General features: G+C 58.4%; 112 protein-coding genes and 1 riboswitch (2 of these 113 running past the window's edge). Of the genes, 66 read left to right on the forward strand and 46 right to left on the reverse strand.

Annotated elements, in window-relative coordinates:
• The 3 genes in view from ACR0C5_RS10630 to ACR0C5_RS10640 are tightly spaced (each overlapping or abutting the next) and all read right to left on the reverse strand, a layout consistent with a single transcriptional unit that may run on beyond the window.
• Positions 1-269: the beginning of an ABC transporter substrate-binding protein gene (locus tag ACR0C5_RS10630; protein ID WP_480876395.1), read on the reverse strand. It extends 736 nt beyond the left edge of the window; only the first 269 of its 1,005 coding nucleotides appear in the window; its start codon is at positions 267-269; its stop codon lies beyond the left edge, outside the window.
• The gene (locus ACR0C5_RS10635; protein ID WP_480876397.1) at positions 248-1,615 is read right to left on the reverse strand and encodes a sensor histidine kinase; all 1,368 of its coding nucleotides are present in this window, start codon (positions 1,613-1,615) and stop codon (positions 248-250) included. Before ACR0C5_RS10635 ends, ACR0C5_RS10630 begins: the two co-directional genes overlap by 22 nt.
• Positions 1,605-2,273, reverse strand: a complete 669-nt coding sequence (locus ACR0C5_RS10640) for a response regulator transcription factor (RefSeq protein WP_170771245.1) — start codon at positions 2,271-2,273, stop codon at positions 1,605-1,607. Before ACR0C5_RS10640 ends, ACR0C5_RS10635 begins: the two co-directional genes overlap by 11 nt.
• Before the next feature lie 108 nt (positions 2,274-2,381).
• Between ACR0C5_RS10640 and ACR0C5_RS10645 the strand changes: the two genes are divergently transcribed.
• The 5 genes from ACR0C5_RS10645 to ACR0C5_RS10665 all read left to right on the forward strand — a co-directional run bounded on the left by ACR0C5_RS10645 (position 2,382) and on the right by ACR0C5_RS10665 (position 7,371).
• Positions 2,382-3,362 (forward strand): Bug family tripartite tricarboxylate transporter substrate binding protein, encoded by a 981-nt coding sequence (locus tag ACR0C5_RS10645; protein WP_170355568.1) that lies wholly within the window; start codon positions 2,382-2,384, stop codon positions 3,360-3,362.
• Between the two features lie 66 nt (positions 3,363-3,428).
• Positions 3,429-3,911, forward strand: a complete 483-nt coding sequence (locus tag ACR0C5_RS10650; RefSeq protein WP_170771248.1) for a tripartite tricarboxylate transporter TctB family protein — start codon at positions 3,429-3,431, stop codon at positions 3,909-3,911.
• Position 3,912: 1 nt separating this feature from the next.
• Entirely contained in the window at positions 3,913-5,424 is a 1,512-nt protein-coding gene (locus tag ACR0C5_RS10655) for a tripartite tricarboxylate transporter permease (protein WP_170355570.1), read from the forward strand.
• Complete coding sequence (locus tag ACR0C5_RS10660) at positions 5,414-6,601, forward strand: CaiB/BaiF CoA transferase family protein (protein ID WP_480876400.1); 1,188 nt, start codon at positions 5,414-5,416, stop codon at positions 6,599-6,601. Before ACR0C5_RS10655 ends, ACR0C5_RS10660 begins: the two co-directional genes overlap by 11 nt.
• The gene (locus tag ACR0C5_RS10665) at positions 6,598-7,371 is read left to right on the forward strand and encodes a citryl-CoA lyase (RefSeq protein WP_480876402.1); all 774 of its coding nucleotides are present in this window, start codon (positions 6,598-6,600) and stop codon (positions 7,369-7,371) included. The genes ACR0C5_RS10660 and ACR0C5_RS10665 overlap by 4 nt, the downstream gene beginning before the upstream one ends.
• 39 nt (positions 7,372-7,410) lie before the next feature.
• On the opposite strand, the gene ACR0C5_RS10670 is transcribed toward ACR0C5_RS10665, so the two are convergent.
• From ACR0C5_RS10670 to ACR0C5_RS10680, 3 genes are read right to left on the reverse strand one after another with little or no spacing between them, the layout of a single operon-like run.
• Entirely contained in the window at positions 7,411-8,907 is a 1,497-nt protein-coding gene (locus ACR0C5_RS10670; RefSeq protein ID WP_480876404.1) for a heme biosynthesis HemY N-terminal domain-containing protein, read from the reverse strand.
• Between the two features lie 10 nt (positions 8,908-8,917).
• The gene (locus tag ACR0C5_RS10675) at positions 8,918-10,138 is read right to left on the reverse strand and encodes a COG4223 family protein (RefSeq protein WP_480876406.1); all 1,221 of its coding nucleotides are present in this window, start codon (positions 10,136-10,138) and stop codon (positions 8,918-8,920) included.
• A 54-nt stretch (positions 10,139-10,192) separates the two neighbouring features.
• Entirely contained in the window at positions 10,193-10,918 is a 726-nt protein-coding gene (locus tag ACR0C5_RS10680) for a uroporphyrinogen-III synthase (RefSeq protein ID WP_480876408.1), read from the reverse strand.
• 85 nt (positions 10,919-11,003) lie between these two features.
• Here ACR0C5_RS10680 and tsaD point away from each other — a divergent pair, with 85 nt between their 5' ends.
• From tsaD to ACR0C5_RS10700, 4 genes are read left to right on the forward strand one after another with little or no spacing between them, the layout of a single operon-like run.
• Positions 11,004-12,098 carry a tRNA (adenosine(37)-N6)-threonylcarbamoyltransferase complex transferase subunit TsaD gene (gene tsaD, locus ACR0C5_RS10685; protein WP_480876410.1) on the forward strand — a complete coding sequence of 365 codons (1,095 nt, stop codon included), beginning with the start codon at positions 11,004-11,006 and terminating at the stop codon, positions 12,096-12,098.
• On the forward strand, positions 12,095-13,051 hold the full coding sequence (locus tag ACR0C5_RS10690) for an NAD(P)H-dependent glycerol-3-phosphate dehydrogenase (RefSeq protein WP_480876412.1): 957 nt from the start codon (positions 12,095-12,097) through the stop codon (positions 13,049-13,051). The genes tsaD and ACR0C5_RS10690 overlap by 4 nt, the downstream gene beginning before the upstream one ends.
• A 1-nt stretch (position 13,052) precedes the next feature.
• Complete coding sequence (locus ACR0C5_RS10695; RefSeq protein ID WP_170771262.1) at positions 13,053-13,322, forward strand: YciI family protein; 270 nt, start codon at positions 13,053-13,055, stop codon at positions 13,320-13,322.
• Positions 13,322-13,744 carry an EVE domain-containing protein gene (locus ACR0C5_RS10700; protein ID WP_170771264.1) on the forward strand — a complete coding sequence of 141 codons (423 nt, stop codon included), beginning with the start codon at positions 13,322-13,324 and terminating at the stop codon, positions 13,742-13,744. Before ACR0C5_RS10695 ends, ACR0C5_RS10700 begins: the two co-directional genes overlap by 1 nt.
• A gap of 204 nt (positions 13,745-13,948) precedes the next feature.
• On the opposite strand, the gene ACR0C5_RS10705 is transcribed toward ACR0C5_RS10700, so the two are convergent.
• Both ACR0C5_RS10705 and ACR0C5_RS10710 read right to left on the reverse strand, forming a co-directional pair.
• Positions 13,949-14,290, reverse strand: a complete 342-nt coding sequence (locus tag ACR0C5_RS10705) for a DUF2853 family protein (protein ID WP_170771266.1) — start codon at positions 14,288-14,290, stop codon at positions 13,949-13,951.
• A 124-nt stretch (positions 14,291-14,414) separates the two neighbouring features.
• Positions 14,415-15,290 (reverse strand): LysR family transcriptional regulator, encoded by an 876-nt coding sequence (locus tag ACR0C5_RS10710; protein WP_170790178.1) that lies wholly within the window; start codon positions 15,288-15,290, stop codon positions 14,415-14,417.
• A gap of 92 nt (positions 15,291-15,382) precedes the next feature.
• On the opposite strand from ACR0C5_RS10710, the gene ACR0C5_RS10715 reads away from it, so the two are divergent.
• Positions 15,383-16,459, forward strand: coding sequence for an L-dopachrome tautomerase-related protein (locus ACR0C5_RS10715; protein ID WP_214646791.1), 1,077 nt, complete (start codon positions 15,383-15,385; stop codon positions 16,457-16,459).
• Positions 16,460-16,491: 32 nt separating this feature from the next.
• Here the strand turns inward: ACR0C5_RS10715 and ACR0C5_RS10720 are convergent, their stop codons facing one another.
• The 3 genes from ACR0C5_RS10720 to ACR0C5_RS10730 form a co-directional block, all read right to left on the reverse strand.
• On the reverse strand, positions 16,492-17,238 hold the full coding sequence (locus tag ACR0C5_RS10720) for an extensin-like domain-containing protein (protein WP_480876415.1): 747 nt from the start codon (positions 17,236-17,238) through the stop codon (positions 16,492-16,494).
• Between the two features lie 13 nt (positions 17,239-17,251).
• Complete coding sequence (gene ahcY, locus ACR0C5_RS10725; RefSeq protein ID WP_170771582.1) at positions 17,252-18,640, reverse strand: adenosylhomocysteinase; 1,389 nt, start codon at positions 18,638-18,640, stop codon at positions 17,252-17,254.
• 101 nt (positions 18,641-18,741) lie between these two features.
• The gene (locus tag ACR0C5_RS10730) at positions 18,742-19,062 is read right to left on the reverse strand and encodes a hypothetical protein (RefSeq protein ID WP_170771275.1); all 321 of its coding nucleotides are present in this window, start codon (positions 19,060-19,062) and stop codon (positions 18,742-18,744) included.
• A gap of 205 nt (positions 19,063-19,267) precedes the next feature.
• Here ACR0C5_RS10730 and ACR0C5_RS10735 point away from each other — a divergent pair, with 205 nt between their 5' ends.
• Positions 19,268-19,861, forward strand: coding sequence for an HD domain-containing protein (locus ACR0C5_RS10735; RefSeq protein ID WP_170771277.1), 594 nt, complete (start codon positions 19,268-19,270; stop codon positions 19,859-19,861).
• On the opposite strand, the gene ACR0C5_RS10740 is transcribed toward ACR0C5_RS10735, so the two are convergent.
• The 4 genes from ACR0C5_RS10740 to ACR0C5_RS10755 form a co-directional block, all read right to left on the reverse strand.
• Positions 19,858-20,229 carry a VOC family protein gene (locus ACR0C5_RS10740; protein WP_480876417.1) on the reverse strand — a complete coding sequence of 124 codons (372 nt, stop codon included), beginning with the start codon at positions 20,227-20,229 and terminating at the stop codon, positions 19,858-19,860. The two genes, ACR0C5_RS10735 and ACR0C5_RS10740, sit on opposite strands and share 4 nt — an antisense overlap.
• 101 nt (positions 20,230-20,330) lie before the next feature.
• Entirely contained in the window at positions 20,331-20,837 is a 507-nt protein-coding gene (locus ACR0C5_RS10745) for a DUF2199 domain-containing protein (protein WP_480876419.1), read from the reverse strand.
• Between the two features lie 16 nt (positions 20,838-20,853).
• Complete coding sequence (locus tag ACR0C5_RS10750) at positions 20,854-21,408, reverse strand: ActR/PrrA/RegA family redox response regulator transcription factor (protein ID WP_170771283.1); 555 nt, start codon at positions 21,406-21,408, stop codon at positions 20,854-20,856.
• Between the two features lie 86 nt (positions 21,409-21,494).
• Positions 21,495-22,115 carry an SCO family protein gene (locus tag ACR0C5_RS10755; RefSeq protein ID WP_480859459.1) on the reverse strand — a complete coding sequence of 207 codons (621 nt, stop codon included), beginning with the start codon at positions 22,113-22,115 and terminating at the stop codon, positions 21,495-21,497.
• A gap of 93 nt (positions 22,116-22,208) precedes the next feature.
• On the opposite strand from ACR0C5_RS10755, the gene regB reads away from it, so the two are divergent.
• From regB to trxA, 8 genes are all read left to right on the forward strand, one after another.
• Positions 22,209-23,606, forward strand: a complete 1,398-nt coding sequence (gene regB / locus ACR0C5_RS10760; RefSeq protein WP_170790184.1) for a sensor histidine kinase RegB — start codon at positions 22,209-22,211, stop codon at positions 23,604-23,606.
• A gap of 64 nt (positions 23,607-23,670) precedes the next feature.
• On the forward strand, positions 23,671-25,179 hold the full coding sequence (locus ACR0C5_RS10765) for a PAS-domain containing protein (protein ID WP_480876422.1): 1,509 nt from the start codon (positions 23,671-23,673) through the stop codon (positions 25,177-25,179).
• Positions 25,180-25,220: 41 nt separating this feature from the next.
• Positions 25,221-25,694 (forward strand): tRNA (adenosine(37)-N6)-threonylcarbamoyltransferase complex ATPase subunit type 1 TsaE, encoded by a 474-nt coding sequence (gene tsaE, locus ACR0C5_RS10770; protein WP_480876424.1) that lies wholly within the window; start codon positions 25,221-25,223, stop codon positions 25,692-25,694.
• Positions 25,691-26,695 (forward strand): aminoglycoside phosphotransferase family protein, encoded by a 1,005-nt coding sequence (locus ACR0C5_RS10775; protein WP_480876426.1) that lies wholly within the window; start codon positions 25,691-25,693, stop codon positions 26,693-26,695. Before tsaE ends, ACR0C5_RS10775 begins: the two co-directional genes overlap by 4 nt.
• The gene (locus ACR0C5_RS10780) at positions 26,692-27,378 is read left to right on the forward strand and encodes a nucleotidyltransferase family protein (RefSeq protein WP_480876428.1); all 687 of its coding nucleotides are present in this window, start codon (positions 26,692-26,694) and stop codon (positions 27,376-27,378) included. The genes ACR0C5_RS10775 and ACR0C5_RS10780 overlap by 4 nt, the downstream gene beginning before the upstream one ends.
• On the forward strand, positions 27,371-30,298 hold the full coding sequence (gene addB / locus ACR0C5_RS10785) for a double-strand break repair protein AddB (RefSeq protein WP_480876430.1): 2,928 nt from the start codon (positions 27,371-27,373) through the stop codon (positions 30,296-30,298). The genes ACR0C5_RS10780 and addB overlap by 8 nt, the downstream gene beginning before the upstream one ends.
• On the forward strand, positions 30,295-33,654 hold the full coding sequence (addA, locus tag ACR0C5_RS10790; RefSeq protein ID WP_480876432.1) for a double-strand break repair helicase AddA: 3,360 nt from the start codon (positions 30,295-30,297) through the stop codon (positions 33,652-33,654). Before addB ends, addA begins: the two co-directional genes overlap by 4 nt.
• A gap of 60 nt (positions 33,655-33,714) precedes the next feature.
• Entirely contained in the window at positions 33,715-34,035 is a 321-nt protein-coding gene (gene trxA / locus ACR0C5_RS10795; RefSeq protein ID WP_170771302.1) for a thioredoxin, read from the forward strand.
• Between the two features lie 136 nt (positions 34,036-34,171).
• Here the strand turns inward: trxA and ACR0C5_RS10800 are convergent, their stop codons facing one another.
• Positions 34,172-34,366, reverse strand: a complete 195-nt coding sequence (locus tag ACR0C5_RS10800) for a DUF1127 domain-containing protein (protein ID WP_170771304.1) — start codon at positions 34,364-34,366, stop codon at positions 34,172-34,174.
• A 197-nt stretch (positions 34,367-34,563) separates the two neighbouring features.
• Between ACR0C5_RS10800 and hslV the strand changes: the two genes are divergently transcribed.
• A complete protein-coding gene (hslV, locus tag ACR0C5_RS10805) occupies positions 34,564-35,124 on the forward strand; it encodes an ATP-dependent protease subunit HslV (RefSeq protein ID WP_170771306.1) in 561 nt (186 codons plus the stop codon).
• On the opposite strand, the gene ACR0C5_RS10810 is transcribed toward hslV, so the two are convergent.
• The gene (locus ACR0C5_RS10810; RefSeq protein WP_170786204.1) at positions 35,113-36,354 is read right to left on the reverse strand and encodes an MFS transporter; all 1,242 of its coding nucleotides are present in this window, start codon (positions 36,352-36,354) and stop codon (positions 35,113-35,115) included. The two genes, hslV and ACR0C5_RS10810, sit on opposite strands and share 12 nt — an antisense overlap.
• 172 nt (positions 36,355-36,526) lie before the next feature.
• On the opposite strand from ACR0C5_RS10810, the gene hslU reads away from it, so the two are divergent.
• The 3 genes from hslU to ACR0C5_RS10825 all read left to right on the forward strand — a co-directional run bounded on the left by hslU (position 36,527) and on the right by ACR0C5_RS10825 (position 40,248).
• A complete protein-coding gene (hslU, locus tag ACR0C5_RS10815; RefSeq protein WP_480859446.1) occupies positions 36,527-37,834 on the forward strand; it encodes an ATP-dependent protease ATPase subunit HslU in 1,308 nt (435 codons plus the stop codon).
• A 99-nt stretch (positions 37,835-37,933) separates the two neighbouring features.
• Positions 37,934-39,031: an alpha/beta hydrolase gene (locus tag ACR0C5_RS10820; RefSeq protein ID WP_480876434.1), complete on the forward strand. Its 1,098-nt coding sequence runs from the start codon at positions 37,934-37,936 to the stop codon at positions 39,029-39,031.
• A complete protein-coding gene (locus tag ACR0C5_RS10825; protein WP_480876436.1) occupies positions 39,028-40,248 on the forward strand; it encodes an MFS transporter in 1,221 nt (406 codons plus the stop codon). The genes ACR0C5_RS10820 and ACR0C5_RS10825 overlap by 4 nt, the downstream gene beginning before the upstream one ends.
• Here ACR0C5_RS10825 and ACR0C5_RS10830 read toward each other — a convergent pair.
• Genes ACR0C5_RS10830 through ACR0C5_RS10840 form a run of 3 tightly spaced genes read right to left on the reverse strand, consistent with a single transcriptional unit; the run spans position 40,245 to position 42,522 of the window.
• Positions 40,245-40,832: a Smr/MutS family protein gene (locus ACR0C5_RS10830; RefSeq protein WP_170771317.1), complete on the reverse strand. Its 588-nt coding sequence runs from the start codon at positions 40,830-40,832 to the stop codon at positions 40,245-40,247. The two genes, ACR0C5_RS10825 and ACR0C5_RS10830, sit on opposite strands and share 4 nt — an antisense overlap.
• Positions 40,832-41,866, reverse strand: a complete 1,035-nt coding sequence (mltA, locus tag ACR0C5_RS10835) for a murein transglycosylase A (RefSeq protein WP_480876437.1) — start codon at positions 41,864-41,866, stop codon at positions 40,832-40,834. The genes ACR0C5_RS10830 and mltA overlap by 1 nt, the downstream gene beginning before the upstream one ends.
• Positions 41,863-42,522 carry a Tim44/TimA family putative adaptor protein gene (locus tag ACR0C5_RS10840; protein WP_480876438.1) on the reverse strand — a complete coding sequence of 220 codons (660 nt, stop codon included), beginning with the start codon at positions 42,520-42,522 and terminating at the stop codon, positions 41,863-41,865. The genes mltA and ACR0C5_RS10840 overlap by 4 nt, the downstream gene beginning before the upstream one ends.
• A 108-nt stretch (positions 42,523-42,630) precedes the next feature.
• On the opposite strand from ACR0C5_RS10840, the gene ACR0C5_RS10845 reads away from it, so the two are divergent.
• A complete protein-coding gene (locus ACR0C5_RS10845) occupies positions 42,631-43,122 on the forward strand; it encodes an FxsA family protein (RefSeq protein WP_480876440.1) in 492 nt (163 codons plus the stop codon).
• A gap of 64 nt (positions 43,123-43,186) precedes the next feature.
• Complete coding sequence (gene secB / locus ACR0C5_RS10850) at positions 43,187-43,690, forward strand: protein-export chaperone SecB (RefSeq protein WP_170771325.1); 504 nt, start codon at positions 43,187-43,189, stop codon at positions 43,688-43,690.
• Between the two features lie 27 nt (positions 43,691-43,717).
• On the opposite strand, the gene dnaQ is transcribed toward secB, so the two are convergent.
• Genes dnaQ through ACR0C5_RS10870 form a run of 4 tightly spaced genes read right to left on the reverse strand, consistent with a single transcriptional unit; the run spans position 43,718 to position 46,452 of the window.
• A complete protein-coding gene (gene dnaQ / locus ACR0C5_RS10855) occupies positions 43,718-44,440 on the reverse strand; it encodes a DNA polymerase III subunit epsilon (protein WP_170771327.1) in 723 nt (240 codons plus the stop codon).
• The gene (gene coaE, locus ACR0C5_RS10860; RefSeq protein ID WP_480876442.1) at positions 44,433-45,026 is read right to left on the reverse strand and encodes a dephospho-CoA kinase; all 594 of its coding nucleotides are present in this window, start codon (positions 45,024-45,026) and stop codon (positions 44,433-44,435) included. Before coaE ends, dnaQ begins: the two co-directional genes overlap by 8 nt.
• Positions 45,023-45,856, reverse strand: coding sequence for a shikimate dehydrogenase (locus ACR0C5_RS10865; protein ID WP_480876444.1), 834 nt, complete (start codon positions 45,854-45,856; stop codon positions 45,023-45,025). The genes coaE and ACR0C5_RS10865 overlap by 4 nt, the downstream gene beginning before the upstream one ends.
• Positions 45,853-46,452 (reverse strand): Maf family protein, encoded by a 600-nt coding sequence (locus ACR0C5_RS10870; protein ID WP_480876446.1) that lies wholly within the window; start codon positions 46,450-46,452, stop codon positions 45,853-45,855. The genes ACR0C5_RS10865 and ACR0C5_RS10870 overlap by 4 nt, the downstream gene beginning before the upstream one ends.
• A 404-nt stretch (positions 46,453-46,856) precedes the next feature.
• Here ACR0C5_RS10870 and ACR0C5_RS10875 point away from each other — a divergent pair, with 404 nt between their 5' ends.
• From ACR0C5_RS10875 to ACR0C5_RS10905, 7 genes are all read left to right on the forward strand, one after another.
• Positions 46,857-47,306, forward strand: coding sequence for a CopD family protein (locus ACR0C5_RS10875; RefSeq protein WP_170790202.1), 450 nt, complete (start codon positions 46,857-46,859; stop codon positions 47,304-47,306).
• Between the two features lie 147 nt (positions 47,307-47,453).
• Positions 47,454-48,725 carry a transcription termination factor Rho gene (gene rho, locus ACR0C5_RS10880; RefSeq protein WP_170771337.1) on the forward strand — a complete coding sequence of 424 codons (1,272 nt, stop codon included), beginning with the start codon at positions 47,454-47,456 and terminating at the stop codon, positions 48,723-48,725.
• 30 nt (positions 48,726-48,755) lie between these two features.
• Positions 48,756-50,042 (forward strand): tRNA uridine-5-carboxymethylaminomethyl(34) synthesis GTPase MnmE, encoded by a 1,287-nt coding sequence (gene mnmE / locus ACR0C5_RS10885; protein WP_480876449.1) that lies wholly within the window; start codon positions 48,756-48,758, stop codon positions 50,040-50,042.
• Positions 50,043-50,054: 12 nt separating this feature from the next.
• On the forward strand, positions 50,055-51,923 hold the full coding sequence (mnmG, locus tag ACR0C5_RS10890; RefSeq protein ID WP_480876451.1) for a tRNA uridine-5-carboxymethylaminomethyl(34) synthesis enzyme MnmG: 1,869 nt from the start codon (positions 50,055-50,057) through the stop codon (positions 51,921-51,923).
• A complete protein-coding gene (gene rsmG, locus ACR0C5_RS10895) occupies positions 51,920-52,522 on the forward strand; it encodes a 16S rRNA (guanine(527)-N(7))-methyltransferase RsmG (RefSeq protein WP_480876453.1) in 603 nt (200 codons plus the stop codon). The genes mnmG and rsmG overlap by 4 nt, the downstream gene beginning before the upstream one ends.
• Complete coding sequence (locus tag ACR0C5_RS10900) at positions 52,515-53,315, forward strand: ParA family protein (protein WP_170786181.1); 801 nt, start codon at positions 52,515-52,517, stop codon at positions 53,313-53,315. Before rsmG ends, ACR0C5_RS10900 begins: the two co-directional genes overlap by 8 nt.
• Before the next feature lie 19 nt (positions 53,316-53,334).
• Positions 53,335-54,231 (forward strand): ParB/RepB/Spo0J family partition protein, encoded by an 897-nt coding sequence (locus tag ACR0C5_RS10905; RefSeq protein WP_170771347.1) that lies wholly within the window; start codon positions 53,335-53,337, stop codon positions 54,229-54,231.
• On the opposite strand, the gene ACR0C5_RS10910 is transcribed toward ACR0C5_RS10905, so the two are convergent.
• The 4 genes from ACR0C5_RS10910 to rph are packed head-to-tail and all read right to left on the reverse strand — an operon-like array spanning position 54,221 to position 57,044.
• A complete protein-coding gene (locus tag ACR0C5_RS10910) occupies positions 54,221-54,574 on the reverse strand; it encodes a YbaN family protein (RefSeq protein WP_170771350.1) in 354 nt (117 codons plus the stop codon). The genes ACR0C5_RS10905 and ACR0C5_RS10910 overlap by 11 nt on opposite strands.
• Position 54,575: 1 nt before the next feature.
• Positions 54,576-55,730, reverse strand: coding sequence for a radical SAM family heme chaperone HemW (gene hemW / locus ACR0C5_RS10915; RefSeq protein ID WP_480876456.1), 1,155 nt, complete (start codon positions 55,728-55,730; stop codon positions 54,576-54,578).
• Positions 55,720-56,334 (reverse strand): RdgB/HAM1 family non-canonical purine NTP pyrophosphatase, encoded by a 615-nt coding sequence (gene rdgB / locus ACR0C5_RS10920; RefSeq protein WP_480876457.1) that lies wholly within the window; start codon positions 56,332-56,334, stop codon positions 55,720-55,722. The genes hemW and rdgB overlap by 11 nt, the downstream gene beginning before the upstream one ends.
• On the reverse strand, positions 56,331-57,044 hold the full coding sequence (gene rph / locus ACR0C5_RS10925) for a ribonuclease PH (RefSeq protein ID WP_170790208.1): 714 nt from the start codon (positions 57,042-57,044) through the stop codon (positions 56,331-56,333). Before rph ends, rdgB begins: the two co-directional genes overlap by 4 nt.
• A gap of 112 nt (positions 57,045-57,156) precedes the next feature.
• Between rph and hrcA the strand changes: the two genes are divergently transcribed.
• Both hrcA and ACR0C5_RS10935 read left to right on the forward strand, forming a co-directional pair.
• Positions 57,157-58,221 (forward strand): heat-inducible transcriptional repressor HrcA, encoded by a 1,065-nt coding sequence (gene hrcA / locus ACR0C5_RS10930; protein ID WP_170771358.1) that lies wholly within the window; start codon positions 57,157-57,159, stop codon positions 58,219-58,221.
• A gap of 10 nt (positions 58,222-58,231) precedes the next feature.
• A complete protein-coding gene (locus ACR0C5_RS10935; protein ID WP_170771360.1) occupies positions 58,232-58,795 on the forward strand; it encodes a nucleotide exchange factor GrpE in 564 nt (187 codons plus the stop codon).
• A 58-nt stretch (positions 58,796-58,853) separates the two neighbouring features.
• Here the strand turns inward: ACR0C5_RS10935 and mutS are convergent, their stop codons facing one another.
• Positions 58,854-61,469 carry a DNA mismatch repair protein MutS gene (mutS, locus tag ACR0C5_RS10940; protein WP_480876607.1) on the reverse strand — a complete coding sequence of 872 codons (2,616 nt, stop codon included), beginning with the start codon at positions 61,467-61,469 and terminating at the stop codon, positions 58,854-58,856.
• 161 nt (positions 61,470-61,630) lie between these two features.
• Between mutS and ACR0C5_RS10945 the strand changes: the two genes are divergently transcribed.
• On the forward strand, positions 61,631-63,895 hold the full coding sequence (locus tag ACR0C5_RS10945; protein ID WP_480876460.1) for an NADP-dependent malic enzyme: 2,265 nt from the start codon (positions 61,631-61,633) through the stop codon (positions 63,893-63,895).
• Complete coding sequence (locus tag ACR0C5_RS10950) at positions 63,892-64,761, forward strand: ribokinase (protein ID WP_480876462.1); 870 nt, start codon at positions 63,892-63,894, stop codon at positions 64,759-64,761. Before ACR0C5_RS10945 ends, ACR0C5_RS10950 begins: the two co-directional genes overlap by 4 nt.
• Here ACR0C5_RS10950 and msrA read toward each other — a convergent pair.
• The 3 genes from msrA to ACR0C5_RS10965 form a co-directional block, all read right to left on the reverse strand.
• On the reverse strand, positions 64,758-65,429 hold the full coding sequence (msrA, locus tag ACR0C5_RS10955; protein WP_170786168.1) for a peptide-methionine (S)-S-oxide reductase MsrA: 672 nt from the start codon (positions 65,427-65,429) through the stop codon (positions 64,758-64,760). The two genes, ACR0C5_RS10950 and msrA, sit on opposite strands and share 4 nt — an antisense overlap.
• 89 nt (positions 65,430-65,518) lie before the next feature.
• Positions 65,519-65,800, reverse strand: coding sequence for an SCP2 sterol-binding domain-containing protein (locus tag ACR0C5_RS10960; RefSeq protein ID WP_480876464.1), 282 nt, complete (start codon positions 65,798-65,800; stop codon positions 65,519-65,521).
• A 144-nt stretch (positions 65,801-65,944) separates the two neighbouring features.
• Positions 65,945-67,171: an argininosuccinate synthase gene (locus tag ACR0C5_RS10965; RefSeq protein ID WP_170786164.1), complete on the reverse strand. Its 1,227-nt coding sequence runs from the start codon at positions 67,169-67,171 to the stop codon at positions 65,945-65,947.
• 205 nt (positions 67,172-67,376) lie between these two features.
• Here ACR0C5_RS10965 and ACR0C5_RS10970 point away from each other — a divergent pair, with 205 nt between their 5' ends.
• The 3 genes from ACR0C5_RS10970 to ACR0C5_RS10980 all read left to right on the forward strand — a co-directional run bounded on the left by ACR0C5_RS10970 (position 67,377) and on the right by ACR0C5_RS10980 (position 70,315).
• On the forward strand, positions 67,377-68,069 hold the full coding sequence (locus ACR0C5_RS10970; RefSeq protein WP_480876467.1) for a hypothetical protein: 693 nt from the start codon (positions 67,377-67,379) through the stop codon (positions 68,067-68,069).
• Between the two features lie 59 nt (positions 68,070-68,128).
• Positions 68,129-69,355, forward strand: coding sequence for a threonine ammonia-lyase IlvA (gene ilvA / locus ACR0C5_RS10975; RefSeq protein ID WP_170790212.1), 1,227 nt, complete (start codon positions 68,129-68,131; stop codon positions 69,353-69,355).
• An 81-nt stretch (positions 69,356-69,436) separates the two neighbouring features.
• On the forward strand, positions 69,437-70,315 hold the full coding sequence (locus ACR0C5_RS10980; protein ID WP_480876469.1) for a glycosyltransferase family 2 protein: 879 nt from the start codon (positions 69,437-69,439) through the stop codon (positions 70,313-70,315).
• A 3-nt stretch (positions 70,316-70,318) separates the two neighbouring features.
• Here the strand turns inward: ACR0C5_RS10980 and ACR0C5_RS10985 are convergent, their stop codons facing one another.
• A complete protein-coding gene (locus ACR0C5_RS10985) occupies positions 70,319-70,642 on the reverse strand; it encodes an Hpt domain-containing protein (protein ID WP_480876470.1) in 324 nt (107 codons plus the stop codon).
• Positions 70,643-70,777: 135 nt separating this feature from the next.
• On the opposite strand from ACR0C5_RS10985, the gene ACR0C5_RS10990 reads away from it, so the two are divergent.
• Positions 70,778-72,061: a PP2C family protein-serine/threonine phosphatase gene (locus ACR0C5_RS10990; RefSeq protein ID WP_480876472.1), complete on the forward strand. Its 1,284-nt coding sequence runs from the start codon at positions 70,778-70,780 to the stop codon at positions 72,059-72,061.
• Here ACR0C5_RS10990 and ACR0C5_RS10995 read toward each other — a convergent pair.
• Complete coding sequence (locus ACR0C5_RS10995; RefSeq protein ID WP_170771379.1) at positions 72,058-72,501, reverse strand: NUDIX hydrolase; 444 nt, start codon at positions 72,499-72,501, stop codon at positions 72,058-72,060. The genes ACR0C5_RS10990 and ACR0C5_RS10995 overlap by 4 nt on opposite strands.
• A gap of 76 nt (positions 72,502-72,577) precedes the next feature.
• On the opposite strand from ACR0C5_RS10995, the gene hslO reads away from it, so the two are divergent.
• The 8 genes from hslO (at position 72,578) to ACR0C5_RS11035 (ending at position 81,809) form a co-directional block, all read left to right on the forward strand.
• Positions 72,578-73,555 (forward strand): Hsp33 family molecular chaperone HslO, encoded by a 978-nt coding sequence (gene hslO, locus ACR0C5_RS11000; protein WP_480876474.1) that lies wholly within the window; start codon positions 72,578-72,580, stop codon positions 73,553-73,555.
• Positions 73,539-74,144 carry a CoA pyrophosphatase gene (locus ACR0C5_RS11005; RefSeq protein ID WP_480876610.1) on the forward strand — a complete coding sequence of 202 codons (606 nt, stop codon included), beginning with the start codon at positions 73,539-73,541 and terminating at the stop codon, positions 74,142-74,144. The genes hslO and ACR0C5_RS11005 overlap by 17 nt, the downstream gene beginning before the upstream one ends.
• Entirely contained in the window at positions 74,141-75,295 is a 1,155-nt protein-coding gene (locus tag ACR0C5_RS11010; protein ID WP_480876476.1) for a CCA tRNA nucleotidyltransferase, read from the forward strand. The genes ACR0C5_RS11005 and ACR0C5_RS11010 overlap by 4 nt, the downstream gene beginning before the upstream one ends.
• A 192-nt stretch (positions 75,296-75,487) precedes the next feature.
• Positions 75,488-77,326, forward strand: coding sequence for an ABC transporter ATP-binding protein (locus ACR0C5_RS11015; protein ID WP_170786147.1), 1,839 nt, complete (start codon positions 75,488-75,490; stop codon positions 77,324-77,326).
• On the forward strand, positions 77,323-79,155 hold the full coding sequence (locus tag ACR0C5_RS11020; protein WP_480876478.1) for an ABC transporter ATP-binding protein: 1,833 nt from the start codon (positions 77,323-77,325) through the stop codon (positions 79,153-79,155). Before ACR0C5_RS11015 ends, ACR0C5_RS11020 begins: the two co-directional genes overlap by 4 nt.
• Positions 79,156-79,202: 47 nt before the next feature.
• On the forward strand, positions 79,203-80,426 hold the full coding sequence (locus tag ACR0C5_RS11025) for a class I SAM-dependent RNA methyltransferase (protein WP_480876480.1): 1,224 nt from the start codon (positions 79,203-79,205) through the stop codon (positions 80,424-80,426).
• Positions 80,427-80,444: 18 nt separating this feature from the next.
• Positions 80,445-81,230: an ion transporter gene (locus tag ACR0C5_RS11030; RefSeq protein WP_170771393.1), complete on the forward strand. Its 786-nt coding sequence runs from the start codon at positions 80,445-80,447 to the stop codon at positions 81,228-81,230.
• Between the two features lie 60 nt (positions 81,231-81,290).
• Positions 81,291-81,809 carry a L,D-transpeptidase family protein gene (locus tag ACR0C5_RS11035; protein WP_170771395.1) on the forward strand — a complete coding sequence of 173 codons (519 nt, stop codon included), beginning with the start codon at positions 81,291-81,293 and terminating at the stop codon, positions 81,807-81,809.
• Here ACR0C5_RS11035 and ACR0C5_RS11040 read toward each other — a convergent pair.
• From ACR0C5_RS11040 to cysQ, 7 genes are all read right to left on the reverse strand, one after another.
• Positions 81,793-83,235, reverse strand: a complete 1,443-nt coding sequence (locus tag ACR0C5_RS11040) for a nodulation protein NodH (RefSeq protein WP_480876482.1) — start codon at positions 83,233-83,235, stop codon at positions 81,793-81,795. The genes ACR0C5_RS11035 and ACR0C5_RS11040 overlap by 17 nt on opposite strands.
• A 6-nt stretch (positions 83,236-83,241) precedes the next feature.
• Positions 83,242-84,939 (reverse strand): DUF5927 domain-containing protein, encoded by a 1,698-nt coding sequence (locus tag ACR0C5_RS11045; protein WP_480876484.1) that lies wholly within the window; start codon positions 84,937-84,939, stop codon positions 83,242-83,244.
• Positions 84,936-85,922, reverse strand: a complete 987-nt coding sequence (locus ACR0C5_RS11050; RefSeq protein WP_170786542.1) for a glycosyltransferase family 2 protein — start codon at positions 85,920-85,922, stop codon at positions 84,936-84,938. Before ACR0C5_RS11050 ends, ACR0C5_RS11045 begins: the two co-directional genes overlap by 4 nt.
• A 136-nt stretch (positions 85,923-86,058) precedes the next feature.
• Positions 86,059-87,123 carry a glycosyltransferase family 2 protein gene (locus tag ACR0C5_RS11055; protein WP_480876486.1) on the reverse strand — a complete coding sequence of 355 codons (1,065 nt, stop codon included), beginning with the start codon at positions 87,121-87,123 and terminating at the stop codon, positions 86,059-86,061.
• Positions 87,124-87,130: 7 nt separating this feature from the next.
• A complete protein-coding gene (galE, locus tag ACR0C5_RS11060) occupies positions 87,131-88,114 on the reverse strand; it encodes a UDP-glucose 4-epimerase GalE (RefSeq protein WP_480859402.1) in 984 nt (327 codons plus the stop codon).
• Positions 88,115-88,170: 56 nt separating this feature from the next.
• Entirely contained in the window at positions 88,171-88,971 is an 801-nt protein-coding gene (locus tag ACR0C5_RS11065) for a 3-deoxy-manno-octulosonate cytidylyltransferase (protein ID WP_170790225.1), read from the reverse strand.
• Positions 88,971-89,768, reverse strand: a complete 798-nt coding sequence (gene cysQ, locus ACR0C5_RS11070; protein ID WP_170771407.1) for a 3'(2'),5'-bisphosphate nucleotidase CysQ — start codon at positions 89,766-89,768, stop codon at positions 88,971-88,973. The genes ACR0C5_RS11065 and cysQ overlap by 1 nt, the downstream gene beginning before the upstream one ends.
• Positions 89,769-89,890: 122 nt before the next feature.
• Here cysQ and ACR0C5_RS11075 point away from each other — a divergent pair, with 122 nt between their 5' ends.
• Positions 89,891-90,718 (forward strand): ABC transporter permease, encoded by an 828-nt coding sequence (locus ACR0C5_RS11075; protein WP_170771409.1) that lies wholly within the window; start codon positions 89,891-89,893, stop codon positions 90,716-90,718.
• Here ACR0C5_RS11075 and ACR0C5_RS11080 read toward each other — a convergent pair.
• Positions 90,715-91,317: an alpha-ketoglutarate-dependent dioxygenase AlkB family protein gene (locus ACR0C5_RS11080; RefSeq protein ID WP_480876488.1), complete on the reverse strand. Its 603-nt coding sequence runs from the start codon at positions 91,315-91,317 to the stop codon at positions 90,715-90,717. The genes ACR0C5_RS11075 and ACR0C5_RS11080 overlap by 4 nt on opposite strands.
• Positions 91,318-91,530: 213 nt before the next feature.
• On the opposite strand from ACR0C5_RS11080, the gene dnaK reads away from it, so the two are divergent.
• From dnaK to radC, 13 genes are all read left to right on the forward strand, one after another.
• Positions 91,531-93,438 (forward strand): molecular chaperone DnaK, encoded by a 1,908-nt coding sequence (gene dnaK, locus ACR0C5_RS11085; protein WP_480876490.1) that lies wholly within the window; start codon positions 91,531-91,533, stop codon positions 93,436-93,438.
• A 74-nt stretch (positions 93,439-93,512) separates the two neighbouring features.
• Complete coding sequence (dnaJ, locus tag ACR0C5_RS11090) at positions 93,513-94,658, forward strand: molecular chaperone DnaJ (protein WP_480876494.1); 1,146 nt, start codon at positions 93,513-93,515, stop codon at positions 94,656-94,658.
• 171 nt (positions 94,659-94,829) lie between these two features.
• A riboswitch (TPP riboswitch) is annotated at positions 94,830-94,936 on the forward strand.
• 45 nt (positions 94,937-94,981) lie between these two features.
• Positions 94,982-95,785, forward strand: coding sequence for a bifunctional hydroxymethylpyrimidine kinase/phosphomethylpyrimidine kinase (gene thiD, locus ACR0C5_RS11095; protein WP_480876497.1), 804 nt, complete (start codon positions 94,982-94,984; stop codon positions 95,783-95,785).
• Complete coding sequence (gene thiO, locus ACR0C5_RS11100) at positions 95,782-96,759, forward strand: glycine oxidase ThiO (RefSeq protein ID WP_480876500.1); 978 nt, start codon at positions 95,782-95,784, stop codon at positions 96,757-96,759. Before thiD ends, thiO begins: the two co-directional genes overlap by 4 nt.
• Positions 96,743-96,937 (forward strand): sulfur carrier protein ThiS, encoded by a 195-nt coding sequence (gene thiS, locus ACR0C5_RS11105; RefSeq protein WP_480552200.1) that lies wholly within the window; start codon positions 96,743-96,745, stop codon positions 96,935-96,937. Before thiO ends, thiS begins: the two co-directional genes overlap by 17 nt.
• 2 nt (positions 96,938-96,939) lie before the next feature.
• Positions 96,940-97,704, forward strand: a complete 765-nt coding sequence (locus tag ACR0C5_RS11110) for a thiazole synthase (protein WP_480876503.1) — start codon at positions 96,940-96,942, stop codon at positions 97,702-97,704.
• Entirely contained in the window at positions 97,701-98,297 is a 597-nt protein-coding gene (locus ACR0C5_RS11115; RefSeq protein WP_480876506.1) for a thiamine phosphate synthase, read from the forward strand. Before ACR0C5_RS11110 ends, ACR0C5_RS11115 begins: the two co-directional genes overlap by 4 nt.
• Positions 98,294-99,283: a ThiF family adenylyltransferase gene (locus ACR0C5_RS11120; RefSeq protein WP_480876509.1), complete on the forward strand. Its 990-nt coding sequence runs from the start codon at positions 98,294-98,296 to the stop codon at positions 99,281-99,283. Before ACR0C5_RS11115 ends, ACR0C5_RS11120 begins: the two co-directional genes overlap by 4 nt.
• On the forward strand, positions 99,280-100,215 hold the full coding sequence (locus ACR0C5_RS11125) for an ABC transporter substrate-binding protein (protein ID WP_480876512.1): 936 nt from the start codon (positions 99,280-99,282) through the stop codon (positions 100,213-100,215). Before ACR0C5_RS11120 ends, ACR0C5_RS11125 begins: the two co-directional genes overlap by 4 nt.
• Positions 100,212-100,886 (forward strand): thiaminase II, encoded by a 675-nt coding sequence (tenA, locus tag ACR0C5_RS11130; RefSeq protein WP_480876515.1) that lies wholly within the window; start codon positions 100,212-100,214, stop codon positions 100,884-100,886. Before ACR0C5_RS11125 ends, tenA begins: the two co-directional genes overlap by 4 nt.
• Complete coding sequence (locus tag ACR0C5_RS11135; RefSeq protein WP_170771432.1) at positions 100,883-101,608, forward strand: ABC transporter ATP-binding protein; 726 nt, start codon at positions 100,883-100,885, stop codon at positions 101,606-101,608. Before tenA ends, ACR0C5_RS11135 begins: the two co-directional genes overlap by 4 nt.
• Complete coding sequence (locus tag ACR0C5_RS11140) at positions 101,605-102,339, forward strand: ABC transporter permease (protein WP_170771433.1); 735 nt, start codon at positions 101,605-101,607, stop codon at positions 102,337-102,339. The genes ACR0C5_RS11135 and ACR0C5_RS11140 overlap by 4 nt, the downstream gene beginning before the upstream one ends.
• Positions 102,340-102,374: 35 nt before the next feature.
• Positions 102,375-103,130, forward strand: a complete 756-nt coding sequence (gene radC, locus ACR0C5_RS11145; protein WP_480876519.1) for a RadC family protein — start codon at positions 102,375-102,377, stop codon at positions 103,128-103,130.
• Positions 103,131-103,200: 70 nt separating this feature from the next.
• Here the strand turns inward: radC and ACR0C5_RS11150 are convergent, their stop codons facing one another.
• The 3 genes from ACR0C5_RS11150 to secA form a co-directional block, all read right to left on the reverse strand.
• Positions 103,201-104,751 carry a substrate-binding domain-containing protein gene (locus tag ACR0C5_RS11150; RefSeq protein ID WP_480876522.1) on the reverse strand — a complete coding sequence of 517 codons (1,551 nt, stop codon included), beginning with the start codon at positions 104,749-104,751 and terminating at the stop codon, positions 103,201-103,203.
• A 25-nt stretch (positions 104,752-104,776) separates the two neighbouring features.
• A complete protein-coding gene (locus tag ACR0C5_RS11155; protein ID WP_480876525.1) occupies positions 104,777-105,700 on the reverse strand; it encodes a hypothetical protein in 924 nt (307 codons plus the stop codon).
• Between the two features lie 100 nt (positions 105,701-105,800).
• A complete protein-coding gene (gene secA, locus ACR0C5_RS11160) occupies positions 105,801-108,518 on the reverse strand; it encodes a preprotein translocase subunit SecA (RefSeq protein WP_170786096.1) in 2,718 nt (905 codons plus the stop codon).
• Positions 108,519-108,694: 176 nt separating this feature from the next.
• On the opposite strand from secA, the gene ACR0C5_RS11165 reads away from it, so the two are divergent.
• The 3 genes from ACR0C5_RS11165 to ACR0C5_RS11175 are packed head-to-tail and all read left to right on the forward strand — an operon-like array spanning position 108,695 to position 111,171.
• Complete coding sequence (locus ACR0C5_RS11165; protein ID WP_170771443.1) at positions 108,695-109,543, forward strand: peptidylprolyl isomerase; 849 nt, start codon at positions 108,695-108,697, stop codon at positions 109,541-109,543.
• Between the two features lie 6 nt (positions 109,544-109,549).
• Complete coding sequence (argJ, locus tag ACR0C5_RS11170; protein ID WP_170771445.1) at positions 109,550-110,776, forward strand: bifunctional glutamate N-acetyltransferase/amino-acid acetyltransferase ArgJ; 1,227 nt, start codon at positions 109,550-109,552, stop codon at positions 110,774-110,776.
• Positions 110,773-111,171 carry a (deoxy)nucleoside triphosphate pyrophosphohydrolase gene (locus tag ACR0C5_RS11175; RefSeq protein WP_170771448.1) on the forward strand — a complete coding sequence of 133 codons (399 nt, stop codon included), beginning with the start codon at positions 110,773-110,775 and terminating at the stop codon, positions 111,169-111,171. The genes argJ and ACR0C5_RS11175 overlap by 4 nt, the downstream gene beginning before the upstream one ends.
• A 94-nt stretch (positions 111,172-111,265) precedes the next feature.
• Here ACR0C5_RS11175 and ACR0C5_RS11180 read toward each other — a convergent pair whose 3' ends face one another.
• On the reverse strand, positions 111,266-111,676 hold the full coding sequence (locus ACR0C5_RS11180; protein WP_170790241.1) for an ester cyclase: 411 nt from the start codon (positions 111,674-111,676) through the stop codon (positions 111,266-111,268).
• A 324-nt stretch (positions 111,677-112,000) separates the two neighbouring features.
• Here ACR0C5_RS11180 and ACR0C5_RS11185 point away from each other — a divergent pair, with 324 nt between their 5' ends.
• Positions 112,001-112,618 carry the 5' portion of an AMP-binding protein gene (locus tag ACR0C5_RS11185; RefSeq protein ID WP_480505464.1) on the forward strand. The gene runs 1,356 nt beyond the window's last position, so the window shows 618 of its 1,974 coding nt (coding positions 1-618); the start codon lies at positions 112,001-112,003; the stop codon falls past the right edge of the window.

A 112,618-nucleotide genomic window follows, 5' to 3' on the forward strand; every position in this document is an offset into this window, starting at 1 on the left:
CTGGATACCACAATGTCGAAAGCGTCCGGCGACGCGCGAACGCGTCGGTCGATATCCGCCGTGCCCGAAACGAAGTATTCGACACTTATTGAGGGATTGCGCGCAACAAAGCCTTCTATCAATGGCGCGAAGAGAACTGTGTCCGTGCTCGAGATGATACGTAGGTGCGCGCCTTCTGCGCCATCATTGAAAACCAACTGGTCTTCCCAATCCTGCGCCCAAAGAAAACAGGGGAACGCAAGAAAAACTAAAGTGACAAGACTACGCATGCTCCCCCCGTAGGCTTATTATTCAAAACCAAGGTTCCGCCATGGGCCGTCGCCACATCCTGGGCGATGGTCAAACCCAAACCTGATCCAATCGTCCCAGCTGCATTCTTGCCTCGTTCGAACCTGCGCGTCAGCTGTTCAATCTCTTCTGCTGGAAAGCCCGGGCCCGAGTCGCTCACTTTGACTGCAACTTCAGGTGTGGCGGTAACTTCGATCTCGACCACGCTGTCAGCAGGCGCGTATTTTAGTGCATTGTCGATCATGTTGCGGACTGCATTCTGAATCAGAATGGGGTCGCCGGAATAGAGAACCTCAGTATCGCCTCTCAGAGAAAGCGAAAGTTCCTTCATTTCCGCAATCGGCGTCAAACGCTGTACAAGTTCCCGGATCAGTTCAACTAAATCGACATCTTCCCTCTCAAGATGATCGGCGCGGAAGGTGATCATGGCATGATCCAATAACTGTCCCGCAGCGCGCGAACTTTCATCTATCGCCCGAACCATCGCACGGAGCGCCTCTCGGTTTTCTTTCTTTTCAACTCTATGCAGAGTTGCCTCGGCATAGGACCGTACAGTCGCCAACGGCGTGCGGACACGGTGGGCCGCTTCGGCAATAAAATCCTCTGACTGGCTGAGCGATTGATCCAAGCGCCCCATCAATGAGTTCAGGGACAAGACCAGCGGCGCCATTTCCCGGGGCACCGGCTTCTTGAAGGGACTCAAATCCTGCGGCCCCCGTCTTGTGACCGAGGTTGTCAGTCGGTTTAGTTGGCCGATAGTGGTCGATGTGATCCAGAAAGAAAGCGCGGCAGTCAAAAGAAAGAAGCCAAGACCCAGAAATGCGGCATTGCGCGAAATCTGGTCCAAAGTCTGCGAAAGCGCATCCTGCGTCTGACCCAGCACGATTGCAATTTCCGTCTGCCTCCCCAACCCGACAAGCGTTCGACTTGCGCTGACCTGGCGAATGCGTTCCCCACGCAGTTCGCCCGACGTGAATAACCAATCACTTTGTCCGGACGCCCCTGCCAAAAGAAGATCTTCGTATCCCGATAAAAACGCACCGTCCTGATAAATGGCATAAAACACCCGGTCATCTGACGGGGTGGTCAACATCGAAAAGGCCGCGTAGGGAATATCCACTTCAAGCACCCCGTCCCTCAGCGCGGCGGCATCAAGAATTGATGTAACGGATGCTTCGAGGATGTTGTCCTGTCCCTGCTGCGCTACCTGAGCCGCATAGTTCCTGACTGCAAGGAACAACAAGACTGCCAGAACCGCCGCGCCACCAATCAAGGCCAGCACTAGCCTGTTGCGCAGTGACCCGGAAACGGTTGGATTAGCGGTCATGATCCAGCCTGTATCCCAGACCGCGCAAGGTCGTTATCTTTAAGTCCGACTTTTCAAGATGTTTGCGGAGCCGCCCCACATAGACCTCGATCGCGTTGTCCGAAACGCTGTCGTCGTAAGAGAACAACCGGTCGGCCAGCTTCTGTTTCGAGAATACATGACCAGGCGCGCTGATGAATAACTCCATCATGCGCAGTTCCCGATTTCGCAGCGAAAGCGTTTCTCCGGCCACGGTCAAATGTCCGGCCACCGGATCAAACACGACACCGCCGATCTCGATCGTGGACTTCGCGCTGCCGGATTTACGCCGCAGAACCGCGCGACAACGGGCCTCAAGCTCGGCATGATCAAACGGTTTGGTCACGTAGTCATCCGCCCCCAGATCAAGTGAACCGATTCGATCCGAAACCTGACTGCGCGCGGTTAAAACGATCACGGGTGTATCCAGTCGACTTGCCCGGTGCCGTTTCAGAAAGTCTCGCCCGTCCCCATCAGGAAGCATGATATCCAGCAGGATCAGGTCATATTCTTCGGTTTCGACAAAGGCGGTTGCGTCCTCCAAATTCGCTGCGTGATCAATGACATGACCGTCCAGTCGCATGCGCGAACTGACCGCGTTCGCGAGGTCCAGGTTGTCTTCGACAAGTAGAAATTTCATCAGGCTTTTTCAGTATTTTGCCGCGTGACAGGTTGATGTCAGGTTGGTGTGTTTTTGTACCATCCAATCTGAGCCGCCATGCGGCCGGTTGTCAAACGGGAGGAAATCATGACAACGATTAAACTGGGCCGTCGCGCCCTAATCGCAGCTGTGGCCGCAATCGGCCTGACCGGCCCGACGTTGGCCGAAGATCAAGTCGTGGACAGCATCCACTTTCTGATCCCCGGTGGTGCCGGTGGCGGTTGGGACGGAACTGCCCGCGGCACGGGTGAAGCCCTTACGAATGCGGGTCTTGTTGGCACTGCATCCTATGAGAACATGTCAGGTGGTGGCGGCGGTAAGGCCATCGGCTTTCTGATTGAAAACGCTGACAGCAATCACGGTACATTGATGGTGAACTCAACTCCCATCGTGATCCGTTCGCTGACCGGTGTTTTCCCGCATAACTTCCGCGACCTGACTCTGGTTTCAGGCACCATTGGTGACTATGCGGCGATCGTCGTAGGCAAAGACAGCCCGATCAACTCGATGGACGATCTGTTGGCAGCTTTTGACGCTGATCCCTCGGCCACAGCAATTGGTGGTGGCTCGGTACCGGGCGGCATGGATCACTTGGTTGCAGCCATGGTCATGGAAGCCGCTGGAAAAGACGCTCTGGGCGTGAAGTACATTCCGTATGACGCAGGCGGTAAAGCCATGGCGGCGCTTCTGTCCGGTGAAATCGCGGCTCTGTCGACCGGTTTCTCAGAAGCAGTTGACCTGTCGAACGCGGGCGAAGTCAAAATCATCGGCGTCACATCGGAAGAACGCGTCGACGCTGCTCCTGATGCGATGACCATGAAGGAACAGGGTATTGATACCACCTTCGTCAACTGGCGCGGTTTCTTCGCAGCACCCGGCCTGCCGGAAGACAAGCTGGCGGCATATCAAGACGCAATCGCCAAGATGTACGACACTCCTGAATGGGAAGAAGTTCGGGCGCGTAACGGTTGGGTCAACATCCACAACTCGGGAGCTGACTTCCAGACGTTCCTTGAGCAGCAGGAACAGCAGATCGGTGATCTGATGAAGAAGCTGGGCTTCCTCTAACTAAAAATCGGCAGAGCGGACCGCCGCTCTGCCTTCCCCAAATACAACAAAAAAGGAGGGGGCATCATGGCGTTGGATCGCTGGATCGCGCTCGTTCTGCTGGGTGTTTGTTTAACATATGGCTACGCCGCCTGGTTCACGATGGACGGTAGCCTCCCCCCCTTCATGCAAAGAAATCCCATCTGGCCAAGCACCTTCCCCAAAGTGCTGTCCATTCTGGGTATCATCACGACGACAATTATCCTGCTGGGCTTTGAAAAGTCTGAGATCAAGGAAGCCGACATCGATTATCGCCGGCTGGGTGATTACCATCTGGATCAGGCGCTGATGCTGCTGGCTTTGATGGTGATCTACGCTTTGTGCCTGCGTCCTGTTGGTTTCCTGATTTCGACGTCGGCATTCCTGATCCTTGGCTCTTTCATTCTGGGTGAGCGCAAGTGGCACATCATGCTGCCTGTTGCCTTCATCGCTACTGGGGCCGTCTGGTATCTGGTTCAGGAAGTTCTTGGCATTTACATGCGCCCGCTGCCGGGCATTTTCGGAGGCTGATATGCTTGAAGGACTTCTGATCGGCCTGCAAACGGCATTCTCAATCCAAAACCTTCTGATGGTCATCGCTGGGTGTCTGATCGGCACATTCATCGGGATGTTGCCTGGTCTTGGACCGATGTCGATCATCGCCATCATGATCCCGGTTGCAATCTCGATGGGCGACCCATCCGCCGCACTGATCCTTTTGGCTGGGGTGTACTACGGAGCGATCTTTGGCGGTTCCACGTCATCCATCTTGCTGAACGCGCCGGGCGTCGCCGGTACGGTGGCCTCAAGTTTTGATGGCTATCCGATGGCCCGCCAAGGCAAGGCTGGGAAAGCACTGACAATCGCCGCAATCGCCAGTTTCGCAGGCGGTACGCTGGGTGCCGTCCTGCTTATGGTGTTTGCACCGGCTTTGTCTTCTGTTGCGCTGCTGTTCCACTCGGCCGAGTATTTCGCCCTTATGGTCGTTGGTCTTTCAGCCATCGCTGCCTTCGCCGGAAGCGGTCAAGTCGCCAAGGCCGTCATCATGACAGTCCTTGGACTGATCATGGCAACTGTCGGTGAGGGCGCGTTGTTCAACCTGCCTCGGTTCACCATGGGAATCATGGACCTGCAATCGGGCTTCGGCTTCATCACACTGGCCATGGCCATGTTTGCCTTGCCCGAGGCGCTGTTTCTGGTCCTGAAGCCAAAAGATCTTAAAGGTGATGATGGCGAGATCAAAGACCTGCGCATCACCAAGGAAGAAGCCAAGGCAATTGCACCAGTTGTGGGACGGCAGTCCGTACAAGGTTTCTTCATCGGCGTTCTTCCTGGCGCCGGTGCGACGATCGCCAGTTTCCTCGGCTACGCCGTTGAACGCAACATCGCTCCGAAAGAGGAACAAGAAGAATTTGGCAAAGGCTCGATCAAGGGTCTGGCAGCCCCGGAAACAGCAAACAACGCGGCCTGCACCGGATCATTTGTTCCACTGCTGACTTTGGGCATTCCAGGTTCCGGCACAACGGCGATCCTGCTGGGCGCGCTAATCGCTTTGAACGTGACACCCGGTCCGCGTCTGATGCTGGATGAGCCTCAGATCTTCTGGGCTGTGATCATGTCCATGTTTATCGGAAACCTTGTCCTGTTGATCCTGAACCTGCCGCTGATCCCCTACATCGCAAAGGTACTATCCGTTCCGCGCAACTACTTGATACCGTTCATTCTGTTCTTTACGTTGATGGGCGCTTACATCGGACAGAACAATGCAACGGAGCTGTTGATCCTTGTTGGGTTCGGCGTCTGTGCCACGGCTTTGAAATTTGCCGATTATCCGCTGGCCCCGCTTCTGATCGGGTTCATCCTTGGCGGAATGATGGAAGACAACTTTGCAAGGTCCATGCAGCTCTATGACGGAATCGGGTTTATCTGGGAACGCCCCATGACGCTGGGCCTGCTGGTCATCGCCGCGCTGCTGGTGCTGCTGCCCAGCTATCGCGCGCGCCGCGCACGGGCACGGGCTGCCGGTATCGCCGATGGCGACTGAGCCTCTGGCAGGAATACGGGTTCTTGACCTGACGAACGTTCTGGCGGGCCCGTATTGCTGCTATCAGCTTGCCTTGATGGGGGCCGAGGTGATCAAGGTCGAACGGCCTGAGGGCGGCGACCTTGCTCGGGTGTTGGGGGCAGACCCAGACCGCAACAAGGCCGGGATGGGCATCAGTTTTCTCGCCCAGAACGCGGATAAGAAATCCGTCACGCTGGATATGAAGCCCGCAAAGGGCAAAGACTTGCTGAAGAAGCTGGTTCAAACCGCCGACGTGCTGGTCGAAAATTTCCGGCCCGGTGTAATGGACCGGCTTGGCCTTGGATATGACGTTCTGCGCGCTGAAAATGCGAACCTGATCTATTGTGCAATCAGCGGTTTTGGGCAGGACGGTCCTCGCAAAAAAGACCCGGCCTACGACCAAATCGTTCAGGGTATCAGCGGTGTCATGTCGATCACCGGAGCAGCCGATACAGCGCCCTGTCGCGTCGGCTACCCGCTGGCCGATACCGTCGGAGGGCTAACAGCCGCTTTTGCGATCAGTGCGGCCCTGAACGCCAGACCACGCGGCACGTTTCTGGATATCGCAATGTCCGAGGCGGTGATCTCCACCATGGGCTGGGTGGTGTCGAACTACCTGATCGGGGATGTCACACCGGCAGCGCATGGCAACGAAAACACCACGTCCGCCCCGTCAGGAACCTTTGCCACTGCGGACAACCCGATCAATATCGCGGCCAATCGTGACGAACAATGGCAGGCGCTTGCTCGACACCTTGGACGGGAAGATTTGCTGGGCAACCCTGACTATGCCTCGCGTGAAGATCGCAAGAGGAACCGCCATAACCTTAGGGACGATCTTGAAGCCACGCTACGCACCCGACCCTCCCGGGAATGGGTTCGCGAGTTGAACGCGATTGGCGTTCCGACCGGGCAGGTGATGACCGTGCCCGAAGCGCTGGCCGACGAACAGCTTACAGGCCGCGGATTGATTGGATCTTTGCCGTCCCACAGCGAGGAGCTGAAACTGACCGGCAGCCCTGTTGTGATGGATGGTCAACGCAGAATGCCCCGGACCGCCCCGCCGGACTTGGGGGCAGATAATGCTGTGATCTGGTCTGAGCTTGGTCTGAGCCACGATGAAATAAATGCGTTGACGAAGGAGGGGATCATATGAGCGATGTCGCTGACTGGTGGTCAACATCCATCATCGACATGGAACCCGGACGAATAGACCTGCGGGGCACACCTATTCAGGACCTTATCGGCAACCTTGGTTTCGCGGAAATGATCTGGTTCATGGTGCGCGGAGACAGGCCATCCGCCGCACAGTTGAAATTGTTCGAGGCCGCCTTAGTTGCTGCCGTGGATCACGGGCCACAAGCCCCTTCGATCGCTACGGCACGCATGGCAGTGACGTGCGGACTGCCTCTCAACAATGCCATAGCAAGCGCGGTGAACATGCTGGGCGACATCCACGGCGGTGCTGGCGAGCAAGCGGTGACCCTGTATCAGTTCGTCAACGCTCACCCATCCGCCGTTGGCCCGGCGCTGGATGACTGGATTGCGGCGCAAGGGAAAATTCTGCCCGGGTTCGGCCACCGCTTTCACAGCCCAACGGATCCACGCGCACCGCGTTTAATGAGCCTAGTGGATGAAGCGATTGAGGCAGGTGCCTGTGACGGGCGCTTCAAATCTGTCGCGATCGACATCGAAGGCGAATTGGCGCAGCGCAAAGGCAAACCCGTTCCGATGAATATCGACGGAGCCACAGCGGTGATCTATGCCGAGCTTGGTTTTGACGCGCCATTGGCGCGTGGCCTGTTTTGCCTGTCCCGTTCTGTCGGCATTCTTGCACATGCGTGGGAACAGTCTCAGCAGGGTGGCCGAAACAAGGGACCGACCCCGCCAAAGTATCGCTGGACGTACTTGCCCAGCGACACGTAAGTGGCATCAAGGTTCTAAAGTGTCCGTTGATCCGAGTCCTCAGACCTTCTCTTCGATCGCAGGCTCGACATCGGGGCGCACGGGTTCGGCCTCCATTTCGATCACGTCGGGCGCAACTTCTTCTTCTGGCTCTTCAACCTCCGGCTCGACCTTGTCTTCAAGCGCGCCAACGATCAGGGGCAGCATGTGAACACCGGTCGCCGAGGCGATCTCGGGCGTTTGCGGGGTTTGCCAGCTCAGCGTGTCAAAGCTGTGGCAGTTCTGACAGACCGGCGCCCATTCGGGCTGGATATCATGGCAGTTGTCGCAGACCCATTGCGGCCCGCGCGGGGCGTTCAACGCTTTGGCCAGCCATCCCTGCACCACCGCGTCCGAGGCGCCCTCGCCCCGTTCAATCGCCGCCATCAGCGTATAGGCACGGGCATCGGTTTGTTTTTCGACCACATCGCCCAGCGCACGGCGAGCTTCGGGGAAATCCTCGGCCACGATATTCAACTCGGCCAGGATCAGGCGCGTTTCAGGGTTTTCCGGGTGGATACGGGTCAGGGCGGTGAACCGCTTGATCCGCGCATCCGGCGTTTCATCCGGCGCGATTTCCGCAAAGGCATGAGCCAGATCGGGATGCGGCTGCACCTCCCACGCTTTTTTCAGGATCTTGGTCGCGGCGCGCGGCTTGCCCTTTTCGATATAGGCCCGCGCGGCCATCGCAGCGGCAGGAACCAGATCAGGCGACAAGCGGTTGGCCTCGATCGCGTGTTCTTGCTGTTCGACCGTGGCACCTTCTTCCAGAATGCCCTTGGCTTCGGACAGAGCCAGCACTGCATCACGGCGTTTGAACACGTCGCGCGGCAGATGACCAGCCTTGAGCTTGGCCGTTAGAGTCGAACGCGCGCCTGCCCAATCCTGCGACTTGGTTTGCAGCCCCAACAGGATGTCTTGTGTTTCGGCGTGGCGCGGTTTGATTGCCAGCGCCTTTTCGGCCAGCTTCCGGGCGGTATCGTCATCACCCTCGGCCAGTTTCTGCTTCAAGATACCACGCACGCCCACAAACCGGGTGGCGTTGTTCGTCACCAGTTTCTTATAGGTATCCGAGGCTTTCTTGGTGTCACCATTCATCTCGGCCGCCTGTGCCACCAGCAGATTGGTTAGTTCAGGCTTGTTCAGCAGTTTTTCCGCCTTGGCGGCTTTGGACATGGCAATCCGCCCCTCGCCCGAGGCCAGCGCCATAAGCCCATCGGCCAACGCCTGATAGCCACGCTGCTCGCGGCTGCGGTCGAAATAACGCGACAGGGCCGTTTCATCACCGTTGAGAAATTTCAGCGTAGCGACCAGCAGGGTCAGCAATTTGAAGAAAAGCCAGATCGCAAGGACCAGCACACCCAGAGCAATGACCGATTGCAACGGCCCTAACGTGTATTCCGTGCCGCCAGCGGTGATCTGAATACCACCGCTGCTTTCCATCAGGAACCCGGCCCCAACGGCCAGCAGGCCGACAATGGCAACAAAAACTAGGATTTTTAACAGTGACCACAGCATGGCAGGTCCTTCAGTTCGAGTTCGCGCCAGAGGAAAGCGCATCTGCGGCATCCACGGCAGAAACCCGTGCCTGCGCCGCCTGTTCCCATTCGGCCAACGCGGCACGGGCCGCATCAGGCAGGGATTGAATTTCGCTCAACGCCCCCGCGACGTCACCACCTGACAGCGCCGCCTGCGCGCGCGACAGGATCGCATCGGGATCGTCACCATCCTGCGGCGTCACAGAACGCGCTCCAGTCTGACGTTGGAGGAAAGCGACAATCCCCGTTCCCTTATCCGCGTCACGCGCATCAGCCAAAGCAGCGCGCGCCGCAGGTGCAAAGGTTTCATTCAGGGTTGCAACTGCCGCCACGCCTTTATCTGCCGACGCCGACAAAGCATCGGGAATATCAACCCCTCCGGCCGACAGTTCGGACAACAAATCGTCATAGGGTTGGCCCGCATTCAACTGACCGTGCAGTTTTGACAAAATCGCGGCATTGGCCGCTGCCAGTGCCTCCGCCGAGGCTTTCATTTCAAGCGCCTGCGCGTCCGAAACCATCTTTTCAACCTCAGCCCGTTGCGCAGCCAGCGAGTCTTGCAGCTTTTTCAACTCGGCCTCAAAAGCAGCTGTCGCCTCGGGCGTAGCGCCTTGGGTCAGGGCCCCGCTTTCCAAATCGGTCAGCCGTTTGGTCAACGGGTCGATCTGCCCGGCCAGGCCATCAAGGCTGGATTTCACCCCATCAAGATCCGCCGTGATCGGCGCAATCTGCCCAGTCAACGCGTCGATCTTTGCCGATACATCCGGCGCATCTGCCAGAGATTTGGTCAAAGCTTCGATCTGGTTGGCCTGATCGGCCAGCTTGGCCTCGAGCGTGGCTACAGCATCTGTGTCACCGCTACCGAACATACCCGCGCTTGCCGCCGCAAAACCAATCGCTGCGGCGACGGCCCCACCGATCACAGCGGGCATAAAGCCGCTCTGTTTTTCCGCCTTACGATCAGCCATCTTTTCCTTGAAGCGTTCAAGGGTGGCTTCGGCTTCGGCTTCGGCTTCGGCTTCGGCTTCGGCTTCGGCTTCGGCTTCGGCTTCGGCTTCGGCTTCGGCTTCGGCTTCGGCTTCGGAAGGGGCCTCGTCTAGCGCTGCGACCTCGTCAACCGATGCTTCGTCAGATACGGAAACAGCATCGACCGCCTCCTCCACCTTGGGGTCATCCACCGGTTTTTGATCGGACTTCTTCTTACCAGCCACCGCAATATTCCCCTTATCGAATCCGAAATGCTTGGAACAACAGACCCAGTTAAGTTAGTCGGTGGCCACGTCGCCCTCAACCCGCAACGCATGTTTCACAAGTTTTTTAACGGCCTTACGCATTTTCTTTGGTGTCGGCTCTTTCGCGACCTTCAACCGCGCATAGGGCAAAGAATAAAGGGGTTCGGCGGTGGCCTGGCTGATGGCAGCCACCCAAAGCGGGGCAGAACCGCGCCAGATGTCGGCAAAATGTCGCGCCGTTCTGGGCGAAAATATCGGAGCCAAAACAGCGGATTTGCCGTTTGCTGCGGCAGTCGCCTCCGGTGTCAGCGGTAGCAGGTTTTGCTGGTAAACGGGCTGTTCGCGCACGGTCAGGCCGGATTCGGTCAGCCGCTCGGCAATATTGCCCCGGCTGTGCTCGCCGCGCAGGTGCAGTAGCGGACTGAGCGGGCGGGTTTGCAAAAGGGCTGCGATTAACTCCTCGGCGGTCTGGCCCAACAATTGCGCGTCCCATCCGACGCCCTTGGCCGTCCCGGTTGTCGCCGGTCCGACGCAAAAAGCCGGCAGCGACCGATCAACCCCCATTGAGGCCGCCGCGTTCACCGCATTGGCCGAGGTAAAGATCAGACCCTGCACGCCGCGCATATCCGTGCTCACCGGCAGGGGTTTGATTTCCAGAATCGGGGAATAGATGACCTGCACCCGAGACCTGACGCGGGTCGGAAGCTGCGCGACGAACCTTTCAGAGGCCGCGCGCGGGCGGGTCATCAACAAATACAACGTTCGGCGCCTTGGGCCTTGGGATTGTTTGCATCCGCGCAGGGTGATACCCCGCTTGGCAACCAAGGTGTAACGGATCAGGCTAATGGTGCAAACACTTACTGTCCTCGGGTTGGAAAGCAGCTGTGACGACACAGCCGCCGCCGTTGTGCGCCATGGCGAAAACGGGGCCGAGGTTTTGTCGTCTGTCGTGCATGGCCAAACCGAGCTGCATAGCGCCTTTGGCGGCGTCGTGCCCGAGATTGCCGCCCGTGCCCATGCCGAGAAGCTGGATACCTGCGTCGTGCAGGCACTGGCGGATGCCGGGCTGGGCCTGTCCGACATGGATGCCGTCGCAGTCACCGCTGGGCCGGGCCTGATCGGAGGCGTCATGTCCGGCGTCATGTGCGCAAAGGGGATCAGTGCGGCAACCGGGTTGCCTTTGATCGGGGTGAACCATCTGGCAGGCCACGCGCTGACGCCGCGCCTGACCGACGGGATCGCATTTCCTTACCTAATGCTGCTGGTTTCGGGCGGGCATTGCCAATACCTGATCGCCCACGGGCCGGACCGCTTTACCCGTTTGGGCGGCACGATCGACGACGCGCCGGGTGAGGCGTTCGACAAAACCGCCCGCCTGTTGGGACTGCCGCAACCGGGTGGCCCTTCGGTAGAAACCGAGGCCCGCGCAGGTGATCCCAAACGGTTCCGCTTTCCGCGGCCTTTGTTGGACCGCCCCGGATGTGATCTGTCTTTTTCGGGCCTGAAGACTGCACTGATGCGGATGCGCGATCAGGTCGTGGCCGAGAAAGGTGGGCTGACCCGTCAGGACCGCGCCGACCTTTGCGCCGTATTTCAGCAAGCCATCGTGGATACACTGGCCGAGAAAACCCGCCGCGCGATGGATCTGTATTTGGACGAAAACCCCGCGGAGCCGGTGATTGCCGTGGCCGGAGGCGTCGCAGCAAATTCAGCCATTCGCTTCGCGTTAGAGGCTGTTTGTGTTGAGAAAGGCGCGCGTTTCACCGCACCGCCACTGGCCCTGTGCACCGACAACGCCGCCATGATCGCCTATGCAGGGATCGAGCGGTTTCGCACCGGCGCGCGCGACGGGTTGGACCTGACCGCGCGACCCCGCTGGCCCCTGGACCAGACCAGCCCCACCATGCTGGGCAGCGGCAAGAAAGGGGCCAAGGCATGAGCGTGTCCGTTCTGGGTTCGGGCGCGTTTGGCACAGCGCTGGCGATCTCATTGGCGGGGAACGGGCCGGTGACGCTGTGGGCGCGGGACTCGGAACAGGCGCGGGCGATGCTCACTACGCGTGAAAACGCGGCACGACTGCCGGGTGTGGCTTTGCCAGATGCGATCACTGTAACCTCTGACATCACGCAGGCTGCGGAAAGCCAGATATTGCTGGTCTCGGTTCCGATGCAGAAACTGCGTGGCGCGTTAGAGGATCACGCCGAGGTTCTGACCGGGAAAACGCTGGTGGCTTGCTGCAAGGGGATTGAACTGTCCACAGGGCTGGGTCCGATCTCGGTCATCCGCCAGACCATTCCCGACGCGCGCCCTGCCCTGCTGACCGGCCCGAGCTTTGCCGATGATATCGCACGCGGATTGCCCACCGCGCTGACGCTGGCCTGCGCTGAGGATGCGCATGAGCTACAGCATGACCTGACCACGGCGAACCTGCGCCTGTACCGCACCACAGATCTGATCGGGGCGGAACTGGGCGGCGCGTTGAAAAACGTCATGGCCATCGCTTGCGGAGCAGCGATCGGAGCCGGTTTGGGCGACAGCGCCCGCGCTGCGCTGATGACGCGGGGATTTGCTGAAATGCAGCGTTTTGCCCTGATGCGTGGCGCGCGGTCCGAGACCTTGATGGGCCTGTCTGGACTGGGCGATCTGGTATTGACCTGCTCATCTGAACTGTCCAGAAATTACCGATTTGGCCTTTGTTTGGGTCGAAAACAGCCATTTGACAGTACCACCACGGTCGAAGGTGTCGCCACCGCCCGCGCGATGTCGGATATCGCGAAAGCCGAAGGTCTGGACATGCCCATCAGCGCCACGGTGGCGGATCTTAGCCAGGGCACCTACAGTGTCATGCAAGCCATCGAAACCCTGCTCAACAGACCCCTGAAGGAGGAATAATATGCTCATCGCTCTGATCGCCCGTGACAAGGACGGCGCATTGCAAACCCGGCTGGACAATCGCGCCGACCACCTGGCTTACATCGAAGAAACCGGTGTCGTTGCACAGGCTGGACCCCTGTTGGATGGCGACGCAATGATAGGCTCGCTGATCATCCTTGAGGTGGAAGACATGGCTGCCGCCCAAAGCTGGGCTGACAATGATCCCTATGCCAAGGCGGGGTTGTTCCAGTCCGTCGATCTGATTGCCTGGAAGAAGGTCGTCGGCTGATGGCATATTGGCTGTTCAAGTCCGAACCCTCGACCTGGAGCTGGGACCAACAGGTCGCCAAAGGGGACGCAGGCGAGGAATGGGACGGCGTGCGCAACTATCAGGCGCGCAATTTCATGCGTCAGATGGAAGTGGGCGACCGGGGGTTCTTTTACCACTCGCAAAAGGACAAGGCGATCGTCGGCATTGTCGAGGTCTGCGCCGCCGCCCATCCCGACAGCACCACCGATGACGAACGCTGGGAATGTGTGGATATCAAAGCGGTTCGGCCCTTTGCAACGCCGGTCACGCTGGACCAGATCAAGGCCGACGAACGATTGGGCGCGATGGTGCTGGTCAAGAACTCGCGCCTGTCGGTTCAACCGGTCACAGATGCCGAATGGCAGGTGATCTGCGATCTGGGGCAGACCCCGGCCGAATAGTCGCAGGCAGAATAATAAAGGGAAGGTTCCGACGATGCAGAACCTTCCCTACCCCGCGTGCTCCCGACTCACCACACGCGTATAGAAATCTGTTGGTTCTGACCGTCCTGGTCACATCCAGACATTAGCCGTTTGCAGCCGCGCATACAAACACCAAGTACCTAAAATTGAAAACGCCCGTCACAGGGACGGGCGCGTTTGTCATCAGCCGTAGACCGACTCTTTGCCGAAATGCTTGGTCAGCATGTAGTAGACGACCGCGCGGTATTTGTTACGCTCGGACTGGCCATAGGTCTCCAGCACCGACTGAATTGCCTCGTCCAGCGCAGGGCCGTCCGACAGGCCCAGTTTCTTGATCAGGAAATTGTTCTTGACCGTCTCGATCTCACCGTCCTGCGTTGCCGCCACGGTCGAGGCATCTGCATCGTAAATCGCCGGGCCGCAGCCAATCGTGACCTTGGTCAACAGATCCATATCGGCATCCATACCGCATTTGGATTTCAGATCTTCGGCATATTTGGCGATCAACTCGTCGCGTTTTCCCATGAATAACTCTCCGGTAAGGCGGCAGGGCCGCTGTTGTGCGAAACCTTGAAACACGTGCAGGTAGGTTAATATGTCGGATGCAGGCCACAAAGGGGAAATTTAGCGGGTTTCCCCCCGCAGCGCTTTAATGGAAGGCGCGGCTTGCCAATTCCGAGAACGCCCGCACCTTGCGCCCGGCGGTGGCGCTGCCCGCATGCACGAAGGAAATCGGCGCATCGGGGGATCGCAGGCACCCGGGCAGAACCTCGATCAAAGCGCCGTTTTCCAGTTCACGTTGCACGGCCAACCGAGACTTAACGGCCAGTCCCAACCCCTGTACTGCCGCCTCGGTCAGCATGTCCGAGTTTGACACGGCAATGCCGCGCGGGATCGTGAATAATGTGGCGCTATGTCCGTCCGTTATATCCAGCCGCGTCTGCCACGGCAGGCATGCCCAGCGCATCACGCGCAGGTCCTCGACTGAACGCGGCATGCCATGCGTGTCGCAAAACGAGGGCGCAGCACAGATGATCCGGTCATTGTCGCTGAGCTTGCGCGCCTTTAGCGTGCTGTCAGCCAGCCGCCCCACCCGGATCGCGCAGTCTATCCCCTCATCCACCAGCGAGACATAGCGGTCAACGGCCAGAAACTCGACCGTCAGGTCCGGGTTTTCGGCCTGAAACGAGCTCATCACCGGCATAATAAAGCGCGACAGAATCCACGGGGAAAGCGTGACGCGCAGATGCCCACGCAATGCCCCGCTGCCGCTGCCGGCATCCAGTTCGGCCTCGCGCAGATCGGCCAAAAGCGGTTCGACCCGATCCAGAAAGATCAACCCCTCATCAGTCAGTTGTACTTTGCGGCTGTTGCGGTGAAAGAGTTTGAGGTTCAGAACCTCCTCAAGTTTCGTGATGCGATGGCTGACCGTCGCCGCCGAGATCCCCTGCGCCTTGGCCGCGGACCCGACGCCGCCGGTTTTTGCGACCGAGACAAAGGTCAGTAGGTCATTCACATGATACATTCGAAATTTCCTAACGCTGGTTTCAAGATTAAGCCAGTTATCGCGGAAAATTTCAAATGGTATCTGCTGGATCACGACCAGAGGAGGACCTGATGAAATCACTTTACGCAGCCACATGCGCGCTTGCGCTGGCCCTGCCCGCCGCAGCAGCCGAGTTGGAAACTTATCTTGAGTTTGAAAAGGCCATGCCTCCGGGCAATTTGGCCATTGGCCCAGATGGGCGCATGTTCATGTCGGTGCATGAATTCTACGGCCCTGAATTGCGCGTGGTTGAGGTGATGCCTGATGGCTCCACCAAGCCTTACCCGACCGAAGACTGGGCCCGCGCACCCAACGACGATGCGGATGGGTTGAACGGCGTTTTGGGCCTGCGTGCGGATCGAGATGGTATCCTTTGGATGCTGGATGGTCAGGGAGAAAACCAGACCGGGCGCGTCGTCGGCTGGGACACCAAAACCGAAACCTTGCACGCGATCCATTATATCGGTGCGCCTGTGGCGCGGCCGACCTCATTCCTGAATGATCTGGCTGTAGACCGCGATCACGGGGCTATCTATATCTCGGATACCGGTGACGGTCAGAACTCGGCCATTATCGTTGTTGATCTGGAGACCGGACGCGCGCGGCGCGTTCTGGAGGGGTCGCAATACACGATCCCCGAGGATACGCCGATGGTGATTGACGGGCGCGAGATCACGCTGGGCGGCAATCCGGCCAAGATTGGCATCAACCCGATCACAGTCGATCCGACCAACACATGGGTCTATTTCGCCCCAATGACGGCAAGTGCGATGTACCGCATCCCCACCGCCGCGCTGCTGGATGAAAGCCTGTCAGATGCCGATCTAGAGGCCAAGGTTGAACGCTATGGCGACAAGCCGATTTCGGATGGGTCGACCGTGGATACCGGCGGCAATGTCTATATCACTGCGATGACCGACAATGCGCTGGGCGTCACCAAGCCGGATGGCAGCTATGAAGTGCTGTTCCAGTCGGACGATGAATTGCCGTGGCCTGACGGATTTTCGATCGGTGCTGACGGGTATGTCTATGCCACGATTAACGAGCTGCACCGCTCGCCCGTACTGAACAATGGCGAGGATGCCTCGAAGGGTATCTACAAGATCGTTCGGTTCAAATCGCTGGCTGATGCGGTCAGCGGACGCTAAGCCAATCTCCGGCCCCGGTTCTCGGGGCCGGATTATCTGCAATAGCCCCAGCCCGGCCCCTGCAAATGGAAGTGGTCCGCGTGCAGCTTGTTGAAATTGGGGCTCAGCACCACCCGGAACCAATCACAAGCGCCCTGCCCGATCTGGCGTAGGAATTCGGATTCGGGCCCTTCAGTTGGCCAGTCGCGCAACAGGTTTAGTGTGCGTCCATCGGCCAGATCGACCCCCACGATATCAATGGAATCTGCAGTTGCATGACTGCTCCATCGGCTGTCCTGCCCCTGCGCGGTCCGCATCCGGCGGCAGTTATAGCTGCCCAGGTGCCGCAGAGCACGCGCCTCAGTACCCAAAATGTCCCACGCAGCAGGCTGAACCACGTGATGTTCCCACATGGCAAGACGCAGAGCTGTGGTACAGCGCGTTTCGACCCCTCGGACATCTGCGGTAACAACGCGCGACAGAAGGCCCCGTCCGCTGATCCCGCAATTCTGATCGACGACCAAATCCTCCATCTCAGCAAACGCCACTTCGTCCGCAGACAGTACCGCCTTGCATTGCGCCCCATCCGCCAAAGCACGGTTCAACTGAAACCGCGTAACCAGAGTAACCGGGGCCGTAATCGACAGATCGCGCAGGGGGTTCCAATGGTCAGGCAAGGGTGACTTCGGGTGTGTCACCAGAAGGAATCCGGCAGAGCCAACAAGAAATAGAAATACGATGATGGAAAAGAAAGACGCCGCCAGTTGCGTGAACCGGCGGCGTCCTGTGCGTTTCGTCATACCCGATCCGCGATCAATAGCGGTAGTGCTCGGGCTTATAGGGGCCTTCGGGTTTCACGCCGATATAGGCCGCCTGTTCGCTATCCATCTGGGTCAGCTTCACGCCGATCCGGTCCAGATGCAGACGCGCGACTTTTTCATCCAGATGCTTTGGCAGGATATAGACCTTGTTTTCGTACTCATCACCCTTGGTAAACAGCTCGATCTGCGCCAGAACCTGGTTGGTGAAGGACGCCGACATCACGAACGAGGGGTGGCCCGTGGCGTTGCCGAGGTTCAGCAACCGGCCTTCGGACAGCAGGATCAGACGATTGCCCGAGGGCATCTCGATCATGTCCACCTGTTCCTTGATGTTGGTCCATTTGTGGTTCTTCAGGCTGGCCACCTGAATTTCATTGTCGAAGTGACCAATGTTGCCAACGATGGCCATGTCCTTCATCTCGCGCATATGCTCGATGCGGATCACGTCCTTGTTGCCGGTGGTGGTGATGAAGATATCCGCGCTGGAAACTTCGTCTTCCAGGAGTGTCACCTCGAACCCGTCCATCGCAGCCTGCAGGGCGCAGATCGGATCAACCTCAGTGACTTTCACCCGGGCACCGGCACCGCGCAGTGAGGCGGCCGACCCTTTGCCTACGTCGCCATAGCCGCAGACGACGGCAACCTTGCCGGCCATCATGGTGTCGGTAGCGCGGCGGATACCGTCAACCAGCGATTCCTTACAGCCATATTTGTTGTCAAACTTCGATTTGGTGACCGAGTCATTGACGTTGATTGCCGGGAACGGCAGGTGGCCGTCTTTGACCAGTTGATACAGCCGGTTCACGCCGGTGGTGGTTTCCTCAGACACACCCTGGATCTGATCGCGCATCTTGGTGAACCAGCCCGGACTTGCGGCCATGCGCTTGGCGATCTGCTTCTTGATCACCTCTTCCTCTTCCGAACCCGGAACGGGGATGATGTCTTCGCCCGCTTCGGCACGCGCGCCCAGCAGGATGTACAGCGTCGCGTCGCCGCCATCGTCCAGGATCATGTTCGGGCCCTCGTCGAACAGGAAGGACTTGTCCAGATAATCCCAATGTTCTTCCAGCGTCTGGCCTTTGATGGCGAAGACGGGGATACCGGCCTCGGCAATCGCAGCGGCAGCATGGTCTTGGGTCGAGAAGATGTTGCACGACGCCCAGCGCACATCCGCGCCCAGCGCCACCAGCGTTTCGATCAGAACAGCGGTTTGGATAGTCATGTGCAGAGAGCCAACGATCCGCGCACCGCTTAGCGGCTTGCTTTCGCCATATTCCGCACGCAGGGACATCAGCCCCGGCATCTCGGTTTCGGCAATATCCAGCTCTTTGCGGCCGAACCCGGCCAATGAAATGTCTTTGACGATATAGTCCCCGGCCATCAGGTACTCCATTCCGGTAAATCTTGGTCCGGGTTGCCCCTAGCATCCCTTTGGGGACGTGGCAACGCAGATGGCCGGAAACGGGATTTTATGCGCCAAACTTAGCTAGGCGTGCCTTCTACCTTGATCTTGGGGATCGCTTCGAAAAAATCGGTGCCAACGGCGACGATACAACTCAGGCCGTTCGCATGGGTCACCAAAACGGTATAGCTTCCCGTTTCCCGTGAGGTCCAAACCTCCATCACCGATTGCCCGCCGCGTGATTTCTGCAATCCGCCAAACGCCAGCTGTTCCGAATAGCTGTCTTGTAGCTTGGCGATCACGTGGTCACGCTGCGCACAACTTTGCTGCTGGGCAAACGCCGGAGGGGCAGTGGCGGCCATGCCAAAGGCCAGTGCAATTCCAAACAAACGCTTGAACATAACAAGCTCCTTTCGATTCTGGTTTCAATCGAGAGGGGCACACCGGGAGAAGCATGCGCCCCCCTCGGTACTTCATGTCGGTATCACCGCGCACTTGTTCAAAGCACGAATGCTCAAGAAAAAGTTGGCAGCTGGTGATCTTGACAGGTAAACCATACCACAAAATTGCGGCGCAATCGCGGCTGTTCGGACAAGGCATGGTATAATGGCAACACAACCCCGCGCATGGCAGAGGATGCTGTCTGGCCGCAGGCTGGATCTGCTGGATCCGACCCCGGTGGATATCGAGATCGAAGATATCGCCCATGGACTGGCCTTTGTGGCGCGCTGGAACGGTCAGACGGCGGGGGATTTTGCTTATTCCGTGGCCGAACATTCGCTGCTGGTCGAAGAACTCTATGGCCGCATCGCCCCGAAGGCTCCGGTCAAATGGCGGTTGGCTGCTTTGTTACATGACGCCCCCGAATACGTGATTGGAGATATGATTTCTCCAGTCAAATCCGCCGTCGGTCCCGACTATGGCGCGCTGGATGACCGGTTGGCCGCGGCGATCCACATTCGGTTCGGCCTGCCCGCCGCCATGCCGAAAACGGTGAAGCGTCAGATAAAAAAGGCCGACAAGATCAGCGCCTGGATGGAGGCCACGCAGATCGCAGGCTTTTCCGAGGCCGAGGCGACGAAGTTTTTTGGACACCCCGACAAGACTGCGATGGAGGGGCTGAACATCGTTCTGCGCCCCCCGATCGAGGTACGGCGTGCTTACACGGACAGACACGCCGCCCTCTTAGCACAGCTTTAAGCAAACATATAAAAGCAGATTTTGTTGCCGTCGTGGTCTCGCACATAAGCGCCAGTGAACCGACCCGGCACACGGACACCCGGCGCGCCTTCATCGGTTGCACCAAGGCTGAGGGCTTTACTATAGAGCGTTTTGATCTCATCCTCGGATTCGGCGGCAAACGAGATCATGACGCCATTGCCAACAGAGCATTCATTTCCGTCATAGGGCTCGCAGACGGCCAACATCGCCTCTCCGGGTTTGGTTCCGATAAACGCGATGCGCCCTACATCGTTGACCACCATTGCGCCGCGATCCGAAAGCAGTTCCGTATAGAATTTCTTCGCGCGTTCCATATCCGAGACGCCGATGGTCACATAGCCGATCATCTATGAAGTTCCTGTCTTGTTAAGTGTTTTCCAGAAGCGAACACTTGGTCTCAGGGCGCAGAGGTGCAAGTCACGAAGCTGTGACATGAGGTTTCTGAAAATTACAGTTCCGGATGCAAAAGGTCGTGGACCATCATTTCCACCTTTGCCTGGGACAGCCCGTCACGCTGATCGAAGTATAGCTGGTTGTCTGCTTCGTGAACTATGACGAGCGGTCGGGATCCAGCGTCAACCAATTGAACAGAAGTAGCAAGATTCAAAGTGTCCTCATAAAAGGGGAGCTGAACATTCAACCAACCAAAAAATGGGCCAACATGCGCTCGCTTTTTTTCACCAAACATTTCTCGCCATTGCGCATAACTGTCTAGGCTTAATGAACACCAGACCAACCATACAAAGGGCTCAGTTTGTCCTATGATAGGGAGCTGCAACCTACCCCGAACAAAATAGTATTGATCATCAATGATGCAATCATCAGTGCCAAGCTCGGCGCGTGATTTTTGGTCTTCTTCATCCAAAACCGCGTAGCTTAGTGGAGCCTCGGGCCCGAAACTCGGAAGAACTTCATGTCTCTCGCCGCAAGTTTTACACTTGAAGCTGAATGACATTCAAAAAAAATCCGCTTCACCGCGGGCTGCGCTTCGCCAAAATTCGCTGCAACGTCCGGCGGTGCATGTTCAGCCGCCTCGCGGTTTCCGAGACGTTCCGGTCACACAGTTCATAGACCCTCTGGATATGCTCCCAACGTACGCGGTCGGCGCTCATAGGGTTTTCCGGGGGCGGCGGCAGCTCGTCATCTTTGGTCAGCAGCGCATTGGTGATGTCGGTGGCATCGGCGGGTTTCGACAGGTAGTCGGTCGCGCCAATCTTTACGGCGGCCACGGCAGTAGCAATAGCGCCATAGCCGGTCAGAACCACGACCCGGCTGTCGGGGCGCTTTTCACGCAGCACTTCGACCACGTCCAGCCCGTTGCCATCCTCAAGCCGCAAATCCACAACCGCGTAGGCAGGTGGGCGGGCGGTGGAAATGGCCCGTCCTGCGGCGACCGAGCCTGCGGTCTCAACCTCGAAACCGCGCTTTTCCATGGCCTTGGCCAGACGTCTCAGAAAGGGCTCGTCATCATCCACCAGAAGCAGGGATTTATCCGGGCCGATATCCAGGTCAGAGCTGTCCGCCATATTCTATTCTTTCCGCTATTTCACGCCGTTGGCTTGGTACTGAGTAATAGCAGCGCCAAGGCAAAGGTCAAACAGGCCATTAAGTCCTAGATCTTGTCCAGGAAGCACCCGACCTTATCCGCCATCTGCTGGGCTGTGTCATTCCGGTTGAAAAACTCGATAAACCCGTCCTGAGGTGTGACCAGATAAGTAAAGGTGGAATGATCGACCAGATAGTATTCGTCGCTTTTGTCATGGGCCTTGTAATAGGTCTTGTAAGCTTGGCTCGCAGCCTTGACCTGTTCGGCCGAACCGGTCAGCGCGATGGTCTTTCCACCCAGGTTGAAGGCATAGTCAGCCACAACTTCGGGCGTGTCGCGGTCCGGATCGATCGAGATGAACAGCGGCGTCACCGACTGGCCGCGGGTTTCCAAAATATCCACGGCCTCGGCATTGCGGGACATATCGAAGGGGCAGACATCGGGGCAGAAGGTGTAGCCGAAATAGACCAGCGTGGGTTCGGTGATCACGTCGGTATCGGTCACGGTTTGACCTTCGCCGTTGATCAGCTCGAACGGTCCACCAATGGCGGCGGTGCCGCCTGCGATCTGGCTGGACCGGCATTGCGCGAACTTGTCGTCCGAACCGGCTCCGCGCGTCAGCAACCACATAGCCCCCAGACCTATGGCTAGAACAATAGCAGCGAGAATGGCGTAAAGGCGGACCATGGCATCAATCCTAAAGATCAGAGGGGTTGTTGATCGTTTCGGCCCGGACACCTATCAAGATGGTCAGCCGATGCAACAGGACAAAATGGACCCATGGCCAATTCCAACATCACATTCTGGCGTGGACAGGAACGCAGCAGCTGGATCAGGCTGCGCACACTGATCCTGTTGCGCTGGGTGGCCATCATCGGCCAGATCACCGCCATCACCGTCGCGCAACAGACCTATGGTGTGCAGCTTGACGTGATGCTGTGTTATCTGGCGATCGGTGTTTCGGTCATGGGAAACCTGACGGCGATCCTTGTTTTTCCTCGCAACAAGCGCCTGTCCGAGTTCGAAAACTTCCTGATGGTGCTGTTCGACCTGCTGCAACTGACCATCCTTTTGTATCTGACGGGCGGGCTGAACAATCCGTTTGCCTTGTTGTTGGTGGGGCCGGTCACGATCTCGGCCAGCGTGATGAGCACGCGTTCGACCCTGATCATTGGCGGTGTGGCCATCGCGCTGACCACCCTGCTGGCCGAGTTTCATGTGCCGCTACGCACGGATGTGGGCATGGATCTGGATATCCCCGACATCCTGCTGTTCGGCAACTGGGCTGCCATAGTGATCGCCATCGTCTTTTTGGGGGCCTATTCCCATCGGGTCAGCTCTGAGGTGCAATCCATGTCTGACGCGTTGTCCGCCACGCACATGGCGCTGGCGCGGGAACAGAAGCTGACTGATCTGGGCGGCGTGGTCGCCGCCGCCGCGCATGAGTTGGGCACGCCGCTGGCCACGATCAAGCTGACCAGCTCTGAACTCTATGAGGAACTGGACGACCGCCCCGACCTGAAGGAAGACGCCGCCCTGATCCGCGAACAGGCCAACCGGTGCCGCGATATCCTGCGTGACATGGGTCGGGCAGGCAAGGACGACCTGCATTTGCGGCAAGCCCCGCTATCCACCGTGGTGCATGAAGCCGCAGAGCCTCATATAAACCGAGGCAAGAGCGTTCATTTCCTGGAAGGGCCCGCCGATGACGGCGATGTGCAGCAACCCTCGATCCTGCGCAAACCCGAGATCATTCACGGGCTGCGCAACCTGATCCAGAACGCGGTGGATTTCGCCCGCGCCAATGTCTGGGTCGAGGCCGAGTGGACGGCCGATCAGATTACCGTCCACATCATGGATGACGGGCGCGGGTATCCTTCGCAGATGATCGGCCGCATCGGTGATCCGTTCATGCGCCGCCGTCGCGCCGAAACGGACCAGCGTGCGCGCCCGGAATATGAAGGTATGGGGCTGGGTCTGTTCATCGCCAAAACGCTGCTGGAACGGACCGGGGCCGAGTTGGACTTTGCCAATGGCTCGGACCCCTATCAGACCTATTCCGATAATCCCGATCACCGGGGGGCAATCGTCAGGGTCACATGGCCCCGCAAATTGCTGGATGCCCAGACCGGCGACACCCCTGTGCCATCCGGTGCCAATCAGCGCATTGAGGTCTGAGTTAAGACCCTGTTAACCATTGCAACCCATTATCCGACGCCACGAGCAACCCTGCGAGGAACTCATGGTGGACTGGATCATTCTGGCTGTTATCGGTCTGGTTTCTGCCAGTCTCGCGGTGCAGTGGCTGCTGCCACGTCGCAGGCAAAGGGGCGACAATTTCGGCCTGTCCTCGCCCTCGTCGCTGTTCGATGCGGTGTTTCTGTTTGATGGGGATCGTTTGATCAGCCATTCGGACATCGCGCTTGAGGGGTTTGACGACCTGCGCGACTGGCCGGACCTGCGCCGTCTGTTGCAGCGGGATTTCCCCTCGTTCCCCGAAACGCCCGAACGTATCCGGCACGAAGGCAACATGGTGATCCCCGCGATTGATTGCACGGTAGAACGCGATGTCCTGTGCGAATGGATCGATGGGATTGTACGGGTTCAATTACGCGACAGCGGTGGGTGCACATCAATCGCGCATCGGGACAGCAATGATCCGATCCGGTTGGCAATGGAACGGGCGCCCTATCCAGTATGGCTGTTGGATCGCCAATCCAATGTGCGCTGGTGCAATGCGGCCTATATTGCATTGGTACGCAAAGTGCGCGGGCAGGATACGGACCTGACCGCACCGCTCTTTCCGGGCCTTGAAGACGACGCAAAACCGTCAGGAAAGTCGCGCGTTTCGATCTCGACCGAGGGTAGCGACAGCAAGCTTTGGTTCGATCTGACGCTGTCCGATCACCCCGAGGGGCATTTGTGCTATGCAGTCGATATCAATGCCATCGTCGACGCCGAAACCGCCCAGCGCAAATTTGTGCAGACGATGACCAAGACGTTCGCACAGCTGTCCATCGGACTGGCCATTTTCGACCGAAACCGTCAGTTGGCCCTGTTCAACCCCGCCCTGATCGACCTGACCGCCCTGCCGCCCGATTTCCTCAGTTGTCGACCTAGCCTGTCCAGCTTTTTCGACCGGCTGCGCGATCAGCACATGATGCCCGAACCCAAAAATTACCGCGGTTGGCGCAGCCAGATGAACGATCTTCTCGAAGCGGCCGAAGACGGGAATTATCAAGAAACATGGTCCCTGCCCTCGGGCTCGGTCTATTCGGTCAGCGGCCGCCCACACCCTGACGGTGCCGTAGCCTTTCTGTTCGAGGACATCACGGCCGAGATCACCCTGACCCGCCGCTTCCGGTCCGAGATGGACCTGATGCAATCCATTCTGGACAAGCTGGCGGATGCAATCGCTGTGTTTGGTGCGGATGGAACCCTAGCTTTCACCAATTACGCCTATCAGGAATTGTGGGGTGAAACCGACGACAGCGGGTTCGAGCCTGACTCGATCCTTGATGTGACACGGGGCTGGCAGGATCAATGCCTGGCAACGCCGGTCCTTGGCGAAATCCGAGATTTCGTAGCCATGCGCGAAAACCGATCCGAGTGGTCCGCGGACCTGCGATTGCGTAATGGCACGCGCCTGATCTGCACCTTGTGCCCGATGCAGAACGGCGCGACGATCGTGCGGTTTTCACCGGATGCGGACGCGATGATAAGTCAGGATATTCACCAGATCAGCGCCTGAACCGGGTTGCAGCCAACCGGGCGCAAGGCCATTGTGGCGCCATGACAAGCGCGCCCCATGTAATCACCATGAATTCGCCCGAGGAAACCACCCGATTGGCGGTTTTACTGGGCCGCGTGCTGCGCCCCGGCGACGTTCTGTTGCTGGACGGCGAGATCGGCAGCGGCAAGACACATTTCGCGCGCAGTCTGATCCAATCCGTGATGACCCACCCCGAAGATGTCCCCTCGCCCACCTTCACGCTTGTGCAGGTCTATGACACCTCCTTGGGCGAGATTTGGCACTGCGACCTCTACCGGCTAAGCGCACTGGAAGAGGTCGAGGAACTGGGTCTGACCGACGCATTCGAAACCGCGATCAGCCTGATCGAATGGCCAAACAAACTGGGGCCGTTGAAACCGGCCTCAGCGCTGACTCTAAAGTTTGAAACAGACCCTGATACACTGGAAAAACGCCATCTGACGATCAGTTGGTCGGACCCGCGCTGGGCTGAATTGCCGGAGGCGATCACATGACAAACCGCGCCATTCTAGCCGAAGCACTGATCGCGCAGACACCTTGGACGAATGCCCTGCGCGCGCCCTTGGCCGGGGATGCCTCGAACCGCAGGTACGAGCGGCTTACCAATCCCGAAACAGGGGCAACGGCCGTGCTGATGGATTCCCCCCCCGGTCAAGCCGAACCGGTCGAAGCGTTTGTGCGGATGGCGCACCACCTGCGCGCGACCGGGCTAAGCGCGCCCGAGATCTACGCTGAGGACACCGAGTTCGGGTTCCTTCTGTTGGAAGATTTGGGCGATGACCTATTCGCGCGTGTCCTAGAAACCCGCCCTGAGATGGAACGGGAGCTCTATCAGGCTGCTACGGACGTTCTGATCACACTGCACGCGGCACCAACACTGTCCCTGCCGTCTTACGGTCCCTCGCTGATGGCCGAGTTGTCGGCGCTGTCCTTCACCAAATACGCGCAAGCCATTCTTGGCGCGCATGATCAAGACGCGCGTAGTCGGTTTGAGCATCGCTTTGCCGACATCCTGCACCAGGAAACATCGGGACCAAAGGTCGTGGTCCAGCGCGATTACCACGCCGAGAATCTGATTTGGCTGCCCGATCGAAACGGGGTAAAACGCGTGGGCCTGCTGGATTTCCAAACCGCGATGCTGGGGCATCCGGCTTATGATCTTGTGTCCTTGTTGCAAGACATTCGTCGCGACGTATCCTTGGGAACCGAGATGCGTATGATTGATCACTATATCTCGCAGACCGGAGTGAACGATCATGACTTCCGCACCGCTTATACGGTGCTGGGGGCGCAAAGAAACCTACGTATTCTGGGTGGTTTTGCCCGGCTGGCCACGGAGTACGGCAAGCCCCAATACGTGGACCTGATCCCGGCCACATGGGCGCATTTAATGCGCGATCTAGAGCATCCCGCGCTGGTCGGCGTGGCTGATCTGCTGCGCAGCGCCCTGCCCGCGCCCACCGAAGAAAACCTGAACAGGCTACGACAGAAATGACGCAATCACCCGACGCTGTGATGGTATTCGCCGCCGGGTTCGGGACCCGTATGGGCGCGCTGACCAAAGATAGACCCAAACCGCTGATCGAAGTTTCGGGTCGGCCGCTGATCGACCATGCACTAGAGCTGGTTGATGCGATCAACCCTCAGCGGATCGTCGCCAACCTGCACTATCTGCCCGAGCAGCTTGAGGCGCATTTGGCACCGAAAGGTGTGACGCTGACTTGCGAAACAGACGACATCCTTGAAACAGGGGGCGGATTGCGCGCCGCTCTGCCGATGCTGGGGCCGGAGCCGGTGTTCACTCTGAATCCCGATGCAATCTGGTCCGGCCCAAATCCGTTAACACTTTTGCGTAAGGCATGGGACCCAGATCGAATGGACGCGCTGTTGATGTGCGTACCTGTGGCACAAACCTTGGGCTACACCGGCACTGGAGATTTCACCGCAGATGCGGATGGGCGCATCTCGCGCGGGCCCGGATTGATCTATGGCGGGGCGCAGATTTTGAAAACTGAAGGTCTGATGGATATCCCTCAGACATCCTTTTCCCTGAACCTGCTGTGGGACCGGATGCACAGCGACAACCGTCTGTTTTCACTGACCTATCCTGGCCGATGGTGCGATGTAGGCCATCCAGAGGGTATCGCGCTGGCCGAAGGGTTGATTGCCGATGTTTGACCCCTCCACGGCTCCGCGCGTTTTTGCCGTTCCACCGGGTTCGGATTTTCCCAAGGCGCTGGTGGCGGGATTGCACGCACGCAGCACCGGCCAACCGCCCGAGGCGCTGGCTCGCGTACAACTTGTCGTCAACACGCGGCGGATGGCGCGTCGGGTCCGCGATCTGTTCGATCAGGGGCCTGCGTGTTTGCTCCCGCGACTTTCGCTGGTCACGGATCTGGGCGAAAGCGTTGATCTTGCGCAGATTCCACCCGCGATTCCAGCACTGAGACGACGGTTGGAACTGACTCAGCTGGTCACAAAGCTGCTGGAACAACAGCCCGATCTGGCGGCGCGGTCCTCGCTTTTTGATCTGTCCGACAGCCTGGCCGCCTTGATTGACGAGATGCAGGGCGAAGGCGTTTCCCCCGAGGCGATCCGGCAGTTGGATGTCAGCGACATGTCTGGCCATTGGGCCCGCGCGCAGGCGTTTATCGGGATTGCCGACAGGTTCGTGGACACTGGCGATAATGCGCTGGACGCACAGGCGCGCCAACGTCGCGTTGTCGAAAACCTGATCTCGCGCTGGCAGGTGGAACCGCCGCAACATCCGGTCATTCTGGCGGGGTCAACCGGGTCACGTGGGACGACACTGATGCTGATGGAGGCAATCGCCCGCCTGCCACAAGGCGCGTTGATTCTGCCCGGATACGATTTTGACCAACCCGACGCCGTCTGGACCCGGCTGGATGAGGCGCTGACCTCGGAAGATCACCCGCAATACCGGTTCCGCAAACTGATGACGATGTTGGATCTGCGGCCCGATCAGATTGAACGCTGGACGCGGGATGCCCCACCCTCAGCCCCGCGCAATCGGCTGGTGTCACTGGCATTGCGCCCAGCGCCAATAACGGATGCGTGGATGACCGAGGGTCCGCAACTGACGGATTTGACCGAGGCCACCGCAGACCTGACCCTGGTTGAGGCGCAATCTCCGCGGAGCGAAGCCTTGGCCATCGCTCTTCGGCTGAGACAGGCGGCAGAAACGGGCCAAACTGCGGCGCTGATCACGCCCGACCGGATGTTGACCCGACAGGTCAGTGCTGCTCTGGATCGTTGGAACATCACACCCGATGACAGTGCGGGTCTGCCTTTGCAACTGTCCCCGCCCGGCCGGTTCCTGCGCCATGTCGCGGGCCTGTTTGCCTGGCGGCTGGATGGTGAGGCGCTTTTGACGCTGCTCAAACATCCTTTATGCCACGGCGGCGACGAGCGCGGATTGCATCTGCTGCACACCCGCGATCTGGAATTGGATTTGCGTCGCCATGGTCCTCCTTTTCCAGACGGGCCCAGCCTGACCGCCTTTGCGATCCGCAAAGAAGTGTCTGAGGGTTGGGTCCAATGGTTGATCCGGCATTTCTGCGATCAACAGATCTCGGGCGAATTGCCGTTGTCCGAATGGGTCACACGTTTGCGTCGTCTGGCCGAGGCGATCTCGACCGGCAGTTCCGGCGAAAGCGGTCCGATTTGGGATAAGAACGCGGGTCAAAAAGCGCTGACCGTTCTGACTGCGCTTGAGGATGAGTCAGGCCATGGTGGCCAAATGACAGCGCATGATTTCGCCGATCTGTTGGGTGCGCTGCTGGCGGGGGAAGAGGTTCGCGACCGTGACGCGCCGCATCCCCGGATCATGATCTGGGGGACGCTTGAGGCGCGGGTTCAGGGGGCTGATCTTCTGATCCTGGGCGGTTTGAACGAGGGCAGCTGGCCCGAGGCCCCAGCCCCGGACCCTTGGTTGAACCGGCAGATGCGTGACAACGTCGGTTTGTTGCTGCCGGAACGGCGGATCGGGCTGTCGGCACACGATTTCCAGCAGGCCATCGGCGCGCCCGAGGTCTGGTTGACCCGCGCCACCCGCTCGGACGACGCCGAAACTGTGCCGTCGCGCTGGTTGAACCGGTTGACCAATCTGCTGCAGGGCTTGCCGGATCAGGGCGGACGCTCGGCGCTTACCAAGATGCGCGACCGGGGCGGCCAATGGTTGCGTTGGTCGGAACAGCTGGAGCATGCACCTGAGATCAAAGCGGCAGCGCGCCCCTCACCGCGCCCGCCCGTCGCGTCGCGGCCCCGTCGCTTGAGCGTCACCGAGATCAAACGCCTGATCCGCGATCCTTACGCTATTTATGCGAAACATGTACTGCGGCTGAAACCTCTGGACCCATTGGTGCAAGCACCGGATGCCTTGCTGCGCGGGATCGTGATTCATGAAATCCTCGAACATTTCGTGAAAGACAGCGTTTTGGACACAGCCCTACTGAACCGTGAGAACTTTCTGAAACGTGCCGAGATGCTCTTGGACCAGCATGTCGCCTGGCCAACCGCACGCAAATTGTGGCTGGCGCGTTTGGAGCGTATTGCCGACGATTTTCTGACTGCTGAAACCGCGCGCAGGGGCGATGGCGGGCCGGTGGCGTTCGAAGCGGCGATGAAACTGGTCCTCGCCCCGATGGATGTCACGATCGTTGGTCGGGCCGACCGGATCGACCTGAACACGCGCGGTGCCGTGCGGTTGATCGACTATAAAACCGGGACACCTCCCACCGAAAGTCAGCAAGCCAAGTTCGACAAGCAATTGTTGATCGAAGCCGCCATGGCCGAGCAGGGCGGGATCGAAGGGTTTGACCCTCTGCCCGTGGCCGAAGCGGTGTTTATCGGCATGGGCGGAAGCTACAAAGAGGTGCCGGCGCCCTTGGCCAAGGAACCGACTGACAAGGTGTTGGCTGAACTAAAAGAGTTGATTTCTGCCTATTTAGAGCCTGATCAGGGGTTCTCGTCACGGCGAATGTTGCACAAGGATACGGATATCGGGGACTACGATCACCTTGCCCGTTTTGGCGAGTGGGACCGAACCGCCGAGACCAAGCCCGAGGATCTGTCATGAGCGCCCGCAACGACGCCACCGAACGGCAGGTGCAGGCAGCGCGGCCTGATGCCTCGACCTGGTTGGCCGCGAATGCGGGTTCGGGCAAGACGCGGGTTCTGACCGACCGGGTGGCGAGGCTTTTGTTGGACGGCGTGCAGCCGCAGCACATCTTGTGCCTGACCTACACCAAAGCTGCCGCCAGCGAGATGCAGAACCGCCTGTTCAAACGCCTTGGCGAATGGGCGATGCTGGGTGATGACCCGTTGCGCAGGCAGCTGACCGATCTGGGCGTGGCGGGAATGATCGACCCGGATCGCCTGGCGCAGGCGCGTACTTTGTTTGCCCGCGCCATCGAAACGCCCGGTGGGTTGAAGATCCAGACGATCCATTCGTTCTGCGCGGCGTTGCTGCGCCGATTTCCGCTTGAGGCCGGGGTCAGCCCGCAATTCTCTGAGATGGAAGACCGCGCCGCCGCCTTACTGCGTGAGGAAATCGTCGAAGATTTCGCCGCGGGACCGCAGGCCGGATTGATCGAGGATGTGGCCCGGTTCGTCACCGACTCTGGGTTTGACGCTCTGACACCCGCCGTGACCCAGAAACGGAACCTTTTTGCAAACGCTCTCGGCTGGGGCGACATTCTGGGCAAATTTGACCTGCCCGACAGGTTTGACGAAGACGCATTGTTGAGCAAGGTCTTTCTGGGAGGTGAGGTCGATCTGATCCGCTCGATCCTGCCGGCACTGTCCGAGAGCGGCGGCAACAACGCCAAGGCTGCCGCAAAACTGGCCGCCTTTACCGAGCCGCGATTGGACAGCCTGCCAATCCTCGAAGGCGTTTTCCTGACGGGCAAGTCCGCCAAGGAACCGTTTTCGGCCAAGATCAACAGCTTTCCGACCAAGGCCCTGCGCGAAGGCGCTTTGGCCGACCGAATGCCACAGCTTGAGGCGCTGATGTTGCGCATCGAGGACGTGCGCGAACAGAGGTTGGCGCTGGCCGCCGCGCGCAAGACCCATGTGTTGCACCGTTTTGCCTCCGCCTTCCTGCCGGAATATGAGCGTCGCAAGCAGTTGCGCGGCTGGCTGGATTTTGACGATCTGATCCTGCGTGCGCGGCAAGTTCTGAACGACCCAGCGGTGGCCGAATGGGTGCTGTATCGGCTGGACGGCGGCATCGACCATATTCTGGTGGACGAGGCGCAGGACACCAGCCCCGACCAATGGGATGTGGTCGAGAAACTGGCGCAGGAATTCACCAGCGGGGAAGGGGCCCGGTCCGGGGTCGAGCGCACGATCTTTGTGGTCGGCGACAAGAAACAGTCGATCTATTCCTTTCAGGGCGCGGACCCTGCCGCGTTCGATCGCATGCAGCGAGAGTTTGGGCGGCGGCTGAAAGAATCAGGCTCTAAACTGTGGGATTCGACGTTGGAATATTCCTTCCGGTCCTCCAGTGCGATCTTGTCTCTGGTCGATATCCTGTTCGAAAACCGGACCGAGGCCGGGTTTCACAAAGAAAGCCAGCACCGGGCTTTTAAAGCGGACTTGCCTGGCCGGGTGGATCTTTGGCCCGTGGTGGAAAAGGTCGAAGCGGATGAGGATGCCGACTGGACCGACCCGGTCGACCGACCTGGCGCGCGCCATCACACTGTTATTTTGGCTGAGCAGGTTGCGCAGTCCATCAAAACGATGATCGACTCGGGCGAAACCATCCCCGAGGATGGCGACATCCCCGGCACATTCGTGCGCCGCAGGGTGCAGCCGGGCGATTTCCTGATCCTCGTGCAGCGCCGATCCGACCTGTTTGCCGAGATCATCCGCGCCTGCAAGTCCCTGCACCTGCCCATCGCAGGGGCGGACCGGCTGAAGGTCGGCGCAGAGCTGGCTGTGAAAGACCTTGCCGCCTTGCTGAGCTTTCTGGCCACGCCCGAGGACAGCCTTTCGCTGGCAACAGTGCTGAAATCTCCGCTATTCGGGTGGAGCGAGCAACAGCTCTTTGATCTGGCCCATCGGCGGCAGGAACAATTTCTATGGGCGGCTTTGCGCCATCGCGCGGATGACTTTCCTGAAACGCTTGAGGTTCTCAACGATTTGCGCCGCCAGATCGACTTTCTTCGCCCCTATGACCTGATCGAACGCATCCTGACGCGCCATGACGGGCGGCGCAAATTGCTGGGTCGTCTGGGGGCCGAGGCCGAGGATGGCATCAATGCGCTGCTGTCGCAGGCGCTTGCCTATGAGCGCACGGATATTCCCAGTCTGACCGGATTCCTTGTCTGGATGCAGACCGACGATCTGGAAATCAAACGACAGATGAGCGGCGTCGGCAATATGATCCGCGTCATGACGGTGCATGGCTCGAAAGGGCTGGAGGCGCCCATCGTGATCCTGCCAGATACGGGCAAACGACAGGCCCCGCGCGATGCCGAGATTATGGTGGGCGACGGTGTTCCTGCCTGGAAATTACCAGCCGATGCCTCACCCAGCCTGATTGCCCGCGCGCGGGCGCAGGCTCGGGAACGGGAAGAGAATGAACGGTTGCGCCTACTCTATGTGGCTCTAACACGGGCAGAGAAGTGGTTGATCGTGGCCGCAGCGGGAGATGTCGGAACGGATGGAACCAGCTGGTATCAAATGGTGCAGGCTGCCATGGAACGGGCAGGGGCTGTTGCCATCGAAGGCACGGAGATCCTGCGATTGGCGCATGGGGACTGGGACGGATTGCCAGAAACCGAACACAAAGACACCCGTGCAGCAGAGCAGATCTTGCCCGATATGTTCCGCTCGAACCCGGACGCGCCTGAGGTTGAACCGGACACTCTCAGCCCATCAGATTTGGGTGGACCAAAGGCGTTGTTCGGAGATGCGGGGCAAGATGAAGAGGCCGCAAAGCTGCGCGGCACGCGCCTGCATCTGCTGCTGGAGCATTTGCCGTCGACTCCGCCGGAAAACTGGCCACAGCTTTGCGCGCGCATTCTACCGGATATGTCCGACGCAGACAGGTCCGAGCTGTTGGCCGAGGCCAAAACCGCCCTGACCGCAGATCATCTGCGCCCAGTCTTTGCGCCGGACACGCTGGCCGAAGTTCCGGTGACGGCCACGCTGAACGGGCGGCGTTTGCATGGGGTCATCGACCGGTTGATCATCTCGGATACCGAGGTGCAGATCATTGATTTCAAAACAAATATGAGCGTACCAAACAGCCCCGAAACCTGCCCTGATGGGTTGTTGCGGCAGATGGGAGCTTATGCGCACGCGCTGGCGCAGATCTATCCCGGTCGGAATATCAAAACCGCGATCCTGTGGACGCGTACCGCGCAGCTTATGTGGTTGCCACACGATATTGTGACGGATGCACTGACACGCGCCCACATATCTTGACCTTGCCAAGTCGCGCCCCTACGTTCTGTTCCCGAGTTTACCCCATTCAGGAGACAGAATATGTCGACCGTAGCCGTAACCGACGAAACCTTTGACGCCGAAGTCAAGAATTCCGACATCCCTGTTGTTGTCGATTTCTGGGCCGAATGGTGTGGCCCCTGTAAGCAGATTGGCCCCGCGCTGGAAGAACTGGCGTCGGAATATGGCGGCAAGGTGAAAATCGCCAAGGTGGACGTGGACAGCAACCCCAACTCGGCTGCTGCAATGGGCGTCCGCGGTATTCCTGCGCTGTTCATTTTCAAGGATGGTCAGGTTGTGTCGAACCGTGCTGGCGCGGCACCGAAAGCCGCGCTGCAAAGCTGGATTGAAGATTCGATCTGATCCGGGTTTCGAACGGAATTCAAAGGCGCCTCGTTCGGGGCGCCTTTTTTCCTGGGTATCCAAAGAAACGGATGCGCAAAGAAAAAGCCGCTCAGGGGCTGAGCGGCTCATCTTGACGGTGTGGTCGGTGCAAAGATCAGAGCTTTGCGATATCCGCACGGCACAGGCCAACATCGTCCAGTTGGGCGTCGCTGAGGTTCGACAAAAGCTTGCGGGTCTTGCGGGATTCATTCCACGCCAGTGCTTTTTCGTAGGTTCCGAAAAATGCGTCCACTACATGCAGGATGGTAGCTGCTCCGAGCGGCGCATGGATATTTGCGGTGGTTGCCATTTGCGCATTCCTTTTAACTGAAACAGCCGACCTCTTGTCGGTTGTGAGGCTCATGTAGGACCAATACCCGAGTCTCACAATTGCTAGTCTGGTAACCCCGAATTGCAATTAGTGCATATCTTTTGAGCAGTTTGAGAAGAGTTGCGCTGAACGCACGCCCGGCCCATATAGGGGGCCAGTGAAGAACGGAGGCCCCAATGGCAGACAGCGATTTTCCCGGTTGGCATGGCACGACAATTATTGGCGTCAAGAAAGGCGGCCAGGTGGTGATTGCCGGGGATGGTCAGGTCAGCCTGGGCCAGACGGTGATCAAGGGCACCGCCCGCAAGGTGCGCCGCCTGTCCCCTGGTGGGTTTGAGGTCGTCGCAGGGTTCGCCGGATCAACCGCCGACGCATTCACTCTGCTCGAGCGGCTGGAAGCCAAGCTTGAGGCCACACCGGGTCAGTTGGCCCGCGCCTCGGTCGAGCTAGCTAAGGATTGGCGTACCGACAAATACCTGCAAAAGCTTGAGGCGATGCTGATCGTGACCGACGGCAAAGACCTGTTGGTGATCACCGGGGCAGGGGATGTGCTGGAGCCCGAACACAACGTCGCCGCCATCGGATCGGGCGGCAATTTCGCATTGGCCGCCGCCCGCGCGATGATGGACAGCGACAAACCCGCCGAAACCGTCGCACGCGAGGCAATGGCGATTGCCGCCGATATCTGCGTCTACACCAACGGCAATCTGACGGTCGAGGAAATCTCAGGCCAATAAAACCTTAATCTCCTTCCCTTTCCAGCGGCGGTGCATGCCGATCAGGCCCAGTATCGCCGCAAGGATGACGATGTAGTAGGGCACACGGATGTCGATGCTCATCAATCCGCCGCCGATCAGAGACATGACCCCTCCGGCCAGGCAGAAGACGGCTGTCGTCACGCCCATGACCCAGCCCTGATCAGTTTCGCTGACACTTGCGGAAAACAGGCCCAGTAGCGTCGGGTAGGATACGCCGAAGAAGAAATAGAAGAAGAACACCGGCACGTAGCTCAGCCATCCGATGGGACTGAAGGCAAAGGCTAGCCCGCAGATTACCATCGTGATCAGCGAGACATAAATGATCTTGTGCTTGCTGAACCTTTCCTGCGCGGGTTTCACCAGGAAGGTGCTGGAAAAGGCCAGTGCAAAGCCGATCACAACCATCGCCATACTGCCGCCGATCACGCCATAGCCGAACCGGCTGGTCAGGTAGTTGTCGACAAAAACGTAAAAGGTGACGTTGGCGATCATGAAGAAGGAATAGACCGGCAAGATTTTCAGAACCATCGGATGCCCGCGCACAGCGAACAGGCTATCGGTGATATCACGCGGGCGAAAGACAAAGGGTTCACGTTCAGTGCGGGTGTCCTTGAAGAAGGTGATCACCAGGAAAATGGCGATCAGGACCAGAGCAAACGCGCCATAGAACGGCGTTTTAAGGGTGGCCACGCTGCCCAGCAGGGCCGCATCAGACAGGACGGCGCCTATGATGGGCCCTCCGACTAGACCAAAGCTGACACCGGTCACGATATAGCCCATGTTTCGGTCGCGATCGGCGGCGTCCGTGCTGCCATCAATCATTGCCGCCTGCGCGATGGGCTGGTTGCCAGCCGTGAACCCTGTGATTGACCGCCCGATGATCAGCAGCAGAAGGCTGTTGAGGTAAAGCGACGCAATCGTCAGCGCATAGCCCGCCAACGCCCCGGCCAGACAGACCAGAAGCGCGTTCTTGCGCCCTATGGAATCCGAGACTTTGGAGACATAGACCACACCCAGAAACCAAGACAAAAAGAAACACCCGATCACCAGCCCATAGTAGAAATGCCGCTGCCCCATCGGCGTGCTGTCGGGAAGGAAGCCAGATTTCGTCTCCATGATCAATGAGTTGATGATGGGAAAGACCAAACCTTGTCCGATTAGGTCCACAAACACCACGAACAACAGGGTGATCTTGGCAATTTTCGTCATTCGCGCGCTCCTGACCCTCAACATATTGAAATGATTGTATCAGAGCACAAACGTTTCACCTATGGAAAGCATTTGCAAACCGGCAGGCGCATTGCTAACCAACGCTGCCGCAGTTGTTTTCGCCTGTGCGGTGACTACGTAAGCCAAACCGCTGATCGAAAGGACCCAACCCGTGACCGACCTGACCCCGCGCGAGATTGTCTCGGAACTGGACCGTTTCATTATCGGTCAGAAAGATGCCAAACGCGCGGTGGCCGTGGCGCTGCGCAACCGCTGGCGGCGCAAGCAGCTGGCTGATGATATCCGCGATGAGGTCTACCCCAAAAACATCCTGATGATCGGCCCCACCGGTGTCGGCAAAACCGAGATCAGCCGCCGTCTGGCCAAGCTGGCCCGCGCGCCTTTTATCAAGGTCGAGGCCACAAAGTTCACCGAGGTCGGATACGTGGGCCGCGACGTGGAACAGATCATCCGCGATCTGGCCGATGCGGCGATCATCCAGACCCGCGAGTATATGCGCGAGGACGTGAAAGCGCGCGCCTATCAGGCCGCCGAGGATCGCGTCATCACCGCCATTGCCGGCGAAGACGCCCGCGAGGGCACGCGCGAGATGTTCCGCAAAAAGCTGAAAGCGGGGGAACTGGACGATACGGTGATCGAACTGGAACTATCGGACAGCTCAAACCCGATGCCGATGTTTGACGTGCCGGGACAGCCGGGCAGTCAGATGGGGATGATGAATTTGGGTGATATCTTCGGCAAGGCTTTTGGCGGGCGCACCGTCAAGAAACGCATGACCGTGGCCGAAAGCTATGACGCGCTGATCGGGGAAGAAGCCGACAAGCTGCTGGACGATGAAACGGTCAACCGCGTGGCTTTGGAATCGGTTGAACAGAACGGCATCGTGTTTCTGGATGAGATCGACAAGGTCTGCGCGCGCGCGGAAGCGCGCGGTGGCGATGTCAGTCGCGAGGGGGTGCAGCGCGACCTGCTGCCCCTGATCGAAGGCACCACCGTATCCACCAAACATGGTCCGGTGAAAACCGACCACATCCTGTTCATCGCGTCTGGCGCGTTTCACATCGCCAAACCCTCGGATCTGTTGCCGGAATTGCAGGGGCGTCTGCCGATCCGGGTGGAACTACGAGCGCTCACCGAAGAGGATTTCGTCCGCATCCTGACCGAGACCGACAACGCCTTGACCCGCCAATACACTGCGCTGATGGGTACTGAAGAGGTTGCGGTCAGCTTTACCGATGACGGCATCGCCGCTTTGGCCAAGATCGCGGCAGATGTGAACCAAAGCGTCGAAAACATCGGCGCGCGGCGGCTTTATACGGTGATGGAGCGTGTGTTCGAAGAACTCTCGTTCACTGCACCCGATCAGGCCGGGGCGGAAATCACTGTGAACGCGCAGTTCGTGGATGACAATCTGGGTGAGCTGACCAAATCCACCGACCTCAGCCGATACGTCCTGTAACAGACACTGGCCGATTTTCGCTGCTTGGTTGAACCCGTCGCGCTTGGACCCGCGGCAGGAATTCGTTAGCCTACGCGCAAACCCTCGAGGGCTATTTTCGTGCTGCGCTATATTTCCATTTTTTTGATTGCATCTCTTCTGACCGCCTGCGTCGACCGTACCATCTCGGAAACGGTGCCGTCGGCTTTGGATGTGGGCACACCCCAAACCATCTACGCCACCACAACCCGCGCGCGCGAGGCTGATGGTTCTTACGGGTTCAAGCGGGGAGATGGGTTGCAGTTTCTGGAAATGACCGTCTCGATCCCGCCCAATCACACACCCGGAACGTTGGATTTCTCTTACGCCAATCCAAACCCCGAAAAGCAGTTTGTGATGGCTGCCGTGGATGAGTTACAAGGGCCCGGCGATCTGAAAGCCCGGTTGGGCAACGTGGATGAGGTGTCGATCTTCATTCACGGCTACAACACAACACAGTCCGAAACTACGTTTCGTGCCGCGCAGCTTAGACACGATCTGAATATTCCCGGTGCCACAATGGTTTATTCCTGGCCCAGCCAGGCGACCGGATATGGCTATGCCTATGATCTGGACAGTATGCTGTTTGCCCGCGACGGGTTGGAGCAGACCGTCCGCCACTTGAAAACCATGGGAGTCAAACGCGTGGTTCTGGTGGCGCATTCCATGGGCACTGCCTTGACGATGGAGATGATGCGACAGGCCGAATTGCGCGAACCAGGCTGGGCCAGTCGCAATCTGGAAGGCGTGGTGCTGATTTCACCGGATCTGGACGTGGATCTGTTCCGCTCGCAGATGGATGTGATCAAGACACCGCCGGATCCGTTCCTCGTCATCACCTCGCAAAAGGACAAGTTGCTGAATATCTCGGCCCGGCTGCGCGGCACCACCAAGGGTGAGCGTCTGGGCAATATCAGTTCGGCCGAGGCGCTGTCAGAATACAAGATCAACATTCTGGACACGACCGCTTTCAATGACGATGCGCAATCCTCGCATTTCGTGGCCGCGACCTCGCCAGCGTTGCTGGCAATTATCGCATCGGCCCGCCGGGTCAGCGACACATTCGGTACCGAGCAGCGGGGGATTGACGTCATCGCCCCGGCCAATGTGCGCAACCCGACCGGCGCGACCGAGATCGTTCTGACCGAAACCGGACAGGCACAGGTAAGCGCCCCGTGACGTCGCCTCGGCCCGGCGAGTTTCTGCGCGACAACGCAGCATGGCTGGGCGCGGGGTTTTTGCTGACATTTCTGTCCAGCTTTGGGCAAACCTTCTTCATCTCGATCTTTTCCGGCGAAATCCGCGCCGCGTATGGCCTGAGCCATGGGGCGTGGGGCGGGCTTTATTCGCTGGGCACGACAGTGTCGGCCGTGGTCATGATCTGGGCCGGGGCGCTGACCGATATGTTTCGCGTGCGCGTTCTGGGGCCGGTTGTCCTGGTCGGTCTGGCCTTGGCCGCGATGGCGATGGCGCTGAACGCATGGCTGTTCCTTTTACCCATCATCATCTTTCTGCTGCGCCTGTTCGGGCAGGGGATGTCTGTGCATCTGGCCCTGGTGGCAATGACACGCTGGTTCACCGCCACGCGGGGCAAAGCGCTGTCCATTGCCTCGGTCGGGTTCTCGGTCGGCGAGGCGCTGCTGCCGGTCATTTTCGTCGCCGCGATGGCAGTGCTGGATTGGCGGATACTTTGGGTGATTTCAGCTGGAATGGTGCTGTTAGGGATCCCGGTTCTGGTGCGTTTGCTGCGACAGGAACGCACGCCGCAAAGCCTGGCGTCTGAGCATTCCTCAACCGGGATGCAAGGGCGTCATTGGACGAGAAAACAGGCTCTACTTAGTCCACTTTTCTGGTTTATGGCTCCAGCATTGCTGGGACCATCCGCCTTCATCACCGCGTTTTTCTTTCATCAGGTGCATCTGGCCGAGATCAAGGGCTGGCAGCATATCGAACTGGTTGCATTGTTCCCGATCTACACCGCTGTGTCCCTGCTGGCGATGTTTGCAACCGGCTGGGCTTTGGACAAATGGGGCACCGCGCGGATGATGCCTTATTTCCTATTGCCCATGGCGATCGGGTTTGCCCTTGTCTCGTTTGTGACAGGGTTGGTGGGGGCCAGTTTGGCGTTGGTTTTTCTGGCCTTGACCGTGGGGGCCAATAGCACACTGCCCAGCGCGTTCTGGGCCGAGTTCTATGGCACCCGCCACATCGGTGCGATCAAGGCCATGGCAACCGCCGTGATGGTCTTGGGCTCGGCCATCGGGCCGGGACTGACCGGAGTGTTGATCGACCATCGCGTCGCGCTGGATCAGCAATTCCTGTGGATAGGAGCGTTCTTCGTCGCAGCCAGCGCGTTGGTCTGGATCGGGATCACCCGCGCCGCGCGCAGTTTTTAACGGATACGCCGCAGGTAAACGTAATACGCCCCGTCGCCACCATGACTGATATGGGCAGGGGTTACTTGAAGCACGGCCTGCGCCAGCGGCGGAATGCTCAGCCAATGCGGCACTTGGTTGCGCAATACGCCGCGCGGGGTGGGGATGGGGCCGGGCTCGTCCCGGTCCTTGCCTTTTCCGGTGACGACCAGAACCAGACGTTTACCTTGCGCTTGGGCGGTCAGAACAAAGCGCACCAACGCCGGATGGGCCGTATCCACGCGCATTCCGTGCAGGTCCAGCTTGCCTTCGGGCTTGAGCTTGCCACGCTTCATCCGACCAAACGCTTTGTTGTCCATCTGCACCGGGCTAGCGCGCAGGCTTTCCGCAATAGAGGGTTTCAGCGCATGGCGCGATGGTTTAGAAGGTGCGGTCTGGCCAAGCTCAAACGTGTCGATCCGCGCTTTTGGCGTTTTGGTGGGCTTCGGTTTCGGCAGGGTGGTCGGATGCACCGTTTGCGGGATCTCGGGGTGCATCCGCTCGGCCTGTTTGGCGACCTTTCGCCATAGTTCGATTTCGTCCGAGGTGAGTTTGCGCCGTGCCATCAGAACGAATCCGGTGCCAGTGCATAGGCGCGTTGGATCGGCAGTAAAACGATCATGCGTCCGGGGTCTTTCAAACGCCCCGCGGCGCGGCCCGCTTCATCACCAGTACCAAAGAAAATATCAGCCCTCTGCGCGCCCTTGATAGCCGAACCGGTATCCTGCGCGATCATCAACCGTCGCAATGGGTTCTTGCCGTCCTTCTCAACCCAAACCGGCGCGCCCAACGGCGTGAAGCCCGGATCGGCTGCAATGCTGCGCATCGTGGTGACGGATCGGTTCATGGCGCCCAAAGGCCCAAGCTCGGGCGCGATGCGGGTGACTTCGCGGAAGAACACGTATGAGGGGTTGTGAAACAGCAGCTCGGCCCCGGCCTCGGGGTTCTTGCGCACCCATGTCTTGATCATCTGCGCACTGACCTGATGGGCGGCTAACGCTCCCTTTCGGATCAACTCCGACCCGATTGAGCGGTAGGGATGCCCGTTTGCGCCCCCATAACCCACCCGCAATGCGCCGCCATCCGGCAGGCGGATACGGCCCGAGCCCTGGATTTGCAGAAAGAAAAGCTCGACCGGGTCATCGACCCAAGCGATCTCAAGTCCGCGACCTTGCAAAACATCGCTGGTCAACAGGTCCCGACGTGACAGCCATTGCCCAGCCCCACGCGCCTCGGGCGGCATTTTGTACAGCGGATATCGGAACCGATCCGATCGGGTGCGCGATCCGTCCAATTCTGGCTCAAAATACCCGGTGAACAACGCGTCCTTGCCGTCTTCGACCAGAACGGGGCGGAAGAACAGCTCAAAGAAAGATCGGGCGGCATCGGCTTCATAGGTCTGCGCGACACCGCAGAGTGCGCGCCAATCCGGGTCATCCAGATCGCCGCATGTGTTCAGAAAAACCGAAAGAGCCGCCCCGTGGTCATCGGCGGCCCAGCCATCCAGATCGTCAAACGACAGAATGGACCGCGTCGCTTCGGCGCTGGCAGAGGTTGCCATCACAGCCCCCAGCAAAAACGACCGAAGCGCAGCAATCATGCGTCCGTGGCAACAAGCAGCCAGTTCGGATCGTCGCTGCCCATGACGCGGGCAAAGGTCCAGCTGTCCTTTTGGCGTTTGACGGTGTTGGGGTTGCCTTCGATGATATCCCCACCGCGATCCCGCACGACCGAGGTCAGCTCACCCACAAAGCGCATTGTGATTTCGGCCTCATTTGTGTCCTTGTCGAACTTTACATCAGCCAGCGCGGTTTCTCGCACCCCAATGAATTCAGCTTCGATCGTCAGGCCCTGATCTTCACGGGCTGCGACGACATCGACGAAAGTGTCAAACACCTCTTCGGACAGGAAGGGTTGGATTTCGTCCAGATTGCCCTTTTCGAACCCCATCACGATCATCTCATACGCGCCGCGCGCGCCTTGAACAAACTCGGACACCGAAAAGCTGGGCTCAACCCGCTTCATCGCGGTCAGGGTCTGGGCCTGTTCGCTGTCTTCGGCAACGTGGTCGGTGATGTCGTGATCCGGGCCGCCTTCGATCACCTCGAAGTCACGGCGTGATTTCTGCCCATCTGGCTGCTGCTGAACGGGAGGCTTTTCAAAACCCTCACGCGTCCCCAGCACGCTTTTCAGGCGCAGGATCAGGAAAACGGCAATTCCGGCCAGGACCAGCAACTGGATCATCGGTTCGTTCATTTCATCCTCTTTATCAGACCGCGACTTTGTATACGCGGCCTCTTGCCACTATGTAGGTGACAGTTCGGGACAAGTCTACTGCCCGAGCCTGGTTAAAGGATAACGCAAATGTATCTGTTCCTCGCTTTTTTGCTGGTCCCGATCATCGAGATCGCCCTGTTCATTCAGGTCGGCGGCCTGATCGGTCTGTGGCCAACGCTTGCCATTGTCGTTCTGACGGCTGTTCTGGGCACGGCTTTGGTACGGACACAAGGTCGCATGGCATTGGCCAATCTGCAGAGATCCTTTGCCGAACTGGACGACCCGACCGAGCCGCTGGCTCATGGCGCCATGATCCTCTTGTCTGGCGTATTGCTGCTGACACCGGGGTTTTTCACCGATGCCGTTGGTTTTGCTTTGCTTATTCCCGGAATTCGGGTCGCCGTTTTCAATTTTCTCAAGTCCAGGGTAACTATCACCCAGTTTCAGATGGGTGGTGGTGCGCAGTTCCGCACCGGTCCCGACCCTGCACCGCAAGATGACGTGATCGACGGGGAATATTCCGAGGTTCACCCCCGCCGTGACCCATCAAAACCATCGAAATGGGTCGAAGGTCCGTGACCTGCATTGAGGTGCCGCGCCCAACTTGCTAAGCAAAGGCAAATTTTAGTTTCGGAGTAGATAAATGGCCGAAGAAGACGCCAAAGAAAACACAGCCGCCGCAGCCCAGGCGGCACCGCAGATCCAGATGCGCGTTCTGGGACAATTCATTCGTGATCTGTCGTTTGAAAACGTGATGGCCCAAAAGGGCGTATCCGGCGACGTGCAGCCCGAGATTTCCGTTCAGGTCAATCTTGATGCAAAGAAGCGCCCGACTGAGCATCAGTATGAGGTTTCGGTCAAACTGAACCTCAAATCCAAAGCCAAGGGCATGGAAGATATCCTGTTCCTGTGCGAGCTGGATTATTGCGGCCTGTTCCACGTTGAAGGTGTGGCCGATGACCAACTGCATCCGTTCCTGATGATCGAATGCCCGCGGATGTTGTTCCCGTTCCTGCGCCGCATCGTCAGCGACGTAACCCGCGACGGTGGTTATCCGCCGGTGAACCTGGACAATATCGACTTTGTCGCCCTGTACCGCAACGAGTTGATGCGTCGTCAGGCCGAGGCACAAAAAGCCGAAGCCTAACCTATTCGACCCGCGCCGGATAATCCCTCAGGCGCGGGTCCACAGGGCGTTTTCGCCCAGTTTTTCCACAAATGTTTCATGTGCTGTGCGTTCTTCATCGGTGATCTTTGACGCCAAGGGTGTCGGTCGTGCCGTGGGTCGCCACTCTTCGCCGCCCGCACCTGCCGCAGAGGCGACAGTCGAAAGGCCGAAATCCGGCTGCCGTCCACCAATCAGCTCCAGATAGACCTCGGCCAGAATCTCAGAGTCCAGCAGCGCCCCGTGCAGCGTTCGGTTCGAGTTGTCGATATTGAACCGCCGGCACAGCGCATCCAACGAGGCGGGTGAACCCGGAAAGCGTTTGCGCGCGATGGCCAGCGTATCGAGCGCCTGATCCATCGGAATCTGCGGCAGGCCCATCCATTTCAACTCGGCGTTCAGGAACTTCATGTCGAACGAGGCGTTGTGGATGACCAGTTTCGAATCCTTGATGAAGTCGCGAAATCCCTGACCGACCTTGGCAAAAACCGGCTTGTCCTTCAGTGTTACTTCACCTTTTTCCGGTGGTCGCGGAGTTTCCAGCAGGTCCGGGCCGATACCGTGAACGCCAAACGCCTCTTCCGGCATCGAACGTTCGGGGTTGATATAGACGTGATAGGTCTCGCCCGTGGCCACGTGGTTCCAAAGCTCGACCGCGCCGATTTCCACGATGCGGTCGCCACTTTCGGGATCGAACCCCGTGGTTTCGGTATCCAGTACAATTTCACGCATCTGCCAAACCCGCCCGTATCTGCCTGACCACATCCTGCACCTGCGCGCGGGCACGGTCCAGACTGTCCGTCACGATCACGAAATCAGATCGTGCGCATTTTTCGTCATTCGGCATCTGTTTGGTGCGGATCTGTTCGAACTGCGCCTCAGACATCGTTCCCCGCGCCATGACGCGGCGTTTTTGTTCATCCGCCGGGATCGACACGCAAGCCACGGCATCCATCGCAGCATCTCCACCGGTTTCGAATAGCAAGGGAATGTCGAAAACCAGAATATCCGCGGTAGCGTTTGCCCGAAACGTAGCGCGGTCTGCGGCAACCAAGGGGTGCACGATGCCTTCGATCTGCTTGAGCGCAGCCGGGTCATTTGTGATGATCTGTTTCAGCGCATCGCGGCTGACCGCGTCGTCAACGATTGCGGCGGGAAAAGTGGCTTGCATCGGTTCAACGGCAGCACCGCCCCTTGAATAGAGTCTATGCACTGCTGCATCAGCATCCCATAACACGCAGCCTTCATCGACAAACATTTGCGCTGTGGTGCTTTTGCCCATTCCGATCGAGCCCGTCAGGCCAAGCGCGAAACTCATGACAAAACAGCCGCGCGCAGGTCTACATTGACTTCAGGGCGGACACCGAACCAGCTTTCGAAACCCGGCACAGCCTGGTGCAGCAACATGCCCAAACCATCGACGGTGGTGCAGCCGGCCTCTTCGGCGGTTTTCAGCAGACGCGTTTTCAGCGGTGCGTAGACCAGGTCCGTCACAACCGCACCGGGCTGCAACCCGTCCAGCGGCACGCGTAACTCGGGCTGCCCCTGCATCCCCAAAGAGCTGGTGTTGACCACCAATTCGGCATCCTCGATCACATTTCCGGCCTGAACCCAATCGACAACCGTGATGCTGGGCCCAAATTCATCTCGCAATGTCTCGGCCCGCTCCCGGGTACGGTTGGTTAGAAAAATCTCGGGCACATCTGCCTCGACCAAAGCCTGAAGCACCGCTCGCGCGGCACCGCCTGCCCCGAACACAACCGCAGGTCCGTCCGTCGGGGACCAATCCGGCGCGCCGCTGCGCAGGTTCTCGAGAAATCCATAGCCATCGGTGTTGTCGGCGTGAATTCGGCCATCGTCCTGAAACACCAGCGTATTCGCCGCACCGATCTTGCGCGCTCGGTCCGTGACCTCATCGGCTAGACGTAGCGCAGCCTCTTTATGCGGAACGGTGACATTGGATCCCACGAACCCAGCCTTGGGCAAAGCGCGCAACACATCCTGCAAATCGTCCGGGGACACATCCATCGGCACGTAGTGACCCGACAACCCATAGGTCTTTAACCAATGCCCATGCAACTGAGGCGATTTCGAATGCGCCACTGGGTGCCCGATCACCCCGGCCAGAGGAATCTTTGCCTTGCTCATTGATCAATCACCCCTTTGACGGCCAGAAAATTCAACAGTTCCAATAAGGGCATACCCAAGACGTTAAAATAGTCTCCGTCAATGGTGGCGAACAGGCGCACACCTTCTTCTTCCAGCTTATAGGCCCCAACGGCGTGACGGATACTGTCCCAGTTTCGATCCACGTAGCCCCGCAGATATGCGTCCGAGCTCATCCGCATCCGCAAGCGAACCTGACCCACATGCCGCCAGATTGGCTCGCCATCCTGATAGATCACGGCCGCCGATAGCAGCATATGCCGTTTCCCCCGCATGGTCCTAAGCTGCGCCAGCGCGTCGTCAGGCGTTTGTGGTTTCGATAAAAGCTGACCGTCGAAGTCCAGCACTTGATCGCATCCCAACACCATCGCGCCGGGATGTTTGTCGCTGACCTTGCGGGCCTTCATTTCGGCCAGAGCATCCGCAACATCACGGGGCGAGGCACCTTCGGCCAGAAGGGCGCGTTTGGCTGTGTCTTCATCGACGCGCGCGGTTTGCACGCTGAACGGCACCTGCGCATTGCGCAACAACTCCGCCCGGATGGACGAGCCTGAGGCCAGAATGATGGGGACAGACATGTGGAAAACCCCCTGAGCAAATCGTTAACGGTTCCGGGATGGTTTGTATGGTTTTCCTGTTGACACGCAAGCCCGCGATTTTCGCGTCAAACATCCCGGATTCGCCCGAATACTATCCAATAGGGACAAGGATAACTCGACAGACGGGAAAACCAGGGTTTTCCATATATACCCAAAGACTTATCCCCAGTGATTCATATTCAAGAAAAGTATAAATCACTGAAATTTATCAGAAAAAATTTCCCTCAACAGAATGACCCGGCCAGAACCGGATTCTGTCCACTTGGGGAAAACATATGTGTAAAAAAGTAATCCACGGATTTGAACCACCCTACAAAACCATCATCCTTTTTCTTTTCTTATTTTTTTATTAGGGAGGGTTCCGGGAAACCTTCGGAGCCAGCATGACCGACCTTCTTTTCGCAATCTACCCGTGGGTAAAGTCGGTTCACATCATGGCCGTGATCTCATGGATGGCAGGGTTGTTCTATCTGCCCCGCTTGTTCGTCTATCACGTAGAAAAGGCTCAGGCGGTCGACGGAGCGCAGGAGATCTTCTTTGAAATGGAAGAAAAGCTGCTGCGCGTGATCATGCGCCCGGCTATGGTCGTGGCGTGGGTCTGCGGGCTGATCATGGTCTTCACGCCCGGCATTGTTGGTTGGGATTGGACTTGGCCCTGGGCCAAGGGGGTCGCGGTGATCGGGATGACCTGGTTCCATCATTGGCTGATGGCGCGGCGCAAGGACTTCATAGAGGGGCGAAATAAGCTCACTGGGCGGCAGTACCGCATGATGAACGAGGTTCCGACGGTTTTGATGGTTATCATTGTCCTGGCGGTCGTTCTGAAGTTCTGAGGGCACAAACTACTTAGGAAATACAAGGGCAGTTTGACTCCAACAAAGGTCACGCTTATGTAGGGGTCAACACGCCCGTCCGGGCGGCGTATCTTCCGTACTGAAATTCCACTTCGTGCCGCGCTGACAGCGGTGAAGGTTTGTATCATGTCCAATGAATCCCTGAATCTGGCCGATCTGAAAGCCAAAAGCCCCAAAGACCTTCTGGCGATGGCCGAAGAACTGGAGATCGAAAACGCCTCTACCATGCGCAAGGGCGAGATGATGTTCCAGATCCTGCGCGAACGCGCGGATGAGGGCTGGACCGTTGGCGGCGATGGCGTGCTGGAAGTGCTGCAAGACGGTTTTGGCTTCCTGCGTTCGCCCGAGGCAAACTATCTGCCGGGTCCTGACGACATTTATGTCTCGCCTGACATGATCCGCCTGCATTCGCTGCGCACTGGCGACACCGTTGAAGGTGAAATCAAGGCGCCCGATGACAACGAACGATATTTTGCGCTGACCAAGGTCACAAAGATCAACTTTGAAGACCCCGAGAAAGCTAAGCACAAGATCCTGTTCGACAACCTGACACCTTTGTACCCAGACGAACGTCTGAAGATGGAGATCGAAGATCCCACCATCAAAGACAAGTCCGCTCGCGTGATCGACCTTGTTGCACCAATTGGTAAAGGACAGCGGTCGCTGATCGTGGCGCCTCCGCGGACGGGTAAGACGGTGATCCTGCAGAACATCGCGCACTCGATCGAACAGAACCACCCCGAGTGCTATCTGATCGTCCTGCTGATCGATGAACGTCCCGAAGAGGTGACGGACATGCAGCGCTCGGTGAAGGGTGAGGTCGTGTCTTCGACCTTTGATGAACCGGCGACGCGCCACGTGGCCGTTTCGGAAATGGTGATCGAAAAGGCTAAGCGTCTGGTTGAGCATAAACGAGATGTTGTGATTCTTTTGGACTCGATCACAAGACTTGGTAGGGCGTTTAACACTGTGGTCCCATCTTCGGGTAAGGTTCTGACCGGTGGTGTGGATGCGAATGCTCTGCAACGACCCAAACGGTTCTTTGGTGCGGCCCGGAACATCGAAGAGGGCGGTTCGCTGACCATCATCGCCACAGCGCTGATCGACACCGGCAGCAGGATGGACGAGGTGATCTTTGAAGAATTCAAAGGCACGGGTAACTCGGAAATCGTGTTGGACCGCAAAATCGCCGACAAGCGTGTGTTCCCGGCGATTGACATCCTCAAATCGGGCACCCGGAAAGAGGATCTGCTGGTCGACAAGGGTGATCTGGCCAAAACATTTGTTCTGCGCCGCATCCTCAACCCGATGGGGACGACCGACGCGATCGAGTTCCTGCTGTCCAAGTTGAAACAGACGAAGACGAATGGCGAGTTCTTCGATTCAATGAATACCTGACACAGGTCTTAACGGACGCGAGGCCTTCGAATGGATACGATATTCGCCTTGGCCAGCGCGCAAGGCAAAGCAGGGGTGGCGGTTATACGCCTCTCTGGTCCTTTAGCGCACTCGGCGGTCAGGGATCTGACGGGCGGGGAACTTCCCGCGCGCGGTATGAATTTACGCACGCTACGCGGGCCGGATGGATCTCGTCTGGATAACGGGTTGGTGCTGACGTTCCAGGCTCCGGCCAGTTTCACCGGTGAGGACGTCGCAGAGCTGCAAATTCATGGTAGCACTGCGTCGGTGAATGCTGTGATGCGGTGTTTGTCCGATACCGATGGTTTGCGCCTGGCTGAACCCGGAGAATTCACCCGTCGCGCGTTGGAAAACGGCAAGATGGATCTGACTCAGGTCGAAGGTCTTGCCGATTTGATCGACGCGGAAACTGAAGCGCAACGCAAGCAGGCGCAGACTATTCTAGCTGGGGGTCTGGGGCAGCTTGCCGAGCGTTGGCGTCGCGACCTGATCCGTGCTGCGTCCCTGCTTGAGGCCGTGATCGATTTTGCGGATGAAGAGGTGCCAACCGATGTCACGCCTGAAGTTCGGGCCTTAGTTGAAGGTGTCATGTCCGACCTGATGCGTGAAGCCGAAGGCGTCAAGATTGCTGAACGTATTCGCACAGGATTTGAAGTTGCTATTGTCGGCTTGCCCAATGCTGGAAAGTCTACTTTGCTGAATGCGCTGGCCGGGCGAGAAGCCGCGATAACATCGGAATATGCCGGAACTACACGCGATGTGATCGAAGTGCGGATGGACTTGGACGGTCTGCCGGTAACACTGTTGGACACGGCCGGATTGCGCGAAACCGAAGATCATGTGGAATCATTGGGGATTGCGTTGGCAAAGAAACGAGCGGAAGCTGCGGATATGCGAGTGTTTCTGACAGCTGACCCGTCCGAATTGGATGTGCAGTTTCAGTCCGAAGATATCCAAGTTTTCCCTAAATCCGACCTTCGAGATGAGGGTGAAAATGGCATTTCTGGGAAAACAGGCCACGGAGTGGATGCACTTGTTGCCCGTATATCGCGTATTTTGTCATCGCGAACCACGACATCTGGTATTGCGACACGAGAAAGGCACCGTGTTGCGCTGATCAATGCGCAACAGGCCTTGAACGCGGCAATCTCGGTTCTGGAATCAGGCCCAGACCTGTATGATATCGCTGCCGAAGAAATGCGCACAGCTATCAGAACGTTGGAATCTCTGGTTGGGAGGATCGGGGTTGAAGACTTGTTGGACGAAATATTCTCGAGTTTCTGCTTGGGCAAGTAAGGAGTGTTTCACGTGAAACATTCGGATTTTGATGTCATCGTCATCGGCGCGGGCCACGCAGGAACCGAGGCAGCCCACGCCGCCGCACGGATGGGTGTGAATACCGCGTTGGTGACTTTGTCAGCCGCCGACATTGGTGTCATGTCATGCAACCCAGCAATCGGAGGGCTGGGCAAAGGCCACTTAGTACGTGAAATCGATGCCATGGACGGCGTTATGGGGCGCGTCGCAGATCGGGCCGGAATTCAGTTTCGGTTGCTAAATCGTCGCAAGGGGCCCGCGGTGCAAGGTCCCCGAACGCAGGCAGACCGGACTTTGTACCGGGCGGCAATGCAAAAAGAAACTCAAGCTCAACAAGGGTTGAGCGTTATTGTCGGTGAAGTGACTGATTTCCTGATCGTCGCCGATCGTGTTGCCGGTATCCGATTGGCGGACGACTCAGAAATCCGAGCAAAAGCAGTGATCTTAACATCCGGGACATTTCTGCGTGGTGTGATCCATATTGGGGATGAGGCCAAACCGGGCGGACGAATGGGCGACAGACCGTCGGTTCGATTGGCAGAAAGATTAGATAGCTTTGAGTTACCACTTGGTCGTTTGAAAACGGGCACTCCGCCAAGATTGGACGGACGAACGATTGATTGGTCAGATCTAGAGCGTCAAGACGGAGACGATGAACCAAGCCTGTTCTCTTTTTTGTCCAGTTCGGTTGTAGCTCCCCAAGTCTCATGTGGTATTACACATACGAATGCCCAAACACACGAGATAATCGAAAAGAACTTGGCGCGTTCAGCAATGTATGGCGGTCACATTGATGGCGTTGGCCCGCGGTACTGTCCTTCAATTGAAGATAAGATTGTTCGATTTGCCGAAAAGGACTCCCACCAGATATTTCTGGAGCCGGAAGGGGTCAATGATCACACAATATATCCAAATGGAATCTCAACTTCGTTGCCGCAGGGCGTTCAGCGCGAATATGTCCAGTCTATTAAGGGCTTGGAAAAAGCCAAGATTCTGCAACCAGGATACGCGATCGAATATGATTACGTGGATCCCCGTGTGTTAACTTCCTCGCTGTCTCTGCCATCTGTGCCAGGTTTATATTTGGCAGGTCAAATTAATGGAACCACTGGGTATGAGGAGGCGGCTGCTCAGGGCTTGGTAGCGGGATTAAATGCCGCCCTGGCCACCTTGGATAGAGAACCTGTTCATTTTACACGTGCAGACAGTTACATAGGGGTAATGATTGACGACCTTACCACCAAGGGAGTCGCGGAGCCTTACCGGATGTTCACGTCTCGTGCTGAGTTTCGCCTGTCATTGCGAGCAGACAATGCAGACCAGAGGTTAACGCCGGTCGGAATTAAGCTGGGGTGCGTAACACCTAAACGGGAAGAAGTGTTTTCCGAGAAGTTGAAGAAGTTAACGGCGGCAAAGTCGTTGCTAAATAAGCGGAAATATACGCCGAAAGAGATAAACGCGGCAGGAATTTCGGTTAATAACGACGGCAATCGTCGAGATGGCATGGCGATTCTGGCGTTTCCCAAAGTCAATTACTCGGATTTGATCCCACTAATTTCGGGCTCGGAAGCCGTTGACCCTGATATCCGCCAACAAGTGGAGCGTGACGCGCTGTACGCGAACTATATTGAGCGGCAGAAAAGAGACGTCGAAGCAATGCGCCGGGATGAAGCTTATGAAATTCCAAGGGGTTTCGATTTTTTTGCCCTGGAAGGCCTGTCGTCAGAGATGAAACAAAAGCTGTCCCGAGCAAAGCCGGAGAATATCGGTCAGGCTAGTCGCGTCGAAGGCGTTACGCCTGCAGCTCTGACATTGGTTTTGGCCAGACTTCGCCGCGACCAGAAAGTGCGAAAGATATGAGGGACGACTTGAATGTTTCACGTGAAACATTTTCCCGGCTGACCACTTATGTGGATTTGGTCAAAAAGTGGAATCAAAGCATAAATCTTGTCTCGAGGAACAGCCTGGAGGACATATGGGAGCGGCACATCAAAGATTCTGTGCAAGTTTATCGCTGCGCCGACAGCTTCAATTCTTGGGTTGATCTGGGTAGTGGGGGCGGATTTCCAGGTATGGTCTGTGCGATTCTGGCTATGGAAGAATATCCGGACGCCTTGTTCACACTGGTGGAGAGTGATCAAAGAAAATCAGCATTTCTGCGAAATGTGGCGCGTGAATGCAGCACGAATTGCCGGGTAATTTCCAAACGAATTGAATCCGTTGACCCCTTGAATGCCGATGTTTTGTCAGCCCGCGCGCTTGCAGAATTAAAGGTCTTATTATCGTTTTGCGACAGGCATTTAGGCGAATCTGGGACAGCCCTGTTGCCGAAAGGCGCGAAGTGGAAAAAAGAACTGTCGGACGCGCAGGAGGAATGGAATTTCGATGCCGAGCCGATTAAAAGTTTAACCGAGCCCCAAGCCGTTATCCTTAAGATAAAAGGAGTTTCTCGTGGTTGATTTGTCTCGTCCTTCTGGCCCTCGGATAATTGCGGTAGCTAATCAGAAGGGCGGTGTTGGAAAGACAACAACTGCGATCAACCTCGCTGCGGGCCTGGCAGAAGCTGGATGCAAAGTTCTCGTGGTCGATTTGGACCCGCAGGGCAACGCGTCCACCGGTTTAGGTGTCGAAGACCGGGATTGGACGACATATGATCTGATCCTGGATGATGCACCGCTGGAGGCGGTCGTTCAGGAAACAGAAATTGGTGGGCTTTTTGTTATCCCGGCGACTGTGGATCTAAGTTCGGCTGATATCGAACTTATTTCCAACGAAAAACGCAGCTATCTGCTTCATGACGCATTGCGTCAAACCGCTATCGACAAGTTTGGGTTTGACTTTGTTCTGATCGATTGCCCGCCTTCGCTGAACCTTTTAACCGTCAACGCAATGGTTGCAGCGCATTCTGTGCTGGTTCCGCTGCAAAGTGAGTTCTTTGCGCTTGAGGGCCTATCGCAGCTTATGCTGACCATTCGAGAGGTTCGGCAAACCGCAAACCCCGACCTCAGAATCGAAGGTGTTGTGCTTACTATGTATGACAACCGCAACAACTTGTCCCGTCAGGTGGAAAAAGACGCGCGTGACAATCTGGGTGAGATGGTATTTAAAACCAAGATACCCAGAAATGTTCGGGTCAGCGAGGCTCCGTCTTACGCTTTGCCAGTTCTGCAATATGATTCTGGGTCCTTAGGGGCGATGGCGTACCGACACTTGGCGCGCGAGGTCATGCATAAGAATAAAAAAGCCGCCTGAATGGCGGTAGGAGGTCACAGTGGCAGCAAAGAAATCGAAACCTCGGGGGTTGGGGCGCGGATTGTCTGCATTGATGGCGGATGTAACGCAGGAAACCGAAGGCCGCGTCATGTCCGAACCACGCCGCCCGGACATGAAAGTCCCGATTGAAAAACTGCACGCCAATCCGAACCAGCCGCGCCGTACTTTTTCACGAGAGCAACTGGATGAACTGGCGGCTTCGGTCAAGGAAAAGGGCATTATCCAACCTTTGATCGTGCGTGAAATCTCGGAAGGTGATTATGAGATTGTCGCTGGTGAGCGGCGCTGGCGCGCTGCGCAGATGGCGCAACTGCATGATATTCCAGTTATTGTGCGGGATTTCGATGACACCGAGGTGCTGGAAGTCGCGATTATTGAGAATATCCAGCGTGCTGATTTGAACGCAGTAGAAGAGGCCGCGGGTTACAAACAGCTTATGGACCGCTTTGGCCATACGCAGGAAAAAATGGCCGAGGCTCTGGGTAAAAGCCGGAGCCATATCGCAAACCTGCTGCGATTGCTGTCATTGCCAATGGATGTGCAGCATTTCGTGGTCGAGGGAAAGCTGTCCGGCGGCCATGCGCGGGCGTTGATTACTGCCGAAAACCCGACAGAGCTGGCGAAAATTGTGATCCGCGATGGCCTTTCGGTCCGCGCGACCGAGGCGTTGGTCAAGAAACAACAGCAGCCGAATGAAGCAAAACCGGTTCCTCGGGCGCGTAATCTGGATGCCGGGAAGGATGCGGATACGCGGGCGTTGGAAAAAGATCTGTCGGCCATTCTGGCGATGAAGGTTGTCATCAACCACAAAGCGGGGACCGAGACGGGGCAGGTTGTGTTGACCTATGAAAACCTGGATCAACTTGACGATCTTTGCGCCAAGCTCAGCCGTTAGGGCGGGTCCAGATAAAGGTTAGCACAGCGCCCAAAACGACCGCCTGGATTGCAAGAACGTACCCCGGTACAGAAATCAGGACTGAAATTCCAAAAACGGCGGCAATCGACACGGTTGCCGCTTTTTTTGCACTTGCACGAATGGCGCCGGAGCTTTGCCAATCAATAATCATTGGGCCGAACGTGCGATGTGTGATCAGCCAATTATGCAAACGGGACGATGAGCGCGCGAAGAAGAAGGCGGCCAACAGCAGGAACGGGACGGTCGGTAGCAGTGGCAGCACGACACCGATGACTGCAAGCGCCACGCAAATCAATCCCAGAGTAGCCCAAAGATACTGCATGCTACCCCAGCAATTCCCGGATAACGGCATTCAATACTGCGCGTCCGTTTTTGGTGGCCCTAAGCTGACGGCCTTGCACCTCGACCATACCGATTTCACTCAGATCGTTGAGTTTGCCATGTGGCAGCTCATACGATGATAATGCACTGTAGCGATCTATATCTAGACCATCAGAAATACGTAGACCCATTATAAGGTATTCATTTGCCTGCTCTTGCGGGCTGAGCGCGGTGCGTTCCTTTTCACCCGAACCCTTGAGGGCAGCGGTCAACCACGCGGTGGGCGACAAGTAGGTTTCAGTGGCGTATTTGGTGTTATGAACCGTGATGCGCCCATGAGCGCCGGGTCCGATGCCCACATAATCCCCGTAGTTCCAATAGATCAGATTGTGCCGCGACTCCGCGCCTGGTCGGGCGTGGTTTGACACTTCATAGGCGGGCAGGCCGTGGGCCTCACAAATCTCCTGCGTGGCGAGGTACATGTCAGCGGCGTGGTCATCCTCGGGCAGGCCGCGCAGTTTGCCCACCGCGTAACGGTCGCCAAAGGCGGTGCCTTCCTCGATCGTCAGTTGGTACAGTGACAGATGATCAACGGCCATCGACAGGGCTTCGGTTAGTTCCGCGCGCCAATCGTCCAACGTTTGATGCTGGCGGGCATAGATCAGGTCGAAACTGACGCGGTCAAAGCAATTACGGGCGATATCAAAGGCGGCGCGGGCCTCGGCCACCGTGTGGATACGGCCCAGACGACGCAGATCTTCATCGTTCAGCGCTTGTACCCCCATCGAGATCCGGTTCACGCCGGCATCACGATAGGCAGCGAAGCGCCCAGCCTCGACCGAGCCGGGATTGGCCTCAAGCGTGATTTCCATGTCATTGGCGGGCCGCCACAGGGCGCGGGCCTCATCAATCACAGCGGCGACGGTGTCGGGGTCCATCAGGGATGGGGTGCCGCCACCGAAGAAGATCGTGTTCAGGACGCGATTGGGCGTTTCTGTGGTCGAGCGACGCAACTCGGTCAGATATGCCTCAAGCCATTGTTTTTGATCGATATTACGCGATACATGGCTGTTGAAATCACAATAGGGGCATTTGGCCTCGCAAAAGGGCCAATGCACGTACAGGCCAAAGCCCCCGTTGCGCCAATCATCCGCCAAAGCAGCCCTTCACGAACATCTCCACCGCGCGGCCGCGATGGCTGATCTTGTTCTTTTCCCAGCGATCCATCTCGGCAAAGGTAATGTCATAGCCGTCGGGAACAAACATCGGGTCATATCCAAACCCGCCTTCGCCGCGAATGGGCCAGACCAGATGGCCGGGGGCGATGCCCTCGAACACTTCGTCATGACCGTCGGGCCAGGCCAGCACCAGCGTGCTGCGGAACTGCGCAGTACGCGGGTGGGGGGCGTTTTTGGCTTCCAACTCATTATGAGCGCGGGTCATCGCCATCAGGAAATCGCGGCCATTCCCGGTTTCCGCCCAATCGGCGGTGTAGACGCCCGGTGCGCCATCCAGCGCGTCGATGGTGATCCCGGAATCGTCCGACAGGGCAGGCAGGTCGGTCGCTTTGGCCGCGGCATGCGCCTTGATCCGGGCATTGCCGACAAAGGTATCCTCTGTCTCTTCCGGTTCGGGCAGGTTCATCTCGCCCGCGCCGATCACGGTCACGCCAAAGGGCTCAAGAAGATGCGCCATCTCCTCAAGCTTGCCTCTGTTGTGCGTGGCGACCAGCAGCCTGTCGCTGTCGAACTTGCGGGTCATGCGGTGGCGGCTTTCTGTGCCGCTGCCAGTTCGCCGACGCCTTTCTCGGCCAGATCCATCAGCTGATCCATCTGCGGGCGGCTAAAGACCGAGCCTTCGGCGCTCATCTGTACTTCGATCAGCTTGCCCGAGCCGGTCATGATGAAGTTGCCATCCACACCGGCTTCGCTGTCTTCGGGGTAGTCCAGATCCAGCACCGGCTGACCGGCATAGATGCCACAAGACACGGCGGCGACAGGATCGACCAGAGGATCGGAAATCACATCGCCCGTTTTCATCAGCTTGTTCACCGCCAGACGCAGCGCGACCCAACCGCCGGTGATCGAGGCGCAGCGGGTGCCGCCATCGGCCTGAATGACATCGCAGTCGACAGTGATCTGTCGTTCACCCAGCGCCACCCGGTCGACACCGGCGCGCAGGGCGCGGCCAATCAGGCGCTGGATTTCCACGGTGCGACCGCCTTGCTTGCCTGAGGCCGCCTCACGCCGCATACGCGTGTTGGTCGCGCGGGGCAGCATACCGTATTCGGCAGTCACCCAGCCAAGGCCCGAGCCCTTGATAAAGGGCGGCACGCGGTCCTCGATCGTGGCGGTACACAGCACATGGGTGTCGCCCATTTTGATCAGGCAAGACCCTTCGGCATGTTTGGTGAAACCTGTCTCGATGGAAACAGCGCGCATTTCGTCTAGATTACGTCCTGAGGGTCGCATGAAAAATCCTTTGTTTGCTGGCTTTGGGATACCGCCCCGTGGCGTTACGATGCAACCCCGATTGACCTTTCAATTGCCTGCGATTTAATGACGACCCAGCAGGGGGCCGCCGATGAGCGAAGCAAGTAAAATTCTGAATGAGATGAACGACCGCTCGCGCGAAGTGTTCCGGTTGATCGTCGAAAGCTATTTGGAGAGCGGCGAGCCGGTGGGCAGCCGCACCCTGACCCGCACCTTGTCGGAGAAAGTCAGCGCCGCGACGGTGCGCAATGTGATGCAGGATCTGGAGTTTCTGGGCCTGCTGGACAGCCCTCATGTAAGCGCAGGGCGGATTCCGACGCAGCAGGGGCTGCGAATGTTTGTTGACGGGTTGCTTGAGGTTGGTGATCTGGGCGCCGACGATCGGCAGAAGCTGAATGAGACATTAGGCTCTAACACGGGTGATGTGGGCGGTATGCTGGACCGGGTGGGATCGGCTTTGTCACACGTGACACAAGGTGCGTCACTGGTGCTGACGCCCAAGCATGAGGCCGAGATCAAGCATATCGAGTTTGTCTCGCTGGGCCATGACCGCGCTTTGGTGGTGCTGGTGTTTTCGGACGGGCACGTGGAAAACCGCCTGTTCACTCCGCCGCCGGGGCAGACGCCGAGTTCCATGCGCGAGGCGGCGAATTTCCTGAACGCGCTGATTGAGGGCCGCACGATTAGCGAAGTGCGCAAGCAGATGCTGTCTCAGATCGACGCGCGTAAACAGGAAATTGATGTTCTGGCGCGTGACATGGTCGAAAGCGGAATCGCGGCCTGGGACGGGGACGGAGGCGACTCGGCCCGGTTGATCGTGCGGGGGCGGGCGAATCTGCTGGCGGATTCGGGCGAAGTTGAAGAGCTGGACCGCATTCGCACCCTGTTTGACGATCTGGAACGTAAGCGTGACATCGCCGAATTCCTTGAATTGACCGAAGATGGCGAGGGTGTGCGCATTTTTATCGGCTCTGAGAACAAACTTTTCTCACTTTCGGGTTCCTCTTTGGTGGTGTCTCCATATATGAACGCTGATCGTAAGATAATCGGTGCGGTCGGGGTTATTGGACCCACGCGACTGAACTATGGACGGATCGTGCCGATCGTGGATTATACGGCGCAACTGGTCGGCAAGCTGATTTCCGACCGGAGCTAGAGGGTAAGAGATGGCAGAGCCCAAAAACGAAGATTTTCTGGACGATATCGCAATGGCCGAAGCGGAAGAGCTGGCCGAGGACCTTGTTGAGATTAGCGAAGAAGAGCTTGAGATCGACGCGTTGCGCGCCGAGCGAGATGCGTTCAAGGACAAGTTCATGCGCGCCCTGGCGGATGCAGAGAACGCGCGGAAACGTGGCGATAAGGCCCGTCGCGATGCGGAACAGTATGGTGGGTCAAAGCTGGCCCGTGACATGCTGCCGGTTTACGATAACATGAAACGCGCGCTTGAGGCTGCGACCGATGAGCAGAAAGAAGTGGCTGCTGGTTTGATAGAAGGCGTGGAACTGACCATGCGCGCACTGAAGGACGTATTCCAAAAACATGGGATTGTGGTGATCACGCCGGAAGTTGGGGATCGGTTTGATCCAAACATGCATGAGGCGATGTTCGAAGCCCCGGTGCCTGGCACCAAGGCGGGCGACATCATTCAGGTCTCGGCTGAAGGATTCATGCTGCATGACCGTTTGCTGCGTCCGGCGCAGGTTGGAGTGTCGTCGACACCTGCGAGCTGATTGGCCTCTGCGAGGCCAAGCCTCCGGCGGAGGTATTTTTGAACAGAAGAAGGGGCGGTCAGTTTTTGGCCGCCTCTTTTAGTTTGTAGATCAGGTCGAGTGCTTCGCGTGGAGTGAGTTCGTCCGGCAGGATATCTTGCAGCATGTCTGAGACCGGCGAGGGTTTCGGCGTGTGTGGTGGAGGTGGTGGCGCAGCTGAGAAAAGTGGTAGGTCGTCAATCAGCGCTTTTTGCTTGCCGCCTTCGCGTTCGGTTTTTTCCAGTTGTTCAAGGACGGTTCGGGCGCGATCGACGACAGATGCTGGGAGGCCCGCCAGCTGTGCGACCTGCACGCCATAGGAGCGGTCGGCGGCGCCTTTGTGGACCTCATGCAGGAAGATCACCTCGCCCTCCCATTCCTTGACAGCGACGGTGGCGTTGTCGACGCCTTCGAGTTTTCCGGCCAGTGCTGTGAGTTCGTGGTAGTGGGTGGCAAACAGCGCGCGGCATTGGTTGGCGGCGTGCAAGTGCTCCAGCGTGGCCCAGGCGATCGAGAGGCCGTCATAAGTGGCGGTGCCGCGGCCAATTTCATCCAGAATGACCAGCGCGCGGTCGTCGGCTTGATTGAGGATGGCGGCGGTTTCGACCATTTCGACCATGAAGGTCGAGCGGCCGCGGGCCAGATCGTCGGAGGCTCCGACCCGGCTGAACAGTTGGCTGACCACGCCGAGATGGGTCTGTTCTGCTGGGACATAGCTGCCCATTTGGGCTAGCAGGGCGATCAGCGCGTTTTGGCGCAAGAAGGTTGACTTACCGGCCATGTTGGGACCGGTCAGCAGCCAGATCGCGGCCCCCTGATCGGCGCTCAGATCGCAGTCATTGGCGATGAAAGCATCACCCGATTGCTGGCGCAGCGCGTGTTCCACGACCGGATGGCGACCGCCTTGCACGTTGAACGCGCGCGAGCTGTCGACCTGTGGGCGGCACCAGTTTTCACCCCGCGCTAGATCGGCGAGCGCGGTGGTCAGGTCCAGTTCCGCCAGCCCTCGCGCAGCTTGGTTGAGACGGGCGGCGAGGGTCAGAATATCGCAAGAAAGCCTTTGATAGAGCCGTTTTTCAATCTCAAGCGCCATGTTTCCGGCGTTTAGGATGCGGGTTTCGATCTCGGACAGTTCGACCGTAGTGAACCGTACTTGGTTCGCGGTGGTCTGGCGGTGGATATAGGTCTCAGAGAACGGCGGGTTCAGCATTTTTTCGGCATGTGTGGCCGTTGTTTCGATAAAATAGCCCAGCACGTTGTTGTGCTTGATTTTCAGCGACGTGATGCCGGTATGTTCCGCGTATTTCTGCTGGAATCCAGCGATGACGGATCGACCTTCATCGCGCAGGGTGCGCGCTTCGTCCAGTTCTGCGTCGAAACCGGGGGCGATGAAGCCTCCGTCGCGGGCCAGAAGGGGTGGCTCGGCCACCAATGCTTCGTCCAGAAGGTTTAGTAGATCGTCGAACCCTACAAGGTTTTGCAATGCGGTCGAGAGCAGAACGGGCAGATCCTGCGCCTCACAGATTTCAGCAATCGCGGCCGCCTGCGTCAGGCCGTTGCGGATTGCGGCCAGATCGCGTGGCCCGCCGCGTTCAAGTGACAGGCGCGACAGGGCGCGGTCCAGATCGGGGGTTTTGCGCAGCGCCTCGCGCAGATCTGACGCGATCAGGCTGTCCTCGGTCGCGAAAGCCACCGCATCGAGTCGCGCATGGATCACGTCCAGATTGCGGGACGGGCTGGACAGGCGCTGCTCCAGCAGTCGCGCGCCGCCCGGCGTCACTGTGCGGTCAACCACAGAAAGCAGTGATCCGGCGCGCCCACCTGACAGGGATCGTGTGAGTTCCAGATTGCGGCGCGTGGCGGCGTCGATCTGCACCACGCGGTCCTCGGATTCCTTGAGCGGTGTTTGCAGCAAGGGCAATTTGCCCTTTTGGGTGATCTCAAGATAATCGATCAGCGCACCCATGGCGGACACTTCGGCCCGGCCAAAACTACCGAATGCATCCAAGGCACCTACGTGAAACAGCCCACATATGCGTTTTTCCGCAGCTGTACTGTCGAAACTGGCGCGCCCGATGGGGGTAAGCGAAATGCCCAGATCACGGACCGTCTCGTTCAACGCCTGTTCCATCCCGTCGCCCACGATCAACTCGGACGGGGCCAACCGCGCCAGCTCAGGGCTGAGCCGAACGGATGTCAAAGGCATTACGTGAAACGCCCCGGTGGAAATGTCGGCCCAGGCTAAAGCGGCCTCATCCCGGACCTCGGCGTAAGCGGCCAGAAAGTTGTGGCGGCGGGCCTCAAGCAGGGCGTCCTCGGTCAGTGTGCCGGGCGTCACGAGACGCACAACATCGCGCCGAACGACCGATTTAGAGCCTCTTTTCTTTGCCTCAGCCGGGCTTTCCATCTGTTCGCATACGGCCACGCGAAAGCCTTTGCGGATCAGCGTCAGCAGATAGCCCTCGGCGGCATGAACCGGCACGCCGCACATCGGGATGTCTGCCCCGTGGTGCTTGCCGCGTTTGGTCAGGGCAATGTCCAGCGCCTCGGCGGCGTTCACCGCATCCTCGAAAAACATCTCATAGAAATCGCCCATGCGGTAGAACAGCAGGGCGTCTGAATGGGCCTCTTTGATCTCAAGATATTGCGCCATCATCGGCGTGACTGTGGACAAAAGCGGCCCCCTCTTGGCGTCTTCCGGTCGCGACCTTACAAATCCCCCAACCGTGACGAAAGGTGAAAACGTATTGTCGTTGAGGCGCAGCCCTGCCTGCGCTATGACGCATAAGCCCCGAAGTCATGGAAACGACCTAAAAGATGCCCAAAACGAAGATCACCGAAGCAGAGGCACTGGCCTTTCACCTGGACCCCACCCCCGGCAAGTGGGAGGTGCAGGCCACCGTTCCCATGACCACGCAGCGCGACCTGTCGCTGGCCTACAGTCCCGGTGTCGCGGTGCCTTGTGAGGCCATCGCTGCCGCGCCCGAGACGGCGTATGACTATACCAACAAGGGCAATCTGGTGGCTGTGATCTCGAACGGGACGGCAGTTCTGGGCCTTGGGAACCTTGGTGCACTGGGCGGTAAGCCGGTGATGGAAGGCAAGGCCGTTCTGTTCAAACGCTTCGCCGATGTGAACTCGATCGATATCGAGCTGGATACCGAGGACCCGGATGAATTCTGCCGTGCGGTGAAACTCATGGGGCCGACCTTCGGCGGCGTCAACCTTGAAGACATCAAGGCGCCCGAGTGTTTCATCATCGAACAGCGCCTGAAGGAAGAGATGGATATTCCAGTCTTCCACGATGACCAGCACGGGACCGCGGTGATCTGTGCAGCGGGTCTGCTGAATGCGCTGCATATCTCGGGCAAGAAGATTGAGGACGTGCAGATCGTTCTGAACGGGGCAGGTGCGGCGGGGATCGCCTGTATTGAGCTGCTCAAATCCATGGGCGCTCGGCATGAGAACTGCATCGTTTGCGACACCAAGGGCGTGATCTATCAAGGCCGGACCGAGGGGATGAACCAGTGGAAATCGGCCCATGCGATCACCACGGACCTGCGCACGCTGGAAGAGGCGATGAAAGGCGCAGATGTCTTCTTGGGCGTTTCGGTCAAAGGCGCGGTGACGCAGGATATGGTTGCCTCGATGGCCGACAACCCTGTCATCTTCGCTATGGCAAACCCCGACCCCGAGATCACCCCGGAAGAAGCGCATGAGGTCCGCGTCGATGCCATCGTCGCCACAGGACGCAGCGATTACCCCAATCAGGTGAACAACGTGTTGGGCTTTCCCTACCTGTTCCGCGGTGCGCTGGATATCCACGCCCGTGCTATCAATGACGAGATGAAGATTGCCTGTGCCCACGCGCTGGCCAATCTGGCGCGCGAAGATGTACCGGATGAGGTGGCAATGGCCTATGGTAAGTCGCTGACATTCGGGCGCGATTACATCATACCGACGCCGTTCGACCCGCGTCTGATCCACCGCATTCCGCCTGCCGTTGCCAAGGCCGGGATGGATACCGGCGCAGCGCGGCGTCCGATCATCGACATGGACGCCTATGAGCTGAGCCTAAAATCCCGCATGGACCCGACCGCCAGTATCCTACGTGGTCTGAACGCCCGTGCCCGCGCCGCGCAAAGCCGGATGATCTTTGCCGAGGGCGACGACCCTCGCGTGCTGCGCGCCGCAGTGACATATCAGCGGTCGGGCTTTGGCAAGGCACTGGTTGTGGGGCGCCCCGATGACGTGAAGCAAAAGCTGGAAGAGGCCGGTCTGGGCGATGCCGTGCGCGAGTTGGAGGTGGTGAATGCTGCCAATACCAACCATCTCGAGACCTACTCGAATTTTCTTTATCAGCGTCTGCAACGCAAAGGGTTCGACCGCAAGGATATTCACCGTTTGGCCGCGCGCGACCGGCATGTGTTTTCTTCGCTGATGCTGGCCCATGGCCATGGCGATGGTCTGGTCACGGGGGCGACGCGCAAGTCGGCGCATGTGCTGGACCGGATCAACCATGTGTTTGACGCCGACGCCGCGCACGGAGCAGCGGGTGTGACGGCGCTTTTGCACAAGGGGCGGATTGTTCTGATCGGCGATACGCTGGTCCATGAATGGCCGGATGAGAATGATCTGGCCAATATTGCCGAACGCTCTGCCGCCGTTGCGCGCCATATGGGGCTTGAACCACGCGTGGCGTTCGTCAGTTTCTCGACCTTTGGCTATCCGGTTTCGGAACGCGCTGAAAAGATGCACCGTGCGCCCGCTGTTCTGGATCAGCGCGGTGTTGATTTCGAATACGAAGGCGAGATGACCGTGGATGTGGCCCTGAATGTGGATCAACAGGCGGGCTATCCGTTCCAGCGTTTGACCGGCCCGGCCAATATCCTGATCGTGCCCGCGCGGCACTCGGCTTCGATCTCGACCAAGCTGATGCAGGAGATGGGCGGCGCGACCGTGATTGGCCCGATCCTGTCTGGGATCGACAAGCCGATTCAGATCTGTTCAACCGTCTCGACGGCGAATGATATCCTGAACATGGCCATTCTGGCCTCGTGTGATATTTCGGGCAAACCATGACGGTCTGGAACCTGGGCTCGATCAATGCGGACATGATCTATAATGTGCCGCACCTTCCCGGACCGGGGGAAACGCTGTCGGCCAATCGGCTGGACCGGTTTCTGGGCGGCAAGGGCGCAAACATGTCCGTGGCTTCGGCCCGAGCAGGGGCGCGGATTGCGCATATAGGTGCCATCGGTTTCGACGGGCGCTGGGCACGGGATCGGCTGACGGAATATGGGGTTGATACCCGTCATATCGCGCAGGTCGATGCGCCAACGGGCCATGCGATCATCGCTGTGGATGCCGAGGGTGAGAACAATATCATCCTGTTCCAGGGCTCAAACCACGCGATCTCTCAGGATCAGCTGGGGCAGGCGCTGTCATCGGCGTCACAGGGCGACTTGCTGGTGATGCAGAACGAAACCAACATGCAGGTTGAGGCTGCAAAGATGGGCCGCGAGATGGGGCTGACGGTCTGTTACGCCGCTGCCCCCTTTCAGGCCAAAGCTGTTCAGGCCGTGCTACCCTATCTGGATTTCCTGATCCTAAACGCGGTTGAGGCTGATCAACTGCGTGCGGCGACCGGGCAGTCGGTCACGGATCTGAATATCGAGCATGTGATTGTCACGCTGGGGGCCGACGGCGCGCGATATTATCATCGCGGCGTGGTCTCGGATTTCGCAGCCCACAAGGTGCAGGCGGTGGATACGACTGGCGCCGGGGATACGTTTACCGGCTATGTTCTGGCTGGGATGGATCGCGGAATGCCGATGGCGCAGGCGATCACCCAAGCAAATCGTGCCGCGGCCCTGATGGTCACGCGGCACGGTACGGCGGATGTAATACCGGACCTCAAAGAGGTCCGGGAGGCGCGGTTCGATTAAGACCCGGCAAAGGGTGCGTCGCCGCCCCAAAGCTGTTTGACGCGGGCATCGCGGCCGCAGGCTTTGCGGTAAGCTTTATAGGCGTTCTTCTGACGCTTTGGGCCGAACCGGGTAAAAACCAGCTTGTCGCCCTTGTAGTAGTCCTGATGGTATTCTTCTGCCGGATAAAACGCGCCTTCTTGCAAGATCGGCGTCACGACTGTCTGGCCCAAGGCGCGTTGGGCGTCGGCTTTGGCAGCTTCAGCCTTGGCTTTTTCGCCTGCGTTAGAGACGAAAATCGCGGTGCGATAGCTGTCACCACGGTCACAAAACTGACCGCCGGCATCCGTGGGGTCAACCGAGCGGAAGAACATGTTCAGAAGGGTTTCTCGGGAAACGCGAGCCGGATCGAACGTGATCTGCACGGCCTCGTAATGTCCCGAGCCACCTTTGGATACCTGATCATAAGTGGGGTTGGCCACCTGACCGCCAGTGAAACCCGAAACCGCTCCGATCACGCCGGGGACGGATTCGAAATCGGATTCGACGCACCAGAAACACCCTCCGGCAACGGTTAGGGTTTCGGTCCCGGCGGCGGGCGCTGGGGCTGCACGCAGCAAAGCTGCGATCGTAATCAAAGCAAAAAGAAGCGTCGGTTTGACGTAGTCGAGATAAGCGATGCGGGTCATGGCAGGTCTCCTTCTGAGATCAAGGCTGCCCTCTCTTTTCGTCTCATGCAATCCGCTGACATGGTTTGTAACGCGGTGGTGAGACGAGTTTATCCCAGCAACTGCCCCAGTTTCATCGCCACGCCCATATTTCCCGAAATCTTGAGCTTGCCCAACGCGACGCCTGTCATCGGGTTCAGCTTGCCAGTCAGCAGCTTGGTCAGATTGCCCCTGGAAATGCGGATCGTACAGTCGGTATCCTGATCCTGCGTCGTGGCTTGATTATCGGCCAGAACGATGACACCGTCCTCTCCGCAATCGAACTTCAGCGAGCCGTCAAAATTCTTGCCGGTCAGACCTTTTTGAATGCCGTCCGCGATCTCTTGCAACATGGTGTTCCTCCTCGGTTGACCTTTGCGTAAAGGTAAAGCGCGACGTCAGGCAAGGGTGACCCAACGGGAACTGACGTGGCAGTGATGGCACAAGAAAACCCGGCGCCGTTTCGGGCGCCGGGTTCCATCAAAGATCGGTTTTGATTACTTCGACAGACGCTTTTCACGCGCGGCCAGCAGCTTCAGGCGCAGCGCGTTCAACTGGATGAAGCCCGCCGCGTCGGTTTGGTCATAGGCACCGGCATCTTCCTCAAAGGTCACATGCGCTTCGGAATACAGCGAGTGATCCGACCAGCGGCCTACGGTCGAGGCCAGACCTTTGTACAGTTTCACGCGGACGGTGCCGGTGACATGTTCCTGGCTCTTGTCGATGGCGGCCTGCAGCATCTCACGCTCGGGTGAGTACCAGAAGCCGTTATAGATCAGCTCGGCATATTGCGGCATCAGCTGGTCTTTCAGGTGCATCGCGCCGCGGTCCATGGTGATGGATTCGATACCACGGTGCGCTTCCAGCAGGATTGTGCCGCCTGGCGTTTCGTAGATGCCGCGCGATTTCATACCAACGAACCGGCCTTCGACCAGATCCAGACGGCCAATGCCGTGCTTGCCTCCATATTCGTTCAGCTTGGTCAGGATGGTAGCCGGGCTCATCGCCTCGCCATTGATGCTGACCGCGTCGCCTTTTTCAAAGCCGATTTCGATGAACTCGGGCTCGTTCGGGGCGTCTTCGGGATGGACTGTGCGCTGATAGACATAGTCGGGTGCCATATCGGCGGGGTCTTCCAGAACCTTGCCCTCGGACGAGGTGTGCAGCAGGTTCGCATCGACCGAGAACGGGGCCTCGCCGCGTTTGTCCTTGGCGATCGGAATTTGATGCGCTTCGGCCCATTCGATCAGACGGGTCCGGCTGGTCAGATCCCATTCACGCCAAGGTGCGATCACCTTGATTTCTGGGTTCAGAGCGTAAGCAGCCAATTCGAACCGCACCTGATCGTTGCCCTTGCCGGTCGCGCCATGCGCCACGGCGTCGGCCCCGGTTTCGGCAGCGATCTCAACCAGACGCTTCGAGATCAGAGGCCGCGCGATCGACGTGCCCAGCAGGTACAGACCCTCATACTGGGCATTGGCGCGGAACATGGGGAAGACGAAATCACGGACGAACTCTTCGCGAATATCCTCAATAAAGATGTTCTCGGGGCTGATCCCCAGCATCTCGGCCTTTTGGCGAGCTGGTTCCAACTCTTCACCCTGACCCAGATCGGCGGTGAAGGTGACAACCTCACAACCATATTCGGTCTGCAACCATTTCAGAATGATCGAGGTATCAAGGCCACCGGAATAGGCCAGAACAACTTTCTTGGGCGCGGACATCTGACTTCCCTTTATGCGTAGAACGACTGGCCCCTAACGGGTTTTGCCGCGCGGGGCAAGTTATCTGCGTTGACGGGCTGCCTGATTTCGGGTGAAACATTCGCACATAAAACACGAATTGGTTGAAGGGACAGATTTTACGATGTTGGGTTGGCAGATTTTTATGCACTCGGTGCGAATGGTTTTTGGAAATCTCAAACAGGTTTTGCAGATCACACTTGGTCCGGCCATCGTGGCGACAGCGCTTTTGATCGGCTTGTTTTTTGTGCTGGATGTCCCATTGGATCAATTGGATGCCGACTCGACTGAACCTTCTGGCTCGGTTGTTCTGTTTTTCCTTTGCTTGGCGGTTATTTTCATCGTGACGATGTTCTGGATCGCTGTGTCGTGGCACCGGTTCATACTGCTTGAGGAATACCCTCGGGGTCTTTTCCCGACCTTCCGGTTCGACAGAATCCTTGCCTATCTGGGACGGTTGATTTTGATTGGCCTGCTTGTTGCGCTCGTTGCGGTTTCCTTTGTGCCCCTTAGTTTTCTTGCAACGGCTACCGGAGGGCGCGTGTTGGCCCTGATCGTTATGGTGGGCTTTTCAATCTTCGTGTTCATCGCATTTTATCGCTTGTCGATCATTCTTCCTGCGGCGGCCATTGGGCGGCCTTTGACGCTTGGCCAAGCGTGGGCTGGCACTGTTGGGTCCAGTGGGGCGATCATTGTGTTGGTGATCGTGGGAGCAATTTTTCATATGCTTATTCAGTTTGTAATATCGGCACTGGCTTTCGTTCCGATTTTGGGTGCCTTGCTGGCGCTGTTTTTCGGAACACTGGTGTTGCCGATGGTTAATGTCAGCATCCTGACCACAATGTTCGGCGTGTTTGTGGAGAAACGCGAGCTGCGGTGAAGCTGCGTACACATATGTATTCCTTGCTCTTTTAGTCAGGATCGGCCACTGAACGGGTCATGAGTGATTTCATGACCCGCGCCCGCGCTGCCGAACAGGCGATGCGCTCAGTCTTTCCGGCGACGCCGTTGCAGCGGAATGCCCATCTGTCTGACCGTTACGGTGCAGATATCTGGCTGAAGCGTGAAGACCTCAGCCCGGTGCGGTCGTACAAAATCCGGGGCGCGTTCAATGCGATGCGCAAGCAGCAAGGACAGGACCTGTTCGTCTGTGCCAGCGCGGGCAATCACGCGCAGGGCGTGGCCTTCATGTGCAAACATCTGAACGTGCGCGGTGTGATCTTCATGCCAGTGACGACTCCGCAGCAGAAAATCCAGAAAACCCGAATCTTTGGTGGCGACAATATCGAGATCCACCTGACCGGCGACTATTTCGACGATACTCTGTCCTCGGCACAAGCGTGGTGTGCGCAGGAGGGTGGACATTTCCTGTCGCCCTTCGACGATGAGGACGTGATCGAAGGGCAGGCCTCTCTGGCGGTTGAGATCGAAGAACAGCTGGGCCAAATACCAGATCACGTGATCCTGCCGGTGGGCGGGGGCGGGATGTCCTCGGGCGTGGCAACGTGGTTCGGGGACCGCACCCATTGCCTGTTTGTCGAACCCAAGGGTGGGGCTTGCCTGCACGCAGCTATGGCGGCCGGGCATCCGGTTGCATTGGATCACGTAGACAATTTTGTTGATGGAGCGGCCGTCGGAAAAATCGGCGCGAAACCGTTCGAGCTGTTGAAATCGCGCCACTTGTCTGACGTGCATGTCTTGTCCGAGGACCGTATCTGTACCACCATGATCGAAATGCTGAATGTCGAAGGCATCGTGCTGGAACCCGCAGGTGCATTGGCGATCGAGGCGCTGGGCGACATTCAAAGCTTTATCCGAGACAAAACCGTCGTATGCGTGACCTCGGGTGGCAACTTCGATTTCGAGCGATTGCCGGAAGTGAAAGAGAGAGCGCAGCGTTATTCGGGGGTCAAGAAATACTTCATCCTGCGCCTGCCGCAACGTCCGGGTGCGCTGAAAGAGTTTCTCAATATCCTCGGCCCTGAGGATGACATCGCCCGGTTCGAATATATGAAGAAATCGGCCCGCAATTTCGGCTCGGTCCTGATAGGGATTGAAACGCGCAAACCCGAGAATTTCGCCCGCTTGTTTGCGCATCTGGACGAGGCTGGGTTCACCTATACCGATATTACCGAAGACGAAACGCTGGCGCAGTTCGTGATCTGATTGCAAGCGCGCCGACCGCCTTGTTTGCCTTCTGGTTTTCGCCTAGGCACGTTCAGGTGAACAGGACCGGAAAGTGCACAGATGAAGCCGCTTGCAGCAGTGACCATGGTATGGCGCGACTATTGGTACCTTGAGAAATGGGTCGCCTACTACACAACTCAGCTTGGCCCCGAAAACGTGTATATCCTGTCGCACGGCGCTGATCCCGAGATTGACCGGATCGGGCAGCGCTGCAACGTCATCGCCATTTTGCGCGATGGGCTGCATCAAAGCTTTGACTACGCCCGCTGGCGCATGTTGTCGGATTTTTCGGCCATGCTGACGCAGTTCTATCATCGGGTGATCGTGTCGGATTGTGACGAATTGCTGGTAACGGCGGATGGGTCTGCACTGTTGGACTACAAATTCGACTTCCAGGAAAACGCGGCCGGAGCGGTTGGATTCAATCTGGTGGCTACGCAGGGTAGTGATCAGGAAACGCTTTTTTCGAGCGACAAGTTTTGTCTATTGGAGGTTCCACATTCCAAACCGTCTGTCGTCCAACGGCGGGTTTCTTTTGGGACTGGCGGGCATGGTGTGATGAATGACAGCTTCGACCTGCTGCCCGGTTTGTTCAATTTGCATTTTCACTATGGAAACTTGCAGGAAGTACAGCGCCGCGAAGATGAGCGAGTGCCGTTGGTCGACGACGCGACAGCAGACGGCGTCTCAATTCCAGTGACGCCCGGTCAATCTGTTGGTATTGTCGGTTGGCGGCGGCGAATGTACCGGCACACACGTCTGGCCCGCGATGTGAAGCGATCCCCAGAATTTCCCATGGAAGAGTGTGTGGAGATGTGTCGGAGAGATGCGCTTCGAACATTGAAGACACTGGATGACGGTTATTTCACCCACGATCGGCGGGAGGACGTCACCTTTAGAAAATTCCGCTTCCCAGGAGAATTTGCGATAAGGCTGTAGCCGCTACAAACTATCCAATCCGGACTTGAACTCTGTACGCGAAGTCTCAAACACTTCGAATACCTGCGGGACGTCTACCATCTGAGATTGCCCCTGCGCAGATTGCCTCTCTCCGTCCTGACAGAGCTTTGCAAGCGATTTGAATCCAAGACTTAGTGCGGCACCCTTCAGAAAATGAAGATTTTGTTCGAACCCGCTGCGGTTGGAGTCGGTGCGCAGGCGGGAAAGTGCCTCTTGCACTTCGTCCAGAAAAATTGCGACCACCTCGTCGAACTCACTGGTCCCGACTTCGTCCCGCAACTGTCTGACCCTCGGCCAGTCGATCATAACCAAGCCTCCACAATTTCCGCTTCAAGAATTTGATAGCGCGGGATCGGTAAAAGCCTGGTTAAAGACCGCGAACCTCATGCTTTCACCGGATATTAAATAGCCGCGCGCTAGGGTTGCCGCGCAAGGACGGACATGAGGGATCAGGTGGCAGAGGTCAGTCAGGCAGAAACCAGGGCAGAGCTGGGGTTTGGCGGTATCCGCACGGTGCTTGTCGTTGACGACAGTCGCCTGCAGCGCCGAATCCTGGTGGCGTCGCTGAAAAAATGGGGCTTCGATGTTCTCGAAGCTGACAGTGGCGATGCCGCAATTGAGATTTGTGCGCAGGACCTGCCCGATCTAGTGCTCAGCGATTGGGTTATGCCGGGGATGAGCGGGCCGGAATTTTGCCGGGCGTTTCGGGCGTTGGAAACGGATCAATACAGCTATTTTATCCTGCTGACCGCAAAAAGTGAAAAGCAAGAGGTGGCACGGGGTCTGGATGCCGGCGCGGATGACTTTCTGATCAAACCGCTTGAGGCGGATGAGCTGCGCGCGCGCATCTCGGCCGGGGCGCGCATCTTGGACATGCAGCACGAGCTTTCGGAAAAGAACCGGTTGATCGAAACGGCGCTCAGCGAATTGCGGGTGGCCCATGATGCAATCGACAAGGACCTGATGCAGGCGCGCAAGATCCAGGAATCTCTGGTGCCCGAATTGTCGCGGGAATTCGGTAAGTCGCGTGTCAGCATGTTGTTGAAGCCCTGCGGTCACATCGGGGGCGACCTTGTCGGCATGTTCTCACCGGGCGTGAATCGCGTGGGATTTTATAGCATAGATGTCTCGGGCCACGGGATCACTTCGGCGATGATGACCGCGCGTTTGGGTGGATATCTCTCCAGTCAGCATTTTGACCAAAACGTCGCGATGGAGCGGCGCTTTGAAAAGTTCTTTGCGCTTTTACCGCCTGAAGACGTGGCCGAAACGCTCAATTCCCGTTTAATGGCGGATGCAGGGGTCGAAGAATATTTCACCATGGTCTATGCCATTGTCGATTTGCGCAACGGGCATGTCAAAATGGTGCAGGCTGGCCATCCGCATCCACTGTTGTTGCGCCGGAACGGTGGGACCGAGTTTCTGGGCGAAGGCGGTTTACCGATCGGATTGCTGTCAGACGTGTCTTTTCAGCGGACCGAAATCTATATGGAACCGGGCGACAAGCTGCTGCTCTATTCAGATGGGTTCACCGAATGCAGCTTGGCCGATGGCTCTCTGCTAGACGAAGACGGGCTGCGGCGCCTGGCAACCGACTGCGCGCCGGGTCGCAGCGGGACCGAGTTTCTGGACGACATGTTCTGGCGGTTGACGCAATCCATGGCACCGGGGAAGGGCATGGATGATGACGTCTCGGCCGTATTCTTCGAATATAACGGGAACTAGAGATCCAGCAGATATTGCGTGGCAAAGTGACGATCCCCGTCATTTCCCAACATTTGGGCTGCATCTGTGGCCTCCATCCAAAGCGCTTCGTGAAACGGCTCGGTCGGGAGGCCGATGCGCCGCACCGGGCGGGCGCGGTAGATCAGGCAGACCTTTTCGGCCCACAGGTCGTATTCCGGCATATAAGTAAAGCGCCGGAAGGCACCGACGCGCCGGGGCGCGGCGATCAGCCAGCCGGTTTCCTCGGCCACTTCGCGATGCAGCGCGGTGATGGGTGATTCGCCGGGATCGATACCGCCGCCCGGAAGTTGCAGATCGGGGCCGGGTTCCAACTGACAGGTCAGCAAAAGCTGCTGCCCGCGCGGCAATAAGGCGTAAACTCCTACCCGCTGCGTGTATTTGCGCCCTGCTTGCGGGGTTTCACCGAACCGTCTGATCATGTATGGCCCCTTACAACCCGAAATCTTCGACCTATATGCTGGCGGTATGCCAATCTGTGGCGTGTAAGGAAACCCCATGTCTCTTGGAACCAAAATCGCGTGGGACGACACCGTCCTGCCCTTTCAACTCGATGTATCCGATATGCGTGGCCGCGTAGCGCGGTTGGACGGGGTGCTGGACGGCATCCTGAAGCAGCATGACTACCCTGAAAAGGTCGAGGCTTTGGTGGCCGAGATGGCCCTGCTAACCGCATTGATCGGTCAGACGGTTTCGCTGCGCTGGAAGCTGTCTTTGCAGGTGCAATCCAAGGGGGCGGTGCGCACGATTGCAACCGATTACTATGCCCCGCAGGCCGAGGGTGAACCGGCCCGCATCCGCGCCTATGCCAGTTTCGACCATGATAAGCTGACCGATGCCGCGCCGTTTGATCAGGTTGGCGAGGGGTATTTCGCCATCCTCATCGACCAGGGCGAGGGTACGCAGCCCTATCAGGGCATTACGCCGCTGGCCGGTGGCTCACTCAGCGCCTGTGCCGAAGCTTATTTCGCACAGTCCGAACAGTTGCCGACGCGGTTCTCGCTGAGTTTTGGGAAATCGACCGAACCGGGCGTCGGTGAGCATTGGCGCGCGGGCGGGGTGATGTTGCAGCACATGCCCAAAGCCTCGCCTTTTGCCGCTTCGGGTCAGGGCGCGGGCGAGATTCTGACCGCCAATGATCTGGTGGACGGGGAAGAGGGCGAAAATTGGGGCCGCGTCAACATCCTGTTGGATACGGTGGACGATCTTGAACTAATAGGACCGTCCATAGCGCCGACCGACCTGCTGATCCGCCTGTTTCACGAGGAACAGCCGCGTGTATACGATGCGCAGCCGGTGCAGTTCGGCTGCACCTGCTCCGAAGACCGTGTGCGGCAAAGCCTGTCGATCTATTCGGCCAAGGACATCGAAAAGATGACCACGCCCGAGGGTGACGTGACCGCGGATTGCCAGTTCTGCGGTGCGCATTATGTGCTGGATCCCAGCACTGTTGGTTTCGATGCTGACAACGCCTGAACTGACAGACCAGCTGCGGGTGGCCCTGCGCCGCCCCGGCAACGGGTCAAGCGATTTTGACCTGAACCCCGACACGGTTCTGCCCGAAGGGCGCAAGCTGCGACCGGCCGGAGTTCTGGTTCCGATTTCCGTCGCCGATGGCATGCCGCGCCTGATCCTGACGAAACGCTCCTCGGCCCTGAAACATCATCCGGGGCAGATCGCTTTTCCAGGCGGTAAGCAGGATGAAGGGGATGCGGATGTCACCGCCACCGCCCTGCGCGAGGCCCGTGAAGAGATCGGCTTGCCCGAGGATCTGCCGGAAATTCTGGGCCATCTGCCCACGCATGAGACGGTGACGTCCTTCACGGTCACGCCGGTCGTGGCAATCTTGCATGATAGGGTCCGGTTTGTATCTGAACCCGGTGAGGTGGACGAGGTTTTCTCGGTCCCGCTTGCGCATGTGCTGAACCCTGTAAACTATCTCGTTGAATCGCGCCGGTGGCGAGGTCAGAAACGGTATTATTTTACGGTGCCCTATGGTCCCTATTACATCTGGGGCGCGACGGCCCGGATGCTGCGGGGTTTGGCTGCACGGATGAGCGAATGACGGTGATCACCGAAGATTGGGTGTCAAACCCGGCGACGCAAACAGTTTGCGCGGCGCTAGTGAATGCGGGCGCGCAATCCTTGTTTGTGGGTGGTTGCGTGCGCAATGCGCTGCTGGGGGCTCCGGTCTCGGATATCGACATCGCCACGGATGCGCGGCCTGAACGCGTGATGGAACTGGCGCAAGGTGCTGGTCTGAAAGCGATCCCCACCGGGATTGATCATGGCACCATCACTGTCGTCAGCGATGGCATCCCGCATGAGATCACGACCTTTCGCCGTGACGTGGAAACCGACGGTCGCCGGGCCGTAGTGGCCTTTTCCGATCACGTGGAAGAGGACGCGGCCCGCCGCGATTTCACCATGAACGCGCTTTACGCCCAGCCTGACGGCTCGGTTTTGGACCCGTTGAACGGGTTGGGCGATTTGCAGGCGCGACGGGTGCGGTTCATAGGCACGGCAGAACACCGCATTCGCGAAGACTACCTGCGGTCGCTGCGCTATTTCCGGTTTCATGCGTGGTATGGCGACGCTGAGGCGGGGTTTGACCCCGATGCACTGGCCGCGATTGCGTCCAATCTGGACGGGCTTGTCGCCCTGTCTCGCGAACGCGTTGGCGCTGAACTGTTGAAACTATTGGGTGCGCAGGATCCTGCGCCTTCGGTCGCGGCGATGCGGCAGGCGGGGGCTCTGTCTCAAATCCTGCCAGGGGCGGATGACCGCGCGCTTGCTCCTTTGATTGCATTAGAAGAACAGGCGGGGGTTGATCCCGAACCGATCCGCCGTCTGGCCGCCATTGCCCCGCCTGAGATCGCCAAGACCCTGCGCCTGAGCAAAACCCAGCTTCAACGCTTGACCCGGATGCGGGATGAGGCCAGCGGCGCCGCATCCATTGCCGAGTTGGGCTTTCGCGACGGCGAAGAGGATGGTCTGCACGAAGCTTTGCTGCGCTGCGCTCTTCTGGAACAGCCTTGGTCAGAAGACATGCGCGCTGATCTGCGTAAAGGGGCTGCCGCTGATTTCCCAGTTCAAGCGACCGATCTGATCCCGGACTTCACCGGCCCCGCGCTGGGCAAAAAACTGGCAGAGCTTGAGACGCGGTGGATTGCGTCCGGGTTTGCCCTCACCCGTGAAGAACTGCTGGGAAGCTGAGCCAAAGCCTCAAAAAGGGATGACAATTTGGATTCTTTGTGCTTACGTGCGCCTGTCACATGAATGGAGGGATGCGAATGTATTACGGGATCTGGTTCGGCTAAAGCCGGGACACGTTGACCCGTAAGGGTGGTGTTCTGGCACCATCTTTCTTCGCACGACCTATTATCTGCTCAATCTGGAGCACGCTTCATGTTTCGCTATTTCGAAAACCTTGTTGACCCTTTTGCCGCTTACACGGAAACCAACACGCCGCCCACGCGGCTGTGGCCGTTCATGCTGGAATATACCCGGCCCTTCTATGGGCTGTTTGTCTGGGCGGCGCTGATCTCGATCATTGTGGCCGCGGTCGAAGTTGGGCTGATCTACTACATGGGCCGCGTTGTGGACCTGTTGTCCGGCTCTCCGGCCGAAGTCTGGAAAGCCCATGGCACCGAGTTGATTCTGATGGCCATCTTCGTTCTGCTGCTGCGTCCGCTGTTGCATGTGGTGGATGTATTGCTGCTGAACAATGCAATTTTGCCCAATGTAGGGACTATTTTTAGATGGCGCGCCCATAATCATGTGCTGCGCCAGTCGGTGAAATGGTTCGAAAATGATTTCGCCGGCCGTATCGCCAACCGCATCATGCAGACGCCTCCCGCCGCGGGTGAGGCGGTGTTTCAGGTGTTTGACGCGATCTCTTTCTCGCTTGCGTATCTGGTGGGTGCGGCGATCCTGTTGATGGCCGCCGATCCGCGCCTGTTATTGCCGTTGCTGATCTGGTTTGCGCTCTATGCGCTGCTAGTACGATGGACGGTTGCGCGGGTGGGGCCCGCGTCCAAGGCGGCCTCGGATGCGCGGTCCGAAGTGACAGGGCGGGTGGTGGACAGCTATACCAACATCCATTCGGTCAAAATGTTTGCCCATGACGCGCAAGAGCTGGGCTATGCCCGCGAAGCGATCGAGGAAACGCGTCGCACGTTCCAGATCGAGATGCGGATTTTCACCATCATGGATGCTGTCCTGGTTGCGCTGAACGGGCTGCTGATCGTCAGCGTGGTCGGCTGGGCCATTGCGCTTTGGATGCAGGGCAGCGCCTCGGTCGGGGTGGTCGCGGCGGCGACGGCGCTGACCTTGCGGCTGAATGCGATGACCGGCTGGATCATGTGGGCGTTGACCAGCTTCTTTCGGGAGCTGGGTGTTGTGGCCGAAGGGATGGAGACGATTGCTCAACCCATCGACCTGCTCGATGCACCGGACGCACAGCCTTTGCAGCTGACCCACGGTCAGATCGACATCCGCGATCTGTCGCATCACTATGGGCGCGAGACCGGAGGGCTGGATCACATCAACCTGACAATTCAGCCTGGTGAAAAGATCGGTCTGATCGGGCGGTCCGGAGCCGGTAAGTCGACCTTGGTCAAGTTGCTTTTGCGGTTTTATGATGTCGAACAGGGCGCGATCCTGATTGACGATCAGAACATCGCACAGGTCACGCAGAACAGTTTGCGCAGCCATATCGGCATGGTGCAGCAGGACAGCGCGTTGCTGCACCGCTCGGTCCGGGACAACATCCTCTATGGCCGCCCCGGAGCGACAGAGGGGCAAATGATCGCCGCCGCCAAGCAAGCCGAAGCGCATGAGTTCATCCTTGATCTGCAAGACCCGCAGGGGCGCACGGGTTATGACGCGCATGTGGGTGAGCGTGGCGTGAAACTGTCTGGTGGCCAACGGCAACGAGTGACGTTGGCGCGAGTCATTCTGAAAGATGCGCCGATTTTGCTGTTGGATGAGGCGACGTCCGCCCTAGATTCCGAGGTCGAAGCCTCAATCCAGGAAACGCTCTACGGCATGATGCAGGGAAAAACCGTGATCGCCATTGCTCACCGTCTTAGCACGATCGCCCGCATGGACCGTATTCTGGTCATGGATGGCGGCAAGATCGTCGAGCAGGGTGGCCATGCAGAGCTACTGTCGCAGGGCGGACTGTATGCTCAGTTCTGGGCGCGGCAATCCGGCGGCTTTCTGAACCCGGAGGCCGCGGAATGAGGGTTGCTGACCTCATAAACCCGTTCAAATCCACCGAAACGCCCCCGCCGCAAACGCTGGGGGCGTTCATTCGCTGGAGCCTGTCGGGCGCCTGGCCGATGATCTTTGTTGCCGCGTTCTTCTCGGCGTCGGCAGGTGCGATGGAAGCCGGAACTGCCTGGATCTTGGGACGCGTCATAGACGTGGCGACCCAAGGCGGTCCCGAGGGTTTTCTGAGCGGCAGCAATCTGTGGGTCATCCTTGGCGGTGCCGCGTTCTTCATGCTGCTGCGCCCTGTGTTTTTCGGCATGTCGGCCCTGTCGAACAACTATGTCGTGATGCCCAATATCACGCCCTTGGTGTTGGCGAAGCTGAACCGCTGGACTCTGGGCCAATCCGTCACCTATTTCGATGATGATTTCGCCGGACGGATTGCGCAGAAACAGATGCAGACCTCGAACGCGATGGCCTCGGTCGTGTCCGAGACGATCAGTGCGATTGTCTTTGCGCTGGCCTCGCTTGTGGGTTCATTGCTTTTGTTAGGATCGATTCATCCACTGGTGATGATGCCTTTTATCGGCTGGCTCATCGTCTACTTCCTTTTGATCCGCTGGTACCTGCCGCGAATCCGGTTGCGCTCGGGCGCGCGGGCCGGGGCGCGGGCGATGGTGTCGGGGCAGGTGGTGGATACGATCACCAATATCAAGACGGTCAAGCTGTTCGCCCATTCCGCGTTCGAAGATCAGGCCGCGCGTACAGCTATGGTCGATCTACGCGAAAGATCTCTGGAGTTCGGCAGCCTGTCCGCCGCTTTCCGGTTCATCCTGATGGTGCTGGCAGGTGTTCTGCCGGTCTTGCTGATGGGCGCGACCTTGTTGCTGTGGCGCAGCGACATTGCGACGGCGGGTGATATCGTTGCGGCGGGCGCAGTCTCGATCCGCATTTCGCAGATGACCGGCTGGGTCAGTTTCACCCTGATGGGTCTTTACGCCAATATCGGCGAGGTCGAAAATGGCATGAAAACCCTGGCCAAACGTGACCGGGTCGAGGATGCACCTGCCGCAAAGGAACTGAAAGTGGGTCAGGGTCAGATCGCCTTCGACCACGTTAGCTTTGCCTATGGTCGTGATATCGGCGGCGTATCGGATGTGGATTTGGTCATTCACCCCGGCGAAAAACTGGGGATCGTTGGGGCCTCTGGCGCAGGTAAATCGACGCTCGTCTCGCTGCTATTGCGGCTCTATGACGGGGAAAAAGGCGCTATTCGCATTGATGGGCAGGACGTGTCACAGGTGACGCAGGACAGCCTGCGCCGTCAGATCGGCATGGTCACGCAGGAAACCGCGATGTTCAATCGCTCGGCGCGTGACAATATTCTGTACGGGCGCCCCGATGCTTCTGAGGATCAGATGATTGCCGCCGCAAAAAAGGCCGAGGCGCATGAATTCATCCTGTCCCTGCAAGATGCTCACGGTCGCACCGGCTATGACGCGCATCTGGGTGAGCGGGGCGTAAAGCTGTCGGGTGGACAGCGTCAGCGCATCGCTTTGGCCCGCGCAATCCTCAAAGACGCCCCAATTTTGGTGCTGGATGAGGCGACCTCGGCGCTGGATTCCGAGGTTGAGGCGTCGATCCAGACAGCCCTGCACCGCGTGATGGAAGGCAAAACCGTTCTGGCCATTGCCCACCGCCTGTCCACCCTCAGCGAGATGGACCGGATCGTGGTTCTGGATCAGGGCCGCGTCGTCGAATCCGGCTCGCATGACGCGCTGCTGGATCAAGGCGGGTTTTATGCGCGGTTCTGGCACCGCCAGTCGGGCGGATTCATTCAGGCCGAGGCGGCGGAATAGCGCCCAAAGGGCTTTTGTTGTGTGCAAAGCACCGGTATCAGGCCCGCATGACTCAGACATTCACCATAAACCGCCTTGGCCATCAGGGCGACGGGATAGCCGACGGTCCCGTTTATGCCACCCGAACCCTTCCGGGTGAGGTGGTCAGCGGCACGCTTAACGGGCAGGTTTTGACTGATATCCGGGTCGAAACCCCCTCGGACCAACGGGTGAAGGCACCGTGTCGCCACTATAAGGCCTGCGGTGGCTGTCAATTGCAGCACGCGGCGGATGATTTTGTTGCTGACTGGAAAGTGGCGGTGGTGCGCAACGCGCTGGCCGCGCAGGGGCTCGATGCCCTGATGCGGCCCATTCACACCTCGCCGGAACGTTCGCGTCGCCGTGCAACGATTGCCGTTCGGCGGACGAAGAAAGGCACGCTTGCCGGGTTCCATGGACGCGCGTCTGATACCATCACCGAGATCCCCGATTGTCACCTGCTGGACCCGGCCCTGATCGCTGCCATTCCCGTGGCCGAGGCGCTGGCTCTGTTGGGTGGCAGTCGTAAAGGCGTGCTGGCGGTGACGCTCACCTTGTCCGAAGGCGGACTGGACGTTGCGGTCAAAGGCGGCAAGCCGCTGGATGGCCCGTTGGAACTGGCCCTTGCGCAAGCGACCGAGAAACACGGGCTTGCCCGCCTCAGTTGGGAGGGCGAGGTTATCGCGATGCGCCACGCCCCGGTTCAGCGCTTCGACGGAGCTGCGGTTGTACCGCCGCCCGGTGCGTTTTTGCAGGCGACGCAAGAGGGCGAACAGGCTCTGTTACAGGCAGTTTTGCAGGCCACGCAGGGGGCAAAGCGGGTTGTCGATCTGTTTGCAGGATGCGGAACCTTCTCGCTGCCTCTGGCGCAAACTGCCGAAGTTTATGCAGTTGAGGGCGAGTCTGCGATGACCGACGCGTTGGATCAGGGGTGGCGCCGGGCACAGGGGTTGAAAAAAGTCACGACCGAGGCGCGCGATCTGTTCCGCCGCCCGCTGATGCCGGACGAGCTGAAACCCTATGACGCCGTGGTGCTGGACCCGCCCCGCGCCGGGGCAGAGGCACAAACTGCCGAGCTGGCGCAGGCCAAACCGCCGGTGATTGCCTATGTTTCGTGCAACCCGGTCACCTTTGCCCGCGACGCAAAGACGCTGGTTAACGCAGGCTACACCCTTGAATGGGTACAGGTGGTTGACCAATTTCGGTGGTCGTCCCACACCGAACTTGCCGCCCGGTTCGCTCTGAACCCCTAATCGCACTGGAGATCCCGAATGGGCATCAATCAGCGTCTGCTGACCATTATAGAAGCGCCGATTTTCGGCAAATTCATCACCGGTGTCATCCTGTTTAACGCCGCTCTCTTGGGCATGGAAACCTCCGAGACGTTGATGGAGGCTGCGGGCCCTTTGATCGTGACTCTGGATAAGCTTTGTCTTGCGATCTTTGTGGCCGAGATCGCGATGAAACTGGTCGCGACCGGGCGTCGGTTCTTCACAAGCGGCTGGAATATCTTTGATTTTATCATTGTGGGCATAGCTCTTGTCCCCAGTGCCGGCGCATTGTCTGTGTTGCGCGCATTGCGAATTCTGCGAGTGTTACGCGTGATCTCGGTCGCGCCGCGCCTGCGTCGGGTGGTCGAAGGCTTTATCTCGGCGCTGCCGGGCATGGCCAGCGTATTTTTGCTGATGGCGATACTGTTCTATATCGGGGCTGTGATCTCGACCAAGCTGTTCTCGGGCAGCTTTCCCGACTGGTTCGGCGATCTGGGTCTGTCGGCCTATACACTGTTTCAGATCATGACGCTGGAAAGTTGGTCTATGGGGATCGTCCGCCCAGTGATGCAGGTTTATCCCTATGCATGGCTGTTCTTTGTTCCCTTCATCATGGTCACGACCTTTGCAGTGGTGAACCTGCTGGTTGGTCTGATCGTGAACTCAATGCAGGACGCGCACCATGCCGAGGATGAAGTGAAAACCGATGCCTATCGGGACGAGGTGCTGGAACGGCTGGAAAATATCGAACGACGCCTGGCCGAGCGGGCGAACAGCAAAAAGTGATTTCAGTTTTTGTGTTTTATGGCATAATTTCGGAAAAAAATAAGTAGCAGGCAGTGAAATATGGATCGTCGAGCATTTGGATTGGGTGCTGTGGCAGCGGTAGGCCTTTCGGCCTGTGCCTCGGCCAGCCCACGTTTTCTAACTTATGATGGACCCGAAGTAACATCTTTGGTCATCAACAAGGGCGCGCGGAAGTTGTATCTTCTGCACAACGAACACGTCCTCAAGGAATATAATGTAGATCTTGGATTCGCCCCCGAAGGGACCAAGACCAAGCGCGGCGATGGGCGCACCCCCGAGGGCACCTATCTGATTGACCGCCGCAACCCCAACAGCCGATATCACTTGTCGTTGGGAATCTCGTATCCCAATTCCAACGATGTTGCGCAGGCCAAAGCCGCCGGGGTTGATCCGGGTGGGGATATCTTTATCCACGGCCAACCGAACAGACGGGCTGAACGCAAACGCGCCAAGAAAACGCCCGATTGGACGGCAGGCTGCATCGCCGTCAAGAATGAAGAGATTGAAGAGATCTACGCGATGGTAAACCGCGGCACGATCATCACCTTGCGCGCGTAACCGGTTTCCACCGATCAAATCCGAATTGCATATAGTCGCGCTGGTAGGTTTCGGCCGCCAGCGCCTCGATTTTTTCGTCACAAATGTCTGACAGGTCGTAAGGCGCATCGCGCACTACGGCCGTTGGAGTCGGGGGGGCCTCATGGCCGAAACGGCGCGCCAACTCGGGCAGGGCAGTGGTGACGTCTTCTTCGCGTAGGATCAGATCAGGGGGCGTGAAACCCGCCATCCCCTCCAGCACTTGTGCCTGGCTGCACCAGACCCCGTCAACGCGCACCGGAGTCTGACCGGCCAGATTCTGGCGGAGAAAGGTCAGGAATTCGCAAAAAGCCTGATGGTGCTGCTCGATCGGATAATTGCCGTCGCGCAATTGACCGGGGATTGGCAGTTTGAACCGATTGCGCAGCATGTTGCGAATTTTCAGATAAGCGCCAGGTTCGGTGCTGAGGATATAGCGGCAATAGGCCGTATGAGCCCGCGCCAAAGGGTGGCGCAGCACCGTGAATTTGCGGTGTCCGGGATGTGATTGCAGCCAGTTCCGTGCTTGTCGCCTGTTCTGGCCCGTGGTCAGATTATCCTGCGGCACGCCATCCAGATCCGCCAGCCATTGCGTGATCGGCCCTTCCAGCCCGCCGCGCACAGGCAGATACATCAGCGGCGTTTGCGGGGCGGCCACATAGGTCGCAACAGCCGGACCGCGCCGGGGCTCGAAATTCGGCGTGCGATGCAGGTTGAACCGGTCCAGAGTGGGCAGCGCGCGCTCCATCTCATCAGGGTTTGTCACTTTGGAGCGCGCCGGTTCCGGGTTTTGCGGTTTGAGCGTGTCGTCCAATGCATCCAACCGCGCCTCAACCCCCAACCATGCGGCCAGGCCGTTCAAACTGTCCAGCCGCCGCAGATCCTCATAGGCAAGGTAGAAGGGGGTCTGACCGGTGGCTTGCATCTGGTGCAGGATCGAGGTTTGGAAGGCGTGGTGTTGATCCAGAAACCGTTCGAACTCGGCCGCGTCAAAACCAACCTGCGCTTCGCGCCGCCGCTTTATGTTCTTGAGCTGCCATTGCTTGGTTTCCCGCGCGATCTTAAGCGAAACATAGCTGTCCAAAGGATTGCGCGTCAGAATAATCTTGGCGCAGCGCGGATCGGTCAAAACAGGCTCTAACACACGATTGTCGTGACCGTCGAAAAACCGAAACCCGTTCAGACCGTCGCCCGACCGGATGGCGTCCAGCAGGGACAGCGGGTCCGCATCGCGCTCATCCAACGTGATTCCTAACAGATCGTCCTTTTTGATGCGCCCGATGAAATGCGGGTTGAACGCCTCTCCATGGCTGGTCACGCCGTCCAGCGCATTCAGGTTTGCTTCCAAAAGGTTCGAACCGGTGCGCATGGCTGCGAGAATAACGAAATAGTCGAAGGTCTTGGCCATTGCGTGCTATTGCACCAGATAGGGTTTCGGAAACGGGCGGAGTTTGGTGCCAAACACGTCATCCGCCGGAAAATCGCCCATCAAATAGGGGTGCATGCCCTGGTTTTTCAGATTTTGCAGGAATTGGCCAAATCCGCTGAGATCCACCATGGTGGGGGCTTTGGTCAAGTGGCCGTGGGGTTGTGTACCAATCTCATCAATCACGGTTTGTAGAGCTTCCATCGGCGATTCCACGAACTCGGCCAAGGTCCAGGTCCTGACCCGTGCCTTGGTCCAGACCGAGTTCAGAACCTCTAGCTGTTTGGTCTCGATTTGCTGAAGTCGCGCCGCCTCGGCCCGGATGTCGGCGAAATCCCGGTTGGACCGGAACAAGGGGATCGCCCAGGCCCCCGTGATGACCGAGATTTGGGCATTTCGGTCGCGGGCAAAGAACCAGTTGATCTTTTGCGTGTCGCGCGGGCTGAACTGAAAACATTGTCGTTCACCCCGCGTGTTCCAGATCAGGTTTGAAACGAATGCAGTGGGATTATAGTCGCGCAAAGTGGCGCAATCGCTTAAGGCACCGTTGATGACAGATGCCCCATCCACAAATTCGGCCCGCTCAGGGTCGAACAGATTTCCGTGAACACGCGTTCCGGTACAATCCGTCAGCCAGGGTGCAAAATCATCGAACAACTCGGCAAAGCCCTGAAACACAGAATAGGGGAAACAGGTCAGGCCATTTTCGCTGCCATGGCGGGGGAAGCGGCTTTGCATGTACAGCCCGTCCCGGCCGCGGGTCCGACGTTCGACCGCTTTGGAAAAGACTCGGTCAATCTTGCCGGGGTTGGGCTCTGCCCGTTCCAACGCGCCGGATTGATCCGTCAGAAAACTTTGGTACAGACGATCAGCCTCGCACCAGATTTTGCGGGCAACAAAACAGTCGGACCGGCGCAGCAATTGCAGATGGTCGTCATAGAAAATATGCGGACGACCCTGAAAATCGAATTTCGACAGAGTCAGAGACCGGCTTTCAATATGTGTCGAATACATTCGGGCCAGCGTCTGGAAATAGCTTTCATCCGGTATCCAGACCCGACTGAAATAGCGGTCATAGGTCTTGCGTTTGGGGTCTTGCAGAATGGCGGACAGAGTCTGACGGGTCAGGCACCACCATTGGCTGCCCATATGTGGTACAAGACCGTCTGGAATTCGTCGGCGCAGACCGAGCGCGCGTTGGAGCTTCACATGGACATCAAACAATTTGCGATGCTTGCGCCAGGAAAACGGAAACCGCAGGGTGAACCGTTCCTGATCCAGCCCGCCAATTGTCCAACTGACATCTGCGGTCGTGGCGCTTTCGATGAAATCGACGCGGGGCCGCCGTGCAAGGTAGTCGATGAGTTCGGCAACTGGGCGCAGAGGCAGACACGCGCCGGAGGACAGAAAAACGTGATGCACATCGGGAAAAGCGTTCAACATCATCTCGGACGCTGATTGCGTGGCTCGCACAATTCCCCAGCCACCCCAGTGGCAGGTGAACCGGTCTGAAAAGCGGATCAGGGGTTCATCTTTACAAGCGGCTCTGAACGCAGCGCATGTGGGGTCGGGCACTTTGCGATCCACGTGAATGACAACAGGGCATCCGGCGGCGGCCCAATGGAGGGCAACCTGTTCGGCCCGGTTGAAGGCAGTGTGGACCAGCATGACAACCCCAAGGCTCATGCCCAGTTCCCCTTGGACATCAGGCCGAGAATCTCAAGTTGCCGCCAGTTGATGTATTTCTCGGACCAGTCACACCAGAACACCGTCTGATCCTCCAACCCTTCGGCATAGGCGCGGTATTCACCGGATTTGCGGTAGTGCTGGCCGCGTTGCATTTCTTCCAACGCCTTGGCGCCCAGCGTGTCGATCAGCTTGGCGTGCAGTAGGGCACCGCTGGCTTTTTCGCCGCCCCATTCGTCATAGACCTGATTCAACCCGCGCGGCAGCAGGGAATGGGTCGAGCTGACATAGACATAGCGCCGGTCCCATTTCACAAGCGGGATCTTGTTTAACGCGGGGGCTTTTTCCGGTGTGTCGCGAAAAAACGTGCGTGCGCGGGGGCCGCCCTGTATCCACAGGTTCCCATACTCGGGGTTCTTGGTGATCATGTAATTGCCCGCGTCGAACCAACGGGCGATTTCGAACGGGTCCTGACCCTCGCGGTAAGGTTCATCATCCACGGGTCCGCGTGGGTACATATCGACCAGCATGGTGCCGAAACTGCGCACGGCACATCCGTTCAACCAATCGGTTAAAGCGCGGATGGGGCGCGTGTCGCAGAACGGGTAGATAAAGAACTCGTCCGGGTCGACTGTCAGTACCCAATGACCGTGGGCGTATTTCCGCAGCAGGTAGTTGGACCAGTCGATGCCAAAGGTTGCCCGCCGATAGCTGGCATCAGTTGACCAAAGCGAGACATCGGGTTGATTGGCCAGAAACGCACCGGTTCCGTCCTCGCTGTCATTGTCGACGAACAGAAAGTGATCGACCCCCAGCTTTCGGTAATAGTCCAGGAAATACGGCAGGCGAATTTTCTCGTTCCGCACGACGCTGACCAGCAGAATATCGCGGCGGCTGATCTTGTTAGTCTGGTCCAAGACAGGCGTCAGTTCGCGCCGCTTGCGCAGGCAACGCAAAAGGCGGCGCTTGCGCCGCAATCTCATGCGATACGAATCCAACAGGCTCACGTGACGGCCCAACCTTTTACTTTACGCGAGCATCTCCGGGGCCTGGATCAACCAGAGTGGTGCCGGAGCATTGCCGCGTTATGCCATCTTTCCATCTATCAAAGCAACGCATTTACAAGTCGTTAGCCCGCGCGGCGGATTTCCACTCAATTTTTCCCATCAGGCCAAGCTGCTGAAGCTGTCTCCAGCCTTTGTAACGGGCCGAGTTGGGCGTCCACATGGTGGGGCGATTAAGAATGCTGTCGTAATACGTGTTGAATTGATCGGGGTCGTGGAAATGTTGTCGGCGGGTCTTTTCGACACCTGATTTCCCAACCACTTCGGGCAGGAATTTCGTATGCAGCAAAACCCCAGAGGGCGCGTTGTCGCCCGGTCCGTTATAGGCTGCGTTCAGCCTGCGCGGCAGGGCAGAATGACACGAATTCACATATGCATAGCGCCGCGACCAGCGGATCAGCGGGATTTTGTTCAATGTGGGTGACTTTTGCGGCGTTTCGGCAAAGAACATCCGTTCCCGCGCGCCCCCTTGAACCCATAGGTTCCCCAGCGGAGCCTGCCTCTGCATCCGATATGGCCCAGTGTCGAACCAGTTCAGAACTTCGGTTGGGTCGGCGCTGGGGTCATAGTCCTGCATCCCCAGTGACGTGTCGGGGTAGAGATCCAGCATCAATGCGCCAAATGCGTTTCGCCCGGTGCGGTTCAGCCATCCGGTGAGGTCTGGCAAAGGATGGGTGTCGTGGTCGGGATAAACTAACAGCTCATCTGCATCGACCATCAAGGTCCAATGGCCGTGACCGTATCGCATCTGCAACCATGTCAGCCAATCCAGCCCAAAACGTGACGCACGATAGCTGGCCGTGGTTTGCCAAAGCGAAACGTCGGGTTGGCATTCGAGATACTCGGTTGAGCCATCGCCGCTGTCATTGTCGACGATCAGAAAATGACCGACGCCCAATGCGCGGTAATGGTTGAAAAACCTCGGCAACCGATTGCGTTCATTGCGCAGGGTGGTGAAGGCCAGAATGGCACCGGGACGAATGTCGCTGGTCCGGTCTATCAGGCATGTCAGGTCATGTCGGCTGCGGAACGCACGCCACAAAAGCCGCCGACGTTTCAGGCGCAACCGGTATTTCTGCGCCCATGAGATCGGCGGGAGAGGGTTGGTGGCAGCGGTCACCGCGCCCTCATTTCTCGTAATGCCCGTTTTGTTGCCAACGCCATGCATCCGCAATCATCGTCTCTAACGTTGAGCTTTTTGGCGTCCAGCCCAGTTCAGCCCCGGCCCGAATCGAGCCGGAAACAAGCTTGGTGCAATCCCCCGCCCGACGCGGACCGATGGAATAGGGCACATCACGGTTGGTGATCGCTTTGGAATGACCGATGACCTCCATCACTGAAAAACCCGTCCCGGTGCCCAGATTGAACACGCGGCTGCCCTTGCCGTGCTCCAGCCAGTTCAGGCCCAGCACATGCGCATCGACCAGATCGCAGACATGTACATAGTCGCGGATGCAGGTGCCGTCAGGCGTGTCGTAGTCGGTGCCGAACACGGTCAACCCGTCGCGCTTGCCGTCTATGGCGTCCAGCATCAGGGGGATCAGATGAGTCTCGGGACGGTGGAATTCGCCCACTTCACCGTCGGGGTCCGCGCCAGCTACGTTGAAATAGCGAAAGATCACATGGTTCAGTACATGCGCGGCATCAAAATCGCGCAGGATATCCTCGATCGCGCGTTTCGAAGCCCCGTAGGCGTTCAGCGGCAATTGCGGCGTATCTTCGTCCAGAACCACATTGTCATGCTCGCCATAGGTGGCGCAGGTCGATGAGAATACGAAATTTTTGCAGCCCGCAGCGACCGTGGCCTCGATCAGATTGAGCGAGCCGGTGACGTTATTGGTCCAGTATTTTCCGGGCTCCGACATCGCTTCACCCACCTGGCTGAGGGCTGCGAAATGCATGACGGCGGCGGGTTTGTATTTGTCAAAGACCTCATCCAGCCTGGCTCGGTCCAGCAGGTCGCCCTGTTCGAACGGGCCGAATTTCACTGCATCCTGCCAGCCGGTGATCAGGTTGTCATAGGTGACGGGTGTGTATCCGGCCAGTTTCAACGCTTTGCAAGCATGGGACCCGATATATCCGGCGCCGCCGGTTACAAGAATATTCGTCATCGGACAGTCTTTTCCCGCGTTGTGGAAGGATGCAGTTCTGCATCAAGGCTCATGGTTTATTCCAAGCCCATTTCGGCCATCATCTGCTCTAGCTTGGGCACGTCTTGGGGGTTGTTCAGTTCCCAGAACTGGCGACCTTTGGCCTCGACCTCGACGCACAGAACTTTGCGACCATTTTCCATGAAGCGCAGCTGTTCCAGACCTTCCAGCTGTTCCAGCGGGCCCACCGGCCATGTGGGATAGGCGGCCAGCGCGTCAGGGCGATAGGCATAGACGCCTACGTGGTGAAACACCGGGGTATCCTCGGTGCCCGCATAGGTCTGCGCTGTGAAAGGCACCACCTCTTTCGAGAAATACATGGCGCTGTGATCGGACGCAAAAACCGCCGTAGTGCCGCCGACCCGGCCATGTTTGCGGTCGTTCAGCAGGCTGTTGAGCGCATCGCCATCGCAGCGAAGAACAGGCGTGGCCACACCGGCCTCGGGTGCGGCGCGCAGGCCCGCGATCAGGTCTTCCACAAACCAATGCGGTGTCAGTGGCGCGTCGCCCTGAAGGTTCACCACGATATCATAGCCCGCGCCCAGATTGGCATGGGTTTCAGCGCAGCGTTCGGTGCCATTCTGGCAGGTGTCTGAAGTCATCACCACCTCGGCCCCAAACCCTTCGGCCGCCTCGCGGATACGGTCGTCATCGGTGGCGACAACTACCTTGTCCACGCCCGACACTGAACAGGCCGCACGCCACGACCGTTCAATCAGCGTCATCGCCTTGCCGCTTGCCCCGGTCAGAGGCACCAGCGGTTTGCCCGGATAGCGGGACGAGGCATAGCGGGCGGGAATGGCGATCAGAACGGACATCAGGCTTCCTTCAACTCAACACCCGGAGCGTAGGCGATGAAGAACGGATTTGCATAGCCGTCCTTGCCATAGGTCAGCGGTTCGTGGTTGTCGAAGCGCACCACCTTGCCGCCGGCACCGGCCAGAACTGCGTGACCTGCGGCTGTGTCCCATTCCATTGTGCGGCCAACGCGAGGGTACAGATCGGCCTCACCGGTTGCGACCAGACAGAATTTGAGCGATGAACCCGCGCTTTTGCTGTCGCGCACTTGATACTTGTTGATGTAGTCCTCAGTTGCCTGATCGCGGTGCGACTTGGAGGCCACGATCAGAAGCGCCGAATTGTTTGGTTTAGAGACGAGTATCGGCGTCACGTTGCCCACAACATCCTTGTCCAGAGCGCCGGTTTCCTCAACTGATTGTCCATCGGGCTGGGTATAAAACATGCGTCCCTTGGCCGGGGCGTAAACCACCCCGCGCGTCGGTACGCCATTTTCCACCAGCGCAATGTTCACTGTGAAATCCCCGCGACGGTTGATGAACTCTTTGGTGCCGTCCAGCGGGTCCACGATCAGGAACGTGTCGCCTTTCTCAGAGTGCGAGGCCGCCTGTTCCTCGGTCACCAGCAGGATATCGGGGAAGGCTGCGCGTAGGCCGGCCGAGATAAGAGCGTCCGCAGCCTCATCCGCTTCGGTCACAGGGCTGGCATCAGATTTGACCTTCACGTCGAAATCATCCGAGTTATAGAACTCCATGATCTTGTCACCGGCTTCCAGGGCCAAACGTCGAATGACGGGGATGAGGGCGTCGTAGGTCACAAAAAGGCTCCGTTCCTGTGATTTGTTGATTGAAAATCCTGACGGCCTTATGATGTCCCGGTTACGGAACAGCAAGAATTTCGTGCCAGATTGCTGGCAATAAAGCAGGAAAGACCGCGCAGGTGTATTACTTTAAGCGAAACCGGACGCTTTTGGGTGGTGCCTTCACCACCTCGGAACTGGTGTTTCATTCGGTGGTGCGCAGCATTCGTTCGCAACGATCGAACGCGGTGCTGGCGGTGATCATGAATATCGTCCAGATTCTTGCACTGGTGACGGTGTTTTATCTGATCATGACGCTGGTCGGAAGGGTAACCGGCTTGTCCAAGATTCGCGGCAATTCGATCCTGTTCTTGCTGTCTGGGGTGTTTCTGTTCCTGACGCACGTGAAATCCGTAAGCGGCGTGGCCGGGGTTGCGACCGGAAACAACCCAATGATGCTTCATTCGCCAATGAACATGATGGTGTCGCTTCTGGCAGCGGCGTTCGGGACGTTCTACACGCAACTGGTTTCGATCCTGGTCATCCTGTTCATGTATCACGTCGCCATCGAACCGCTTGAAATTCAGGATCCGGGTGGCGCGTTCTATATGCTTGTGCTGGCCTGGTTTACCGGCAGCGCAGTTGGCGTCCTGTTTATGGCGCTCAAGCCCTGGCTTCCGACATTTGTGTCCATTTCGTCCGTCGTCTACCGTCGGATCAATATGATCTTTTCTGGCAAGATGTTTGTGGCCAACAGTCTGGGTGGGTTCACTTTGACCATGTTTATCTGGAACCCGCTGTTTCACGTCATTGACCAATGCCGCGGGTTCGTGTTTCGCAACTATTTCCCGCGCCAGACCAGCTGGGAATACGCGCTTTGGGTGGGCGTTATCCTGCTTTTGATCGGTTTGCTGGGCATTTTCTTCACCCGTCAGCACGTGTCGAAAAGCTGGGGGGCGCGCAGCTAGGTCGCCACGCGCAACGTCAGATTGATCCGACCACCCTTGGGCAATAGTTTGGATGATCCGAACCGGATACGGTCCACCCCGTGATAGATCAGGCGCGCGGGGCCGCCCATGATCACTACATCGCCCGAGTTCAGCCAGATCGACTCGGTCTTGCCGCCACGGGTGGTGTTGCCGATGCGAAACAAAGCATCATCGCCCAGCGAGATTGACAGGACTGGCCAGGAAAAGTCAGCTTCATCCTTGTCCTGATGCAGGCCCATGCGGGTGCCCTCGCCATAATAGTTGATCAGGCAGCAATCTGGGTCGCGCTCGACGCTGGCGAGGGCGTGCCAGATTTCAAGGATCGGATCGGGGATCGCGGGCCATGCCACCCCCTTGGGATGGTGATCCTGATACCGGTACCCCGCCCGGTCCGACACCCATCCCAGCGCCCCGGCCGAGGTCATTCGGACCGACATCTCTTTGCCTGATGGCGTCGTCGGGCGGAACAGGGGTGCGGATTTCAGAATCGGGCGCAACAGGTCGATCAGCGCGGTCTGCGCCGCCACATCCAGATAGGCTTTTCTGATATCGAAATCGCGCAAAAGCAGCCGCGTCATCGAAGATTCCTCAATCCTTGCCGAAACGTTGCAAAAAAGGCCCCAGATTCCCGAAAACCTGCGATTTACACCGCTTGCAGGCTTTTGGTCTCGCCCTTATATACGCCGGGACGCGTGATGGTGTAGGGCCATTGCGCAATTGAGATCGAGGCAGGGATGCCATAACGGGTCCCGGCCTCGGGACATCGCCTTGAAGAGAAAGGGATCGAACATATGAGTAAAGTAATCGGGATTGACCTGGGAACCACCAACTCGTGCGTGGCCATCATGGACGGCTCGCAGCCGAAGGTCATCGAAAACGCCGAAGGGGCGCGGACCACGCCCTCGATCGTCGCCTTCACCGAAGATGAGCGACTGGTCGGTCAGCCTGCAAAACGTCAGGCGGTCACCAACCCCGACAACACGATTTTTGGCGTCAAACGTCTGATCGGTCGTCGTGTGGATGATGCAGAAGTCGAAAAAGACAAGAAAATGGTGCCGTACGCCATCGTAAATGGCGGCAATGGCGACGCGTGGGTCGAAGCCCGCGGTGAGAAATACTCTCCAAGCCAGATCTCGGCCTTCACTCTGGGTAAGATGAAGGAAACCGCGGAAAGCTATCTGGGTGAGGAAGTCACGCAGGCCGTTATCACCGTTCCGGCATATTTTAACGACGCCCAGCGTCAGGCCACCAAAGACGCCGGTAAAATCGCCGGTCTGGAAGTGCTGCGGATCATCAACGAACCGACAGCTGCTGCTCTGGCCTATGGTCTGGACAAGGAAGAAACGCAAACCATCGCGGTTTATGACCTTGGTGGTGGTACCTTCGACGTGACCATTCTGGAAATCGACGACGGCCTGTTCGAGGTTAAATCGACCAACGGTGACACCTTCCTGGGTGGTGAAGACTTTGACATGCGCATCGTCAACTACCTGGCGGATGAGTTCAAAAAGGAACACGGTGTCGACCTGTCTCAGGACAAGATGGCTCTGCAGCGTCTGAAGGAAGCCGCCGAAAAAGCCAAGATCGAGCTGTCCTCGACCTCGCAGACCGAAATCAACCAGCCTTTCATCTCGATGGGTGCCAACGGTCAACCGCTGCACATGGTCATGAAACTGACCCGCGCCAAGCTTGAATCGCTGGTGGGCGACCTGATTAAGAAGTCGATGAAGCCTTGCGCAGCAGCTCTGAAAGACGCCGGTCTGTCGGCTGCTGACGTGGATGAGGTTGTTCTGGTCGGCGGTATGACCCGGATGCCGAAAGTGATCGAAGAGGTCACCAAGTTCTTCGGTAAAGAGCCCCACAAAGGCGTGAACCCGGACGAAGTGGTTGCCATGGGCGCCGCCATTCAGGCCGGTGTTCTGCAAGGCGACGTCAAAGACGTGGTTCTGCTGGATGTGACCCCGCTTTCGCTGGGGATTGAGACGCTGGGTGGCGTATTCACCCGCCTGATCGACCGCAACACGACCATCCCGACCAAAAAGTCTCAGGTCTTCTCGACCGCCGAGGATAACCAGAACGCCGTAACCATCCGCGTGTTCCAAGGTGAACGTGAAATGGCTGCGGACAACAAGATCCTGGGTCAGTTCAACCTCGAAGATATCCCACCCGCACCGCGCGGCATGCCTCAGATCGAGGTGACGTTTGATATCGACGCCAACGGTATTGTCTCGGTTTCGGCCAAAGACAAAGGCACCGGCAAAGAGCAGAAGATCACCATCCAAGCCTCGGGCGGTCTGTCCGACGAGGACATCGAAAAGATGGTCAAAGACGCGGAAGAAAACGCCGAAGCGGACAAGAGCCGCCGCGAGCTGGTGGATGCAAAGAACCAGGCGGAAAGCCTTATCCATTCGACCGAAAAGTCGATGGAAGAGCATTCCGACAAGGTCGATCCGACCACCATCGAGGCCATCGAACTGGCTATCGCCGCGCTGAAGGACGAGCTGGAAACCGAGAATGCCGACAAGATCAAGTCCGGTATTCAGAACGTTACCGAGGCGGCCATGAAGCTGGGCGAGGCGATCTACAAGGCGCAGGCCGAAGATGGTGAAGATGAGCCCGCGGCTGCGGACGCTGCGCCGGGTGATGATGATATTGTCGACGCCGAGTTCGAAGATCTGGACGACGACAAGCGTAACTAACGGGTAACCGTGCCAATTCGGGCCGGTCCGGTCACCGGGCCGGCCCGATTACGTTGAGGCAGAAGGACATACTGATGTCAAAACGCGACTACTATGATGTGCTCGGCGTATCCAAGGGCGCATCGGCGGACGAGATCAAGAAAGGTTTTCGCAAGAAAGCCAAGGAATTGCATCCGGACCGCAACAAAGACAACCCGGATGCCGAATCGCAGTTCAAAGAAGCGAATGAGGCGTACGACGTTCTGCGCGACGCCGAGAAGAAAGCCGCGTATGACCGTTTTGGCCACGCTGCATTTGAAAACGGCATGGGCGGCGGTGGCCGTCCCGGTGGCGGCTTTGGGCAGGGTGACTTTTCAAGCGCGTTCTCGGATGTGTTCGATGATCTGTTCGGCGATTTCATGGGCGGCCAACGCGGCGGCGGCGGACGACGCGCTGCACGGGGGTCGGACCTGCGTTATAACTTGCGCGTGACGCTGGAAGAGGCGTTCTCTGGGCTACAGAAAACCATCAACGTGCCGGCTGCCGTTGCCTGTTCGGCTTGCGACGGTTCGGGTGCCGAAGGTGGTGTAGAACCGACAACCTGCCCGACCTGCTCGGGTATGGGCAAAGTTCGGGCACAGCAGGGTTTCTTTACTGTGGAACGCACCTGCCCGACTTGCTCGGGTCTGGGCCAGATCATCAAGAACCCCTGTAAATCCTGTGGCGGTGCGGGTCGCGTGGAAAAAGAGCGCGCGCTATCCGTCAACATCCCCGCCGGGGTGGAAACGGGTACCCGTATACGTCTGGCGGGCGAGGGTGAGGCCGGAATGCGCGGCGGCCCTCCGGGTGATCTGTACATCTTCGTCGAAGTGTCGGACCATAAACTGTTCGAACGAGACAGCGTAAACCTCTATTGCCGCGTGCCAGTCAGCATGGCCAAAGCAGCGTTGGGCGGTTCGATCGAAGTTCCCACCATCGACGGTGGCCGCGGTCGCGTGCAAATCCCGGCGGGCAGCCAGTCAGGTCGTCAGATGCGCTTGCGCGGTAAAGGTATGCCGGCTTTGCGCGGCGGCGGTGTAGGCGACATGTTCATTGAACTTGCAGTAGAAACGCCGGTGAACCTGACAAGCCGTCAGAAAGAACTGTTGAAAGAGTTCGACGACTTAGGTGAAGATAACCACCCAGAGTCCAAAAGCTTTTTCTCATCCGTCAAGTCTTTCTGGGATGGAATGAAGGGCTGAAAAGTCGAATAGGGGGCTCTGCCCCCGCCGCCTGTTCCAGGCGACTCCCCCGGTATACTTTTGGCCAGGTAAAGTGGGATCCGCTCTTCATCTGGCCATAAATATCCCGAAGCGCGAGGCAGAGCCTCGCAGAATCCTCTTGATTATTTCTTGCGCGCCTGAGATGTTCCGCGCCAACCGTTGGGGTGCCTCCTAGAAGGGGCTGAGAGGTGCTTTCGCATCAACCCATCGAACCTGATCCGGGCAATTCCGGCGGAGGGAACGGTCGTCAAACTATGGACGGTTTCTACGCCGCGATTGCCCCAAGAATTTGGAGCAACGATATGGCCCGTATTGCATTGACGATTGCCGGTTCGGACAGCGGCGGTGGGGCTGGAATTCAAGCTGACCTCAAGGCCATGTCGGCGCTTGGGGTATACGGCGCCAGTGTGATAACGGCAGTGACGGCGCAAAATACCAGGGCGGTTACGGCGGTTCACGGGATCCCGCTGGATGTGATTGCGGCGCAGATCGAAGCGGTTCTGACGGACTTGGACGTGGGTGCCGTCAAGATCGGAATGCTCGCAACGCCTGACATTATCCACACTGTGGCCGACAGCATCGCCGAATTCGACGGCCCTATTGTGTTAGACCCTGTGATGATCGCCAAATCCGGCGACGCTTTGCTTGCCGAGGATGCTGTTCAAACTCTTCGGGATGTGTTGGTGCCTCGTGCCTCGGTCTTGACACCGAATTTGCCCGAGGCGGCGTGTTTGCTAGGGTCTTCGGATGCACAAAGCCCTAAGGAGATGGTCGAGCAAGGGCGCGGCCTATGTGGGTATGGGGCGCAAACTGTTCTGATGAAGGGCGGACACGGGCAAGGCGAGATCTGCCATGATCTTTTGGTCAGTTCGGCAGGGCTGATCGCCGAGTTCACCGCACCGCGCCGCCAAACCAGAAACACGCATGGCACCGGGTGCACCTTGTCCTCGTCTATTGCGGCCGGATTAGCTAAGGGTCTGACGATCCCGGACGCAGTTGCCCAGGCTCATGACTATTTGCAAGGTGCGATTGCCAAGGCGGATGCATTGGATATTGGGCAGGGCCACGGCCCGGTTCATCATTTTCATCAGGTTTGGCCTGCGTGACGATCTGGTCGGTCATAGGTGCCGGTGTTGCCGGATTGGCCGTGGCTAGCGAGATAGTGTCGCGCGGCGCCAAGGTGCAGGTCTTTGATCCCGGTGGCCCGCCCGGTGCGCATGGGTGTTCGTGGTGGGCTGGCGGGATGCTGGCTCCATGGTGCGAATATGAAAATGCCGAAGAGCCGGTGCTGCGATTGGGAAAGACCGCGTTGGACTGGTGGGCCGCGCGTACACAGGTGCAGCGGCGCGGAACTCTGGTCGTGGCCAATCCGCGCGATCTGCCGGATTTGCGGCGGTTTGCGCGCAGGACCCAGGCATTCGCAGATGTTGATCAGACCCAAATTCAAGAATTAGAGCCTGATCTGCATGGCTTCTCCAAAGCTTTGTTCTTCCCGGATGAGGCGCATCTGGACCCTCGGCAAGCGCTGCAGGACCTCTATCGGCAGTTGCAGGGTCAAGGGGTCGAATTTCACCAGAAAATAGCCCCGCCCCGTCTGGAAAACGCGATAGACTGCCGAGGGTTACATGCACGCGAGGTTTTGCATGATCTGCGCGGCGTGAAGGGTGAGATGCTGGTGATCCGCTGCCCGGATATCCACCTGACCCGCCCGGTGCGGCTGTTGCATCCGCGGATGCCGCTCTACATCGTACCGCGCGGAGATGGCGTTTACATGCTGGGCGCAACGATGATCGAGTCTGAGGACAGCAGTCGGATCACCGCGCGCTCCATTCTGGAGTTGCTCAGTGCAGCCTATGCGCTGAACCCGGCCTTCGGTGAGGCCGAGGTTCTGGAGATTGGTGTCGATCTACGTCCTGCTTTTCCCGACAACCTGCCGCATATCCGGCGCTTGGGCCACACGATCTACGCCAACGGCCTGTATCGCCACGGCTATCTGCTGGCCCCGGCTTTGGCGCGGGGTGTGGCCGATCTGGCACTTGAGAACAAACATTCGGAGATGGTCGATGAAGATCGTGCTTAATGGCGAATCCCGCAAAATTGCGGCTCTGACACTGGCCGATATGCTGGTTGAGTGCGGATTCTCGGGTCGGGTCGCAACGGCGGTGAACGAGGAATTCGTTCCTTCGAGCCTGCGCATCTCGCACAAATTGGTGGATGGCGACCGGGTCGAGGTCGTCGCACCGATGCAGGGGGGCTGAGGATGAAGACGTTCTACAGTACCGAATTGCCCAACCCCTTGATGCTGGGCACAGCACAATATCCAAGCCCGGCCATTCTGGAGCAGGCGTTTCGGGAAAGTGGGGCCGGAGTGGCCACTGTGTCGCTGCGGCGCGAATCCGGGGCGGGTCAGACCTTTTGGCAGATGATCCAGGACCTCGGCGTGCTGATCCTGCCAAACACTGCCGGGTGCCATACGGTCAAAGAGGCTGTGACTACTGCGCAGATGGCGCGTGAGGTGTTCGACACCAAATGGATCAAGCTGGAACTGATCGGGCACACGGATAGTCTGCAGCCGGATGTGTTCCAACTGGTCGAGGCTGCCCGCATCCTGACCGAGGAAGGGTTTCAGGTCTTCCCCTACACCACCGACGATCTGATCGTGGGTGAACGTCTGCTGGCCGCAGGGTGTGAGGTGCTGATGCCCTGGGGCGCGCCGATTGGGTCGGGGCGCGGGCTGAACAACGAATACGCATTGCGGGCGATGCGGGCGGAATTCCCCGATGTGCCGCTGGTGATTGACGCGGGCATTGGCCTGCCCAGCCACGCCGCGCGCGCGATGGAGCTGGGCTATGACGCGGTACTGCTGAACACCGCCGTGGCGCGCGCGGGTGATCCGCCGGCGATGGCGCGGGCCATGATGCAGGCGACCCTTGCCGGGCAACTGGCCCATCAAGCCGACCCGATCGAGGCGCGCGATATGGCCGAAGCCTCGACCCCCGTGATCGGAAAGGCGTTTCTGTCATGAGCCTCGACCGCTTTTACCCGATCTTTGATCACTCGGACTGGCTGCGGCGGATGCTGCCGCTGGGCGTGAAACTGGTGCAGCTGCGCGCCAAGGATCAACCCGATGCGGTCGTGCACGAACAGATTGCGCAGTCACGCGATCTGTGCCGCCAGCATGGCGCGGTCCTGGTGGTGAACGACTATTGGCAGGCCGCGATTGAGGCCGGATGCGATTGGATTCACCTGGGGCAGGAGGATCTGGACGATGCCGATCTGAAAGCTATCCGCAAGGCTGGGCTGAAGCTGGGCGTGTCGACCCATGACGATGACGAGTTGGAACGTGTTCTGGCGATGGCCCCGGATTATGTGGCGCTGGGGCCGGTTTATCCGACCATCCTGAAAAAGATGAAATGGCATCAGCAGGGTCTGTCGCGCGTCACCGAATGGAAGGCGCGGGTGGGCGATATCCCTCTGGTCGGGATCGGCGGGATGAGCGTCGAGCGCGCGTCGGGTGTTCTGCAGGCGGGGGCTGATATCGTCTCGGTCGTCACAGATATCACCCTGAACACTGACCCCGAAGCGCGCGTGCGCGAATGGATCGAGGCCACCCGATGAGCCGTTATGCCCGCCAAACCATCCTGACCGAGGTAGGCGCAGAAGGGCAGGCGCGTCTGTCCTCGGCGCATGTGCTGGTTGTGGGGGCCGGAGGGCTGGCTGCGCCGGTCTTGCCATTGTTGGCTGGGGCTGGGGTAGGGCGGATCACGGTGATGGATAGGGATACAGTTGATCTGTCCAACCTGCATCGCCAGACTCTGTTCGCGCAGGCGGATTGTGGGCGACTCAAGGCTAAAGTGGCCGCCGAGAGGTGTCGGGCCTTAAACGATGAGATCGAAGTTGAGGCGCTAGAACATGCTTTAACAAGTACAAATGCGCCCAATATGGCCGCGCAGGCGGATGTGATCCTGGATTGTGCTGACAGCTATGCGGCCAGCTATATTCTGTCCGATACTTGTTTAGCGCAGGGGAAACCGTTGATCAGCGCCTCGGTGCTGGGGCTGTCGGGCTATGTTGGTGGGTTCTGCGGAGGAGCGCCCTCGCTGCGCGCGGTGTTCCCTGACGCGCCCGATAGCGGAGCGAGCTGCGCCACAGCGGGTGTACTGGGTCCGGTCGTTGGAACAATTGGCGCGATGCAGGCGCAGATGGCGCTGAATCTGATCCTTGGGATCTCGCCCTCGCCCTTGGGGCAGATGGTTCAATACGACGCCCGTACCCTGCGTACCAGCACCTTCCGGTTCGACAACGCGCCCGAACCCAATAGCTGTTTTCGGTTCGTCTCAGCCAGTCAACTCGGTGCTGAAGATCAAATCATAGAGCTGCGCGATGAGGCTGAGGCGGCGATCCCAGCGCATCCGAACGCGCAGCGCATTTCGCCTGAAAATTTGGAAGAAATAGACCCTAAACAAGGCAAAAGACTGGCCTTGTGTTGCGCCACTGGCCTGCGCGCATGGCGTGCTGCCGAACAAATTCAATCGGATTGGCCGGGCGAGATTGTCCTCGTCGCGGCCTCGACCTCGAAAGCGAAAAGGAAACGCGAGACATGAAAAAGCTGATCACCGCCATCGCTCTGCTGGCCGCTGCGCCAGCCTGGGCCGAGGACAAGATGACCGTCCTGCTGGACTGGTTCATCAACCCTGATCACGGCCCGATCATCGTGGCACAGGAAAATGGCTATTTCGCCGAGCAGGGGCTTGAGGTTGAAATCGTCCCGCCCGCCGATCCTTCTGCCCCGCCGCGTCTGGTGGCAGCAGGTCAAGCTGAACTGGCGGTGTCCTACCAGCCGCAGCTGCACCTGCAAATCCACGAAGGGCTGCCGCTGAAACGCGTGGGCACGCTGGTTGCGACCCCGCTGAACTGCCTTCTGGTGTTGGAAGACGGTCCGATTAAATCTTTGGCCGACCTGAAGGGGAAAAAGATCGGCTTCTCGGTCGCGGGCGTGGAAGAGGCCATTCTGACCGCCATGCTGAATGCCCATGGGGTGGCGCTGGACGATATCGAATTGATCAACGTGAACTTCTCGCTGTCGCCGTCGCTGATGACCGGGCAGGTGGATGCGGTGATCGGTGCGTTCCGCAATTTCGAACTGAACCAGATGGATATCGAAGGTGTCGCGGGCCGCTGCTTTTACATCGAGGAAGAAGGCGTGCCGTCCTATGATGAGCTGATCTATGTGGCCAATCCCGAAACCATGGATGCTGACATGATCGCGCGTTTTCTGGCCGCGACCGAGAAGGCCACGCAGTACATCGTCAACAACCCCGAAAAAAGCTGGGAGATTTTTGCGGCCACCTCGCCCGAGCTGCAGGATGAGCTGAACGCGCGCGCATGGGTCGACACTCTGCCCCGTTTCGCCCTGCGCCCCGCTGGTTTTGACGCCGGTCGGTACGCGCGGTTCGAAGCGTTCCTGAAGGACAGCGGCATGATCGACAGTATCAACCCGGTTAGCGACATCACCATCGACGTGACCGCGCAATGAGCGACTATGGCAAAGCCTTCACGCTGATGCGTGATGCGGCGCAGGGGCCGTGGCGGGATTATACCCACCACGCCTTTGTCGAAGGGATGAAGGACGGCACACTGCCGCGTGAGGCGTTCCTGCACTATCTGCGTCAGGATTACGTCTTCCTGATCCATTTTAGCCGCGCCTGGGCTTTGGCGGTCGTGAAATCGGAAACGCATGAAGAGATGCTGACGGCTGTGGGCACCGTGAACGCTCTGGTCGCCGAAGAGATGCAGCTGCATATTGGGATCTGCGAAGCGGCTGGGATTTCTCAGGAGGAGCTGTTCGCGACCCCCGAGCGAGCCGAAAATCTGGCATACACGCGGTTCGTGTTAGAGGCCGGGTATAGCGGAGATCTGCTGGACCTGCTGGCGGCCCTTGCGCCCTGTGTCATGGGTTATGGTGAGATCGGCGCGCGGCTGGCTGCCGAGGCTACATCCGAGACCTATCGTGATTGGATCAACACCTATGCCGGTGAAGACTACCAAGGCGCGTGCAAAGCGGTCGGAGAGTTGTTCAATCAGGCTCTAACGGGGCGTATTGGGGCAGATTTCGAAGCCTCACCGCGTTGGGATCGACTGTGTCAGACCTTCCGCACTGCGACCGAGCTTGAGGTCAACTTCTGGCAAATGGGTCTGACCCCGTGACCCAAGCGCCTGATCTGACCATCAGTGGCTCGGCCACAATCGACGGCGCGCCCTTGTTCGCGCCGTTGGCCCTGACCCTTGGGGCTGGGCAGTGGACGTGTCTGCTGGGTGGATCGGGTGTGGGGAAAACCACTGTCCTGCGCCTGATTGCCGGGCTTGAGACTGGCGCAGAATTCAAGGGCCGGATCAACGCAAGCGACACGCAGCCTGTGGCGAACCGCGTCGCCTATATGGCGCAGGACGACCTGTTGCTGCCCTGGGCGACGGTGGCGCAGAATGTGTCGCTGGGCGCGCGGTTGAGGGGTGAGAAGCCCGACCTGGCCCGCCGGGACCGTCTGATCGAGCGGATGCGATTGCAGGATCATCTGAACAAAAAACCCGGAGAATTGTCTGGCGGTCAGCGTCAGCGCGTGGCCTTGGCGCGTACGTTGATGGAGGACCGGCCCATCGTGTTATTGGATGAGCCGTTCTCGGCCCTCGACGCCCGCACCCGCGCCGATATGCAGGATCTGGCGGCCGAGGCGCTGGCGGGGCGCACCGTTCTTTTGGTGACGCACGATCCGGCCGAGGCCGCACGATTGGGTCAATCCATCATGGTGATGACCGCGCAGGGGCTGACGCCCTGCGAGCCACCTTCGGCCCCGGCCCCGCGCCATGTGGATGATCTGGAAACATTGGAGACGCAGGGCGCGTTGCTGCGGTTATTGAGAGAGGCGGCATGAAGATCCTGTCCGCCCTTGCCGCAACTGTATTCGCGCTGGCCGTCTGGCAGGCGATTGTCAGCCTAACGGGCCTGCCGAAATTCATCCTGCCCGGTCCGGCACTGGTGGCTGAGACATGGTGGCAGAACCGCTGGGTGATCGCCGAACATACGTGGATTACAGCGGTAGAGGTAGTGATCGGGCTCGCCCTCGGCACGGTTCTGGGCGTGATCACCGCGCTGCATCTGGCGAATTCGCGAGCGGCGCGGGTGTTGGTGCAGCCGATGCTAGTCTTCACACAGGCGCTGCCGGTGTTTGCTCTGGCCCCGTTGTTGACCCTGTGGCTGGGTTATGGGCTGTGGTCCAAGGTCGCGATGGCGGTGCTGATCATCTATTTCCCGATCACCTCGTCTTTTTTTGACGGATTGATGCGCACGCCCCCCGGCTATCTGGACCTTGCACGCACCATGCAGGCCAGCCCGCGTGCAGTGTTGTGGCATATCCGCATTCCGGCTGCGCTGCCCTCGCTGGCGTCGGGGATGCGGCTGGCGGCGGTTTATGCGCCCATCGGGGCCGTGATTGGCGAGTGGGTGGGCTCGTCTCAAGGCTTGGGCTATCTAATGCTGCTGGCCAATGGGCGCGCCAAGACCGATCTGATGTTTGCCGCGATGCTGACTTTGGGGGTTTTTTCGATCCTGTTGCATATTATCATTCGCCGCGCCACGGCGCGCATGGCAGGTGAAGCGCGTTAACGGTTTGGAAACCGATTCGGCGTCAGGGTGAGAAGATGACCAAGGACGCCTTTGCTGAAGCCCCGATGCTGTTTGAAACGGACGAAGCGCCCGCGCAGCCGCTGCCAAGTGGTCGATTGCCCTCCTATATCAAAGACCATCGCAAGCGGCTGCGCGAAAGGTTCATGTCGGGCGGGTCCGCTGCAATGCCGGATTATGAGTTGTTGGAGCTGGTGCTGTTCCGGTCCATCCCCCGGCAGGATGTGAAACCGCTGGCGCGAGCGCTGATGGATACGTTTGGGGATTTCAACCGCGTGCTGACCGCGCCCGAAGAACGGCTGCGTCAGATCAAAGGTGCGGGTGAGACGGTCATCACCGACCTGAAGATTCTTGAGGCTTGCGCCCATCGTATGGCCCGTGCGCGAGTAATGCAGCGGCATGTGATCTCGGGCTGGGACGCGCTGCTGGATTACTGCCACACGACCATGGCCCATCGCGAGACCGAGCAGTTCCGGGTGTTCTATCTGGACCGTAAGAACGTGCTGATCGCGGATGAGGAGCAGGCTAAAGGCACCGTCGATCATGTGCCGGTCTACCCGCGGGAGGTGGCGAAACGGGCGCTGGAGCTGAATGCCTCGGCGCTTATTCTGGTGCATAACCATCCGTCAGGTGACCCAACGCCCTCGCAGTCGGATATCGATATGACCACCCGGATTCAGGATGCCTGTGTCGCGTTGGGTCTGACCTTGCATGACCACCTGATCATCGGGAAATCGACAGAACTGAGTTTCCGGTCGGAAGGATATTTGTAGGGGCTTTGCTCTTCTTCGCCTTTGGGGACGATTCACCCCCGCCGTATTTGGAACGAGAAGAAGGGCCGGGCTATTGGACCCAAACCTCGACCCTACGATTGACCTTTCGTCCCCATTCGGTGTCGTCGCAGGCCATGGGCATGGCTTCGCCAAAACCGTCGACATTCAGTTCCACCTTTTCGGAGATCGAAGCTTCAATTGCGGCCAGAACGGCGTTGCGCACGGTTTTGGCGCGCAGCAGGGCGATCTGGGCGTTAGCTTGTGCCGATCCGTCGCCGTCGCTGAAGCCGATAAATGTGAGGCGCCGGGTGTCGAATTGGCCGGATTCCACCAGCTGAGCCAAAAGCTGGATGTTGGCGCGCGATTGCGCGTCGGGGCGGGAGGAGCCTGTCTCGAACCGGAAGGACAGCGACAGCCGAGATTGGGCGCGCAATGTACCTACTATGCGTTGTAGCTCGTCCAGCCCAATTTCAGCCCCGCCCGAGGCGACGGCGTTGGCCAGGCGATGTCCCTGCTGGTCGATGGACAACAGCTCGGGGGCTTGATCGACGAAACCTGCATCTCGGATTGCGACTTGCGCCTCGGGGCTTTGGGCGAAAGACAGAAACTGCCTTGCGATCCGGGGCAGGCGACGGTTGGGCAAGTAAAGGAACATGGGCGAGGTGAGGGGGTAGTCCTCGGTCTTGATGGATTGTCGGGTCGCCGCCAGCGCGTGACCGCAGCCGCCGGTCAGGGGCAACGCGCGGACCGTGTCGACCGCCGCCTGGCTGGCGATGCCGATGGCGAACGGATCCCGTGCAACTGCCTGAACCAGAGCGCTGCTGCGGTTATGCTGGTTGATCCTTGCGGGCAGGGAGGCGTTTACCGGTGTCAGCAAACTGTCCTGCAAGGCTTGCGACGGGTCGGTGTCCGGCAGATGCACGGCAATTGGCGCGTCGGGTCCGCCCAGGCTGGTCCAGTTCGTGATCTCTCCGGTGAAGATGCGGACCAGATCAGCGGGTGATATCTGTCGGATCGGATTGTCCGGTGACACCACCGGCACCAACGCGTCCAGTGCCACGATGCGGGACCGCCGGGCCAGGGACAGATCGCCCAAACCGGCCTTGATGGCGCTGTCTTGCTCGGTTGGTCGAACCTCGCGCAGGGCCATGACGATGTCGGCCGAACCTGACACTTGATCGGCAAACCCCTGGTCGGTGGTTGTGGGGGTGAATACGAACCGACCCAGCGGCGCCGCGCGGTCGGGTCTAGTCAGCTCATAGGCAAATTGCCCGCCCTCCAGATGTCGTGGGGTCGCGGCCCACCCTTCGTGTCGGGCAAAGGCCACCAAAAGCGCGGGCAAGATGTTCTCGGCCATAACTGACGCGCCGGACAGGCGAACCTCGGCCACAAAATCTGTCAGGCTGGGGCAAGCGGGACCCGTGCAGGTCACACCCGAGCCGTCAACGGTAAGCGCGCCGAACCGGGTGTCGATGCGATAGAACTCGCCGTCATAGCCTAGCAGATTGCCGATTACCTCGACCTTGCCGTCATGCGAGGTCAGGGTGATGTCTTGCGCAGCCGCCTGCGACGCAGATGCCAAGGAGAAGAGTGCGGCGGTCGCCACACGAAGAAATGTCATAAGATGCCCGAGCCTGCCTGCGGTTTTACTTTGCCGCGATTTTCAGGTCTTCGAGCAGATTATTCAACACCAGAAACTCACCCGCTTTCGAACATTCCGGCAGAGTGACGGACAGGTCGCGCGCGCTGAGGCGCTGATCGCCGCGCAGTTCCAGCGATTGCAGGTGCAGTTCCTGGCCGCAATTTGCCCGGGTCACTTCGGCCTCGACCGACAGGGTGATCGAGCCGGTCTGATCGGATTGCCCTGCAGGGTAGGAATAGACCTGAACGTTCTGCGCGTCGTTCAGGTCGGGTTGACCCAGATGGACAACTTGCCCGGCGCCCTGTGTTTTGGCGTCAACCGAGACATGGCCGGTGCTGCCATAGCTTGCGCCAAACTCCAGCGCATGGATTTGCAGGTCCGTATTGCCTTGCCAGTGCAGGGCCACGCGATCGAAATGGGTGATATCGGGGATATGTGTGGTCGCAACAGTGCCCGCCTGATCCCCGACCGAGATCAGGAAGATCGCATATTCGCTGAGCGCCGGGATTGTCACTTCCAGACGACCGTTCGCGTCTGTTTGTTGCGTGACGGTCAGGCCGCTGTGATGCACATCAATCCGTTCGCCCGCGTGGCAAGGGGCAAGGACGGTCAGTTGCGCTGCAGCACCGGGTACAGCCCGCGCCCGTGCGCCGATAGCGCAGTCCGTCGGGCCCGAGGGGGCAGACCCGTTGGCGTGCAGCTTGCGATGTCCGGTTGTGGTGTCGTCCGGCGTTTCGTGGGCCGGAGTCGAGGAGGTCAGAACGATATCCTCCAGCCCTGCGATGATCGCCGTGTGATCCATGACAGAACTGATCTGCGTCTGCTGGACGTCAGGTTCCGCAGGCGTTCCATTCTGCATCAGGTAACCAATGGCCAGGGCACAGGCAACGGTACCCCCAGTGGTCACGTAGTTCTTAATTACAAACAAAACACCCTCCCCAGTTGAAGGAGCGAGTCGCACCCTGCGGGTCAATCACGGCCAATATGTGGCCGTGACGCGGGTTAATTGTGTCTGAACTAAGGTGATGTCAGGTCAGGCGTCCGTGGCAATGTTTGAACTTCTTGCCCGAACCGCAGGGGCATCTGTCGTTGCGTGACGGGTTGCCCCATGTGCTTGGATCGTTTTCATCGAAACCGGGTCGCGCATCACCCGAGGCTTCGGCCTCGGCCACAGCTTCGGCCTGGCCTGCGGCCTGATCGACCGCCTGCTGCGCTTGGGCCTGTTGCGCCTGCATCTGCGCCAACATCTCGCGCTGTTCTTCCTCGGTCAGAGGGCGCACGCGCGACAATTGCTGAGTCACGGTTTCGCGCAAACTGTCCAACATGCTTTCAAACAGCTGGAAGCTTTCGTTCTTATACTCGTTCAGCGGATCGCGCTGGGCATAGCCCCGGAACCCAACGACCGAGCGCAGATGCTCCAGTGTCAGCAGGTGTTCACGCCATTTGCTGTCGATGGTGTTCAGCAGAACCTGCTTTTCGATGTTGCGCATGTTCTCGGGGCCAAAAGCGGCCGCCTTTTGCGCCATCATCTCGTCGGCGGCCTTGACCAAACGCTCGCGCACCTGTTCGTCATCCACGCCTTCTTCCGCGGCCCAATCCTGTACGGGCGCGTCGATGGTCAGCTTGTCCTTGATCGCCTCGTGCAATCCATCGGTGTCCCACTGATCAGCATAGGATTTCGGCGGCATGTATTCGTCGATCAGATCGTCGATGACCTGTTCGCGCATGTCCGAGACCACATCTGAGAGGTCATCGGCAGACATGATCTCGCGCCGTTGGCTGAACACCACTTTCCGTTGGTCGTTCATCACGTCATCAAATTTCAGAACGTTCTTGCGCATGTCAAAGTTGCGGCCTTCGACCTTGGATTGCGCCCGCTCCAGCGATTTGTTGACCCAGGGATGAACGATGGCCTCGCCCTCTTGCATGCCCAGGGTGTGCAGAACTTTGTCCAGACGTTCCGAGCCAAAGATGCGCATAAGGTCGTCTTCGAGGCTGAGGTAAAATACTGTGCGGCCCGGATCACCCTGACGGCCCGAACGGCCACGCAGCTGGTTATCGATGCGGCGGCTTTCGTGGCGTTCTGATGCCATAACAAACAGACCACCAGCGGCCAGAACCTTTTCTTTTTCCTCGGCGTGAGTTGCTTCTTCGGCCGCGCGCAGTTCGGCGGGGTCGGCCTCGGGGTTTTCGGCCAGCGCCTTCAGCACTTTCATTTCCACATTGCCGCCCAACTGGATGTCGGTTCCGCGACCGGCCATGTTGGTGGCGATGGTGACTGCGCCCAGACGCCCCGCATCGGCGACGATCTGCGCCTCTTGCTCGTGCTGGCGGGCGTTGAGAACGTTGTGCTGGATGCCTTCTTTGGTCAGCATCTGGCTGAGCAGTTCGGATTTCTCGATCGAGGTGGTGCCCAGCAGAACTGGTTGGCCCTTTTCCTGCGCTTCTTTGGTTTCTTCGATCATCGCGCCGTATTTCTCGGCACCAGTGCGATAGACCTGATCATCTTCGTCTACACGTGCAATTGGCTTGTTGGTCGGAACCTCGACCACGCCCAGGCCATAGATTTCTTGGAATTCTTCGGCCTCGGTCAGGGCAGTGCCGGTCATGCCGCCCAACTTGTCATAAAGGCGGAAATAGTTCTGGAAGGTCACGCTGGCCAGCGTCACGTTCTCGGGCTGGATCTGTACACCTTCCTTGGCCTCGATGGCCTGGTGCAGACCTTCCGACAGACGGCGACCCGGCATCATGCGCCCGGTGAATTCGTCGATCAGAACGACATTGCCGTCGCGCACGATATAGTCCTTGTCGCGCTGGAACAGTTTGTGCGCCCGCAGACCTTGGTTCACGTGGTGAACGACTGTGGTGCTTTCGGGATCATACAGCGAATGGCCCTCGGGGATCAGTCCGGCTGCGATCAGTTGTTCTTCAAGAAACTCGTTGCCTTCATCGGTGAAGGTCACGTTCCGCGATTTCTCGTCCAGCGAATAGTGGTCGTCCTGCAACGAAGGGATCAGCCCGTCGATCGTAGTATACATGTCAGACCGGTCCTGCGACGGGCCCGAGATGATCAGTGGCGTGCGCGCCTCGTCAATCAGGATCGAGTCGACCTCGTCCACAATCGCGAAATTGTGGTATTTTTGATAAATCTCGGCCAGATCGGACTTCATGTTGTCGCGCAGATAGTCGAAGCCCAGCTCGTTATTGGTGGCATAGGTGATGTCGCAGGCGTAGGCGGCTTTCTTTTCCGCATCTGGCTGACCAGACCAGATCACACCCGTGGTCATGCCCAAAGCGCCAAAAACCTTGCCCATCCAGTCCGAGTCGCGCTTGGCCAGGTATTCGTTCACGGTGACCACATGCACGCCCTTGCCGGTCAGAGCGTTCAGATAGGCCGGGAACGTGGCGACCAGCGTTTTGCCCTCACCTGTTTTCATTTCCGAAATGTTGCCCTGATGCAGGAACGCGCCGCCCATCAACTGCACGTCAAAGGCGCGCAGACCCAGCGCGCGCTTGGCGCCTTCGCGTACGTTGGCAAAGGCTTCGGGCAGCAGGTCATCCAGGCTCTCGCCGTCCAACGCCCGTTTACGCAATTCCTCGGTCTTTTCCTTCAGACCGTCATCCGACAATTTCTCGAACTCGGGTTCCAGCGCGTTGATCTGGTCGATCAGGGGGCGGGTCGCCTTGATCTTGCGGTCGTTCGGTGTTCCGAACACCTTTTTGGCGAGCGTTCCGAGTCCCAGCATGTTCACTCCAGCGGATCTGTTCTTGTCTTGGTTGCGACAGGCTTGCCCACCTTGCGCGCAACCCATAGATACGGGGGGTGAAAGGCGGCCCTGTCCAAGGCTTCAAAGCGATGTAAGCGGCAGGTTCCACAGTGTCAACGCTGCGCCCCGTCGCGGCTAGAAAATAGGATGAATCCATGCCCAAAGGCCTCACTTTTCTGCCATCGCTGGCCCTGACTGCCGTGCTGGCCCTGCCACTGGCCGCCGAAACCCAGCCCGATCCCAGCGCGGTCGTGGCCCGTGTGAACGGGGAAGAGATCACATTGGGTCACATCATCGCTACTGCCGCAGCCTTGCCCGAGCAATATCAGCAGATCGAAGACGATGTTCTTTATGATCTGATTGTCGATCAGTTGATCCAGCAGCAATTGCTGGGCCAACAGCAGGACGCGCTGACCCGGCTGAACGCACTGGGCATCGAGAATGAAACCCGATCTCTGCGTGCGGTGCAGACTGTGAATGCGTTGATCGAGGAAAATCTGACGGATGAGGCGATCCAGGCCGCCTATGATGCGCAATATGCTGATTTCCAGGGCGCGGATGAATATAACGCCAGCCACATTCTGGTCGAAACCGAAGAAGAAGCGAATGAAATCAAGGCTCAGCTTGATGACGGTGCTGATTTCGCGCAACTGGCGCGCGAGAAATCCACCGGCCCGTCCGGCCCGAATGGGGGTGAGTTGGGTTGGTTCGGCCCGGGTCGCATGGTGCCTGCCTTCGAGGCTGCCGTTGTCAGTCTGGAAAAGGGCCAGGTTTCGGACCCTGTGAAAACTCAGTTCGGCTGGCACGTTGTCACCCTGAACGACAAGCGCAAAACCGAAGCCCCGGATATTGAGGCTGTCCGCGCCGAACTGTCCCAAGGTCTTCAGCAGGAGATCATTCAGGCGCGCATCGACGAGCTGACCCAGCAGGCCGAGATCGAGCGCCCCACGACCGAGGGTGTCGGACCCGAGGCACTGCGTCAGATCGAACTGCTTCAGGAGTAACCGTCCGTGGCAACGATTACCAAAGTTTCGCCTCTGGCTCCGGCGGCATTCCCCGACCTGCCCGCAATTGACGGCGTGCGATTTGCCACTGTTGAGGCGGGTGTGCGCTACCAGGGCCGCACCGATGTGATGCTGGCGGTGCTGGATCCCGGTACCTCGGTGGCGGGGGTGTTCACGCGTTCCGCCACCCGCGCGGCCCCGGTGCTGGATTGTCAGGACAAGATCGGTGGGGCCAGCGATGGTCCGGCGGCTATTTTGGTGAACTCGGGCAATGCCAATGCATTCACCGGGCACTACGGCCAGACCTCTGTGGCCGAAGTGACGCAGGCCGTGTCCAAAGCCACCGGCGTCGGGGTCGAGCGGGTATTTACATCGTCCACCGGCGTGATCGGCGAGCCGCTGCCCCATGGTCGCATCGTATCGCAGCTTGAGACGCTTAAAATGGGTCTCAGCCGCCACGCCATTGAAGACGCCGCGCGGGCGATCATGACGACCGACACCTTCCCCAAGGGGGCAAGCGCACAGGTCGAGATTGACGACAAAACAGTCTCTATTGCTGGGATCGCCAAGGGTTCAGGCATGATCGCGCCGGATATGGCGACGATGCTGGTTTACATCTTCACCGATGCGCAAGTCGAACAATCGGCGCTACAAGCGATGCTGGGCGCGCAGACCGACCGCACCTTCAACTGCATCACGGTGGACAGCGATACTTCGACCTCGGACACGCTGCTGCTTTGCGCCACCGGGGCCTCGGGCGTGGATGCCACAGGCAATGCAGCGTTTGCGCAGGCGCTTGAAACGGTGATGCTGGACCTTGCGCAGCAGGTGGTGCGCGACGGTGAAGGCGCCACGAAATTCGTAGAAATTCGTGTGACCGGAGCAGCCACGGACGCGGATGCCAAGGTGCATGGGTTGGCGATTGCCAACTCGCCGCTGGTGAAAACGGCGATTGCGGGCGAAGACCCGAACTGGGGCCGCGTGGTCATGGCCATCGGCAAATCCGGAGCGGCTGCGGATCGCGACCTTCTGAGCATCTCTTTCGGCGATATTCTGGTGGCTGAGAAAGGCTGGGTCAGCCCCGACTACCGCGAGGAAGACGCTGCCGCCTATATGAAAGGTCAGGATCTGGTGATCGCGGTCGATCTGGGGCTGGATGAAGGCGCATCCACCGTTTGGACCTGCGACCTGACGCACGGCTATATCGAGATCAACGCGGATTATCGTTCATGAAGACCGTTTTGGTGTCGGCCGTCGCCCTGATCGACGTCGAAGGCCGGGTGCTGCTGGCGCAGCGCCCCGAGGGGAAGTCCATGGCCGGTCTGTGGGAATTCCCCGGCGGCAAGGTCGAACCCTGCGAAACCCCCGAGGTCGCCCTGATCCGCGAGCTGGAGGAAGAACTGGGCATCAACACCTGGGCCTCCTGCCTAGCACCGCTGACCTTTGCCAGCCACAGCTATGACGATTTCCACCTGTTGATGCCGCTGTTCGCTTGCCGGAAATGGGAGGGGATACCACAATCAAAAGAAGGTCAGGCGCTGAAATGGGTCCGCGCTAGTGATCTGCGGAACTATCCTATGCCCGCAGCTGATGTGCCGTTGATCCCGATTCTGCGGGATTGGTTGTAGTGTCGCGGCAGGGCGCATGCCCCCTGTGGCCAAAAGAGAGCACGCGGTGGTCGGAATTGCGTGATTTGTGACCTGTACCCCTGATCCTAAAGTATTAGGCCCAGCCGAGCTGTTTCAAGGAATGCGCATCATTCCATATCTTGGTCATGTGTTTGATTTTGTCACCGTCAAACTCAATGGCATAGACGTATTCCGCGGCCAGAGTTTTTCCCGTAGCAGGCACTGGGCCATCCACGGAATGAGTTCCATGGAACACGGCAAATATGCTTGCAATTCCACGCTCTTCATCAACAGAAAATGATTTGAGCTCATAATGACCATCCGGGATCGGAGTCAGCAGGTTTTTCATCCAGTCTGCGTAACCTTCCAGGGAAGTGACGTCGGCCAATGCGTCGGCTTGTGCTGAAAACGTCGCGCCCTCATGGCAAAAGTTTTTGCAGGCGTCCCAGCCTTTGCCTGTATCGCAGGCCTCAAAGAATTCTCTTGCGGCTTTTCGGATAGACATGTGTTTCCCCCCCTACGAAACTGTGGCCAACCGTGTTGGCCATCAACTGAAGCAGTAAGAAACAGGGTACGCTGAAATAGCTCATTATCAAAATGCGCGGAAATATCGTGGCTTGGTGACGACATTTTGACTGATGTGCTCCGGCGATCCATCCAATCCATCACCCTTCCACCCCTGTTACAATTCGTAAGAATTGAGAAAACATCAGGCAAAACTTGCCGCTGATCCTCCGCCTGTCCCTTCGTGGGGCATTGGCGTTCGGGCACCATCCCGAACCCGCCATTTCCGACCCAAGGGAGGGGTCGGGTGGGGAGGAGAGAAAGATTGGCTCAGACGCAATCGGGCGCTGAAGGGTTGGTTTCCCTTCCGGCGCTGTTACATCGCAATGCGACGCAGTTCGGGGATGCCCCGGCCTACCGGGAAAAGGAATTCGGGATCTGGCAATGCTGGTCCTGGGCTGAAACCGCCGCCGAGGTGCGCAAACTGGCGTTGGGATTTCTGGAGATCGGCGTTGAGAAGGGCGACCATATCGCCGTCATCGGCCGCAACCGCCCGGCGCATTACTGGTCGATGGTCGCCGCTCAGATGGTAGGAGCGGTGCCGGTGCCGCTGTATCAGGACTCGGTCGCGGAAGAGATGGCCTATGTGCTGGAACATTGCGGCGCGAAATTCGTCGTCTGCGGTGATCAGGAGCAGGTCGACAAGGTCATCGAGATTCAGCAGGGGCTGCATCAGGTCAAGCATATCCTCTACACCGACAAGCGGGGGATGCGGAAATACGACCATTCCCAGATGAACGCGCTGGACGACATCATGGCCGAGGGCAGCGCCGGTCACGCTCGGTTTGACGCGGAACTGGACAAGCGTATCGCGGCGATCACCTATGACGATACCTGCGTGATGCTCTATACTTCGGGCACGACGGGCAAGCCCAAGGGCGTG

Source organism: Ruegeria sp. N8 (assembly GCF_056531325.1).

What these genes read in the sequence shown, in the direction of transcription:
- ACR0C5_RS10865 (WP_480876444.1), bottom strand. Translation starts at nt 45,856, where the DNA reads ATGAGCAAGGCAAAGATTCCTCTGGCCGGGGTGATCGGGCACCCAGTG.
- rsmG (WP_480876453.1), top strand. Translation starts at nt 51,920, where the DNA reads ATGAGGGACGACTTGAATGTTTCACGTGAAACATTTTCCCGGCTGACC.
- thiD (WP_480876497.1), top strand. Translation starts at nt 94,982, where the DNA reads ATGGCCCGTATTGCATTGACGATTGCCGGTTCGGACAGCGGCGGTGGG.
- ACR0C5_RS11015 (WP_170786147.1), top strand. Translation starts at nt 75,488, where the DNA reads ATGTTTCGCTATTTCGAAAACCTTGTTGACCCTTTTGCCGCTTACACG.
- ACR0C5_RS11010 (WP_480876476.1), top strand. Translation starts at nt 74,141, where the DNA reads ATGACGGTGATCACCGAAGATTGGGTGTCAAACCCGGCGACGCAAACA.
- dnaK (WP_480876490.1), top strand. Translation starts at nt 91,531, where the DNA reads ATGAGTAAAGTAATCGGGATTGACCTGGGAACCACCAACTCGTGCGTG.
- thiS (WP_480552200.1), top strand. Translation starts at nt 96,743, where the DNA reads ATGAAGATCGTGCTTAATGGCGAATCCCGCAAAATTGCGGCTCTGACA.
- tenA (WP_480876515.1), top strand. Translation starts at nt 100,212, where the DNA reads ATGAGCGACTATGGCAAAGCCTTCACGCTGATGCGTGATGCGGCGCAG.
- secB (WP_170771325.1), top strand. Translation starts at nt 43,187, where the DNA reads ATGGCCGAAGAAGACGCCAAAGAAAACACAGCCGCCGCAGCCCAGGCG.
- ACR0C5_RS11020 (WP_480876478.1), top strand. Translation starts at nt 77,323, where the DNA reads ATGAGGGTTGCTGACCTCATAAACCCGTTCAAATCCACCGAAACGCCC.
- mnmE (WP_480876449.1), top strand. Translation starts at nt 48,756, where the DNA reads ATGGATACGATATTCGCCTTGGCCAGCGCGCAAGGCAAAGCAGGGGTG.
- ACR0C5_RS11125 (WP_480876512.1), top strand. Translation starts at nt 99,280, where the DNA reads ATGAAAAAGCTGATCACCGCCATCGCTCTGCTGGCCGCTGCGCCAGCC.
- ACR0C5_RS11065 (WP_170790225.1), bottom strand. Translation starts at nt 88,971, where the DNA reads ATGTCCGTTCTGATCGCCATTCCCGCCCGCTATGCCTCGTCCCGCTAT.
- ACR0C5_RS10945 (WP_480876460.1), top strand. Translation starts at nt 61,631, where the DNA reads ATGCCCAAAACGAAGATCACCGAAGCAGAGGCACTGGCCTTTCACCTG.
- radC (WP_480876519.1), top strand. Translation starts at nt 102,375, where the DNA reads ATGACCAAGGACGCCTTTGCTGAAGCCCCGATGCTGTTTGAAACGGAC.
- ACR0C5_RS10995 (WP_170771379.1), bottom strand. Translation starts at nt 72,501, where the DNA reads ATGATCAGACGGTTCGGTGAAACCCCGCAAGCAGGGCGCAAATACACG.
- ACR0C5_RS10705 (WP_170771266.1), bottom strand. Translation starts at nt 14,290, where the DNA reads ATGGGAAAACGCGACGAGTTGATCGCCAAATATGCCGAAGATCTGAAA.
- ACR0C5_RS10875 (WP_170790202.1), top strand. Translation starts at nt 46,857, where the DNA reads ATGACCGACCTTCTTTTCGCAATCTACCCGTGGGTAAAGTCGGTTCAC.
- ACR0C5_RS10710 (WP_170790178.1), bottom strand. Translation starts at nt 15,290, where the DNA reads ATGTATCATGTGAATGACCTACTGACCTTTGTCTCGGTCGCAAAAACC.
- ilvA (WP_170790212.1), top strand. Translation starts at nt 68,129, where the DNA reads ATGAGTGATTTCATGACCCGCGCCCGCGCTGCCGAACAGGCGATGCGC.
- mutS (WP_480876607.1), bottom strand. Translation starts at nt 61,469, where the DNA reads ATGATGGCGCAATATCTTGAGATCAAAGAGGCCCATTCAGACGCCCTG.
- ACR0C5_RS11110 (WP_480876503.1), top strand. Translation starts at nt 96,940, where the DNA reads ATGAAGACGTTCTACAGTACCGAATTGCCCAACCCCTTGATGCTGGGC.
- ACR0C5_RS10845 (WP_480876440.1), top strand. Translation starts at nt 42,631, where the DNA reads ATGTATCTGTTCCTCGCTTTTTTGCTGGTCCCGATCATCGAGATCGCC.
- ACR0C5_RS10780 (WP_480876428.1), top strand. Translation starts at nt 26,692, where the DNA reads ATGACGCAATCACCCGACGCTGTGATGGTATTCGCCGCCGGGTTCGGG.
- ACR0C5_RS10840 (WP_480876438.1), bottom strand. Translation starts at nt 42,522, where the DNA reads ATGAACGAACCGATGATCCAGTTGCTGGTCCTGGCCGGAATTGCCGTT.
- ACR0C5_RS10775 (WP_480876426.1), top strand. Translation starts at nt 25,691, where the DNA reads ATGACAAACCGCGCCATTCTAGCCGAAGCACTGATCGCGCAGACACCT.
- ACR0C5_RS10745 (WP_480876419.1), bottom strand. Translation starts at nt 20,837, where the DNA reads ATGTCATTCAGCTTCAAGTGTAAAACTTGCGGCGAGAGACATGAAGTT.
- ACR0C5_RS10650 (WP_170771248.1), top strand. Translation starts at nt 3,429, where the DNA reads ATGGCGTTGGATCGCTGGATCGCGCTCGTTCTGCTGGGTGTTTGTTTA.
- ACR0C5_RS10690 (WP_480876412.1), top strand. Translation starts at nt 12,095, where the DNA reads ATGAGCGTGTCCGTTCTGGGTTCGGGCGCGTTTGGCACAGCGCTGGCG.
- ACR0C5_RS10950 (WP_480876462.1), top strand. Translation starts at nt 63,892, where the DNA reads ATGACGGTCTGGAACCTGGGCTCGATCAATGCGGACATGATCTATAAT.
- ACR0C5_RS11150 (WP_480876522.1), bottom strand. Translation starts at nt 104,751, where the DNA reads ATGACATTTCTTCGTGTGGCGACCGCCGCACTCTTCTCCTTGGCATCT.
- hslO (WP_480876474.1), top strand. Translation starts at nt 72,578, where the DNA reads ATGTCTCTTGGAACCAAAATCGCGTGGGACGACACCGTCCTGCCCTTT.
- ACR0C5_RS10645 (WP_170355568.1), top strand. Translation starts at nt 2,382, where the DNA reads ATGACAACGATTAAACTGGGCCGTCGCGCCCTAATCGCAGCTGTGGCC.
- regB (WP_170790184.1), top strand. Translation starts at nt 22,209, where the DNA reads ATGGCCAATTCCAACATCACATTCTGGCGTGGACAGGAACGCAGCAGC.
- ACR0C5_RS11175 (WP_170771448.1), top strand. Translation starts at nt 110,773, where the DNA reads ATGAAGACCGTTTTGGTGTCGGCCGTCGCCCTGATCGACGTCGAAGGC.
- ACR0C5_RS10655 (WP_170355570.1), top strand. Translation starts at nt 3,913, where the DNA reads ATGCTTGAAGGACTTCTGATCGGCCTGCAAACGGCATTCTCAATCCAA.
- ACR0C5_RS10830 (WP_170771317.1), bottom strand. Translation starts at nt 40,832, where the DNA reads ATGGCACGGCGCAAACTCACCTCGGACGAAATCGAACTATGGCGAAAG.
- tsaE (WP_480876424.1), top strand. Translation starts at nt 25,221, where the DNA reads ATGACAAGCGCGCCCCATGTAATCACCATGAATTCGCCCGAGGAAACC.
- hslV (WP_170771306.1), top strand. Translation starts at nt 34,564, where the DNA reads ATGGCAGACAGCGATTTTCCCGGTTGGCATGGCACGACAATTATTGGC.
- ACR0C5_RS11005 (WP_480876610.1), top strand. Translation starts at nt 73,539, where the DNA reads ATGCTGACAACGCCTGAACTGACAGACCAGCTGCGGGTGGCCCTGCGC.
- mltA (WP_480876437.1), bottom strand. Translation starts at nt 41,866, where the DNA reads ATGATTGCTGCGCTTCGGTCGTTTTTGCTGGGGGCTGTGATGGCAACC.
- secA (WP_170786096.1), bottom strand. Translation starts at nt 108,518, where the DNA reads ATGCTGGGACTCGGAACGCTCGCCAAAAAGGTGTTCGGAACACCGAAC.
- ACR0C5_RS10870 (WP_480876446.1), bottom strand. Translation starts at nt 46,452, where the DNA reads ATGTCTGTCCCCATCATTCTGGCCTCAGGCTCGTCCATCCGGGCGGAG.
- ACR0C5_RS11040 (WP_480876482.1), bottom strand. Translation starts at nt 83,235, where the DNA reads ATGGCCAAGACCTTCGACTATTTCGTTATTCTCGCAGCCATGCGCACC.
- ACR0C5_RS10700 (WP_170771264.1), top strand. Translation starts at nt 13,322, where the DNA reads ATGGCATATTGGCTGTTCAAGTCCGAACCCTCGACCTGGAGCTGGGAC.
- ACR0C5_RS10810 (WP_170786204.1), bottom strand. Translation starts at nt 36,354, where the DNA reads ATGACGAAAATTGCCAAGATCACCCTGTTGTTCGTGGTGTTTGTGGAC.
- rph (WP_170790208.1), bottom strand. Translation starts at nt 57,044, where the DNA reads ATGCGACCCTCAGGACGTAATCTAGACGAAATGCGCGCTGTTTCCATC.
- ACR0C5_RS10740 (WP_480876417.1), bottom strand. Translation starts at nt 20,229, where the DNA reads ATGATCGGCTATGTGACCATCGGCGTCTCGGATATGGAACGCGCGAAG.
- rdgB (WP_480876457.1), bottom strand. Translation starts at nt 56,334, where the DNA reads ATGACCCGCAAGTTCGACAGCGACAGGCTGCTGGTCGCCACGCACAAC.
- ACR0C5_RS11050 (WP_170786542.1), bottom strand. Translation starts at nt 85,922, where the DNA reads ATGAGATTGCGGCGCAAGCGCCGCCTTTTGCGTTGCCTGCGCAAGCGG.
- galE (WP_480859402.1), bottom strand. Translation starts at nt 88,114, where the DNA reads ATGACGAATATTCTTGTAACCGGCGGCGCCGGATATATCGGGTCCCAT.
- msrA (WP_170786168.1), bottom strand. Translation starts at nt 65,429, where the DNA reads ATGACCCGCATCGCTTATCTCGACTACGTCAAACCGACGCTTCTTTTT.
- addB (WP_480876430.1), top strand. Translation starts at nt 27,371, where the DNA reads ATGTTTGACCCCTCCACGGCTCCGCGCGTTTTTGCCGTTCCACCGGGT.
- ACR0C5_RS10660 (WP_480876400.1), top strand. Translation starts at nt 5,414, where the DNA reads ATGGCGACTGAGCCTCTGGCAGGAATACGGGTTCTTGACCTGACGAAC.
- ACR0C5_RS11140 (WP_170771433.1), top strand. Translation starts at nt 101,605, where the DNA reads ATGAAGATCCTGTCCGCCCTTGCCGCAACTGTATTCGCGCTGGCCGTC.
- ACR0C5_RS11165 (WP_170771443.1), top strand. Translation starts at nt 108,695, where the DNA reads ATGCCCAAAGGCCTCACTTTTCTGCCATCGCTGGCCCTGACTGCCGTG.
- ACR0C5_RS11030 (WP_170771393.1), top strand. Translation starts at nt 80,445, where the DNA reads ATGGGCATCAATCAGCGTCTGCTGACCATTATAGAAGCGCCGATTTTC.
- ACR0C5_RS10980 (WP_480876469.1), top strand. Translation starts at nt 69,437, where the DNA reads ATGAAGCCGCTTGCAGCAGTGACCATGGTATGGCGCGACTATTGGTAC.
- ACR0C5_RS10750 (WP_170771283.1), bottom strand. Translation starts at nt 21,408, where the DNA reads ATGGCGGACAGCTCTGACCTGGATATCGGCCCGGATAAATCCCTGCTT.
- ACR0C5_RS11045 (WP_480876484.1), bottom strand. Translation starts at nt 84,939, where the DNA reads ATGAGCCTTGGGGTTGTCATGCTGGTCCACACTGCCTTCAACCGGGCC.
- hrcA (WP_170771358.1), top strand. Translation starts at nt 57,157, where the DNA reads ATGAGCGAAGCAAGTAAAATTCTGAATGAGATGAACGACCGCTCGCGC.
- ACR0C5_RS10965 (WP_170786164.1), bottom strand. Translation starts at nt 67,171, where the DNA reads ATGTCCGCGCCCAAGAAAGTTGTTCTGGCCTATTCCGGTGGCCTTGAT.
- rho (WP_170771337.1), top strand. Translation starts at nt 47,454, where the DNA reads ATGTCCAATGAATCCCTGAATCTGGCCGATCTGAAAGCCAAAAGCCCC.
- ACR0C5_RS10735 (WP_170771277.1), top strand. Translation starts at nt 19,268, where the DNA reads ATGGCAACACAACCCCGCGCATGGCAGAGGATGCTGTCTGGCCGCAGG.
- ACR0C5_RS10715 (WP_214646791.1), top strand. Translation starts at nt 15,383, where the DNA reads ATGAAATCACTTTACGCAGCCACATGCGCGCTTGCGCTGGCCCTGCCC.
- ACR0C5_RS11115 (WP_480876506.1), top strand. Translation starts at nt 97,701, where the DNA reads ATGAGCCTCGACCGCTTTTACCCGATCTTTGATCACTCGGACTGGCTG.
- ACR0C5_RS10755 (WP_480859459.1), bottom strand. Translation starts at nt 22,115, where the DNA reads ATGGTCCGCCTTTACGCCATTCTCGCTGCTATTGTTCTAGCCATAGGT.
- ACR0C5_RS11180 (WP_170790241.1), bottom strand. Translation starts at nt 111,676, where the DNA reads ATGTCTATCCGAAAAGCCGCAAGAGAATTCTTTGAGGCCTGCGATACA.
- ACR0C5_RS10720 (WP_480876415.1), bottom strand. Translation starts at nt 17,238, where the DNA reads ATGACGAAACGCACAGGACGCCGCCGGTTCACGCAACTGGCGGCGTCT.
- ACR0C5_RS10670 (WP_480876404.1), bottom strand. Translation starts at nt 8,907, where the DNA reads ATGCTGTGGTCACTGTTAAAAATCCTAGTTTTTGTTGCCATTGTCGGC.
- tsaD (WP_480876410.1), top strand. Translation starts at nt 11,004, where the DNA reads ATGGTGCAAACACTTACTGTCCTCGGGTTGGAAAGCAGCTGTGACGAC.
- dnaJ (WP_480876494.1), top strand. Translation starts at nt 93,513, where the DNA reads ATGTCAAAACGCGACTACTATGATGTGCTCGGCGTATCCAAGGGCGCA.
- trxA (WP_170771302.1), top strand. Translation starts at nt 33,715, where the DNA reads ATGTCGACCGTAGCCGTAACCGACGAAACCTTTGACGCCGAAGTCAAG.
- coaE (WP_480876442.1), bottom strand. Translation starts at nt 45,026, where the DNA reads ATGAGTTTCGCGCTTGGCCTGACGGGCTCGATCGGAATGGGCAAAAGC.
- ACR0C5_RS10640 (WP_170771245.1), bottom strand. Translation starts at nt 2,273, where the DNA reads ATGAAATTTCTACTTGTCGAAGACAACCTGGACCTCGCGAACGCGGTC.
- ACR0C5_RS10765 (WP_480876422.1), top strand. Translation starts at nt 23,671, where the DNA reads ATGGTGGACTGGATCATTCTGGCTGTTATCGGTCTGGTTTCTGCCAGT.
- ACR0C5_RS10800 (WP_170771304.1), bottom strand. Translation starts at nt 34,366, where the DNA reads ATGGCAACCACCGCAAATATCCATGCGCCGCTCGGAGCAGCTACCATC.
- ACR0C5_RS10935 (WP_170771360.1), top strand. Translation starts at nt 58,232, where the DNA reads ATGGCAGAGCCCAAAAACGAAGATTTTCTGGACGATATCGCAATGGCC.
- ACR0C5_RS11120 (WP_480876509.1), top strand. Translation starts at nt 98,294, where the DNA reads ATGAGCCGTTATGCCCGCCAAACCATCCTGACCGAGGTAGGCGCAGAA.
- dnaQ (WP_170771327.1), bottom strand. Translation starts at nt 44,440, where the DNA reads ATGCGTGAAATTGTACTGGATACCGAAACCACGGGGTTCGATCCCGAA.
- ACR0C5_RS11035 (WP_170771395.1), top strand. Translation starts at nt 81,291, where the DNA reads ATGGATCGTCGAGCATTTGGATTGGGTGCTGTGGCAGCGGTAGGCCTT.
- ACR0C5_RS10985 (WP_480876470.1), bottom strand. Translation starts at nt 70,642, where the DNA reads ATGATCGACTGGCCGAGGGTCAGACAGTTGCGGGACGAAGTCGGGACC.
- ACR0C5_RS10960 (WP_480876464.1), bottom strand. Translation starts at nt 65,800, where the DNA reads ATGTTGCAAGAGATCGCGGACGGCATTCAAAAAGGTCTGACCGGCAAG.
- ACR0C5_RS11025 (WP_480876480.1), top strand. Translation starts at nt 79,203, where the DNA reads ATGACTCAGACATTCACCATAAACCGCCTTGGCCATCAGGGCGACGGG.
- ACR0C5_RS10695 (WP_170771262.1), top strand. Translation starts at nt 13,053, where the DNA reads ATGCTCATCGCTCTGATCGCCCGTGACAAGGACGGCGCATTGCAAACC.
- ACR0C5_RS10990 (WP_480876472.1), top strand. Translation starts at nt 70,778, where the DNA reads ATGAGGGATCAGGTGGCAGAGGTCAGTCAGGCAGAAACCAGGGCAGAG.
- addA (WP_480876432.1), top strand. Translation starts at nt 30,295, where the DNA reads ATGAGCGCCCGCAACGACGCCACCGAACGGCAGGTGCAGGCAGCGCGG.
- ACR0C5_RS10635 (WP_480876397.1), bottom strand. Translation starts at nt 1,615, where the DNA reads ATGACCGCTAATCCAACCGTTTCCGGGTCACTGCGCAACAGGCTAGTG.
- ACR0C5_RS11080 (WP_480876488.1), bottom strand. Translation starts at nt 91,317, where the DNA reads ATGACGCGGCTGCTTTTGCGCGATTTCGATATCAGAAAAGCCTATCTG.
- ACR0C5_RS10910 (WP_170771350.1), bottom strand. Translation starts at nt 54,574, where the DNA reads ATGCAGTATCTTTGGGCTACTCTGGGATTGATTTGCGTGGCGCTTGCA.
- ahcY (WP_170771582.1), bottom strand. Translation starts at nt 18,640, where the DNA reads ATGGCCGGGGACTATATCGTCAAAGACATTTCATTGGCCGGGTTCGGC.
- ACR0C5_RS10730 (WP_170771275.1), bottom strand. Translation starts at nt 19,062, where the DNA reads ATGTTCAAGCGTTTGTTTGGAATTGCACTGGCCTTTGGCATGGCCGCC.
- ACR0C5_RS10665 (WP_480876402.1), top strand. Translation starts at nt 6,598, where the DNA reads ATGAGCGATGTCGCTGACTGGTGGTCAACATCCATCATCGACATGGAA.